Annotated in this window: 97 protein-coding genes, 2 tRNA genes and 3 pseudogenes (2 of these 102 only partly in view); 44 read left to right on the top strand and 58 right to left on the bottom strand. The window is 59.1% G+C overall.

Features of this window, described 5'->3' with window-relative positions; genetic code table 11:
- The 8 genes and pseudogenes from IQ265_RS01600 to IQ265_RS01565 all read right to left on the bottom strand — a co-directional run.
- Window positions 1–438, bottom strand: the 5' portion of a protein-coding gene (locus IQ265_RS01600) for an amino acid ABC transporter ATP-binding protein (RefSeq protein WP_194050455.1). It extends 285 nt beyond the left edge of the window; the window shows 438 of its 723 coding nt (coding positions 1–438); its start codon is at window positions 436–438; the stop codon falls past the left edge of the window.
- Window positions 431–1090: an amino acid ABC transporter permease gene (locus IQ265_RS01595; protein ID WP_194050454.1), complete on the bottom strand. Its 660-nt coding sequence runs from the start codon at window positions 1088–1090 to the stop codon at window positions 431–433. The genes IQ265_RS01600 and IQ265_RS01595 overlap by 8 nt, the downstream gene beginning before the upstream one ends.
- A 37-nt stretch (window positions 1091–1127) precedes the next feature.
- Window positions 1128–1976 (bottom strand): annotated as a pseudogene (locus tag IQ265_RS01590) (transporter substrate-binding domain-containing protein).
- A gap of 186 nt (window positions 1977–2162) precedes the next feature.
- A complete protein-coding gene (locus IQ265_RS01585; RefSeq protein ID WP_194050453.1) occupies window positions 2163–2432 on the bottom strand; it encodes a DUF5340 domain-containing protein in 270 nt (89 codons plus the stop codon).
- 59 nt (window positions 2433–2491) lie between these two features.
- On the bottom strand, window positions 2492–3385 hold the full coding sequence (trpC, locus tag IQ265_RS01580; RefSeq protein WP_194050452.1) for an indole-3-glycerol phosphate synthase TrpC: 894 nt from the start codon (window positions 3383–3385) through the stop codon (window positions 2492–2494).
- 167 nt (window positions 3386–3552) lie between these two features.
- The gene (gene lpdA / locus IQ265_RS01575) at window positions 3553–4989 is read right to left on the bottom strand and encodes a dihydrolipoyl dehydrogenase (RefSeq protein ID WP_194050451.1); all 1437 of its coding nucleotides are present in this window, start codon (window positions 4987–4989) and stop codon (window positions 3553–3555) included.
- Between the two features lie 189 nt (window positions 4990–5178).
- Window positions 5179–5982, bottom strand: a complete 804-nt coding sequence (locus IQ265_RS01570) for an RNA methyltransferase (protein WP_194050450.1) — start codon at window positions 5980–5982, stop codon at window positions 5179–5181.
- A gap of 34 nt (window positions 5983–6016) precedes the next feature.
- Window positions 6017–6100 (bottom strand) — tRNA-Leu (locus tag IQ265_RS01565).
- 207 nt (window positions 6101–6307) lie between these two features.
- Here IQ265_RS01565 and murA point away from each other — a divergent pair.
- Entirely contained in the window at window positions 6308–7660 is a 1353-nt protein-coding gene (gene murA, locus IQ265_RS01560) for a UDP-N-acetylglucosamine 1-carboxyvinyltransferase (protein WP_194050449.1), read from the top strand.
- 92 nt (window positions 7661–7752) lie between these two features.
- On the opposite strand, the gene IQ265_RS01555 is transcribed toward murA, so the two are convergent.
- Window positions 7753–7902 carry a hypothetical protein gene (locus IQ265_RS01555; protein ID WP_194050448.1) on the bottom strand — a complete coding sequence of 50 codons (150 nt, stop codon included), beginning with the start codon at window positions 7900–7902 and terminating at the stop codon, window positions 7753–7755.
- On the opposite strand from IQ265_RS01555, the gene IQ265_RS01550 reads away from it, so the two are divergent.
- Window positions 7901–8644, top strand: a complete 744-nt coding sequence (locus tag IQ265_RS01550; protein ID WP_194050447.1) for a phycobilisome rod-core linker polypeptide — start codon at window positions 7901–7903, stop codon at window positions 8642–8644. The two genes, IQ265_RS01555 and IQ265_RS01550, sit on opposite strands and share 2 nt — an antisense overlap.
- Window positions 8645–8914: 270 nt before the next feature.
- Here the strand turns inward: IQ265_RS01550 and tyrS are convergent, their stop codons facing one another.
- On the bottom strand, window positions 8915–10147 hold the full coding sequence (gene tyrS / locus IQ265_RS01545; RefSeq protein ID WP_194050446.1) for a tyrosine--tRNA ligase: 1233 nt from the start codon (window positions 10145–10147) through the stop codon (window positions 8915–8917).
- Window positions 10148–10685: 538 nt separating this feature from the next.
- Here tyrS and IQ265_RS01540 point away from each other — a divergent pair.
- The gene (locus tag IQ265_RS01540) at window positions 10686–12605 is read left to right on the top strand and encodes a penicillin-binding protein 1A (RefSeq protein WP_194050445.1); all 1920 of its coding nucleotides are present in this window, start codon (window positions 10686–10688) and stop codon (window positions 12603–12605) included.
- 129 nt (window positions 12606–12734) lie between these two features.
- Here IQ265_RS01540 and IQ265_RS01535 read toward each other — a convergent pair whose 3' ends face one another.
- The gene (locus IQ265_RS01535) at window positions 12735–13277 is read right to left on the bottom strand and encodes a DUF4168 domain-containing protein (RefSeq protein ID WP_194050444.1); all 543 of its coding nucleotides are present in this window, start codon (window positions 13275–13277) and stop codon (window positions 12735–12737) included.
- 37 nt (window positions 13278–13314) lie between these two features.
- On the opposite strand from IQ265_RS01535, the gene IQ265_RS01530 reads away from it, so the two are divergent.
- The 3 genes from IQ265_RS01530 (at window position 13315) to IQ265_RS01520 (ending at window position 16188) form a co-directional block, all read left to right on the top strand.
- Window positions 13315–13602 (top strand): helix-turn-helix transcriptional regulator, encoded by a 288-nt coding sequence (locus IQ265_RS01530; protein ID WP_194050443.1) that lies wholly within the window; start codon window positions 13315–13317, stop codon window positions 13600–13602.
- A gap of 71 nt (window positions 13603–13673) precedes the next feature.
- On the top strand, window positions 13674–14987 hold the full coding sequence (hisS, locus tag IQ265_RS01525; RefSeq protein WP_194050442.1) for a histidine--tRNA ligase: 1314 nt from the start codon (window positions 13674–13676) through the stop codon (window positions 14985–14987).
- Between the two features lie 142 nt (window positions 14988–15129).
- A complete protein-coding gene (locus IQ265_RS01520) occupies window positions 15130–16188 on the top strand; it encodes a class I SAM-dependent methyltransferase (protein ID WP_194050441.1) in 1059 nt (352 codons plus the stop codon).
- 72 nt (window positions 16189–16260) lie between these two features.
- On the opposite strand, the gene IQ265_RS01515 is transcribed toward IQ265_RS01520, so the two are convergent.
- Together IQ265_RS01515 and pyrE are read right to left on the bottom strand one after the other, a co-directional pair.
- Window positions 16261–16737, bottom strand: coding sequence for a methyltransferase domain-containing protein (locus tag IQ265_RS01515; RefSeq protein ID WP_194050440.1), 477 nt, complete (start codon window positions 16735–16737; stop codon window positions 16261–16263).
- A complete protein-coding gene (gene pyrE / locus IQ265_RS01510; RefSeq protein WP_194050439.1) occupies window positions 16737–17354 on the bottom strand; it encodes an orotate phosphoribosyltransferase in 618 nt (205 codons plus the stop codon). The genes IQ265_RS01515 and pyrE overlap by 1 nt, the downstream gene beginning before the upstream one ends.
- 196 nt (window positions 17355–17550) lie before the next feature.
- Between pyrE and IQ265_RS01505 the strand changes: the two genes are divergently transcribed.
- The gene (locus IQ265_RS01505; protein ID WP_194050438.1) at window positions 17551–17946 is read left to right on the top strand and encodes a hypothetical protein; all 396 of its coding nucleotides are present in this window, start codon (window positions 17551–17553) and stop codon (window positions 17944–17946) included.
- 75 nt (window positions 17947–18021) lie between these two features.
- On the opposite strand, the gene IQ265_RS01500 is transcribed toward IQ265_RS01505, so the two are convergent.
- Window positions 18022–18094 (bottom strand) — tRNA-Ile (locus IQ265_RS01500).
- A 170-nt stretch (window positions 18095–18264) separates the two neighbouring features.
- On the opposite strand from IQ265_RS01500, the gene IQ265_RS01495 reads away from it, so the two are divergent.
- From IQ265_RS01495 to IQ265_RS01485, 3 genes are all read left to right on the top strand, one after another.
- Entirely contained in the window at window positions 18265–18513 is a 249-nt protein-coding gene (locus IQ265_RS01495; protein ID WP_106873403.1) for a hypothetical protein, read from the top strand.
- Window positions 18514–18530: 17 nt separating this feature from the next.
- Entirely contained in the window at window positions 18531–19958 is a 1428-nt protein-coding gene (locus tag IQ265_RS01490) for a hemolysin family protein (RefSeq protein ID WP_194050437.1), read from the top strand.
- A gap of 398 nt (window positions 19959–20356) precedes the next feature.
- Window positions 20357–21406, top strand: coding sequence for a Gfo/Idh/MocA family oxidoreductase (locus IQ265_RS01485; protein ID WP_194050436.1), 1050 nt, complete (start codon window positions 20357–20359; stop codon window positions 21404–21406).
- A gap of 45 nt (window positions 21407–21451) precedes the next feature.
- On the opposite strand, the gene IQ265_RS01480 is transcribed toward IQ265_RS01485, so the two are convergent.
- On the bottom strand, window positions 21452–22027 hold the full coding sequence (locus tag IQ265_RS01480) for a L,D-transpeptidase (protein ID WP_194050435.1): 576 nt from the start codon (window positions 22025–22027) through the stop codon (window positions 21452–21454).
- Window positions 22028–22167: 140 nt separating this feature from the next.
- Here IQ265_RS01480 and lipA point away from each other — a divergent pair, with 140 nt between their 5' ends.
- The 3 genes from lipA (at window position 22168) to IQ265_RS01465 (ending at window position 24195) form a co-directional block, all read left to right on the top strand.
- The gene (lipA, locus tag IQ265_RS01475) at window positions 22168–23037 is read left to right on the top strand and encodes a lipoyl synthase (RefSeq protein ID WP_194050434.1); all 870 of its coding nucleotides are present in this window, start codon (window positions 22168–22170) and stop codon (window positions 23035–23037) included.
- A gap of 127 nt (window positions 23038–23164) precedes the next feature.
- Window positions 23165–23725 carry a CAP domain-containing protein gene (locus IQ265_RS01470; RefSeq protein WP_228037460.1) on the top strand — a complete coding sequence of 187 codons (561 nt, stop codon included), beginning with the start codon at window positions 23165–23167 and terminating at the stop codon, window positions 23723–23725.
- Between the two features lie 227 nt (window positions 23726–23952).
- Window positions 23953–24195 carry a DUF4327 family protein gene (locus tag IQ265_RS01465; protein WP_194050433.1) on the top strand — a complete coding sequence of 81 codons (243 nt, stop codon included), beginning with the start codon at window positions 23953–23955 and terminating at the stop codon, window positions 24193–24195.
- A gap of 10 nt (window positions 24196–24205) precedes the next feature.
- Here the strand turns inward: IQ265_RS01465 and IQ265_RS01460 are convergent, their stop codons facing one another.
- Window positions 24206–24601 (bottom strand): helix-turn-helix domain-containing protein, encoded by a 396-nt coding sequence (locus tag IQ265_RS01460; RefSeq protein ID WP_228037459.1) that lies wholly within the window; start codon window positions 24599–24601, stop codon window positions 24206–24208.
- A gap of 419 nt (window positions 24602–25020) precedes the next feature.
- Between IQ265_RS01460 and rlmB the strand changes: the two genes are divergently transcribed.
- The gene (rlmB, locus tag IQ265_RS01455) at window positions 25021–26415 is read left to right on the top strand and encodes a 23S rRNA (guanosine(2251)-2'-O)-methyltransferase RlmB (RefSeq protein ID WP_194050432.1); all 1395 of its coding nucleotides are present in this window, start codon (window positions 25021–25023) and stop codon (window positions 26413–26415) included.
- Window positions 26416–26460: 45 nt separating this feature from the next.
- Window positions 26461–26754: a DUF1816 domain-containing protein gene (locus tag IQ265_RS01450; RefSeq protein ID WP_194050431.1), complete on the top strand. Its 294-nt coding sequence runs from the start codon at window positions 26461–26463 to the stop codon at window positions 26752–26754.
- Between the two features lie 33 nt (window positions 26755–26787).
- Here IQ265_RS01450 and IQ265_RS01445 read toward each other — a convergent pair whose 3' ends face one another.
- Both IQ265_RS01445 and IQ265_RS01440 read right to left on the bottom strand, forming a co-directional pair.
- Window positions 26788–27612, bottom strand: coding sequence for an alpha/beta hydrolase (locus tag IQ265_RS01445; RefSeq protein WP_194050430.1), 825 nt, complete (start codon window positions 27610–27612; stop codon window positions 26788–26790).
- Between the two features lie 191 nt (window positions 27613–27803).
- Window positions 27804–29429: a hypothetical protein gene (locus tag IQ265_RS01440; RefSeq protein ID WP_194050429.1), complete on the bottom strand. Its 1626-nt coding sequence runs from the start codon at window positions 29427–29429 to the stop codon at window positions 27804–27806.
- A gap of 178 nt (window positions 29430–29607) precedes the next feature.
- On the opposite strand from IQ265_RS01440, the gene IQ265_RS01435 reads away from it, so the two are divergent.
- Window positions 29608–30489, top strand: a complete 882-nt coding sequence (locus IQ265_RS01435; RefSeq protein WP_194050428.1) for a DMT family transporter — start codon at window positions 29608–29610, stop codon at window positions 30487–30489.
- 8 nt (window positions 30490–30497) lie between these two features.
- Here IQ265_RS01435 and IQ265_RS01430 read toward each other — a convergent pair whose 3' ends face one another.
- A complete protein-coding gene (locus tag IQ265_RS01430) occupies window positions 30498–31013 on the bottom strand; it encodes a pyridoxamine 5'-phosphate oxidase family protein (RefSeq protein ID WP_194050427.1) in 516 nt (171 codons plus the stop codon).
- A gap of 93 nt (window positions 31014–31106) precedes the next feature.
- Between IQ265_RS01430 and IQ265_RS01425 the strand changes: the two genes are divergently transcribed.
- Both IQ265_RS01425 and IQ265_RS01420 read left to right on the top strand, forming a co-directional pair.
- The gene (locus IQ265_RS01425) at window positions 31107–31685 is read left to right on the top strand and encodes an SRPBCC family protein (protein ID WP_194050426.1); all 579 of its coding nucleotides are present in this window, start codon (window positions 31107–31109) and stop codon (window positions 31683–31685) included.
- A 352-nt stretch (window positions 31686–32037) separates the two neighbouring features.
- On the top strand, window positions 32038–32355 hold the full coding sequence (locus IQ265_RS01420) for a hypothetical protein (protein WP_194050425.1): 318 nt from the start codon (window positions 32038–32040) through the stop codon (window positions 32353–32355).
- 117 nt (window positions 32356–32472) lie between these two features.
- On the opposite strand, the gene IQ265_RS01415 is transcribed toward IQ265_RS01420, so the two are convergent.
- Complete coding sequence (locus IQ265_RS01415; protein ID WP_194050424.1) at window positions 32473–33873, bottom strand: IctB family putative bicarbonate transporter; 1401 nt, start codon at window positions 33871–33873, stop codon at window positions 32473–32475.
- A 321-nt stretch (window positions 33874–34194) separates the two neighbouring features.
- Here IQ265_RS01415 and IQ265_RS01410 point away from each other — a divergent pair, with 321 nt between their 5' ends.
- The 3 genes from IQ265_RS01410 (at window position 34195) to IQ265_RS01400 (ending at window position 38402) form a co-directional block, all read left to right on the top strand.
- Complete coding sequence (locus IQ265_RS01410) at window positions 34195–35376, top strand: transaldolase (protein WP_194050423.1); 1182 nt, start codon at window positions 34195–34197, stop codon at window positions 35374–35376.
- A 457-nt stretch (window positions 35377–35833) separates the two neighbouring features.
- Window positions 35834–37300, top strand: a complete 1467-nt coding sequence (locus tag IQ265_RS01405; protein ID WP_194050422.1) for a circularly permuted type 2 ATP-grasp protein — start codon at window positions 35834–35836, stop codon at window positions 37298–37300.
- A gap of 151 nt (window positions 37301–37451) precedes the next feature.
- Entirely contained in the window at window positions 37452–38402 is a 951-nt protein-coding gene (locus IQ265_RS01400; RefSeq protein WP_194050421.1) for an alpha-E domain-containing protein, read from the top strand.
- Between the two features lie 122 nt (window positions 38403–38524).
- On the opposite strand, the gene IQ265_RS01395 is transcribed toward IQ265_RS01400, so the two are convergent.
- The 5 genes from IQ265_RS01395 to IQ265_RS01375 form a co-directional block, all read right to left on the bottom strand.
- Complete coding sequence (locus tag IQ265_RS01395) at window positions 38525–38878, bottom strand: hypothetical protein (RefSeq protein ID WP_194050420.1); 354 nt, start codon at window positions 38876–38878, stop codon at window positions 38525–38527.
- A 43-nt stretch (window positions 38879–38921) separates the two neighbouring features.
- Window positions 38922–39581, bottom strand: a complete 660-nt coding sequence (locus IQ265_RS01390; protein ID WP_194050419.1) for a serine/threonine protein kinase — start codon at window positions 39579–39581, stop codon at window positions 38922–38924.
- 122 nt (window positions 39582–39703) lie between these two features.
- Window positions 39704–40501, bottom strand: coding sequence for a class I SAM-dependent methyltransferase (locus IQ265_RS01385; protein WP_194050418.1), 798 nt, complete (start codon window positions 40499–40501; stop codon window positions 39704–39706).
- Between the two features lie 185 nt (window positions 40502–40686).
- On the bottom strand, window positions 40687–40998 hold the full coding sequence (locus tag IQ265_RS01380) for a TIGR03792 family protein (RefSeq protein WP_194050417.1): 312 nt from the start codon (window positions 40996–40998) through the stop codon (window positions 40687–40689).
- Window positions 40998–42188 (bottom strand): hypothetical protein, encoded by a 1191-nt coding sequence (locus IQ265_RS01375; RefSeq protein WP_194050416.1) that lies wholly within the window; start codon window positions 42186–42188, stop codon window positions 40998–41000. The genes IQ265_RS01380 and IQ265_RS01375 overlap by 1 nt, the downstream gene beginning before the upstream one ends.
- Before the next feature lie 257 nt (window positions 42189–42445).
- Between IQ265_RS01375 and hemC the strand changes: the two genes are divergently transcribed.
- Both hemC and IQ265_RS01365 read left to right on the top strand, forming a co-directional pair.
- Entirely contained in the window at window positions 42446–43423 is a 978-nt protein-coding gene (gene hemC / locus IQ265_RS01370; RefSeq protein WP_194050415.1) for a hydroxymethylbilane synthase, read from the top strand.
- 436 nt (window positions 43424–43859) lie between these two features.
- A complete protein-coding gene (locus tag IQ265_RS01365; protein ID WP_228037458.1) occupies window positions 43860–45164 on the top strand; it encodes a S41 family peptidase in 1305 nt (434 codons plus the stop codon).
- Between the two features lie 91 nt (window positions 45165–45255).
- Here IQ265_RS01365 and IQ265_RS01360 read toward each other — a convergent pair whose 3' ends face one another.
- Window positions 45256–46221 carry a DUF362 domain-containing protein gene (locus tag IQ265_RS01360; protein WP_194050413.1) on the bottom strand — a complete coding sequence of 322 codons (966 nt, stop codon included), beginning with the start codon at window positions 46219–46221 and terminating at the stop codon, window positions 45256–45258.
- Between the two features lie 205 nt (window positions 46222–46426).
- On the opposite strand from IQ265_RS01360, the gene IQ265_RS01355 reads away from it, so the two are divergent.
- From IQ265_RS01355 to IQ265_RS01340, 4 genes are all read left to right on the top strand, one after another.
- The gene (locus IQ265_RS01355; protein ID WP_194050412.1) at window positions 46427–47164 is read left to right on the top strand and encodes a DUF554 domain-containing protein; all 738 of its coding nucleotides are present in this window, start codon (window positions 46427–46429) and stop codon (window positions 47162–47164) included.
- Between the two features lie 182 nt (window positions 47165–47346).
- Window positions 47347–48231 carry an AraC family transcriptional regulator gene (locus IQ265_RS01350; protein WP_194050411.1) on the top strand — a complete coding sequence of 295 codons (885 nt, stop codon included), beginning with the start codon at window positions 47347–47349 and terminating at the stop codon, window positions 48229–48231.
- Window positions 48232–48318: 87 nt separating this feature from the next.
- Window positions 48319–49680 carry a histidine phosphatase family protein gene (locus tag IQ265_RS01345; protein ID WP_194050622.1) on the top strand — a complete coding sequence of 454 codons (1362 nt, stop codon included), beginning with the start codon at window positions 48319–48321 and terminating at the stop codon, window positions 49678–49680.
- The gene (locus IQ265_RS01340) at window positions 49677–50975 is read left to right on the top strand and encodes a dihydroorotase (RefSeq protein WP_194050410.1); all 1299 of its coding nucleotides are present in this window, start codon (window positions 49677–49679) and stop codon (window positions 50973–50975) included. Before IQ265_RS01345 ends, IQ265_RS01340 begins: the two co-directional genes overlap by 4 nt.
- An 11-nt stretch (window positions 50976–50986) precedes the next feature.
- On the opposite strand, the pseudogene IQ265_RS01335 reads toward IQ265_RS01340, so the two are convergent.
- Window positions 50987–51253 (bottom strand): annotated as a pseudogene (locus tag IQ265_RS01335) (carotenoid oxygenase family protein); the annotation flags it as partial.
- Between the two features lie 58 nt (window positions 51254–51311).
- Between IQ265_RS01335 and IQ265_RS01330 the strand changes: the two are divergent.
- Together IQ265_RS01330 and IQ265_RS01325 are read left to right on the top strand one after the other, a co-directional pair.
- The gene (locus tag IQ265_RS01330) at window positions 51312–51542 is read left to right on the top strand and encodes an addiction module protein (protein WP_194050409.1); all 231 of its coding nucleotides are present in this window, start codon (window positions 51312–51314) and stop codon (window positions 51540–51542) included.
- Window positions 51539–51715, top strand: a complete 177-nt coding sequence (locus tag IQ265_RS01325; RefSeq protein WP_228037456.1) for a hypothetical protein — start codon at window positions 51539–51541, stop codon at window positions 51713–51715. Before IQ265_RS01330 ends, IQ265_RS01325 begins: the two co-directional genes overlap by 4 nt.
- 323 nt (window positions 51716–52038) lie before the next feature.
- Here IQ265_RS01325 and IQ265_RS01320 read toward each other — a convergent pair whose 3' ends face one another.
- From IQ265_RS01320 to IQ265_RS01295, 6 genes are all read right to left on the bottom strand, one after another.
- Entirely contained in the window at window positions 52039–53478 is a 1440-nt protein-coding gene (locus IQ265_RS01320) for a carotenoid oxygenase family protein (protein ID WP_194050408.1), read from the bottom strand.
- A 291-nt stretch (window positions 53479–53769) separates the two neighbouring features.
- The gene (ggt, locus tag IQ265_RS01315) at window positions 53770–55350 is read right to left on the bottom strand and encodes a gamma-glutamyltransferase (RefSeq protein ID WP_194050407.1); all 1581 of its coding nucleotides are present in this window, start codon (window positions 55348–55350) and stop codon (window positions 53770–53772) included.
- 105 nt (window positions 55351–55455) lie between these two features.
- A complete protein-coding gene (locus tag IQ265_RS01310; RefSeq protein ID WP_194050406.1) occupies window positions 55456–56043 on the bottom strand; it encodes a Uma2 family endonuclease in 588 nt (195 codons plus the stop codon).
- Window positions 56044–56120: 77 nt separating this feature from the next.
- Complete coding sequence (locus IQ265_RS01305) at window positions 56121–56408, bottom strand: DUF3288 family protein (protein ID WP_194050405.1); 288 nt, start codon at window positions 56406–56408, stop codon at window positions 56121–56123.
- A 9-nt stretch (window positions 56409–56417) separates the two neighbouring features.
- Window positions 56418–57536, bottom strand: a complete 1119-nt coding sequence (mnmA, locus tag IQ265_RS01300; RefSeq protein WP_194050404.1) for a tRNA 2-thiouridine(34) synthase MnmA — start codon at window positions 57534–57536, stop codon at window positions 56418–56420.
- Window positions 57537–57695: 159 nt separating this feature from the next.
- Window positions 57696–58118: a heavy metal-responsive transcriptional regulator gene (locus IQ265_RS01295; RefSeq protein ID WP_194050403.1), complete on the bottom strand. Its 423-nt coding sequence runs from the start codon at window positions 58116–58118 to the stop codon at window positions 57696–57698.
- A gap of 383 nt (window positions 58119–58501) precedes the next feature.
- Here IQ265_RS01295 and IQ265_RS01290 point away from each other — a divergent pair, with 383 nt between their 5' ends.
- Together IQ265_RS01290 and IQ265_RS01285 are read left to right on the top strand one after the other, a co-directional pair.
- On the top strand, window positions 58502–60229 hold the full coding sequence (locus IQ265_RS01290; RefSeq protein WP_228037455.1) for an ArsA family ATPase: 1728 nt from the start codon (window positions 58502–58504) through the stop codon (window positions 60227–60229).
- Between the two features lie 362 nt (window positions 60230–60591).
- Window positions 60592–61164 carry a response regulator gene (locus IQ265_RS01285; RefSeq protein ID WP_194050402.1) on the top strand — a complete coding sequence of 191 codons (573 nt, stop codon included), beginning with the start codon at window positions 60592–60594 and terminating at the stop codon, window positions 61162–61164.
- A 78-nt stretch (window positions 61165–61242) separates the two neighbouring features.
- Here the strand turns inward: IQ265_RS01285 and IQ265_RS01280 are convergent, their stop codons facing one another.
- From IQ265_RS01280 to IQ265_RS01265, 4 genes are all read right to left on the bottom strand, one after another.
- Window positions 61243–63087 (bottom strand): mechanosensitive ion channel family protein, encoded by a 1845-nt coding sequence (locus tag IQ265_RS01280; protein WP_194050401.1) that lies wholly within the window; start codon window positions 63085–63087, stop codon window positions 61243–61245.
- 313 nt (window positions 63088–63400) lie between these two features.
- The gene (gene ccsB / locus IQ265_RS01275; protein WP_194050400.1) at window positions 63401–64402 is read right to left on the bottom strand and encodes a c-type cytochrome biogenesis protein CcsB; all 1002 of its coding nucleotides are present in this window, start codon (window positions 64400–64402) and stop codon (window positions 63401–63403) included.
- A gap of 142 nt (window positions 64403–64544) precedes the next feature.
- A complete protein-coding gene (locus IQ265_RS01270; RefSeq protein ID WP_194050399.1) occupies window positions 64545–66332 on the bottom strand; it encodes a DUF3352 domain-containing protein in 1788 nt (595 codons plus the stop codon).
- 129 nt (window positions 66333–66461) lie between these two features.
- A complete protein-coding gene (locus IQ265_RS01265) occupies window positions 66462–67037 on the bottom strand; it encodes a hypothetical protein (RefSeq protein ID WP_194050398.1) in 576 nt (191 codons plus the stop codon).
- 411 nt (window positions 67038–67448) lie between these two features.
- On the opposite strand from IQ265_RS01265, the gene IQ265_RS01260 reads away from it, so the two are divergent.
- Together IQ265_RS01260 and IQ265_RS01255 are read left to right on the top strand one after the other, a co-directional pair.
- Entirely contained in the window at window positions 67449–69107 is a 1659-nt protein-coding gene (locus tag IQ265_RS01260) for a deoxyribodipyrimidine photo-lyase (protein ID WP_194050397.1), read from the top strand.
- Between the two features lie 107 nt (window positions 69108–69214).
- Window positions 69215–69652 carry a hypothetical protein gene (locus IQ265_RS01255; RefSeq protein WP_194050396.1) on the top strand — a complete coding sequence of 146 codons (438 nt, stop codon included), beginning with the start codon at window positions 69215–69217 and terminating at the stop codon, window positions 69650–69652.
- A gap of 255 nt (window positions 69653–69907) precedes the next feature.
- Here the strand turns inward: IQ265_RS01255 and IQ265_RS01250 are convergent, their stop codons facing one another.
- Window positions 69908–70660, bottom strand: coding sequence for a hypothetical protein (locus tag IQ265_RS01250; RefSeq protein ID WP_194050395.1), 753 nt, complete (start codon window positions 70658–70660; stop codon window positions 69908–69910).
- Between the two features lie 650 nt (window positions 70661–71310).
- Between IQ265_RS01250 and IQ265_RS01245 the strand changes: the two genes are divergently transcribed.
- The 4 genes from IQ265_RS01245 to IQ265_RS01230 all read left to right on the top strand — a co-directional run bounded on the left by IQ265_RS01245 (window position 71311) and on the right by IQ265_RS01230 (window position 76743).
- Window positions 71311–72624, top strand: a complete 1314-nt coding sequence (locus IQ265_RS01245) for a CmpA/NrtA family ABC transporter substrate-binding protein (protein ID WP_194050394.1) — start codon at window positions 71311–71313, stop codon at window positions 72622–72624.
- A gap of 143 nt (window positions 72625–72767) precedes the next feature.
- Complete coding sequence (gene ntrB / locus IQ265_RS01240; RefSeq protein ID WP_194050393.1) at window positions 72768–73613, top strand: nitrate ABC transporter permease; 846 nt, start codon at window positions 72768–72770, stop codon at window positions 73611–73613.
- Window positions 73614–73817: 204 nt separating this feature from the next.
- Window positions 73818–75818 carry a nitrate ABC transporter ATP-binding protein gene (locus IQ265_RS01235; protein WP_194050392.1) on the top strand — a complete coding sequence of 667 codons (2001 nt, stop codon included), beginning with the start codon at window positions 73818–73820 and terminating at the stop codon, window positions 75816–75818.
- Between the two features lie 88 nt (window positions 75819–75906).
- The gene (locus IQ265_RS01230) at window positions 75907–76743 is read left to right on the top strand and encodes a nitrate ABC transporter ATP-binding protein (RefSeq protein ID WP_194050391.1); all 837 of its coding nucleotides are present in this window, start codon (window positions 75907–75909) and stop codon (window positions 76741–76743) included.
- 158 nt (window positions 76744–76901) lie between these two features.
- Here the strand turns inward: IQ265_RS01230 and IQ265_RS01225 are convergent, their stop codons facing one another.
- The 4 genes from IQ265_RS01225 to IQ265_RS01210 all read right to left on the bottom strand — a co-directional run bounded on the left by IQ265_RS01225 (window position 76902) and on the right by IQ265_RS01210 (window position 84526).
- Window positions 76902–79475, bottom strand: coding sequence for an O-antigen ligase family protein (locus IQ265_RS01225; protein ID WP_194050390.1), 2574 nt, complete (start codon window positions 79473–79475; stop codon window positions 76902–76904).
- 11 nt (window positions 79476–79486) lie between these two features.
- Entirely contained in the window at window positions 79487–82075 is a 2589-nt protein-coding gene (locus IQ265_RS01220) for an O-antigen ligase family protein (protein ID WP_194050389.1), read from the bottom strand.
- A 56-nt stretch (window positions 82076–82131) separates the two neighbouring features.
- Window positions 82132–83598: a sugar transferase gene (locus tag IQ265_RS01215; protein ID WP_194050388.1), complete on the bottom strand. Its 1467-nt coding sequence runs from the start codon at window positions 83596–83598 to the stop codon at window positions 82132–82134.
- A 130-nt stretch (window positions 83599–83728) separates the two neighbouring features.
- Window positions 83729–84526: a WecB/TagA/CpsF family glycosyltransferase gene (locus tag IQ265_RS01210; RefSeq protein ID WP_194050387.1), complete on the bottom strand. Its 798-nt coding sequence runs from the start codon at window positions 84524–84526 to the stop codon at window positions 83729–83731.
- 427 nt (window positions 84527–84953) lie between these two features.
- Here IQ265_RS01210 and IQ265_RS01205 point away from each other — a divergent pair, with 427 nt between their 5' ends.
- Window positions 84954–85757 carry a hypothetical protein gene (locus IQ265_RS01205; RefSeq protein ID WP_194050386.1) on the top strand — a complete coding sequence of 268 codons (804 nt, stop codon included), beginning with the start codon at window positions 84954–84956 and terminating at the stop codon, window positions 85755–85757.
- 335 nt (window positions 85758–86092) lie between these two features.
- Here IQ265_RS01205 and topA read toward each other — a convergent pair whose 3' ends face one another.
- Entirely contained in the window at window positions 86093–88864 is a 2772-nt protein-coding gene (gene topA / locus IQ265_RS01200) for a type I DNA topoisomerase (protein ID WP_194050385.1), read from the bottom strand.
- 207 nt (window positions 88865–89071) lie between these two features.
- Window positions 89072–89233, bottom strand: coding sequence for a hypothetical protein (locus IQ265_RS01195; RefSeq protein WP_194050384.1), 162 nt, complete (start codon window positions 89231–89233; stop codon window positions 89072–89074).
- 112 nt (window positions 89234–89345) lie between these two features.
- On the opposite strand from IQ265_RS01195, the pseudogene IQ265_RS01190 reads away from it, so the two are divergent.
- A pseudogene (locus tag IQ265_RS01190) lies at window positions 89346–90851 on the top strand (NAD(P)H-quinone oxidoreductase subunit N); the annotation flags it as partial.
- A gap of 141 nt (window positions 90852–90992) precedes the next feature.
- On the opposite strand, the gene IQ265_RS01185 reads toward IQ265_RS01190, so the two are convergent.
- A complete protein-coding gene (locus IQ265_RS01185) occupies window positions 90993–93839 on the bottom strand; it encodes a GAF domain-containing protein (protein ID WP_194050382.1) in 2847 nt (948 codons plus the stop codon).
- Between the two features lie 463 nt (window positions 93840–94302).
- On the opposite strand from IQ265_RS01185, the gene IQ265_RS01180 reads away from it, so the two are divergent.
- Together IQ265_RS01180 and IQ265_RS01175 are read left to right on the top strand one after the other, a co-directional pair.
- Window positions 94303–95475, top strand: a complete 1173-nt coding sequence (locus IQ265_RS01180) for a quinone-dependent dihydroorotate dehydrogenase (RefSeq protein WP_194050381.1) — start codon at window positions 94303–94305, stop codon at window positions 95473–95475.
- A gap of 286 nt (window positions 95476–95761) precedes the next feature.
- Window positions 95762–96976, top strand: a complete 1215-nt coding sequence (locus IQ265_RS01175; RefSeq protein ID WP_278002692.1) for a glycosyltransferase — start codon at window positions 95762–95764, stop codon at window positions 96974–96976.
- A 105-nt stretch (window positions 96977–97081) separates the two neighbouring features.
- Here the strand turns inward: IQ265_RS01175 and IQ265_RS01170 are convergent, their stop codons facing one another.
- On the bottom strand, window positions 97082–97699 hold the full coding sequence (locus tag IQ265_RS01170) for a hypothetical protein (RefSeq protein WP_194050380.1): 618 nt from the start codon (window positions 97697–97699) through the stop codon (window positions 97082–97084).
- Window positions 97700–98015: 316 nt separating this feature from the next.
- On the opposite strand from IQ265_RS01170, the gene IQ265_RS01165 reads away from it, so the two are divergent.
- Window positions 98016–98549 carry a hypothetical protein gene (locus IQ265_RS01165; RefSeq protein ID WP_194050379.1) on the top strand — a complete coding sequence of 178 codons (534 nt, stop codon included), beginning with the start codon at window positions 98016–98018 and terminating at the stop codon, window positions 98547–98549.
- Between the two features lie 92 nt (window positions 98550–98641).
- Here IQ265_RS01165 and bchB read toward each other — a convergent pair whose 3' ends face one another.
- The 6 genes from bchB to IQ265_RS01135 all read right to left on the bottom strand — a co-directional run bounded on the left by bchB (window position 98642) and on the right by IQ265_RS01135 (window position 108654).
- The gene (bchB, locus tag IQ265_RS01160) at window positions 98642–100180 is read right to left on the bottom strand and encodes a ferredoxin:protochlorophyllide reductase (ATP-dependent) subunit B (protein ID WP_194050378.1); all 1539 of its coding nucleotides are present in this window, start codon (window positions 100178–100180) and stop codon (window positions 98642–98644) included.
- 228 nt (window positions 100181–100408) lie between these two features.
- On the bottom strand, window positions 100409–101206 hold the full coding sequence (locus IQ265_RS01155; RefSeq protein WP_194050377.1) for an alpha/beta hydrolase: 798 nt from the start codon (window positions 101204–101206) through the stop codon (window positions 100409–100411).
- Window positions 101207–101255: 49 nt separating this feature from the next.
- Complete coding sequence (locus IQ265_RS01150) at window positions 101256–103439, bottom strand: response regulator (protein WP_194050376.1); 2184 nt, start codon at window positions 103437–103439, stop codon at window positions 101256–101258.
- A gap of 2 nt (window positions 103440–103441) precedes the next feature.
- Window positions 103442–104014: a chemotaxis protein CheB gene (locus tag IQ265_RS01145; RefSeq protein ID WP_194050375.1), complete on the bottom strand. Its 573-nt coding sequence runs from the start codon at window positions 104012–104014 to the stop codon at window positions 103442–103444.
- Window positions 104014–104838 carry a protein-glutamate O-methyltransferase CheR gene (locus IQ265_RS01140; protein ID WP_194050374.1) on the bottom strand — a complete coding sequence of 275 codons (825 nt, stop codon included), beginning with the start codon at window positions 104836–104838 and terminating at the stop codon, window positions 104014–104016. The genes IQ265_RS01145 and IQ265_RS01140 overlap by 1 nt, the downstream gene beginning before the upstream one ends.
- Before the next feature lie 144 nt (window positions 104839–104982).
- A complete protein-coding gene (locus tag IQ265_RS01135) occupies window positions 104983–108654 on the bottom strand; it encodes a response regulator (protein WP_194050373.1) in 3672 nt (1223 codons plus the stop codon).
- Window positions 108655–108909: 255 nt separating this feature from the next.
- Between IQ265_RS01135 and IQ265_RS01130 the strand changes: the two genes are divergently transcribed.
- Both IQ265_RS01130 and IQ265_RS01125 read left to right on the top strand, forming a co-directional pair.
- Window positions 108910–111138, top strand: a complete 2229-nt coding sequence (locus IQ265_RS01130; protein ID WP_194050372.1) for a PhoX family phosphatase — start codon at window positions 108910–108912, stop codon at window positions 111136–111138.
- A gap of 372 nt (window positions 111139–111510) precedes the next feature.
- Window positions 111511–111792 carry a YiaA/YiaB family inner membrane protein gene (locus IQ265_RS01125; protein ID WP_194050371.1) on the top strand — a complete coding sequence of 94 codons (282 nt, stop codon included), beginning with the start codon at window positions 111511–111513 and terminating at the stop codon, window positions 111790–111792.
- Between the two features lie 123 nt (window positions 111793–111915).
- Here the strand turns inward: IQ265_RS01125 and IQ265_RS01120 are convergent, their stop codons facing one another.
- From IQ265_RS01120 to IQ265_RS01095, 6 genes are all read right to left on the bottom strand, one after another.
- On the bottom strand, window positions 111916–112626 hold the full coding sequence (locus IQ265_RS01120; protein ID WP_194050370.1) for a hypothetical protein: 711 nt from the start codon (window positions 112624–112626) through the stop codon (window positions 111916–111918).
- 43 nt (window positions 112627–112669) lie between these two features.
- Window positions 112670–113143 (bottom strand): nucleoside deaminase, encoded by a 474-nt coding sequence (locus tag IQ265_RS01115; protein ID WP_194050369.1) that lies wholly within the window; start codon window positions 113141–113143, stop codon window positions 112670–112672.
- Between the two features lie 38 nt (window positions 113144–113181).
- Window positions 113182–113811 carry a flavin reductase family protein gene (locus tag IQ265_RS01110; protein ID WP_194050368.1) on the bottom strand — a complete coding sequence of 210 codons (630 nt, stop codon included), beginning with the start codon at window positions 113809–113811 and terminating at the stop codon, window positions 113182–113184.
- A gap of 99 nt (window positions 113812–113910) precedes the next feature.
- A complete protein-coding gene (locus IQ265_RS01105; protein ID WP_194050367.1) occupies window positions 113911–114753 on the bottom strand; it encodes a hypothetical protein in 843 nt (280 codons plus the stop codon).
- A 143-nt stretch (window positions 114754–114896) separates the two neighbouring features.
- Window positions 114897–115271 (bottom strand): HepT-like ribonuclease domain-containing protein, encoded by a 375-nt coding sequence (locus IQ265_RS01100; protein ID WP_194050366.1) that lies wholly within the window; start codon window positions 115269–115271, stop codon window positions 114897–114899.
- On the bottom strand, window positions 115264–115343 hold the end of the coding sequence (locus IQ265_RS01095; RefSeq protein ID WP_194050365.1) for a nucleotidyltransferase domain-containing protein. 244 nt of this gene lie beyond the right edge of the window; 80 of the gene's 324 nt are visible here — the last part of the coding sequence; its start codon lies off the right edge, out of view; the stop codon is at window positions 115264–115266. Before IQ265_RS01095 ends, IQ265_RS01100 begins: the two co-directional genes overlap by 8 nt.

The following is a 115343-nucleotide window of genomic DNA, read 5'->3' as shown; positions in this document are numbered from 1 at the left end:
CGCTACCCGCTGCTTTTGCCCCCCCGACAGCCGTGACGGGTACTGGTCGGCCTTCTCAGAAAGCCCCACTTTGTCGAGCAGATCCAGCGCGATTTTGCTGGCGTCAGCCTTGGAGAGGCCCTTCACCTTCATCGGTGCGTAGGTGAGGTTGCCCATCACCGTTTTGTGGGGAAACAGGTTGAAATGCTGAAACACCATGCCCACGTTCTGGCGCACCTTGAGGATGTCGCACTTGGGCGAAGTGATATCGATTTTGTCTACAAAGATGTGCCCCGCAGTGGGCACCTCCAGCAGGTTGATGCAGCGCAGCAGAGTCGATTTACCCGACCCCGAGGGGCCAATAATCGCCACCACCTCGCCGCTGCCCACCTCGGTAGAAATATCCTTCAGCACCTCCAGCGGCCCGAAGGATTTGACTAAGTGCTCAATTCTAATCACTGCGGCGCATCCTCCGCTCAAGAACTTGGGCGGCCTGGGTCAACCCCATGACCATGATGTAGTAAATCACCCCCACCACCAGCAGCGGCTCAAAGTAGAGAAAAGTCTGCCCCGCCACTACCTGGGCCCGCCGCATCAGGTCTAGTACTCCAATGGTAGATACCAGAGCCGAATCTTTGAGTAGCGCAATGGTCTCGTTGACAAGGGCGGGCAGAATGTTTTTAAACGCCTGGGGCAAAATAATGTCGAGCATCATGGGCCGATAGGCCACCCCAAGCGACATTGAGGCCTCCCGCTGCCCTTTGTCCACCGCCATAATGCCCGCTCGAATGGTCTCGGAGCTGTAGGCCGCCGAGTTGAGCGAGAAGGTAAACACCCCCGCCTCAATCGGCGTAATTTTGTAGCCAATCAGCTGGGGGGTGGCAAAGTACACCAGCGCCAGCTGCAAAATCAGCGGCGTGCCCCGAAAGATCGAGGTGTAGAACTCCGCAAACCACCGCAGCGGCTTGATGTTAGAGATCTTAAGCAGCGACAGCAGGGTGCCCAGGGTAAACCCAAACAGGGCAGACAGCACCGTAAACCTGAGGGTAACCAGAATGCCGTTCAGGATGAAGGGCAGCGATGGAATTATTTGGCCGAAGTCTAAGTTCATCGGGCTAAGTTCATCGGGTTGGATTAATAGGGCTCGACTACTCAGCCCTGTCGCCAAACCACTTGACAATCAGTTCCTCCATTAGGCCGCTCGACTCCATCTCGGCCAGTACCCGGTTAAAGTCGCTCACCAGCTCAGAATCTTTGGGAAACGCGATCGCGGAACCCACCGGTCCTTCTGCAGGAATTTCGACCGACTCTAGGTCAGGGTTATTCTCCAAAAATCCCTTCGCCACAGTGTCTTCGATGATGGCAGCGTCAATGCGGCCCGACTTAAGTTCCTGCACGATTTCATTGATGCGGTTGAGGGGCGACAGCTGGATACTGGGAGTTTCCTCAACCAGCTTGTTGGCAAGCTCTTCTTGAATGGAACCCAACTGTACCCCCACGGTTTTGCCTTCTAGGTCGGCTGGGGAAGCAATGCCACTCCCCGACGGAAACACAATAGTCTGCTTTGCCTCGTAGTAGACCTCAGAAAAATCGACGTTTTGCTTGCGCTCTTCGGTGGGGGTCATGCCCGCCATCACAAAGTCGGCCCGCCCCGCCTGTAGCGCCGGAATTAGGCCGTTGAAATCAATATTGCTAATCTCTAGCTCGTAGCCCAGCTCTTCGGCAATGTGGCGGKCNANAKCRMYKKCAANASCMGANCRAWKYCKWCRRYGCYGNNARCSSWKKCNACAWWYTMGWARRRRKKGTNNTYGGCNNASRWAGMMAYSGWKRWAACGSCSCYGCSSGMSYGKTYRCCCCYRGCCGMYCCGTCGCCCCCAGCCGCCCCGTCGCCCCCGGCAGACTGGCCGCCCCCGCAGGCTGCGGTAAGGCTCACAGTAGCCAGAGCAACTGCGGCGGTAGATGCCAAAAACCAGCGTCGTTTCATGGTCTTTCCTCACACAAATTATTAGGAGGTTGGGCAAGGGCCGCCCAGCCGAAAGTCATACCTTAGGGCAAGGGCATAGTCTCTGCCTAGCATCTTGCTAGGGATAGATCGACTCACCTCAAGGTTGAACTTAATATAGCTTGCAGAGAAAAAAAGCCCCTGGAAGTAACCAGCACTACTATTCAACCAAGTTCTGCCCCTAGGGAGCCACATCCTCAGGCAAAAAGCGATCGCCCAGCTGATTGGTCGACCACTGGTATTCGACCTCAATTTTGGCCTGTTTGCAGGTTTCTTCGAGCTGGCGCTGCTGCGACAGGGCCTTGCGCATGACGATAATGAGCTCCTGAACCTGCATCCGAATCTGGGGGTTTTGGTAAGCCACCGACATGGTCTGCTGCTCTAGCAGCCGCAGCAGCAGCTCGTAGTGAATATGGGAGGGTAGCGGGAGCGGTTTGCCTAAATTTGCCATTGCGTGCCCCAGGGTGCGATCTGTTGATTAAATCAGGAAGTGCTTAAAGACTTCAGTATCTACACGGTATTTTTTTTGTAAAGTTGGTCGATGGCCTGCCCTGGGTCGGGCTGGCGAATCAGCGACTCGCCAATCAGCACCGCCGTTGCCCCGGCGGCCGTCACCGCCTGCAAATCGGCCGGCGTGTGAATGCCCGATTCGCTGACTACTACAGCTCCGCTGGCGACCAGCTGATCGCGGCGGGCCGTAATCAGCTCTGCGGTGGTCTCCAATCGGGTGGTGAAGGTCTCTAAATCGCGATTGTTGATGCCAATCAGCGCCAGCCCCGGCACCGCCAGCACCCGGTCTAGCTCCTCCAAGGTGTGCACCTCGACCAGCACAGCCATGCCCAGAGCCTTGGCGATCTGCACAAAGTAGGTCAGGTCCTGGTCGCTCAAAATGGCGGCAATCAGCAGCACCGCGTCGGCTCCCTTAGAGCGAGCCAGGTACATCTGGTAGGGGTAGATGATGAACTCTTTACACAGCAGGGGCAGGTCTACCGCCTGACGAATTTGGGCCAGGTACTCAAAATCACCCTGAAAAAAGGCTTTGTCGGTGAGCACCGAGAGGCAGCTAGCCCCGTGGGCCGCATAGGTTTGGGCGATCGCCACCGGGTCAAAGTCAGGCCGCATTACCCCCTGGCTGGGCGAGGCTTTCTTGACCTCGGCAATGAGGGCTGGGGTTGTGCGCCCCTCACGTAGGGCAACCACAAAGTCGCGCGGCGGCGGCGCATCGAGCACCTGCCGCTGCAGATCGGCCAGGGGCAAACGCTCCCGCAGGGCCGTTACCTCGGTTTCTTTGTGCCAAACAATTTTTTCTAAAATGTGCCTGGGTTCAGCATCGTCGGCTTTGATCTGGTATTGCAAGTGCTTGACCGCAACAGCGGGGTTGGGAGGGCGACGACGAATTTTCATTATCGATAGGGGAGGTTAGATCTTTAATTTTAGTAGGGTGGGCATTGCCCATCACTGTCTGGGCTAATGACCAGCGAGTCAGGGAAATAGGGCACGGCGGCGATCGCAAGGGCAGTGCTCCCTGTCTTCCCCAAGGGGGAAGGTGGACAATGCCCACCCTACGGGGATCAGGCGGAGACAACCACAGCTCGCTTAAAGGCCTCGTCGAGTACCTCCGAGAGCGTGGGGTGGGTGTGGACGCAGAACGACAGTTCGGTGACGGTTTGGCCGTTGGCGATCGCATTGGCCGCCTCCTGAATCAGATCCGCCGCGTGCATACCAATGATGTGAGCGCCGAGAATTTCGCCGGTATCTTTGCGGTAGATCACCTTGGCTAGACCGTCGCCCTCGCCCTCGGCCAGAGCCTTGGAGTTGCCCTTAAAGTAGGTCTTCACGGTGTCGATCGCATAGCCCTCGGCCTCGGCCAGGGTCTTGGCAGCGGGTTCGGTCAGTCCCACAAAGCTCACCTCGGGGTGGGTAAAGGCCGCCGCCGGAATGCTGAGGTAGTTGATCTGGCGGGGTTCGCCGCAGATGGTTTCGATGGTAAGAATGCCCTGGGCTGAGGCAGCGTGGGCCAGCATCATTTTGCCGGTGGCGTCGCCAATTGCCCACAGGTGAGGCACCGGCTCACCGTTGCGCAGCACCCGCAGGTGGTCATCCACGGGAATAAAGCCTCGGCGATCGGCCTCCACACCGACCCGCTCCAGGCCCAAATCTTTGGTGGCGGGGATGCGTCCGGTGGCCACCAGGCAGGCGTCTACCTCCAGGGTTTCAACCACCTCACGGGTTTCGCGATCGGCCAGCTCGATCACCACCGGGTTGCCGGGGGTGACCTTCTGGGCAATCACTCCAGCTCTCGTCTCAATGTCGCGGGGGGCAATTAGCACGCGCTGGGCAATCTTGGCGATGTCAGGATCGAAGGTGGGCATCAGCTGATCCAGCGCTTCGATGATGGTGACTTCGCAGCCCAGGGCTGTGTACACATCCGAAAACTCCAGGCCAATGTAGCCACTGCCGATGATGGCGATCCAGTCGGGCAGCCAGTCGAGCTTGAGGGCTTCGTCGCTGGTAAACACCGTTTTGCCGTCGGTCTCAATGCCGGGGGGCACAAAGGGCACCGAACCCGGCGACAGAATAATGTCTTGGGCCGTAACCATTTTTTCGCCATCAGAGGTGGCGATCGCCACCTTTTGCTCCCCCGCCAGCCGCGCCCAGCCCTTGATAATGTCAACCCCCAGCCGGGTCAGGCTGTTGGTCATGTCGCCCTGAATTTTGCTGACCAGGGTTTTGGCGTGGTCGGCGATCGCCTCGCGATCGTAGGTGACATTGCCCACCGAAATGCCCAGAGACTTGAGGTGGTGCTCGTTGCGCAGCTCCCGCACCCGGCCCGAGGCCGCCAGCAGCGCCTTAGAGGGAATGCAGCCCCGGTTGACGCAGGTGCCCCCCATCACATCGGCCTCCACAATGGCCGTCTTTAGCCCCCGCTTCACGGCGTGCAGGGCGGCTCCGTGGCCCCCCACCCCAGCACCAATAATCAGCAGGTCGTAATCAAATGCGTCGCTCACAGCAGGCTCCTGAACAGGTGATCCAACTAGGGTTAACTCAAGCTAGGCCAGCTCAAACTAGGCCTTCGAGGGGTTCTGCCCTCAGCCTAGCCGCAAACATGGGCCAAAAACATGGGGTCGCAGGGTATGGATACTACGACAAACAGAGTTTCCTTTCATTCTTGACCACGGAGAGCAATCAGACAACTCCTAAGTCTGGGCCTGATTTTGGGCTGTGGCCCGCCGCTGCCGCTGCGCCTCGTAAAGCAGCAGGGCCGCCGAAACCCCCACATTCAAAGACTCTACCTCCCCAGCCATGGGAATGCACACCTGTACCGCCGCCCGCCGCTGCAAATCTGCCGACAGCCCCGCCCCCTCGTTGCCCAGCACAATCACCGTGGGCTGGGCAAAGTCCACCGACCAATAATCCACCGTGGCGTAGGAGCTAGCCGCCACAAGCTGTACGCCGTCTCGTTCCCAATCCGTCAGCAGAGAATCCAAATCATCCACCACCGCCAGGGGTAGTCGAAACCACTGGCCCGCCGAGGCCCGCAGCACCTTGGGGTGATCGGGGGCCACGCTGTCGGCGCTGAGCCATAGCCCCTCGGCTCCAGCTGCCACCGCCGTGCGAATGATTGTGCCCAGGTTGCCGGGGTCTTGCAGGGTTTCAACCACCAGCCCAATGCCCCGAATCGTAGAGTTTGGGGGACGGTGGCTTTGGGGGGCGATCGCCACCACCCCGTCGGGATGCTGGGTGGTCGCCATGCTCTCTAGCACCGCATCAGACACCAGCTCGACCCGCTCAGTCGATTGGTTTAGGGACAGCGCCAAGTCGGGATGGGCCGCTGCCCAGGCGGGAGTGTAGCAGGCAACCTCAAGGGGATAGTGGGTGGCCAAGGCCTCCTGAATCAGATGGGTGCCTTCGAGCAAAAATTGATCTTGCGATCGCCGCGCCTTGGCCTGGTGCAGCTTGCGAATAGATTTCACCAGAGGATTTTGCAGGCTCGTAAGCATGACTGTATCCCCTGGTTAGATCGTTGACATTTAATGCGGAACCCGGGACTTGAACCCGGATGTTATTGCTAACACTAGGACCTGAACCTAGCGCGTCTACCAATTCCGCCAGTTCCGCTGGCCGGGCGTTATTACCGCCGCGATTTGTAATCATGCACCCATAAAGCCCCAGAGTCAAGCGTTTGAAAAAAGATTTCGTGATTTTGGATGAATCGGCTATCCTGATGTGGCCAAGTTTGGCAAATGGATCTGGATTGCTATGGCGAAATTGATGGTTTCGGGTAGAATCTAGACGAAAATTTGGGAAAAAGTGGAGTTATCAGTTGTGGAGGACACCGCCATCGTTACATCCATTGGTTTGCCCAACCCTTTGACCGCTGCCGAAGCGGACGGTGCTGTGCTCGAGATCACTGGCGGTACTCCCTTAGCGGGCCAGGTTGCCATCAGCGGAGCCAAAAACTCTGCCCTCGTCGTGATGGCAGGTACTTTGCTCTGCTCCCAGCCCTGCCGCATTCGCAATATCCCCAACCTCATGGACATTGAGCGGATGGGCGAAGTGCTAACCGCCCTGGGGGTCAAGCTCAAGCGCGAGGGCGATGCCCTCACCGTCGATGCCAGCACTATTGCCCACACCAAAGCCCCCTACGACGTCGTCAGTCGGCTGCGGGCCAGCTTTTTTGTCATCGGCCCCCTGCTCGCCCGCATGGGGGTAGCGCGCATTCCCCTACCCGGCGGCTGTGCTATTGGGGCGCGCCCAGTCGAGCTACACGTCCGTGGCCTGCAGGCCATGGGAGCCGATGTCCACATTGAGCACGGCACCGTGCACGCCTACGTACCCGGCAGCGGTGGTCGCCTCAGGGGAGCCAAAATCTACCTCGACTACCCCAGCGTGGGAGCTACCGAGACCCTGATGATGGCTGCCACCCTGGCGGACGGCGAAACCACGATTGAAAACGCGGCCCAAGAGCCTGAGGTGACGGACCTAGCCAACTTCTGCCGAGCTATGGGAGCGCGTATTCGCGGCGCTGGCACCAACACCATCACTATTGCGGGCGTGCCCAGTCTGCACAGCACCGACTACGGCATTATTCCAGACCGCATTGAGGCGGGCACCTTTTTGGTGGCCGGAGCCATCACTCGCTCTGAAATTAGCCTGTCACCCATCATTCCCGAGCACCTGACCGCTGTCATTGCCAAGCTCCACGAAATTGGCGGCCAGGTGGTGATAGACGGACCTAACCGGGTGCGCTACGTGCCCTCCCACACGATTGTGCCAACCGATATTCAGACCGGGCCGTTCCCTGGCTTCCCCACCGACATGCAGGCCCAGTTTATGGCGCTGATGGCGGTTTGCGAAGGCAGCAGCCTGATCACCGAGACGGTGTTTGAAAATCGCCTGCGCCACGTGGCCGAGCTCAACCGCATGGGGGCTGATATTCGCCTGAATGGCAACTGCGCCATCATCAAAGGGGTGCACCAGCTCTCCGGCGCGCCGGTGCTAGCCACCGACCTGCGGGCCTCGGCGGCTCTGGTGCTGGCGGGTCTGGCCGCTAAAGGCACAACGACCATTCAGGGTCTACATCACCTCGATCGCGGCTACGACGATCTAGAGGGCAAGCTGCGCCTGCTGGGGGCTAACCTGCGCCGCTACACCGATGGGGCGACGGTTCCGGTATAGGGAATATCGCTTCGGGCTGGGCTTGGGCATACAGGCTCGGCCCATTGGGCACAACGAAAGGGCGATCGCCTCGTCTAGTCACAATTAGCGTTTTACACCCATTGACCCTGCTGTTGCGACGGCAGGGTCAATTCGTATTGGTTAAGAAAAGCATCAAAATCATCGACTGAAATTCGCCCCTGGGAAGTCTGAGCATAAGCCACAGGATGGTTGATAGTCTCTCTTGCAGGAAGGTTTGCCATGACGTCTACAGACGAGTTTTCGGTTAAAGAAATTACGGTGAGTCGGCAGTCTGCGGGGGAAGAACGCCAGGCGGCTCTGCACCAAATTTATACTCAAGTTTTAGAACGGCAACCCTACGGGTTTGAGCGCAAACAGCTGGCTAAAATCGAGGCAGAATTTTTAAGGAATAAAATTGGCGTCAAGCGGTTCTTGCGTGAGCTGGGCCATTCAGAGGTATATCTCAACGAGTTCTACTACAACTCCTCAAATCCTAAATTTATTGAGCTGTGCTTTAAGCACTTTATTGGTCGCGCGCCCAGTGACTCAGCAGAAATGCACATCTACTGCAATATTCTGATGCGCCAGGGAGTCAAGGCGATGATTACCGCCCTGCTCGATTCTGAAGACTACCTGCGGCATTTTGGCTGCTTTACTGTGCCCCACGCCTGGACTGAGGCACACTACCCGTCACCCAGAACGTTTTGGGAAACCGATGTGCTGCTTCGTGAGCTGCACGGGCGGCGGGGCTGGATTGTACCGACCATGATCTGGCACAACCTGCAGCTCAACTGCGACGGCGGTAGCTGCAGCCTGCCCGAACCCAGCGCCCCCCGAACGGCCTCGGCGACGGCCCCAGGGCTCGACGCTCTGCACCAGGTGCTCAGCACGATGGAACCCCAAGATTTAGAAAAGTTTGCCTCTACCCTCTCTGCCACCGAGCGCGATAAGCTGCGTCACCTGCTGATGCAGCCTGCCCGCTAGCACTTGAGCAATCTAATTGTCTCAGGCTCTAACGGCTCAGGGTTCAAGGCTTGAGGTTTTAGGTTCACAGCAGGCCTTGAACCGCATACCTTAAACCCTGAACTCTAATAACCTGTCACCCTCGGCGGGACTAACGATAGCGATGGCCATCGCGCTTAGGACAGCGGCCTCTTCCAGTGGCAAAAACTGGGACAGCGCCATGGCGTATAGCCACCGCTTTAGGGGATACAAGTCATGTCCTAACCGTTCTGGCGATGGCTATACCAGGGTTTAAGGAATCAGGCGAGCAAACTTTTTCTTGCCCACCTGAACCACTTTGCCCACCAGCTCGTCGGCGCTGGCAAATTCCTGGTTGGGGTCGGTCAGCTTTTCGCCATCGAGCTTAACGGCCCCCCCCTGAATTTGGCGGCGGGCTTCGCTGCTGCTGGCGCACAGGTTGGTGGCCCCCACTAGGTAAAACAGCCTGGCCGGAAAGTTAACCCCGGCCAGGGAAAACTCGGGCACGCCTGCCGCTGGCTCGCCGGTACCCTGCACCAGGCTGATGGCGGCCTGCTGGGCCTGCTGAGCCGCCGCCTCGCCGTGAAACTGACGGGTGACCTCTAAGGCCAACATTTTTTGGCGATCGCGCGGTTTTTCGGGCAGCGTGCCGAGGTCAAAGGGCGTCAGCAGCTCAAAGTAGTCGCCAATTAGGGTGTCGGGTACTTTTTCGAGCTTGGAGTACATGCTGAGCGGGTCTTCCTGTAGCCCCACGTAGTTGCCCAGAGACTTCGACATCTTTTGGCTGCCGTCGGTGCCCAGCAGCAGGGGCAGCAGCAGGCCAAACTGAGGTCTGAGGCCAAAGTGCCGCTGCAGGTCGCGACCGACGGCAATGTTGAATTTTTGGTCGGTGCCGCCCAGCTCCACGTCAGACTGCACTGCCACCGAGTCGTAGCCCTGCATGATGGGGTAGAGAAACTCGTGGAGAAAGACCGGATCGCCCTTTCCGTAGCGCTCGGAGAAGCCCTCTTTGGCCAGCATTTGCCCCACGGTCATAGTGCTGAGCAGCTCCAAAATTTTGCCCAGATCGAGGCCAGCCAGCCACTCCGAGTTGTAGCGCACCTCTAGCCGCCCTGGGGTATCGAAGTCGAGAATGGGGCGCACCTGCTCAAGGTAGGTTTCGGCATTGGCCTTGACGTCGGCCTCGGTTAGCTGGCGACGCACTTCTGACTTGCCGGTGGGGTCGCCGATGCGGGCGGTGAAGTCGCCAATGATGAGTACAGCGGTATGACCTGCATCCTGAAAGGCGCGCAGCTTACGCACCGGAATGCTGTGGCCCAGGTGTATTTCGGCCCCAGTAGGATCAATGCCCAGCTTGACCCGCAGCGGGCGATCGCTCTGGAGCAGCCGCTGAACCAGGTTTTGCCCTGGGTCGCTGGAGTCAGGTTGGTCAGGAAAGACCTCGCTAATGCCCCGGTAAATGGTCTCGAACTGAGCTGGGGGAGCGCTGGAATTGGCCTGGGGCATAGTGAATTAGGAACGGAGTTAATAGGTAGACAGTAGGGCAACTTAGCTGGGACAGTCACGGTAAAGCCTAGGGCGTATCGTCAGGTCTGGCCAAAATCCTTAGGACACCGCATTGCCTGCCCGACCCCAAAAACTAGCCTAGGCTGTAATCGGCTATTTGTTGGGCTATCAGCGGCTAACTGATGGCAGCCCCTAGGCGATCGCGGCCAAATGTTATAGATTTTGGCAAAACTGGCCCTTAGCTTCTCCTTATAACCATCTGCGAGGCTAGGATAAGCGTGCTTGCGATCGCGCTTGAGTCGATCTCCCAGCCTCACCACCGCATAACATCTGAATTAGCCCCTCAAATCAGCCCCATTAATGGAGTTATTGAGACTGGAGCTATCAGGGTTAGGCTCACTTATCTAGAGGGTCATTATAATGGCCTAACCGTCACCCACCGACGCGCAGCCCCGTTGAAAAACATCCCTTTGCAAAGCAGCCCTCAGCATCTATCGTTACCTAGCACCACCCTCTTTAGCAGCCTTTAATAGCCAACGTGTCATCCAACACCCTTCGCCACAAAAGTCGATCTCAGCCTCAGCCCCTGCGCCGAGCGCCCAACGTACTCAAATACGTGCAAGACGTGGGCCAGGTAGCCGCAGCGGCGCTGCTGGGTACTACCATGATTGCCAGTTCTGTGCTGGCCGGCGGGCTGGTGGGGCTAGCGATTAGCTTTCGCAACCTGCCCGACGTTCGAGTGCTGCGTAACTACGTTCCTAGCGAAACCAGCTATATCTACGACATCAACGGCACCCTGCTCTATAGCCTCCACGACGAGGCCAACCGCGAGGTCGTCGATCTCGATGACATGTCTCCCCACCTGAAGCGGGCCGTTCTGGCGGTAGAAGACAGCTATTTTTACTCCCACAACGGCATTAACCCCAGCAGCGTAGGCCGAGCTATGATGGCCAACGTAGCGGCTGGGTCTGCCGTAGAGGGTGGTTCGACCATCACCATGCAGCTGGTGAAGAACCTATTTTTGACCCCCGAGCGGGCCATTAGTCGCAAAGTGGCAGAGGCGGTGCTCGCCCTGCGCCTAGAGCAAATCTTCAGCAAAGACGAAATTCTGGAGATGTACCTCAACCAGGTGTACTGGGGACACAACAACTATGGCGCTGAAACGGCAGCCCAGAGCTACTTCAACAAGTCGGCTAGAGATCTAACCCTGCCCGAAGCGGCGATGGTTGCGGGGCTGATCCAGGCTCCAGAAAGCTACAGCCCCTTCCACAACTACCAGGCCACCAAGCAGCGCCAGGCGGTTGTGCTCAACCGCATGCGCCAGCTGGGTTGGATTACGCCAGAAGAAGAGGTGGCGGCCCGCGATGCGCCCCTGCTCATAGGTGAAGTGAAATCGTTTCGCAGCAGTATTTCTCCCTACGTGACCGAGGCGACGGTACAGGAGCTGAAGCAGCGCTTTGGCAATGAGGCCGTGGTCAAGGGCGGCATGCGCGTGCAGACCACCGTCGATTTGGGCATGCAGCAAATGGCCGAAGCCACCGTGCAGCGGCACAACGCCCGCATTCGCCACATCGCCGACCAGATGGCGCTGGTGGCCATCGACCCCCGCACCCACTTTGTCAAGGCGATGGTGGGCGGAGTTGACTATCAGCAAAGCCAGTTCAACCGAGCCGTTCAGGCCTATCGGCAGCCGGGGTCAGCCTTTAAGCCCTTTGTGTACTACGCGGCCTTTGCCACCGGCCGCTATACACCCGCCAGCTCCATTGCGGATACTCCCGTTAGCTATCCCGACGGCTATCGCTACTACAGCCCCAAAAACTATGACAGCAGTTTTATGGGCAATATTCCCATTCGTACGGCCCTGGAAATGTCGCGCAACGTGCCAGCGGTGAAGCTGGGCCAGGCGGTAGGGGTCAACCAGATTATCGAGCTGTGTCGCACCCTGGGCATTAACAGCCCAATGCAGCCTGTCACCTCGCTGCCCTTAGGAGCCGTAGATCTGACCCCGATGGAAATGGCCGGAGCCTATGCCACTTTCGCCAGCAACGGCTGGTACTCCGAGCCGACCTTTATTGTGCAAGTCAGCGACAGCAGCGGTAATGTGCTGCTCGACAACACCCCTCAGCCCCAGCTGGTGCTCGACCCCTGGGCCGCTGCTTCGCTCACCGATGTGCTGCAGGGCGTAATTGCCCGAGGCACGGGTACAGCTGCCCAGATTGGGCGACCCGCCGCTGGTAAAACGGGCACCACCGACTCCCAGCGAGATGTGTGGTTTGTGGGCTACGTGCCCCAGCTCTCGACGGCGGTGTGGATTGGCAACGACAACTACACGCCCATGCGATCGGGCACAACGGGGGGCACCTACGCCGCCCCGGTGTGGAAGGACTTTATGCAGCAGGCGCTGGTCAATGTGCCGGTCGAAAACTTCAAGCGGCCCTCGGAGTTTGTGCAGCCCTAGGGGCTGTTGGCAGTTAGCCGTCGGATAATTCCAGAATCAGCCGTTACAGCCCTTGACCTGGTTTTCGGGTCGGCCACCGGTATTCTGCGAATTTTGGCCGGAATTGATGACTCGCCTTCAGCGCAAGGGTTAGGGCTCTGCTTCATCAATTTGGGCCAGAACGCGATCGCGAAATTCTGGGTCACTATTGGCCAGCCCCAGCAGTTCCCAGTAGGCCGACAGGGTTAACCCGTTGGCCTGAATTAGATCTAGGGCAGCCGCCTGAATCTCCTGCTGCATTTGGCGCGACTCGGTGTCGGTTTCGGTTCGCTGCAGGCTCAGTTCACGCGACTCGATCAGCCTAACCACGGCTATATAGGCCCTGACAAAGCGGCTAACGGTTTCAGAGGGAATGTCGCTGGCATCGGGGGCGGCGGGGGTTGCCAGAGGAGCCGCATCGGCGGTGGGTACGGCTGGAGCCGCGATCGCAGGCAGGCCCAGACCGAGCAGGGCGATCAGACTGAGACCAACCAGGCCACTCATCCACCGGGCTAGCAGGCGGCTAACCCTTTTGACGCTGCTCAAAGGTCCATCGATAGCGGTCGTTCTATACCAGTCATCCATCACAGCAATGCCGGAAACGCGTTCTAGAAGCCTAGCCGAAACCAGATCGCCTATAGTGGTAGTAGACATAAGCATAAATACATAACGACAAAGGGAACAGACCGCCATGGCAAGCGATGAGATGTCTCCGGTGCCCGGTCAGGGAAGCCTTTCTGACCGGGAGCTACAGATCGTAGAGCTAGTGGCATCGGGGCTAACCAATCAGGAAATTTCTGAAAAGCTTGAGATTAGCAAGCGCACCGTGGACAACCACATCAGCAATATTTTGACGAAAACGGCGACCGGCAATCGGGTGGCGCTGTTTCGCTGGGCGCTGCAGTCGGGTAAGGTCTGTATCGACGAAGTCAACTGCTGCCTGCTGCCCGAGGTCAAGGCTGAGAGCCAGGAAGCCTGAGCTGCTGGCCCCGAGTCCAACACGGGCTATGATGGGGATTCTGTATTGCCCACGAGAGCGCCTGTTCAGCTATGGAGCCCATTCAATCCCTGCCGGGTACCGAAGATATTTTGCCGAAGGCACAGTATGTAGGCCAAGATCTCAAGGTGGCCGACATTCAGACCTGGCAGCGGGTAGAGGCGACGGCGCGCGATATTTTGAGCCGTGCCGCCTACCGCGAAATTCGCACCCCTACCTTTGAGGCCACAGCCCTGTTTGAGCGGGGTATTGGCGAAGCCACCGATGTGGTGGGCAAGGAGATGTACAGCTTCAAAGACAAGGGCGATCGCGGCTGTACCCTGCGCCCTGAGGGCACCGCCGGGGTGGTGCGGGCCTACGTTCAGCACAGCCTCTACGCCCAGGGCGGCGTGCAGCGCCTCTGGTACACCGGCCCCATGTTTCGCTACGAACGCCCCCAAAAAGGTCGCCAGCGGCAGTTTCACCAGGTCGGCGTTGAGGTGCTGGGCAGCGCCGACCCCCGCGCTGATGTCGAGGTGATTGCCCTGGCCACCGATCTCCTGCAGGCTCTGGGCCTCAAGAACTTGACCTTTTACCTGAACTCGGTGGGCGACAAAAGCGATCGCACTCGCTACCGCGAAGCCCTGGTCAACTACCTCAGCCCCTACGCTGCCGATCTAGATGCAGATTCGCGCGATCGGCTCAGCCGCAATCCCCTGCGCATTCTCGACAGCAAAGACGAAAAGACCCAGGCTATTACCGCCAATGCACCCAGCATTTTGGACTACCTCGGGCCTGACTCAAAGCGCCATTTTGACCAGGTGCTGGCTCAGCTCACTGGTTTGGGCATCGACTTCGAACTCAACCCGCGCCTGGTGCGGGGGCTCGACTACTACACCCACACCGCCTTTGAAATTCAGTCTCAAGATTTGGGGGCCCAGGCGACGGTGTGCGGCGGCGGTCGCTACGACGGCCTGGTAGAAGAACTGGGCGGCCCAGCCACACCAGCCGTGGGCTGGGCGATCGGCCTGGAGCGCCTCACCCTGCTGCTCGAAACCCTTCAGCAGGCAGCGACGGTAGCCCCTGACCTCTACCTGGTGTCGCGGGGCGAACAGGCCGAGGCCAATGCCCTACAGCTGGCTCAAAAATTACGCCATCGGGGTCTGGCCGTAGAGCTTGACCTCAGCGGCGCAGCCTTTGGCAAGCAGTTTAAGCGGGCCGATCGCAGCGGCGCAGCCGCCTGCCTAATCGTGGGCGATGACGAAGCGGCCCAGGGCACCGTGCAGATTAAGTGGCTACTCTCCGGCGAACAAACCAGCCTCTCCCAGGCCTCTCTGCTCAGCGATATTGAGGGGTTTTTACAGCAAATTCAGAGCGCTCGCGCCTAGGGGTACGCGCTTCAGATTTGGTATCACTCCTGAGACTCTGGGATTCCCCTCAGAGGGGAGACCACACGCCTCCAAGATTTCGTTACAATCTTTTACAATGACAGAATATCCCTTGTTCAATAAATAACTTATTGCTGGTCGTATGCCTGACACCATCACAAAACTGGCTTACCAAGCCTTTCAACAGGGCAAGAGTTACTTTGGGCTGGCTCACAAGACCGTCACTTCACAGGTCATGCAGGCGGTCAATCCGCCCAAACACATTCAAACTAAGCCCCTGGAGATTAAGGATCTGCAGCTGCTTCAGCAGCGTATGAATGCTCTGCTGGAGCGTGACTGGCAGGATGCCGAGGCCGAGGTCTATCCCAAAGAGCTATTGTTCGACAACCCCTGGGACGATTTCTTTCGGTTTTACCCGCTGGTATGCCTAGACCTGCCCAACATTTGGGATCGGCTCAACAAGCGCGACTACCACACCTTCACCGAGGACGTCGACACCAAAGGCTATCCCAAGTACTACCTGCAAAACTTTCACCACCAAACCAACGGCTACCTGAGTGATATGTCGGCGAACCTGTACGACCTCCAGGTAGAAATTCTCTTCAATGGCACTGCCGACCCCATGCGACGGCGCATTCTGGCCCCTCTTAAGCAGGGCTTAGCGGCAGCCGGTATGACCGAAGGGGCCAAGGTGTTGGATGTGGCTTGCGGCACCGGTCGCACATTGAGCATGGTTCGAGATGCCCTGCCCAAGGCCTCGCTGTATGGGGTTGACCTGTCGCCTACCTACCTGCGCAAGGCGAATGAAACCCTGACTGCTAAGCCCGGTGTGCTGCCGCAGCTGATTCAGGCCAACGGTGAGAGCCTGCCCTTTATAGACAACTACTTTGACGGCGTGGTGAGCGTTTTCCTGTTCCACGAGCTACCGGCGGTGGCGCGGCAGAACGTGATTAACGAGATGTATCGGGTTGTGAAGCCCGGCGGCACTGTAGTACTGTGCGACTCGATTCAGCGGCTCGATTCGCCTGAGTTTGAGTCGGCGATGGAGAACTTCCCAGCGATGTTCCACGAGCCCTACTACCGCCACTACACCACCGACGACCTCAACCAGCGCCTGAGCGATGCTGGTTTTGAGGACATTGGTAATCAGGTTCACTTTATGAGCAAGTACTGGGTAGGCCGCAAGCCAGCGGCCGCCTAAACGACTGGCTCATATACCAAAAGCTAGCAGCCTCCGGTGAATTACCGGAGGCTGCTGACTCAGCAATATTGCCTAAGGAATCTGCCATAGATAGAGCACCGAATCTTCCTCGGACGGCTCTAGGCGCAGGGTGAGGTGGGGCAGCCAGTCGCCCATGTCAAACATGTGCGAGACAACGCGGCTGCCCGATCGCAGCTGGGTTTGCAGGCGCGATCGCAGTCGCAGATTCAGGTGCGGCAGCAGGTAGATTAGCACCACCGTGGCGTCGTGAAGATCGGCCTCAAACAGGTTGCCCTGGATAAACCTCAGGCGATGCTCAACCCCAACCTGACGGGCAAGGGCGCGGGCCTGTTCTAGAAGAACTGGGTCGATGTCAACGCCCACTCCCTGCACGCCGTAGTCGAGGGCCGCCTGGACCAGCAGCCGACCGTCGCCGCAGCCCAGGTCGTAGACCACATCGGCAGCGGACAGATCGGCCAGCTTGAGCATGGCGGTGGCGGCATCGGCGGGGGTGGGCACAAAGCCAATGTCGGGACGGGGAGCGGCCATCAAGCGGGGTTGAGGGTAGCCCAGTGGGCCTGGATATCTTGAATGGTAAACAGAGCCTTGAAGGGGAGGTTGTGGCTTTGGTAAAGCTCGGCTCCGCCCTGCTGGCGATCGACTAAGGCCAGAATTTGGTTGACCTGGTACCCCGCTGCCTGGAGACGGTCAACCGCCTTGAGGGCCGACTGGCCGGTGGTGACCACGTCTTCAAGCACCGTTACGGCACTGCCCGGCGGCAGCGTGACGCCTTCAATATAGGCGCGGGTGCCGTGCCCCTTGGCCTCTTTGCGAATAATCAGCGGAAACAGATGGCGGCTCCCATAGAGCCCCACTAGGCTGACGGCGGTTACCAGCGGGTCGGCTCCCAGGGTTAGCCCCGCTACGGCGGTCGTTTCGGCAGGCACCAAATCGAGCAACAGCCGACCCACCAGCAGCGCCCCCTGGGGGTGGAGGGTAACCAGCTTGCCGTTGATGTAGTAGGTGCTGCGCTGGCCTGAGGTGAGCACAAAGTCACCCTCCTGGTAAGCTCCACGACAGAACAGGTCGAGCAGGGGCGATCGCAGGGCGGCGGTTTCTAGATCAAGCAGCTCGGAGGGAGCGATTTTCAGCAGTAGCTCGTCCATGGGTAGTTAATTCCTTAAAAATGCTCCAGTTTTCTGCGATCGCGCTATAAAGGACATGCACTGGGTGATCGGTTCGGCAGGGTTTCAGGTAAGCTAGGGAGTTTTTTGCCCCAAGCCTACCGTCAGAGCAGGGGCAGGCACCGCCAGAATCACACCAATTCCCGCACTGTTTATCTTGAGTTGAGGAGGCTTGGCCATGGGCATTCAATTAAATCATATTTCTGGTCTGACGCTGGCGCTGCTGGCGGCGGCGGTCATTGCCCCAGCAGGGCACGCCCAAGATACAGCATCCCAGACCATTCCTGATGCCTTAAACGACCTGGGTACCACCTACTCGGGCGACTACTTCAGAAACCGAGGCATTGTTCGCCAGGGCAAGCGCATTATCGGCCTCGACTTCCCTGAGCGCGCGCTAGAGTGGGATGCCAACGCCACCTCCGCTGCCGTGAGAGATATTTTGCTGCTGCAGACCACCAGCGACCCCACAATTCGGGTGCCGGATTTGGCCAACCCCTACAGCAGCAGCCTGCTGACCAGTCCCAGCAGCAGCGTACCCTACGTCGGCTCAGAGTTTATCTTTGAAACGTTCTAGCCCCTGCCGCCCCGGTGGGTCCAGCTCCAATCCCTTAACCTGAGTTCTGAATTGGGACAAACAGGTGGTGAAAAATCCAGGGTGCAGGAGTTGAACCTGCCTGGGGCGAATTATGAGTTCGCTGCCTAATCCGCTCGGCCAACCCTGGGATGCCACCTCAACGGTGAAGCACTTCCTATTGTACGCTCAGGTCTAAACCTGAATCTTAAATTTTGTTTGAGGCTTAAACTTTATAATTGGGGTAACGTTTAGGCCTGGGTTAGACCCAGACCGTCTAAAGTATTTCCATTGCTCAGGTTATCCATTTTTACCCCTGCCATGAACCCTGCCGTAGCGTTTACGTTAATTTTGCTCTCGCTGATGATCGGTTCGGGGGTGGTCAGCGCATCGTGGGGGTTCACGCTGGGGCGACAGGCGCTGACCGGTGTGCGCCAGCCCGAAACCCGGCCTACCAGTGGGTCTCCCGTAGCGCGCGAGGCGGGTGCAGCCGGTCAGGGTGACGTGGTGTTGGTCAACGAAGCTGAAGTTCTGCAGCAGGTGAAAGCTCGCACTAGCGGCGGCCAGTAGCTCTTAGGCACTGGATCATGGGCGTTTTTCCCTATGTATTAGCCGTCGTTATTCCCGAACAGCTGCCAGGAGCCGCGATCGCATCACGGCTCCTGGCCGTGCTAATGCTGATTGGCATCAACGCTTTTTTTGTGGCGGCAGAGTTTTCGATGGTGTCGGTGCGGCGATCGCGCATTAGCCAGCTGGTCTCTGAGGGCGATGTGCAGGCCAAAACGGTGCAGCAGCTCCAGCGCAGCCTCGATCGCCTGCTGTCTACCACCCAGTTGGGCATTACCCTCTCTAGCCTGGCGCTGGGGTGGGTGGGCGAAGGTACCATGGCCGTCACCCTGGCCTTCTGGATTAGCCAAACGCCCCTCAGCCCAGCTCGAAGCGAGGCTTTGGCCCACGCCCTGGCGATTCCGGTCGCGTTTTTTTTGGTCGCCTACCTGCAAATTGTGCTGGGAGAACTGTGCCCTAAATCGGTGGCCATGCTCTACCCCGAGCAGGTGGCTCGATTTTTAGGCCCCCCTAGCCTGACCATTGCCCGCCTGTTTAACCCCTTCATCTGGATCTTGATTCAGTCGACCCGGCTGCTGCTGCGGCTGGTCAACATTCGCTACAGCGACCAGGTCAGCTACAGCCGCCTCACCCCCGAAGAACTCCAGCTAATCATTCGCACCACGACCGAAACTCCGGGACTGGAGGCCGAAGAGCGCGAGCTGCTCAACAACGTATTCGAGTTTCGCGACGTCACCGCCGAAGAGATCATGGTGCCCCGCACCCAGATCCACGCTATTCCCCTAGCCGCCACCTTTGGGGAGCTGATTGAGGTAGTGGCCACCACCGAGCACTCCCGCTACCCGGTGATAGGGGACTCCCTCGACGACATCCAGGGCATGGTAGAGCTGAAGCAGTTTTTGCAGCCCCTGGCCCGTCAGCAAATTAATGCCGAGACTCCCCTGCGGGCCTGGGTCAAACCGGCTCGGTTTGTGCCTGAGCACACCCCCCTGCACGAGCTGCTGGCTACTATGCAGCGCACTGGTCAGGAGCTCGTCATTGTTGTTGATGAGTTTGGCGGCACGGCCGGGCTGCTCACCCTCCACGACTTAACCACCGAAATTATTGGCGATATTCACGAGCCCGATGACCAGGAGCGGCTGGTGCAGCTGCTGGCCGATCAGTCGTACCGAATCAAGGCTCACACCGACCTTGAAGAGGTTAACGAACTGCTCAACCTGGCCCTACCCTACGCCGATGACTACCAAACTCTCGGCGGATTTCTAATCTACCAAATGCAAAAAATTCCGCGCTCGGGCGATCGCCTGATATTCGCCGACCACGAGTGGGTGGTGCTCTCGACCGATGGCCCCCGGCTCCAAGACATTCTGGTGCGATCGCTCGATTCTCTACCGCTGGGGAATGAGTCAGACGGCGCGGCGGGTACTGCCTCTACCGACTCCGATTAGACTTCTATGCCCTAGGGAGATGAGCATTATGCCTTGAGTAGTCGGGGGCAGACGATCGCGATCGACCAGGGATTCAGCCCCCTAGACAGCTATTTAACTGCCACAGGTCGCTCGACGGCTCACCCAGCCATCAGTAGCATAAAAAAGCAGGCAAAAATTCGGAAAACGAGCATGGAGCTGTGCCAGATTGCGAATCTGGTCGTAAATCTATGCTTCTCTGGTGGGGAATGTCGCTATTCTTTACAGTGTGAAGCATTGTGATAGTATCTGAGTAATTTTACCTGGCCGTCCCAGTTCTCCACTTGCTCTGACGTTCGCAACCCACTCGCTGTCGACGTATCTTTGTCTCCCTAGGAAGGACAGGCGTGCAAAACTCCATGTTGTCATCTGCCTTAGACATGCACCTATCTCGCAACCTACCAGATCCTATTCGTGTCGGCGTTATTGGCGTGGGCAACATGGGCCAGCACCATACCCGCGTTCTCAGCCGGTTCAAAGATGTAGAGCTCGTTGGGGTGTCAGATGTCAACGTGGAGCGGGGGCTCGACACCGCTGGCAAGTACAGAATTCGGTTTTTTGAAGACTACCAAGAGCTGCTCAAGCACGTCGATGCCGTGTGCGTAGCGGTGCCAACTCGACTGCACCACGCCGTGGGCATGGCCTGTTTGCAGGCGGGCGTACATATTTTGATTGAAAAACCCATTGCCGCCAGCATTGCCGAGGCAGAGTCATTGGTCAATGCAGCGGCGGCAACCAACTGCATTTTGCAGGTGGGTCACATCGAGCGGTTTAACCCGGCCTTTCAAGAACTCCACAAGGTGCTCAAGACCGAAGAACTGCTGGCCCTCGAAGCCCGCCGCATGAGCCCCTACTCCCAGCGGGCCAACGACGTGTCCGTGGTGCTCGACCTGATGATCCACGACATTGACCTCCTGCTAGAGCTAGCAGGGTCAACGGTAGCCACCCTCACCGCCAGCGGCAGCCGGGCCTCTAACTCTGGGTATCTAGACTACGTCACCGCCACCCTGGGCTTTAGCAATGGCATTGTGGCTACGCTGACTTCCAGCAAGGTCACCCACCGCAAAATTCGCAGCATTACGGCCCACTGCAAAAACTCCCTCACCGACGCCGATTTTCTCAACAACGAGATTTTGATTCACCGGCAGACCACCGCCGACTGCTCCTCCGACTACGGCCAGGTGCTCTACCGCCAGGACGGCTTAATCGAGAAAGTCTATACCAGCAACATCGAGCCGCTCCATGCCGAGCTAGAGCACTTTATCAACTGTGTGCGCGGCGGCGAAAAACCCTCCGTCGGCGGCGAGCAGGCACTCAAAGCCCTCAGGCTAGCCAGCCTAATTGAGCAGATGGCCCTAGACGGCAAACCCTGGCACCACTTCGACCTGACTGCTGTGGGCAACGAACTTCCCGTAGCGGTGCAGGTTTAGGGCTTACGACCATAGGCGCTGATCAAAGGCCCCGCAACCCTAACTTTACGGCACCACCTGAATGGGGGTGCCTATTTTGATGTGGCTGTAGAGCGTGTGAATATCTGCTTCCAGCATCCTTACGCAGCCGTGGGAAACGGCCTCGCCAATTAGCGTCTCCTGGTTGGTGCCGTGGATGCCGATGTGATACTGCCCCTGCAGCGCAAAGCCAATCCAGCGGGAGCCGAGGGGGTTACTCGGGCCAGGGCCAACCGCTTCTTTAGTAATGGGGTGCTGCCACACCGGGTTGGTACGCATGTCGCGGACGGCAAATTCGCCCGTAGGGGTTTGCCAGTCATCCTGACCAATGGCCACCGCAAACTCGCCGCGCACGGCATCGTTTTGGTAGAGGGTAAGTCGTCGCCGGCTCAGGCTGATCACCACGCGGGTGTTGGCGGTGATCAAAGTTTCGGGGGCCTGGGTAATGATCGTCGTCAGACGAACCAAACCCGTGCGCTCAAAGGGAGCCTCAAACCGCCAGCGCGAATTTACCTGGTCTTGCCAGGTAGCGGCAGCCAGCAGACCGGCCGCGCCGTAGCACAGCACCATCAGACAGCGATTTAGGGGAGCTGGCGCATCCATAGGCCGTTTTGATCGATCCCACCCAACTCCAGCATACTGCTATCCCCAGGTTCTAGGCTGTTTGCAGCGCAGTGCCCCAGGGCAAGTGCTGCGGGGGTTGATATGATTGAGTCACAGACATAGTGTCGGGGTTAAAAACTGTGGCGGTAAAACCAGAGTGGTTACGGGTAAAAGCCCCTCAGTGGGAACGGATAGGCGAAGTTAAGTCAATTCTGCAAGATCTAGGCCTTAACACCGTTTGTGAAGAGGCTTCGTGCCCCAACATTGGTGAGTGCTTTAAGGCGGGTACAGCTACGTTTTTGATCATGGGACCAGCCTGTACCCGCGCCTGCCCCTACTGCGACATTGACTTTGAGAAAAAGCCCCAGGTGCTCGACCCTACCGAACCTCTGCGCCTGGCCGAGTCGGTGCGACGCATGGGGCTCAACCACGTGGTGATTACGTCGGTTAACCGCGACGATCTGGCCGACGGCGGCGCTAGCCAGTTTGTGGCCTGCATTGAGGCGGTCAAACAAACGACCCCCGACACCACCATTGAAGTGTTGATCCCCGACCTGTGCGGCAACTGGTCAGCGCTGGAAACCATTCTCGCGTCGCGCCCCCACGTGCTCAACCACAATACCGAGACTGTGCCCCGCCTCTACCGGCGGGTGCGGCCCCAGGGCAATTACGCCCGCTCCCTTGAACTGCTGCGGCGCAGTCGAGCGCTGGCTCCCTGGGTTTATACCAAGTCGGGTTTGATGATGGGGCTGGGCGAAACCGATGCCGAAGTGCAGCAGGTGATGGATGACCTGCGGGCCGTAGACTGCGACATTCTGACCCTAGGTCAGTACCTTTCGCCGGGGCCAAAGCATTTACCGGTGGCAGAGTTTATTACCCCGGCTCAGTTTGACGCCTGGCGGGTGGCAGGCGAGGTCAAGGGGTTTTTGCAGGTGGTGTCATCACCGCTGACGCGCAGTTCGTACCACGCTGAGGCGGTGCGGCAGCTCATGGCACTGCATCCTCGCTAGGGATTAAGTGCAGTTTGGGAAGACTAGCTGAGCAACTGTCGGTGAAGCCGGTGGAACCGACCCTTTTGAGCTGCGTCAAAGGGGAGGGCAGGGGCGTCTACAGCACCATCATCTTTAGGAGATAGCCATGCAGCCATGGAAACACATGCTACGCCCTCGACCTAATAGCGCCGTACTGCTTGCAGCGATTTTGGCGGGGCTGCTGCCGGGGTTGGGAATGCCAGCGGCGATTCATGCAGCGATTCCTCAGGGGATCGCCCAGACCTCCGACACAACATCGGGTGTAACAATAGCCCAGGCCGATGTCACGATCGCCCAGGAGCTGCTGCGGTTGGTCAATGCTGAACGCCAGCGCGTCAATGCACCGCCCCTGGTGCTGAACGAAAAACTCACTGCCGCCGCCCAGCGCCACGCCCAGGACATGGCGACCAGCCGCCGCATGAGCCACACCGGTTCTGACGGCTCAACAATGCGATCGCGCATTGACGCCACTGGGTACCGGTGGTCAACCATTGGCGAAAACGTTGCTATGGGCCAGCCCACCGCCGCCGCCGTAATGAGCGCCTGGATGAATAGCCCTGGCCACCGCCAAAACATTCTCAACCCGGCCTTTACCGAGCTGGGGGTGGGGCAAGCCACCGGGAGCGGGCGAATCTATTGGACACAGGTATTCGGTAGACCGCTTTAGAAAAAGGGCTGTGGCCGCAGAGCGGCCTGCCAAAAGTGGATGGATGCGATTGTCCTGAACCAGCGATCGCATCCATCAAACGGTGTACTAGGCTACAATATTGCGCTTGGTAAACAAAGGTAAAGGATACGCATCATCTGCTTTGATTGCCAAAATTAGGGTCGCACTATGTATATGGGTGGTAAGTAAATGTCCCCATTGCCATCCAGTACAGGAGGGCTACAGCTATGACCACGACAACCACACGACCGCGGCTTAGTCAGCACTACACAATCGATGTCATTCGCGACGAAGCCAAGCAATTGGTAGACTGCGGCATCCTAGACCGCTGTCAGCCAATTTGCGCCCTTTGCGGCTATATTGCCGCGCGCGAATGGCCCTACATTGAGGCTGAGCTGGAGAAAAATGACTACGGCCTGCGCGATCGCATTGGCGACTTGATCCCCCACGAGACCTGGAGCAACGACTGACCAGGGACGGCTATCGGCCGCGAGGGCCGTAGAGCGTAGGCTGGCGATTCTTAGCGGGATCGCTACGCGAATCGCCAGGGCTATGCACCAGCCAGTGCTGCCCCACCTGGTTGAGAGCAGCCATAATGGGCTGCACCTCGCGCCCCTTCGCAGTGAGCGAGTATTCAACCCGTGGGGGCACCTCCGGAAAAACAGTGCGCTTTACTAAGCCGTAGCTCTCTAGCTCCCGCAGGCGGGCAGTTAAAGTTTTGGTACTAATACCAGGCAGCGCCGACAAAAACTCGTTCGTGCGGCGACTGCCCTGAAACAGCTCTTGCAGAATGAGGATGGCCCATTTGCTGCCAATGTACGACAGGACCAGATGAACCGGACAATCGAGCTTCGCACCGTTGGATGGGTGAGGCATTGGCATCACTCCGGTATGGGCATGTTATTTTCCATTGTGAAGGATCATTTTGGGGATGTGGCTGATGTGTCACCAGATGCTGAAGATTTAAGCTTTTTTTCCAACCTGAGCCTAAACGCCTGCAGCCCCAACCTATCTGGCTTAGTTCCACCAGGTGGGGCCATCTACAGACAGCGCATAGGTAGACGGCTGGCATTTAAGGGTTTAAAACCCTTACTAAGGAAAGGTTTCTAGCCTGGCTCCTCAACTACAGGGCGATCGCCCCTGCTATTGCCCTGCTACTAGCTCAACAAGCCCACTGCTGCTTTTCTTACGGCAGAGTGGGGCAATAAAACCAGAATGCTGGGGTAAGGGAGTAGGACGTGCTAGCCTAGGTTTTCTGCTTATTTTTGGTTCCTAACCCCGTATCAGGTGTGGCCATGCCGACCCCAAAGCCTTCTCGCAACCCCAACCGTCCCTCTGGGGCCAAGCCTCGCCAGCAGTCTGAAGGCTACCGGGGAGGTAAACCCCGCCAGGGTGAAGGCAAACCCCGCTACGGTGACGACCGGCCTCGCCAAAGCGACAAGCCCCGCTACGGTGACGACAAACCCCGCTACCAGGGCGACAAGCCTCGCTACGGTGACGACAAGCCGCGCTACGCTGGTGCCAAGCCCCGCCACGGCGACGAAAAGCCGCGCTACAAAGACGATAAACCGCGCTACGGCGACGGCAAACCCCGCCATAGGGACGATAAATCCCGCCCGCAGGGCGACCAGCCTCGCTACGACGGCAGTCCACGCCGAGATGAAAAGCCCCGCTACAAAGACAGTAAGCCGCGCTACCAGGGTGACCAGCCTCGCTACGACGGCAGTCCGCGCCGAGATGAAAAGCCCCGCTACCAGGGCGGCGATTCGCGTAGCGATTCGTTTCGGCGCTCCACCTCTGCTCCACCCCGCCAGCTGGGAGTCAGTAGCGAAGGGCTCGGTGAAGGCAACGAAAGACAAGACGAAACTGATCTAATCTACGGTCGTCACGCGGTCGAGGCCGCTCTGCAGGCTCAGCGCCCCCTCAACCGAGTCTGGGTTAACGATCGCATTCGCTACGATCCCCGGTTTCTGCCGCTGATTGACGCAGCCAAGGCAAGCGGTGCCGTCATCGACGAGGTCGACACCAAGCGACTCAACCAGATTACCGGCGGAGCCAACCACCAGGGGATCGCGGCCCAAGCGGCGGCTCATACCTATCACGACCTCGACGAGATGATCGAAACCGCCCTGGGGGCAACTAAAGTACCGGTCATTATCGCGGCCGACAGCATTACCGATCCCCACAATTTGGGGGCCATTATTCGCACCGCTGAAGCCCTGGGTGCCCAGGGAATGGTGATCCCCCAGCGGCGGGCGGCGGGGGTAACGGCCACGGTGGCCAAGGTCGCCGCAGGTGCCCTAGAGCATTTGCCCGTGGCGCGAGTCGTCAACCTCAAACGCGCCCTCGACACCCTTAAAGAAAAGGGATTTTGGATCTACGGACTGTCTTCAGAGGCCAGCCAGCCGGTACACCGCACCACCTTTGATCGCCCGACGGTGATTGTGGTGGGGGCCGAGGGCAGTGGTCTCAGCCTTACCGTGCAGCAGAGCTGCGACACGCTGGTATCGATTCCGCTACGCGGCACGGTTCCTAGCTTAAATGCATCGGTGGCTACAGGCATGGCTCTCTATGAGATCTATCGTCATCAATGGACGGCGCAACTACAAATTTCCTCTTTGCAAAATCAAAAGCAAGGCAGTATAACGAAACATGGGATAGCGTTGCCCCAGGACGGTTTAGAACCGTGATTTCCCCATAAAAAATCTTTAGAACTCGGCAGATAGGCAGGATCTATGAAGCATCTTTTAGGTCGTTTTTTAGCGAGCGTTTTAGGCCAAGACAAAGCCTGGTGGGTCGAGATCAAGACCAATTCACCCGCCTGCACCTACTACTTTGGCCCCTTTGATAGTGAGTCTGAGGCTCATGCCGCTAAGGGTGGCTACATTGAAGATCTTGAGCAGGAAGGGGCACAGAAAATTCAAACCGTGGTGCAGCTGTGCAGCCGTCCTGAGCAGCTGACCATTACCGATGAGTGGGATACTCCTGTGGGTGGGTTTTCGACTCCCGCCTTCAGCGGTCGGCCCTAGCCCAAGTTCTGTCATCGCCATTATTGGCTAGGCCTAGTGTTCTAGACCTAGCGCTTGTTTGTGTTGCGCTAACCATTGGTGAATATCCTGCAGCACCTGCTCCGGAATTTCCCAAGGCAGCAGGTGGGCAGTGTTTGGGTAGCAATGGCTCTCGGCCTGGGGCAGGTGAGCGGCGGTTTCTAGGCTGGCCTGGGCGGTAATGTGGCAATCCTCGGCCCCACAGAGCACCAGGCAAGGAACCGCGATCGCACCCAGGTCGGGCAGCCGGTTGTAGCGGCGTCCTAGGGCGCTGTTGAGGGCGCGATTGGCCTGGGGTGAGGTGCCCAGGTAGGCTCCAAAGCCTTCTTTGGCCAAACGGTGGTAGGCCTGGGGCGAATGCTGCCGCAGCAGGTATCGGTAGAGCGATCGCTTTCCCAGACCATCCATCACCCAGGGATGACCTGGGATCACAACATTAAGCACTGAGGCCAGCCCGGTATTGACGAGTTCTGGCCAGGCCACAGGCGGATGAGCACCCACAGGCCGAGCCGCTGTCGCAATTAAAATCAGGCCGGCGACGCGATTGGGGTGGCGCAGGGCTAGCTCGATCGCTAAAATTCCGCCTAACGACCAGCCGAGCACCAGGCAGCGCTCTACCCGCTGGGTATCGAGCAGTTCAACCAGGTCGTTGAGGCTATCCTCGAGTTCAAAGGGCAATGGCGTCCGGCTGCGGCCGTAGCCCCGCAGGTCTGGGGCCAGGGTTTGGTAGCGATCGCTCAGGCTTTCGGTAAACACCGACATAGTTTTAGCCGATCCAGGGTGGCCGTGCAGGCACAGAATGGGAAAGCCAGTCCCCCGGATCTCGCAGTGAAGTCGCATAGTGTGGCCGGTTTTGAACCCTATGTGGCTGCCCAACCATAGCTTTGGTTCGGCCTTGTACTCTCGGCTCTATTGTAAGAATTCGGCAATTAAGTTGCCGGTATCCTCAAAACATCGGCAGATTTCCCCCCGAAAGCTGTAAACCGGAACCGTCGGCCAACGGTTTTTGCTGATCTCGAACTCGGGTTGGCTTAATTTAAGGGTGGGGCAGAGCGAGAGTCGTCGGCAGCGGGTTCAGCGGCAACCCCGTTCGCCTCCAGGCAAGCAGCGGCAGGCTCAGCTTTGCTCAACCTCTCCCCCGGCCGTAGAGCAGCATCGGCCGAGCCAGCGCCGATCAGCATAGACAGCTGATCGAGCTGCTGACCAGCCGACTGCGGATCAGTCCCGGTCTGAGCTTCGGGGTTGAGGGGGCGATCGCTCGCCTGAAAGCAGTAGGCAAGCGGCAGGTCTTTGGAGCTGGCTTCGGGCTGGGGGTTGAGGCTTAGAGACTCCGGCTGAGACTGGCCCTGATGCGCTGAGAAGCTCGCGCTAGTTGTTTGAGCCTCTAGAATTTGGGCTTCAGATACCGGAGCTTCTGAAGCCTGGATCGCTGGCGGCTGCGCCCCTAACCCCTGCGGTGCAGCGGCTCTAGGCACAGTCAAGGCGGCATCAGACGAGGTTACGGCGGCTGGGCGCAGGGGGGTGAGGCGCGGCGTGCCCGGGTTGAGGGGCAGGCTTTCGGGGGGCGCAGTAGCCGCAGATCGGCCCAAGGGTGCGACTCCCAAGGGGATCGCTTCGCGAATCGCGGTCTCAGGTTGAGCGGTGCGCCCCTGGTTGTGGTGGGTAAGGGTTGTCGGGGCCGATGCCTCTACCTGCGGGGGCGTTAGCGTGAGGGCAGGCGTGGCACTCGACTGATGGGCGGTAGCTGGCTCAGAATCAGCCGCTGCTGAAACAGGAGCAACCTCCCCAGCGGTGGTAGCTAGGGGAGCAGCGGGTAGGGGAGCAGCGGGGGACGGAGCGACGGGTGACGGGGAGGCGGGCGAGGGTTGAGCCGCTACCGCCGCTGGCGCATCTGCTGGGGAGGCCAGCGTAATCGCCTGTGACGTAGCGCCGTGCAGCCGGGCGGTTAGCCCCTCGGGCACCCCGGCGGCTGCGGTGGTAATTGTCGGGGCCGGCTGCTGCGATCGCGCGCTGTAGCCCTGATGCCGCGCAGGAGCAACGGAGTAGCTGTCGGTCGGTCGGGCAGAAGCAACCGGCCCCAGGTCGATGGCTGTGCTAGCGGTCGAAGACAGCCCCAGTTCTGGGGCCGCCACATTGGGCCGTGCCACATTGGGCTGGGATAGCGTAGGCAAAGCGGTGACTCCCACATCACTGGGAGGGGTAGGCAACGCTTCAGAACGCGTTTCTAGGGGTTGCTCTGCTGCGGGCACCGGACGAGGAGGCGTGGAGGTGAGGGCGGCAGGCAGCGGGGCTGTGGCCAGGGGGGTATTGGAGGACAACCTTGACCCGTGCTGTGTCCGCAGGCGCTGCAATCGTGCGCGCAGCTGATCGGCCTGGGGCAGCGTTTGCCCAGCACCGCTGGACCGACTGACCACAGGTGAAGCCTGAGACGATCGCGGGCTGAAGCGAGCCCGATCGAGGCCCCCCTGCCTGGGCCGCAGCTCGGGGCGAGCCATGGGGCTAGAGGAGGTGGCCCTCAACCCTGGCTGAGCGTTGACCTCAGCCGCGTCATCGCTTTCGGGCGGGGCCGTGCCCAAATCTGGAGGGCTAGTTTTTTCGGCGCTACAGGCCGCCAAAGCCAGTAGCCCGCTGCAGGATGCTAGAGCCCAGACACGCATAACTCAAATTTCCTAGGATTGGTCTGACTGTCTTGGTTCTCTCTACGGCAGCCGGGCGGTCAATCAGCACAATCCCCGACCAGAAGTGTAAAGATTCTGTTGCATTCCGCTATGGTGACAGTACTTAAGTTTTGCAAGACGTTTTGCAGGATGTTGGCAAACGCTGACCCAAGAGCCTATGCGCGGTGAACTAGCGGCCCTCATGGCGGCCTGTCTATGGGCGGTGGCCACGGTGATGTTTGGGCGGTTGGGCAAGGCGCTGTCACCCCTGGTGCTCAACCTGGCTAAGGGGGCGATCGCCCTGATGTTGCTGGCCCTTACCCTGCTGCTGCTGGGGCAGAGCACCGCTGGCCTAACCCGACAGGCGATCGGCTGGTTGGCCCTCAGCGGCGTAGTTGGTATTGGCCTGGGCGACACGGCCTACTTTGCCGCCATCAATCGGCTTGGCCCCCGGCGGGCCCTGCTGCTCGAAACCCTAGCTCCGCCCATCGCCGCCCTGATGGCGCTGGTGTTTTTGCAGGAGGAGCTGAGTGCCCGGTCCTGGATGGGGATCGGCCTCACCCTGGCAGGGGTGGTGTGGGTGATTGCCGAGCGGGTACCCGGCGGTGCTATCCCCGGTAGGGCTGACTATCAGGGCGTTGTTTACGGCGTACTGGCCGCTCTCGGTCAGGCCACAGGGGCCGTGATGTCGCGGGCGGTGCTGGCCGATACAGCCGTCGCCCCGCTGTGGAGTTCGCTGCTGCGGCTGGCCGGGGGCTGCGTGATCATTCTGGGTATTTTGCGCTACCAAGGGCCAGTGGTAGGGGCACTGCGGCCGCTGCGATCGCCCCGCCTACTGGCAGGAGTGACCCTGGCTGCGGTGCTGGGCACCTATATGGCCATTTATCTTCAGCAGATGGCCCTCAAGTATACGGCGGCTGGTGTAGCCCAGGCGCTGACCTCCACCAGCCCGCTGTTTGTGCTGCCGCTGGCCGCTACCCTAGGCGATCGCGTCAGTCTACGGGCGGTAGCCGGGGCGGCGGTGGCCCTGGCAGGCATTGCCGTTCTGGTCAACGGCTAGCCCTCTTGTCACTGGCCAGACGAGTTATCCGGCCCCGTTTGGGGCGGGCCAACCAGCTGGCTCAGGTTTTGAGCATCGACGGCGTAGGCGGCCCCAAACCCCATCACAAAGCGCCCACTTTGGGGGCTAAGGCAAAAAATTTGGAAATCCTCCAGCGATCGCAGCATGGCAATGATCTCCCCAAAGCGCTGCTCAAAGCGATCGGCTACAGTCTCCCAGTCGGCGGTGCCCCGGGGCAGCAGCTGAGCCCGGCAGTCGTAGGTAATGCGCTGGCGAGCAAAAACCTGACCCGCCTCGGCCTCGTCTTCGATGAGTAAAACGCCGGCCAAACCAGTATTTTGCAGGTTTTGGGTATGGGCCGACAGGCCGCTGGTGAAGATATAAAGCCGATAGTCGTCATCCATAACGTAGGGGGCATAGCTGGCCTGGGGTGCGCCCTCACCGTTGACGGTGCTCAGCATCAGGCTGTGCACTCGGGTGGGTAGCTCCTGGTAAGCCGCTAAAACTGAATCAAAACTGGGCATGGCGATGGCGGACCCGCTGCAAATACAACCGAGAATACTGTAGCTGCCGGAGCGGGTTGCGCTACAGTATTTGAAGTCTGGTTCTCAGGTATTATGTCGCGTTTATCCCGTCAGGTTCAGCCGGCTGAGGCCTATCTGGCCAAGCTAACCGATGCTGATTGGGCAGCCCTGGCCAAGCGCGATGTCGTGGTCAAGGGGGGCCAGGGTCAGTATGGCCTGATGGTTGCGACCACGGTTTCCCATGCTGCCGCCTGGGCTGTGCTAACCGACTACAGCAGCTTTGAGACATTCTTGCCGACGGTGGTCAAAAGCCGGGTGGTTGAGACAGAGGGCGATCGCACCATTGTCGAACAGATCGATCGACGGCGCATCATGCTCACCACGATGGAATCTAAGGTGCTAACCGAAAACCTGGAGCTAGACGGGCAGCAGATTAGCTTTCGTCTGCTGGAAGGCAATCTCGAATACATGTACGGCCACTGGCGCATTGATGCCGCCCCCCCGTCCCTGGGACGTGGCCTGCTGTGCCTGCTATCGCAGCAGGTGCGGGCCGAGGCCGATGTCGGCCCCTTCAAAGCGCTGTTCTACAACCTATTTGAGGCCGGGCTGGTCGACACTATGAAAGCCCTGCGAGCAGAAATGGAGCGGCGGGCCGCTTCGCCTAATCTTTAGGGAACATGAATTTTTAGGCATTTTTACGGGGTTTAGCCGAAAAACCGCAGACAGAATTGCGCTTTACCGGATACTAAAGAGAAGTACAGCAATCAAAGGTTCAGTTCATGGGCCTTTCCGGACGCTGTAGATACTCATAGAATAACGATTAAGGGATGCCCTCTACCGGGTGTCTCTTGATCCCCGCTCGGTTTGCGGTGCTCTCCCACCCTTTACTGGCCAAACATTCCGACCGCGAATGTAAGGAAATCATAAAGGACTCATAGTTTCTATACCTTCACCTGGGTAATCTCAAGGAAGGTGCTGATGGCATAGGTTGTTCGGTCGGTCGTTTGCTTTTGGTGTTTGGGACATGCACACTCCGTTTTCCGCTAGTTTTAGCCACTATGCCCCAGCCGTCGATCATTTATTGTTTTATAAAATCATCAACGACACCGACGGCATTCGGCTGCGCATTTGGGAAAGCGCTACCGACCTCGATCAAAGCCCATCGCCCTATCTCTATATTCTCAACCTGCGGGTAGCCTCTATCGCCGAGGCCAAAAAACGCCTCAAGGCTCACCTCGCCCTCAACGGCGGCACCTTGGTCACTGGTCAAACCCTGCCGTTCAAGGGCAAAGTCAAGCTCATGCCCCACGCTACCTGGGACGGCACCCAGGGAGATGACTAAGCTTACTGCCCAAGCTTCAGCCTAATTGGCTGCTACAGCCTAGTATCAAAATAGCTATTCCTAAGCAGATTGAAATAACCGTTCCCTGAGCGGAGTCGAAGGGAACTGGCTATCGCGTCATTCCTGCCGCAGTTTGAAGGAACGCTTGCCTAAGATCTGCTGGGCCGGGTAGTAGCTGGCCACGATCGCGATCGCCATCCACCACAGCGTACTGATCTGGGGCCGATACATCACCGTGTCGGCAATGCCCTGGCCGAGAATGCCGGTAATCGATGCGATCGCCCCCATCAGCCAGTAGCCCTGCTGATCTTGGGTGTCGCGCAGCCGCTGAAGCTGCACCCAGCCCTGATGAAAGATCAGCAGCAGCAGCCACAAAAAGGCCAGCAACCCCACAATACCGCCTTCTACCAGCACCTCTAAAAACACCGAGTAAGCGCTCAAGGCCGTGTAGCGAGGCCGCTGAAAGAGAGGATACACGGCATTAAAGGCATCATTGCCAGGGCCAATACCCAGAATCGGGCGAGCGCGAATCATATCTATCACCGCCGCCCACACATTCATGCGAAAGTTGTTGCTGCTGTCGGCCCGGCCCACAAACATGCTCAGCACCCGCGCCCGCAGTGAGCTGACCGAGATTACCCCCAGCACCACCACGGCCACCGCCCCACCCAACAGCAGCGGCAGCGCCCAGCGCTTCCAGAAAGGTGTAAACCAAATGCTCCAGTACTGTACCAGCAGGATCATTAGCACAAACCCGGCGATCAAGAAGCCGATCCAGCCGCCCCGGCTAAGGGTCAAAATTAGGCAGAGGGTATTGAGCAGGGTCGCCAGCAGGGCCAAGCCTTTGGGCACCCAGCGGGGCCAGGCAAACACCGCCGCCGCGCTCAGCATCACCCCTGGAATCAGGTAGCCCGCCAGCAGGTTGGGGTTGCCCAAAAAGCTGTACACCCGCGTTACGTCGGCCACTGCCGAGTTGGCGTCCACCCAGGTAGCCAGAGCCGTCGCCCCAAAGAAATACTGTCGCAACCCGTAGATCGCCACCGGTAGGGTAGTTAAGATATAGGCCAAAATTAGCAAGCCCCTGGCTCTGGGCTGTCGCGCCACCCGCGCAATCAGTAAAAACAGCAGGATATTCAGCGTTAGTTTGATCAACCCGCTGACTGCCGCCCCCCGCACAGGCGAAAGGGCCGTGGCCAGCACCATCACTCCCCAATAGACTGCTACCGACAGGTGCACTGGCGACAGGCCCGCCCCAGCCTCGTCGGTGAGGGTTAGCAGCGCCCACAGGGCCGCCGCCGCCAGCAGCAGCACCCCAATCAGCGTGGTTGAAACGTAGGGGGCCAGGGCAAACAGCACCACCACAATGGCCAAACCAATCCAGTCGCCCCAGCGCAGCAGCCAGCTGCCCTGCCGCCACCGCCGCAGCGGGGCCAGCAGCCGGTGCAAGACGCTGGCCTCGCGCCATTGCTCCAGGGCTAAGGTCGACAGGGTGAGCTGTTGCCAAACGGAGGTCAGCATAGGGCAGTAGGCAGGTGCGGTTAAATCCTCCCCATCATGCCAAGCTTTGGCCAAGTTGGGGCAGCCAATTAATTTCTCTCAAGCACAAAAAAAAATTGGACTGGGGGCTGGGGGCTGCGGTTTGGGAACCCCCTCAACCCGCCGAAGCCGGGGGCGAAACCCTTAAGAAACCGTTACGATTTGGGGCATGTTTGGTGCGTACACAATGTTTCGTAACGGCTTGGTAGCTTTAATTAAGGGTTAATGATGCCCTCAGATCCCCTGTTTACAATGTGAGCAACAGAAGAAGTCCCCTTGCTCCCCGATTTCCAGGAGAAACCCATGGCCAGCCTCTTAGAGCAGCTTCGGCAAATGACCGTTGTTGTCGCCGACACCGGAGACATTCAAGCTATTGAGCAATTTACCCCCCGCGACGCCACCACCAACCCTTCACTAATTACGGCGGCGGCGCAGATGCCTGAGTATCAAGCCATTGTCGATGACACCCTCCTGAAGGCCAAGGCTGATTTGGGGGCAGGGGCCTCTGACAAAGACATCGCCAACCTGGCCTTTAAAAATCTGGCGGTAGCCTTTGGCCACAAGATTCTCAGCATTATCCCTGGCCGCGTCTCTACCGAAGTTGATGCCCGCCTCAGCTACGACACCGAGGCGACCGTTGCCACCGCCCGCGACATCATCGCGCAGTACGACAAGCTGGGCATTACGCCCGATCGCGTACTGATCAAAATTGCCTCTACCTGGGAGGGCATTAAGGCCGCCGAAATTCTTGAAAAAGAGGGCATTCACTGCAACCTGACGCTGCTGTTCGGCATTCATCAGGCGATCGCCTGTGCCGAGGCGGGCACTACCCTGATCTCTCCCTTCGTGGGGCGTATTCTCGACTGGTACAAAAAAGACACCGGCCGCGAGGAGTACCCCGCCCCCGAAGACCCCGGCGTCATGTCAGTAACAGAGATCTACAACTACTACAAAAAGTTTGGCTACAAAACTGAGGTGATGGGGGCCAGCTTCCGCAACTTGGGCGAAATCACCGAGCTGGCCGGCTGTGATTTGCTGACTATTTCCCCTAAGCTGCTGGCTCAGCTTGACAGCACCGAGGGCGAACTGCCTCGCAAACTCGACCCCTCTAAAGCTGAGTCCCTAGACATTGAGAAGCTGACAATTGATGAAGCCACCTTCCGCTCGATGCATGAAAGCGATCGCATGGCCACAGAAAAGCTCGACGAAGGCATTAAAGGCTTCAGCAAGGCCCTCGAAACCCTGGAAAACCTGCTTGCCACTCGTCTGACCCAGCTAACCGAGAGCGAGGGCGCGGCCTCCAAGACCGATGACCAGTTTGACCTGTTCAAAGCCTACGACCTCGATGGTGACGGGTTTATTACTCGGGAAGAATGGCTGGGTACCGACGCCGCGTTTGATGCCCTTGACCTTGACCACGACGGCAAACTTTCCTCTTCGGAAATTGTTGCCGGGCTGGGTCCGGCCTTTGAAGTGGCTAGGTAGGTAAGTTTTAGGTTTTACACCAAGTCCAGCTTAGGATCTGGAGTTTTCCCACCGGCAAGACTTCATTTCTAAAATTTAGATTTGGTTTAAATATCGGGTTTGAGGGTGGCTTGCAACCTTAAAACCCGATATTTTTAGCGCCATAAATATAGCGATTGGGCTAGCCCAAGTAGCGCTTCTGCATCAACTTTGACTAGCTATTGAAAAACGAGCGCATTAGTACAGAAAAACAAAGCTTTTGACCACAGAAAACAGTCTGCCCCGGCGACGCTAGGCTTAGTGCGATCGCCGAGCAAACCTCAATCGCTACGGTGACAGAAAAGGAAGCCTGAGTGGGGAAGCACTCAGTTTGTATCGAAAACTACAGCTTTAGAGCGGCTCTCCCCGGTAATGATCAGCCTACGGTGCTCTCGCTATAGCGTTGATACCGCAAGCCCTGTAGTTTGGGAGACTCTCGGTGCTATTTGACGCCTACGACCCCGGCGATTTTTTTGATGAATTGTTTGTTAGCTCCGGCCAACCCCGACCCGAGGCCGAACTGCTGGTGCGGCGGGTTAACGCTATGTCGCTGGTGGAGCTACAGCAGCGGCAGAAGGCCGTGCAAAACACGTTGTTCAAGCTGGGGGTCACCTTCAACGTCTACAGCGACGACCAGGGCACCGAGCGAATTTTTCCCTTTGATGTCATTCCGCGCATTGTGCCCGGCCACGAGTGGACCTGGATTGAAAAGGGCCTCAAGCAGCGCATCTATGCGATCAACTGCTTCATTCACGACGTTTACAACGACCAAAAAATTCTCAAAGATGGCGTCATCCCGCGCCACGTGGTCGAGTCGGCACCGGGCTTTCTGAAACCCTGCATGGGGCTGAACCCACCCAACAACATTTGGTGCCACATTACTGGCACCGACCTGGTGCGCGACAAAGACGGGCGCTGGTACGTGCTCGAAGACAACATGCGCTGCCCATCGGGCGTCTCCTACGTGCTCGAGAATCGGCGGGTGATGAAGAACACTTTTCCGCACCTGTTTGCCGCCATGGATATTGCGGCGGTAGATGACTACGCCAGCCAGCTGCTCGAAACCCTGCTCAACCTGGTGCCCGAAACCCTGATCAACCCTCGGGTAGCGGTGCTGACGCCGGGCATGTACAACTCCGCCTACTTTGAGCACTCGTTTTTGGCCCAGCAAATGGGGGCCGAACTGGTAGAAGGGCGCGACCTGGTGGTCTCAGACGGCTACCTGAAAATGCGCACCACCAAAGGTTTGGAGCGGGTTGATGTGATGTATCGCCGCATCGATGACGACTTTATTGACCCGCTGGCCTTTCGGCCCGACTCGCTGCTGGGGGTGCCGGGGCTAATGGAGGTGTACCGGGCGGGGCGCGTGGCGCTCGCCAATGCTCTGGGTACCGGCGTCGCCGACGACAAGCTGGTCTATGCCTACGTGCCTCAAATGATTCGCTACTACCTCGACGAAGACCAAATCATCCCCAACGTGCCCACCTACCTGTGCGAAGACGAGACCCAGCAGGCCCACGTGCTGGCCAACCTCGATCAGCTAGTGGTGAAGGCCACCAACGCCTCCGGCGGCTACGGCATGCTGGTCGGCCCCCACGCCACTGAGGAGCAGCGGGCTGAATTTGGCGATCGCATTCGTGCCGACCCCAGGGGATACATCGCCCAACCCACCCTCTGTCTATCGCGGGTGCCCACCCTGATTGAAGACACCTTCGAGGGTTGCCACGTCGATCTGCGGCCCTATATCCTCTACGGGCAAGATATCTACGTCAACCCCGGCGGCCTCACCCGCGTTGCCCTCAAACGCGGCTCGCTGGTGGTCAACTCATCCCAGGGCGGCGGCAGCAAAGACACCTGGGTGGTGAAGTCGGTTGATCCTAACGCCCAGTTGCCGATTCCAGGATAGAGAGGGGGTGGATGGGTGGATGGGTAGATGAGTTAAGAGTTACTACTATCTCTACTCTCACAATTTTTTATTTACCCTCCCACCCATCCACTCTCCTACCCATCCACTCTCCTACCCTCCCACCCATCTACCCATCCACTCCTTTACCACTATGCTCAGCCGCGTTGCCGACTCTATCTACTGGCTCAACCGCTACGTCGAGCGGGCCGAAAATGTGGCCCGCTTTGTGGACGTCAACCTGAATCTGCTGCTAGACGCACCCCCGGGCATGGAGCAGCAGTGGGAGCCGTTGGTGAGAACGACGGGCGATCAGGCCGTGTTTCAGGCGCGCTATGACGAAGCGACAGCCGAGAACATTCTGAGGTTTTTGACCTTCGATCGCGAGTACCCGAACTCGATTATTTCCTGTCTGCGCTCAGCACGGGAGAATGCGCGATCGGTACGCGAGGTGATTTCTTCAGAAATGTGGGAGCAGGTGAATTCGTTTTACCTGATGGTGAACGAGGCGGCAGATGTGGGCCTGCTGTCGGAGCTGCACAATTTTTTCCCCGAAGTCAAAATGGCCAGCCACTTGTTTGCTGGGGTGATGGATGCAACTATGGCCCACACCGAGGGCTGGCACTTTGGCCAGCTGGGGCGGCTGCTGGAGCGGGCCGACAAAACCGCTCGCATTCTCGACGTGAAGTACTACATTTTGCTGCCCTCGGTCACCGATGTCGGTTCGCCGCTCGATGACCTACAGTGGATTGCCCTGCTGAAGTCGGCCAGCGCCTACGAGATGTACCGCAAGTGCCAGTACCGGATTACGCCCAAAGGCGTGACTGAGTTTTTGATTCTCAATCGGGAGTTTCCGCGATCGATTCAGTTTTGTTTGCTGGAGGCCGAGCGATCGCTGCACTGCATCTCGGGCACCCCAGCGGGCACCTGGCGCACAGGTAGCGATCGCGCCCTGGGCCGCCTGCGCTCCGAACTCGACTACCTCACCATCGAGGAAATTACCCAGCAGGGGCTGCACGAGTTTCTCGACAACCTACAAACCCGCCTCAACATTGTTAGCGAGAAAATTTTCTCAGATTTCTTCGCCCTGGAGCCGGTGGTTTAGGGCGTGCCATAAATTCTCGCTACAGTCCTTACCCCATTAGCGTTGCCACGCCCGACCCAACAGACAGGCTAGGGGCTGTAACCGCTGATTCTCGGGCATCAGCAGTTAATTGATGACAGGCCCTAGCTTACCAGCACCACGACCAGGCTCAGCAACAGTAGCCCTAGCAACCCCACCACCCCACGATGATTCCTGAGCCAAAAGCCGATTTGCTCACCTAGCGATAGTGGGGGCATTGCCAACTCCTCAGCTGCCTTAATAGAGCGGTAGAGGGTACAGGTTTCGGCGTGGGGGCGCTGGGGAAAGTTGCAGGTGTCGTCGGCGTCGTAGAGGCAGGTGGCGCACAGCGGCTCGTCGCCCTCGGTGCGGTGCAGCGGTATGCCCGGATGCCCGTGAGCCTTAAGCGGCAGGCTACAGCGGGGGCACTGAAGCGCAGTGGGTTCGAGGGTGGCCTGACAGCGGGGGCACGACAGCATAGCAACGGGGCAGCGCCATACATTCAACGACTATGGCCGTATGCTAGCGCAGCACACCACCCGTCAGTCGACGAAACAGCCGGTACCCGGCCCGCACCCCGTCCAGCAGCGCGTAGGGTATTGGCAGGCCCAGGGGCAGAAACACGGGGCGATAAATCCACCAGTAGGCGCGTTTCACATCCTGCCAGGCCCGGCAGGGCTCAGAATTTAGGAAATCAGACACATCTACCACCAGGCCACGCCCTTCGTACTGCATCACGTTGCGGCCGTGCACGTCGTGGGGAAACAGGCCCCGACTGCGCACATAATCGAGGGCAGCATCGATGTCACGAATCACCTGGGGCGGAATGGCAATGCCCCGGTGGAGACAGTCGTACAGCGTTACCCCGTGCAGGCGCTTGAGCACTAAAAACGGCGCTTCGCTGACGTAGCACCGCGAAAACGCCGGATGGTCGGCCAGTCGCCGGTAGACCTCAACCTCGGCTTCAATGCCGGGGCGACCCGGAGCGTACACCTTCACTACCTGTTCGGGATAGTCGGGGTGCAGAAACACCGCAGCGTAGTTGCCTGCCCCCAAACAGCGCCAGGGCATCGGCACCCGATGAACTACTACCGGGTTGTAGGGATCAATGCTTTCGAGGTGCAGCTCTGGCAGCAGCTCTTTGCGAACGCATTGCGCCAGCGCCTGAATAGGGTCAAGCATAGGGATAGGTGAAGTCGCTATGTCTTCACTGATAACGTGAGCAGGATAACGGCAAAACGTAGTGGCGGCAGAGAACCTAGAACAAACACAAGCGGCTTTCAGCAGTCCGCTGCTGTGAAGTGTTAGCTGGCCGTGTATGCCCATATTTCAAATCGTGCTTGGGATGACAACTCCACCTCCAATGGACCGTAATGGTCATGACAGAGTGCTTCAAACTCTTCTATTGCAAGATGAAATGCTTCATCTGAAGCGAGCCAACATAACCCGTATGCCCGTGACCTGTAAAAACTGAGCAATTCTTGGATCTGGTTGGTGACCTCCCATTCCTTAGCTATCAAATAATTACACTGATACCCTTTATTGCGTAAATACCCCTCTATATTAATTTCGTTAATTACTCTATGTGGCCGTTGTGAGGATTGTGGCTCTTGATACTTTGACAAAATAGTTTTGAAATGCTGTTCGAATTCCAGCCGTGCCGGTGGGGTAATCCATTGAGCATTCAGGTAAAAGCCTGCTGGTTTTAGGATACGGTCGATCTCATCTAAAAATATTCCTAAATTGGAAACAGCATGGAGCATGTGAACAGTTAGCACAACGTCAAAGCTGGCGTCCACAAAAGGCAGTTGTGAGGCATCCCCATGAATAAGTTTCAAATTCGGAGGAATTGAATGCAGCTTTTGACGAAACTGGTTCAGCATTTCCTGAGAAACATCAATGCCAGTTACAGAATAGCCACGTCTGACTAAAGGAAGCACGTTTAACCCAGTGCCTATACCAGGTTCTAAAAAGGTAGTTTCAGAATTTGCCTTGACCAGGGTAAGAATAAAATCGGCAACATCCTCAGCAATTGGTTCTGTCAACCAGCGAGTCTGATCATAAATATCAGCAATTTTGCTGTAATAAACATTTTTGACCACGTTTTGAGACCTTGTGCTGCACTATTCAGACAACGTTCTGCCAGAGCGCTGAAACCCTGCCGTATATGATTCGGAGCTAAGTAGATAGCCAGAAACCTTTCACGTAGTCTAGCTGTAGGCCATAGAGGACAAAGGTTTAGGGCAAGGCGATATCCGGCGATCGCCACTCAATAGAAATGCCCCGACTAGCGGGGGCTAGGATAGCGCCGCACCTGGTACTCGCGGGCGTCAATCATGCGGTAATCAAACTCAACCGCCTCGTCAAACCGTCGCTCCACAGCGTCGAGCTCAGCCTGGGGAATTGACTTCCACTGCTCGCGGGTTTGCCAGCGCACCATAAACACCACCTGATCGTGCAAATCGGGCGAGATCCACACTTCCTTTGAAATAAAGCCGGGATACTGACTCAGGGCCGCCGTCCAGATGTCGTTGTCTAAGCGAATAAAGGTTTCACGGTTTTGGGGGTCGACCGCAAAGGTCAGCCATTCAATCACCATCAGGTTGCACCTTCGGTTAAACGGGCAATTTGAGCTTCAAAGTAGGCCTGGCGAGTGCCCAGCACCCGCGCCAGCACGAGCCCTTCCCGGTAGGCGGCCAGGGCCGAGGAGGTCGTCCCCAATTGCTCATGCACCTGGCCCAGCTCGTCGTAGGCGACCATCATTGTAAAGGCGCTGTTGGATTGCTGGGCAACCACCAGTAGCTGTTCGTAGAGGTAGCCCACATCGGCCCAGCGGCCCAGACCTTTATAGACATCGGCCAGGTCATTGATGGCGTTGGTAGCGACCTCCAACTGATCCAAGTCAATAGCGTTGGTGTAAGCGACCTGGTACTGGCGCGCGGCGGTGGCCACATCACCCAGGGCGAGGTAATTTTGGGCAACTCGCTGCTGCAGCGGGGCAATTTGCGGCCACAGGTTCTCGTCGCTCTGGTAAAGAACTAGCAGGCGCTGCTGCAGGGCGATCGCACCCGCAAAATCCTGGGCCTGCTCCAGATTCTCGGCCTGGAGGATCAGGTAGCGCCGTTCGTCGTCGGGGTTAAGCTCCACCTGGTTCAGCGTCACCAGCTCACCGTAGGCCTCAGCCGCCTCTGGAAAGTAAAACCAGTCGGCTCGCAGGGCCGCCAAAATTTCGAGCTGGCGGCGGTAGTCGGCTTCCCCCCCGGCAAGGCGGGTCGCATCGGCCAGCTCGCGGCGAATGTCGGCGGCGGCATCGATCGCACCCAGCACCACGTAGGTATCGGCCAGACGCTCCAGCAGCTCGCGATCTTGTGGCAGCACCAGGTCGGCGCGAATTTCGTCGAGCCGCAAGGCGTAGAGCTGCAGGTCTTGGGTGGCGGTGCTGTCGCGCAGCCACTCGCCCACCCGGTCGATAGCGGCCAGCTCGCGCTCAACCCCCAGCAGACGGCGCAGGCGAATCTCGCGTCGCCAAATGTCACGGGCCACGTCCAAATTCCCCGCCTCGGCCAGGGCCTCGGCCTCTAGCGCCAGCCGGTCCAGATCCTGCTCTACGGCGTAGAGTTCCAGGGGGCTGAGGGGGCGCGACACGATGGGCCGGGGCAGCAGCGGGTCAAGGGGGTTGTCTTGCAGCGGGTCGGCTAAAAAGGGAAAGCGAACCGAGGGCGGCAGGGCCTGCCCCAAGGCCCGAGGTGCAGTGCCTAGGGTGAGGGCGATCGCCAGCGCCAGCGGCACCGTTAAGTGCTGTAGGGGGCGCTGTAGCCTTTCTTTCCTGAACCAAAATCGGTGTTTAAAGAACTGACGGGGCAACGATCTTTCCCAAGCTGCCCACCTATCATAAACGCCGCCCGTGCCCGAATGTGACAACCCCTTAACATCTCTAGGAGGCCCACCATAGAGGTAGCCGCCATCCTGTACCCTGGAGATTCGACGGCGGTTAAACCGTCTTGGCTAGAGCCATTCCTAAACCCTTTGCAAGCTCGTTTCAGACTATGCACTCCACCGCATCCCCGACTGTCTCGACCCCCCAGCGCACCGTTCGGATCGTGTCTCGCAAGAGCCAGCTGGCGCTGATTCAAACTCACTGGGTGCGGGATGAACTCCAGCGGCATTTTCCCGATCTCGCCTTCGAAATTGTCACCATGGAGACCCAGGGCGACAAGGTGCTCGACGTGTCGCTCTCCAAAATTGGCGACAAGGGCCTGTTTACCCAGGAACTAGAAGACACCATGCTGCGGGGCGACAGCGACTTTGCCGTGCACTCGCTCAAAGACTTGCCCACCCGCCTGCCCGAGGGGCTGATGCTAGGCTGCATCACCGAGCGGGAAGACCCCGCCGATGCCCTGGTCGTACACGAAAAGAATAAAAACAAAACCTTGGCCACCCTGCCCGAGGGCGCGGTGATCGGCACCTCATCGCTGCGGCGGCTGGCCCAGCTGCGCCACCACTACCCCCACCTCACCTTTAAAGACATTCGTGGCAACCTCAACACCCGCCTGCGCAAGCTGGACGAGGGCGGCTACGACGGCATCATTCTGGCGGTGGCGGGCCTACAGCGCATGGATATGGGCGATCGCATCCACGAAATTTTGCCTGCCGATATTTCTCTCCACGCTGTAGGGCAAGGGGCTTTAGGCATTGAGTGCCGCACCGGCGACGCCGAAATTCTCAAGCTGCTGAGCGTGCTCTCCGACGCGCCCACCACCGCCCGCTGCCTGGCCGAACGAGCCTTTTTGCGGGAGCTAGAGGGTGGCTGCCAAGTACCTATCGGTGTCAATACAACCCTGGAGGGCGACACCCTGACCCTAACCGGGCTGGTGGCTAGCCTCGATGGTCAGCGGGTGATCAAGAACACCGTGCAGGGGCCGACGGCCTCAGCAGAGGCGCTAGGAACTGAGCTAGCCCAACACCTGCGAACGGAAGGAGCACAGGCCATTTTGGATGAAATCAACGCTACCAACCGGGCCTAAAAGCGCCGGGGGCTGCCATCAACTAGCCGTTACAGCCCCTAGGCTAGTTGATGGTCAATCGCGGCAACGCCGGTGTCCTGAGAATTTTGGTTGAAATTTGAAGCCGCTTAAGGCTGTCCGCCTGCCAGAGCGTTTGAGCCTAAGGGGGGTTAGGAGGAGCAGGTGCGGGAGCCATTGGGTGAGCCTGCGCATTTGATTGGGCGACTCTAGACCAGCCACAGAGGGGCCAGTTTGAAAATTGGCCTTCTTTACCCAGCTGAACTAAAGAAAAGCCTAAAATCACCAAAAGTAGTCTCTGTATCTGTCCAAAGCAATAGAGCATCGGTCACAATAAGGTCAAGATTGGCCGGTGCCCATGGCCTTCGACTTGCCTCCCTCCCCTGTCCAGGCTGGTATTCCTACGATGTCAACTTCCCCTTTCTCCAAGCTTCTATCTTTGCTACAACCCTCCGCACTGGCCCTAGCGCCTCTGGCTTTAGCCACCGTAGCGGCAGAGGTGACCTTAGCCGCCACACCACTGACGGAGTATGAAGACAGTCCTAAGGTTGTCATTGATGAAGCCTGGCAGATTATCAATCGGGAGTATGTCGACAACAGCTTTAACCAGGTTGACTGGCAGGCCGTGCGCCAAGACCTGCTGGGCCGGGAGTACACCTCTAAAGATGCCGCCTATAGCGCACTGCGAACAGCGCTGCGGCGGCTCGACGACCCCTATACCCGCTTTCTGTCACCGGTCGAGTACGCCGAGCTGACCGAGCAAACCTCTGGGGAGATCTCGGGCATTGGGGTGCGGCTGGAACGCAGTAGTCAAACTGGGGCGGTGCTGGTGACCAGCGTGGCTCCCGGTTCACCGGCGGAGCAGTCGGGAATTGTAACGGGCGATCGCATTTTGCTGGTCGACGGCCAGAGCACCGAGCGCCTCACCGCTGAGGGCGTGCTGCAACAGCTGCGGGGCAACGAGGGGTCTCAAGTAACCCTGACCATCTCTCGCGGCGGCGGTGAGCCACGCACCGTTATTTTGACCCGCGCCCTCATGGATCTGCCCACCGTTGAGTACTCCCAAAAAACGGTGGGCGGTCGCCCCATTGGCTACATTCGCCTGATTGAGTTCAACGCCCACGCCGCCGAGCAGATGGCCGGGGCCATTCGTAGTTTGAGCGATGCTGGGGTTGAAGGGTTTGTGCTCGATCTGCGCGGCAACCCCGGCGGGCTGCTGCTGGCTAGCATCGACATTGGCCGCATGTGGCTGCAGCACGGCCCCATTGTGCGCACCCTCGATCGCAGCGGCAACGACAATGCGATTTCGGCCAACCGCACCGCGCTGACCGATCTGCCGCTCACGGTGCTGGTAGACGGGCGATCGGCTAGCTCTAGCGAAATTTTGACCGGAGCCCTGCGCGATAATAATCGCGCCACCGTAGTGGGCAATACCACCTATGGCAAAGCCCTGGTGCAGTCGCTCCACGGCCTCACCGATGGCTCTGGCCTTACCGTTACTGTGGCCCACTACTACACCCCCAACGGCACCGACATCAGCAGCCGGGGCATTACCCCCGATGTAACGGTTGACCTAAGCGATCGCCAGCGCCGCGAGCTGTTTAGCAACCCTGCCCTGCTGGGCACCGAGGCCGATGCTCAGTATCTGCGCGCTGCCGAGGTGCTAGAGCAAACCATTCTCGCTCGCCAGGGTCAGCCTGCCACCGGAGCCAGCCGCCTGGTCCGGGTTACGCCGACCGAATAGGTGAGCCAGAGAAGCAGGTGACGTAGGGGCATTGCATGCAATGCCCCTACACAAATGCGCGCGAATCTACGGGGTTTAAACGAAGATGCGGCTAGAGCCGTCCGGCGTAGGCGGTTACAGGCTCTTTAATGAAGCGAATATAGAGGTGTTTGAAGGTCGAGCGCACCACCCGAGGCAGGCCAAAGTCGATGGGCATGAGTTCGGCAGGTAGCTGCCAGTCGGCCACGTGCAGGTCGTTGGGGGTAAGCAGCGGAAAAGCGATCTCGTCCCAGGCTGGGCAGGCTCCCAGCCGCAGCGACTGAGCTACGGTGGGCACCGCGAGTGGATCGACCCCTAAGAGCTCCACCATGGCGCGATCAAGGGCAAACACGTTGCTAGAAGCCCCTAGAACCCCCAAATCCCTAGGTTCACCACCGCTGGGGCCATTGCCCTCGTGACCCACAATGCCATCCACAATGGTTAGCTCGGGGGCAATCAGGCGAGCGGTTTCAACCAGCATGGTGCCAAAGCGCTGCACGTCTTTACCCGCCTCCATGTGCCACCAGGCCTTCATTTTGCCGGGTACGCAGCCAAATAGGTTCTTCACCCCCAGGGTCAGGGTCAGCTGCACATGGGATTTAACCTTGGGCAGGTTGATCACCACATCAGCCTCCATCGCTTCTTTGGAAACCCGCAGGTGGTCAAACCCAGGGTTATCTGTAGGGTAGCGATGACCGTGCAGCTCCACGATGGGCAGGTCGAGGTCCTGGGCCAGGGGCAGCAAACCGTTGGCCTTGGCCACCCCGTAGGCGCTGCCAAAGGCGGGGCTGTCGCCCAAAAAGGGTTTGCCGCCAGCAGCCTGCACCTGCTGGGCCACAGCATAGACTAGCTCAGGCCGGGTCGTGCATTCTTTGGCAGGGCGAGAACCGGTCAGCAGATTGGGCTTGAGCAGCACGCGATCGCCGGGTTTGACAAAGGCTGCCATGCCCCCCAGCGGCTCTAGGACATAGGTGAGCGATCGCGCTAGCTCAGCCCGATGGTAAGACTGGGCGCGAATCAGGCTAACTGGCACTGCCATGATAGTCTCCAGGGGAAATAGGTCTGTTTGGAGAATAACGTGGATGGAGGAGGGGTGGAAGGGCGGATGGGTAGGCGGGTGGGCGAGTGGGTGGAGTTGATGTTTGTGGGGTGAGGATGGGTTCAAAGTTCAAAATGCAAAATTTTGAACTTTGAATTTTGCATTTTATTTAGTTCGTCATTTAGTTCGTCATGAGGACTCTAATATGCTCAACCTGTGGGCAACCACCAGCGGCACCTGGATCAACGTAGCCACCGTTTTGCTGGGCACAGCTCTGGGCCTGATGCTGCGCAGCCGCTTGCCCAAATCGATGCAGCAGATTATTACCCAGGCTGTGGGGTTGATGACCATAGTGATTGGCGTGACGATGGCTACTGGCCTGTCGGCGATCGACGCTGGCCCCATAGACGGCATTATTCTGGCGCTGCTGGTGCTGGCGGCGGGTGGGCTGCTGGGCGAATGGTGGCAGATCGAGAAGCGCCTGTCGGTGCTGGGCGACTGGCTCAAGGCCAGGGTGCGGGGCGGTGGGCGCTTTACCGAGGGGTTTGTGGCGGCCAGCCTGCTGTTTTGCATTGGCCCAATGGCCATTGTGGGCAGCCTCAACAACGGCCTGACCGGCGACAATACCCTGCTTACCCTAAAGGCGACGATGGACGGGCTGGCTGCGATCGCCCTGACCGGCACCTACGGCGTTGGCGTTGGCTTTTCGGCCCTGAGTGTACTGGTGGTGCAGGGGGGGCTGTCGCTGCTGGCCAGTGTCTCTGGGGCGATCATTCCAGACCCCACCACCAGCCCCCATGTTTTGCTGATTACCGGAACGGGTGGATTGATGATTTTAGGTCTTGGTCTAAACTTGCTGGAGATTGGTCAGGTGCGGGTGGCTTCGTTTTTGCCCGCGCTGCTGCTGAGCCCGCTGGCGATCGCCCTAGCTCAACGGCTTTGATAGGCTGTAGATAATCTGTTAAACCAAAGGTGAAAGACTGGTGGGGTACAAGGTGCCAGGTGCACGGCAGGCCTTAAACCATATACCTGAAACCCCTGCCCAACAGTACTTTTAGAACCGCCTTCAAGATATTGGGATAAGCTGGACTTGTCCGGGTTAGCGTGTACCCATCGAGCTACAGCATGGCCCCTCAACTGCTTTCCACCCCAGACCAGGTAGACGCCGTGTTTACGGCACCGCCGCTGCTATCTACCGGAGATTTTTGCTGGCGCGGTACCTACGTCGACTGCCGCTGGGAGCCGCCGGGGGAAACCCCCGCCGAAGTCGCCACCCCCTGGCATGCCGTGGTGCTGTTTACCCAACTGCCCGATACGGCGGTGGCTGAGCGCTCTATTGATGGCCAGTTCAAGCTAGAGCGGGTGCATCCGGGCGACATTTTGGTGCTGCCAGCCGGGGTGGGGCAGCGATCGCGGTGGAACGTGCCCGGCGAGTTTATGAGCCTGGTGTTTGACCCGGCTGCCCTGGGGCGATCGCTCGACGACGCTGCCGATGGCACCACCTTCGAGCTGGTACCCCACTTTTCCACCCAAGATTTGCTGGTGCTACAGCTGGGTCTGGCCCTGCGGCGGCTGTTGCAAACGGGCACTCAAAACCGCCTCTACGCCGAATCGATTACAACCACTCTGGCGGTGCACCTGTTGCAAACCTATGCCACCCGCAAGCCTCAGCTGACGACTTATAGCGATGGTCTATCTCAGCCAAAGCTGCGACGGGTGATTGACTACATTCACAGCCACCTAGACACCGACCTCAGCCTGGATACGCTGGCCACCCTCGCGGGCATGAGCGCTCACTACTTCGCTCAACTGTTCAAACAATCCACCGGGTTTGCGCCGCACCAGTACGTCATTCGCTGCCGGGTTGAGCAGGCCAAAGCGCTGCTGGCGCGACCAGAGCTAACCATCGCCAATGTGGCTTACCAGACAGGCTTTGCCAACCAAAGCCATCTGAATCGCCACTTTAAGCGCTTGCTGGGCATCACCCCTGGCCAGTGGCGACAGCGGTAGCGTGCCCCCAGTGACCAGCATGGCTGCGGCGGGTCTCCCCAACAGGGTAAAATCTGACGTTGGTTGAGCAACTGAGAGGACAGACCCCTGAAAACCCGCGTAATTATCGTCCGTCACGGGCAGAGCACCTACAACCAGCAAAAGCGTATTCAAGGCCACTGCGACGAGTCAGAGCTTACCCCCAGTGGGGAAGCCCAGGCGCTTCAGGTGGGTCAGGCGCTGGCTGGCATTTCCTTTGATGCGGTGTGGGCCAGCCCTCTCAAGCGCGCCCGCAAAACCGCCGAAATTATCACCGCCGAGCTGCAAAAGGGCACCCCGGCCCTAACCGCCCCCAACTTTACCGACAACCTCAAAGAAATCAGCCTGCCCCTGTGGGAGGGCATGCCCTTTAGCGATGCCGAAACACAATACCCCCAGGCTTTTGAGCAGTGGCGCACCGACCCGGCCAACTTTGTTATGGCGGTGCCCCAGTCCGATGGCTCTACGGCAGAGTTTTACCCCATTCGTGAGCTGTATCAACAGGCTGCCCGGTTCTGGCAAGAACTGCTGGCGGCGCACCAGGGCCAAACCCTTTTGATCGTCGCCCACAGCGCCATCAACCGGGCACTGATTAGCACCGCCATTGGGCTGGGGCCAGAGCGCTTTAACAGCCTCAACCAGGCCAACTGCAACATCAGCGTGCTCAATTCTGCTGGCGGCTGGGGCAGCCCAGTGCAGGTCGAAGCCATGAACCTGACCAGCCACATGGGCGCGCCGCTGCCTGACATGCGGCGAGGCCACCGGGGGCCTCGCATGCTGCTGGTACGCCATGGCGAAACCGAATGGAACCGCCAGGGCCGGTTTCAGGGCCAAATCGATGTGCCTCTCAACGACAACGGCCGTGCCCAGGGTGCCAAGGCGGCAGACTTTCTCAAACCTGTAACCATCGATGCGGCCTACACCAGCTTTATGGCCCGGCCCAAGGAAACGGCGGAAATCATTCTTCAGCACCACGCTGGGCTGACGCTGCACTCGGTCAACGAGCTGCAGGAAATCAGCCACGGCGAATGGGAAGGGCTGTACGAGTCGGAGATCGAAACCAATTACCCCGGCATGCTGGAGCAGTGGCAGAACCAGCCCGAAACTGTGCAGATGCCGGGGGGCGAGAACCTGGAGCAGGTATGGCTGCGATCGATCGCGGCCTGGAAAGAAATTGTGGCGGCTCACAGCGGCGGCGACACGGTGCAAACGGTACTGGTGGTGGCCCACGATGCGGTGAATAAAGCGCTGCTGTGCCACGTGCTGGGTCTGGGGCCAGAGTCGTTTTGGCGCTTTAAGCAAGGCAATGGAGCCGTGAGTGTGATCGACTACCCCGATGGCATCGATAGCGCCCCGGTGCTAGTGACGGCTAATATCACTATTCACCTGTCGGGCAGCGTGCTCGACAAAACCGCAGCGGGGGCACTGTGACGGAGGTTCAATCAACTGGGGCGCAGCTGATCCAGCAGGTGCGGGTGCTGGATGCAGTTACACAAACGGATCAGGTGGTCGATGTGTTGGTGCAGGACGGGGTGGTGACAGAGATAGCCTCGTCAATCACCGTTATTCCCGCCAGTGCCGAGATGATCACGGGGCAGGGAAAAATCCTGCTGCCCGGCCTGGTCGATCTCTACAGCCACTCGGGTGAGCCGGGCCACGAGCCGAGAGAAACCCTGGAATCGTTGCTAGCCGCTGGACAGGCGGGCGGCTTTACCCGGCTGGGCATTTTGCCTGATACCGAGCCTGCGATCGATAACCCGGCGATGGTGGAGAAACTGCGGTTGCGGCGAGAAGCCCTGGCCCTGGCCAATCCATCCCTGCCGCACCTCTACCCCTGGGGTGCGCTCACCCAGGCAACTCAGGGCCAGCAGATGACCGAATTGGTGGAGTTGTCTGAGTCACCGATCGCAGGCTTTGCCGACGGTCGAGCCATTGAAAATCCGTTACTAACCCAACGCTTGTTGCAGTACCTAAAGCCCCTGGGTAAGCCGGTGGCGCTGTGGAGCTGCGATCGCACCCTCCGAGACAGCGGGGTGGCTCGCGAAGGCCCCTTTTCGCTCATCTACGGTCTAGTCGGCGACCCGGTCAGCTCTGAGACCGCTGCCCTGGCGGCGTTGCTGGAATCCGTTGCTGAAGTCGGCACTCCCGTGCACCTGATGCGAATTTCCACCGCACGCGGCGTAGAGCTGGTGCAGCAGGCCAAAGAACGTGGGTTACCCGTCACCGCCAGCACCACCTGGATGCACCTGCTGTTTAGCGCGAAGGATCTGGGTGGCTACGACCCTAACCTGCGCCTGTCGCCGCCGTTGGGTAACCCCGAAGACCAGGCAGCGCTGATTGAGGGTGTGAAGGCGGGGGTTGTGGATGCGATCGCGATCGACCACACCCCACACACCTACGAAGACAAAACTGTGGGCTTTCCCTCTGCACCCCCCGGTGCGATCGGCCTGGAGCTGGCCCTGGGGATTTTGTGGGATACCTTCGTAACAAACGGCGACTGGTCACCGCTGACGTTGATTCAGGCGCTGAGCACAAATCCTGCCGCTTGCTGGGACCAAACGCCGCCCACCATTCAGCCCCAGCGGCCCGCCGAGATGATTCTGTTTGACCCAGCAGAAAGTTGGACGGTCAGCCCAGCGACCCTGCGATCGCTCTCAGCCAATACCCCCTGGTTGGGACAATCCATCCCAGGACGAGTCCTACGCACCTGGGTACCCAGCTCCTAACCTCACCCACCTTACACACTCATCCAGGTGCCGTGGAAGCTGGGGGGAACCACGCTAGGCAGCTCCAGGCGGCAGACTGGCCCTTTCTTCAGGTCGTGCCCCTCGTAAACCCACACCTCACTGCGGTGGTGGTGGCCGTTGTAGACCACCGTTAGCACCCAGGGCTGCTGAGGGTTAGCGGCGTTTTCCACCGGAATGGGTTCGGAGGGGTAGCAGCCTGCGCCAGCATCGGCGACGGTGAGGCCAGTTTTGGGATCGAAGCGGGCGATCGCCCCAAGATGACTGCTTAGTGCCAAATGCTAGCATCAGACCAGTTTCTGAGAGGAACACCCACCCATGCTGACCCTAGACCAACTCATCGCCGAAGCCACGGCCTTACCCGATGCCGACAAAACGATTCTGTTGGAAAAGCTGGTAGAGAGCATGGCAGAACAACTGGATCAGGACGTGCTGCGTGAGGGCGTGCAGCAAGCTCAAAAGCGCCTGGCCGAAATTGAAAACGGCACAGTCCAAGCTATCCCCGGAGAAGTGGCCCTGGCCCAAATCCGACAGCTTATGGATCTATGAAATATGAGTTCCATCCAGCCGCCCTGCAAGAATATGCCGAGGCGGTGCAGTTCTTTGCCCAATACAACAATCATCAAGACTTTATCAACACCATTGAAACATCTATTTTTCGCATTGTTGGCGCACCTGAGCGCTGGCCCATCATTGAAGGACAAATTCGCCGTTATTTATAGCGGTGGCCAGTTAGCTTAGGACATCAGTAACCGCCATTGGCGAAAACTGGGGCGGCGAACTGGCGTATAGCCATCGCTCCAGAAGCTCTGGCATGTCCTAACTGTCCTGGCGATGGCTATAACACCCAAGTTTTCCTATGCCATCTTGTACCGTGTCTATTCCGATCGCATCGTGATTGCCGCAATTATGAGTTGCCGTCGCGATCCGGACTACTGGAAAGATCGCCTGGAATTTTAGAAACTACTGTCCCGACTGCGCCGAGAAACTGCTTCCCTCAATCTCGCTCCAAAGCGGGAACCCCTGAATAGGGAATTGTCGGAACTTACATATTCACCCAGGTGCCGTGGAAGCTGGGGGGTACTACGCCAGGTAGCTCCAGGCGGCAGACCGGCCCCCTCTCCAGGTCTTGACCCTCGTAAACCCACACCTCGCTGCGGTGGTGGTGGCCGTTGTAGACCACGGTGAGCACCCAGGGCTGCTGAGGGTTAGCGGCGTTTTCTACCGGAATGGGTTCGGAGGGGTAGCAGCCTGCGCCAGCATCGGCGATGGTGAGGCCAGTTTTGGGGTCAAAGCGGGCGATCGCACTAAACAGCTCGCTGAGCGGGGCCGTCTCTTCGCGGTGCACATTGAGGTAGGTGATGGCCGTCTCGTCTTGACCGATTGCGATCGGAAACTCGCAGTGGCGGTCGATTATGCACTGCTGATCGAGAATTCTCGCAGTTTTGGGGTCCGTACGATACTGCCAGAGCTGAGCCTCGGCGGGCGTAGTCATGTGGCCAGAGGCGACTTCTTTTAGGTACCGGTTGGTGGCAAAGTCGGGGTAGCGCACCACATCGAACACAACCGAGCCGTCAAAGTCGAGATAACTGTGGCCAAAGTGCCACTGGTACCAGGGGTCTGCAGCTTCCAGGGCGATCGGCTCCAGACTATCCGCATCGACCACAATAATTTGGGTGCCCTGCTGGGGCTGCCACTGCAGCGCATCGCTAAAGCTAGACAGAGCAAACAGAGCAGGTAGCGGGCTAAGGCGCACGGGCGACACACAAAACACCAGGTAGCGATCGGCCAGCACAAAGTCGTGAATCAGGGGAATGCCGCTGAGGGGAATAGTGCCAGTTTTCTCTACGACTCCGGTAGCACTAAGGCGGTAGAGCTTGAGGGTAGCGTTGCCCCCCGGTATGGTGCCAAAGCTGAAGATCTTACCCGTGCGAGGGTGGCGCTTGGGGTGGGCCGTAAAGGTATCGCTGGGCCTGAGCCCGTCCAGGTTATCTGGCCCCAGGGTCTCCAGGGTTTCGAGATCGAGGCGGTGGGGCAAGCCCCCTTCCCACAGGGCTAGCAAGCGGTCGGGCAGGGCCAGCACCGAGGTATTGGCAGCATTTTTCATTTGAGTCTGCCAGCGTTGCCAGATAGAAACAGGCGGCAGCGTGCCATAGCCTCGATACAGGCATTGTTCAGCCTCTTCCTCCTCCACAAACCCGGCAGAGCGCACGTAGCGATAGTTGGCCACAGCGGTAGACCCGTCAAACTGCACCCGCAGCACCGCCCCATCGCCATCAAACCAGTGGTTGAATTGAACTCCCCCCCGCTCCAGGCGAGCCGGGCCGTTGCGGTAGAGGGTGCCGCGCAGGTCGGCGGGCAGTTGCCCGTCTAATACAGGTAACGCGGTAGCGGCAAATTCTGTGGCGGGCTGGGCGATCGCGGCAGTCCATAGGGCCGTAGGTGTCGCTGCGGGTTGCGCTTTAGGTGGTGCCGAAGGGGCCATAGGTTAAGAGAAAATCAATACTCCTTTTATTGTGAACCAGTTCAGAAAACCAGGGGGGACAGATACCGCTTAGGGACCAATCCTTTAACCTCCCTTCGACTCCGCTCAGGGACCAATCCTTCAACTTCCCTTCGACTCCGCTCAGGGAGCATTTCCTCATTTCTACCCTTTAAGAAGTGCAAAATTTTGAACTTTCAATTTTGAATTTTGAACCCATCCACACCCCAAGAGAATCCAACCCACCTACCCATCTACCCATCCACCCATCCACCCATCTACCCCATCACCCATCTAMCCATCCACCACCACACAAGCTCCACCCCGCCGCCCATCACCCACTCCCGACAAAGCGCCATCCGGGCCAACAGCTACCGCATGGACACCGCCAAAGAACATGCTGTGGCTCTGCCACCAAGTGCAACTGTCATCGCAGGGAATGCCTGAAGATTCGATCTTCTCCCGGTCGTAGCCGGGTTCTAAATGCAGTGCCCCGCGCTCCCAGTGCAGGCGGGGGGCATTTACAGCGGTTTCAATATCCATGTCGAAGTCGAGCACGTTGGATATCACCTGCAAAATGGCGGTACGGATGCGGTTAGACCCGCCTGAGCCCAGCACGACGTGGGGTTTGCCGTCTTTTAGCACGATGGTGGGGGCCATCATTGACGACATGCGCTGATTGGGCAGCCACTGGTGAAAGCCCTGGGGGCTGAGGTCTTCTTCGCCCAGCATATTGTTCATCATGATGCCGGTACCGGGGATGATGTACGCCGAGCCTTCGCCGTTGGAGGTGGTGAGGCTGGCCGCGTTGCCCTCGCCATCGATCGCGCTGATGTGAGTAGTGCTGCCCCACCGACTGCCGCCCTGGCTGAGGGTGGCCCGGAGCTGCTCTAGATAGGGAGCCAGGTGGGCGGGGCCGAGAAACTCCTCGGCGATATCGGGGCGGTAGAGATGGGCGTCGTAACCCTGCTGGCGGGCCAGGTTGGTCAAGCCCATGACCTCTCGCAAAATGGCCACGTGGCGGGGGCTGCTGTGGGGGGTGTAGGCTGGCGCTACCTCTGCCAGCAGGTGCAGCGCAAAGGCAATCAGCGTGCCGCCAGAACTGGGGGGCGGGTTGGTCAGAATCGTGTCGCCGCCGTAGGCTACGCTTAGGGGTTCGCGCTCGATTACCCTGTAGGTTTGCAGATCCTCTAGGCTCAGGTAGCCGCCGTGGGCCTGGCAGTCTTGGGCGATCGCATGGGCCAGATCGCCCTGGTAAAACCAGCCGGCTCCGTGGCGCACCAAGTCATGCAGAAAGGCCGCAAAGTCGGGCAGGTAGAGGCGATCGCCCGCCTTCAGCAAGTCGCCCTGGGGCGCATAGATCGCCCTGGCGGCAGCGGTCGCGGTGAGAATAGGCGCTAGAATCTCAAAACTGTAGGCCCGAAAGGCATCGACCTCGAACCCCTGGGTAGCCCAGTGCTGGGCTGGGGCCACCACCTGCTCTAGGGGCAGTCGCCCCAGCTTTTGGTGAACGTGCAGCAGCCCGGCGATCGCCCCCGGTACCGCCATCGACGCCAAACCAATGTGAAACTCCTGGGTGGTGTCGCCAAAGTTGGCGTGAATGGGGTAGAAGTCGAGCGATCGCCCCAGGCCCTTCGACCTTGGCGTTTGGCAAAAAAAATCGAACAGCCGGTTCTCGCCCACCGCCGTATGGGCTAGCAAAAACCCGCCCCCCGCCAGGGAGGTCAACGACGATTCCACCACGCAGGCGGTAAAGGCAGCGGCGATCGCTGCATCAAAGGCATTGCCCCCCTGGCGCAGCATCTCGGCCCCGGCTTCGGCGGTGAGGGCATGGCCCGCCGCGACCGCACCCCGATTGGCTTTAAGACTACTCATAGCAGGCTAGTATACCGCTGGCTATAAGGCTCGCAGTGGAGAGAAACCGGGTTTCTTTGCAGCAGTTGATCAGCCAACACTAGACTCACCACAGAAACCCGGTTTCTAGTCCTGCGCCCTAGGTAACTCCCCCGCCGCCAAGATCTGATCTACCGTCAACGCCAGCTCTGGGAAGGTGGGCGATACCAGTACCTGATCCCCCACAAATACGGTTTCGTCGTAAAGCCCCTCGTTAAAGACCAGCACCGTCACCTTAGATTCCAGCGGGTCAACAACCCAGTACTCAGGAATTTCCAGTGCGGCGTATTCGGTGCGCTTGTAGCGGTAGTCGCGGGTAACAGAATCGGGGCTAACGACTTCTATTACCAGCAGGGGGGAAGTTGAAAAAACAACCGATCTGCCTTTTAGTTCTTGAGCCTGATCGAGTGTGACCACAGACACATCAGTGAGCCGTGATTTTCGCAGCCCAGTCCTTACACCTGATTCACGAAAACATAGCCAAGGACGCTGAAGTCTCCTAATTTCGATATCTAATGCCTGTTCTAGGAATTTGGCAATTAAAAAATGCTCCATAACAGGCGGTGACATTGCAACTAGCTCCCCATCAACTAGCTCGTAGCGATTCTCAGAGCCGTCATCATAGGCAAGGTAGTCTTCAAACGTACAAAGTGCTGTTGCGGTGGATGGGGTCATAGAGTTGTTCCGCATTTCCCTAACTTTGCCACATCTAACTCTTCTCAAGAGCTGAAGCTCTGACTTCTGCCTTACCTCTAGCTCCAGTCTTCGCGGCCTCGGCCTAGCCCTTTATAGACCTCGCCCTCTTGGTGAATGGCACGGGTTTTTTCGAACAGCTCGCTTTCGGTGAGCTGCCAACGACTCAGGGCTTTTTTAAGGTCAGTTTGAATGTCGCGGGCACCGGGAAACCCGTCGTAGCGAATCATCAGCCGGGCCAGCTCGACCAGGTTCAAGTCGTTGGCTTCGCCTGCCAAAAGCTGGCTCACCACCTGGCGATCGGTCTTGTACTGGGGGTGCTGCTGGTCTTTGGTAATGTCTGCCATGGCGATCGCTTAATGACTTAAAACACGGGCATTAGAGGTCGTTGCAGCCGCCTCAAGGGCAGCCGCCGCCTCGATCAGCCCGCCGCCCAGCACCCGGTCGCCGTCGTACCACACCGCTGCCTGACCGGGGGTAACGCCAAACTGCGGCTCGTCGAACACAATTCGCACGCGATCGCCCGTGCCATCCCCAGCCGGTAGGGGTACCAGTGTCGCTCCCACCGTCTCGCTGCGATAGCGAATCTGCACCGATACCGGCATGGGCTCCTGGGGTGCGGCGACTGAGACCCAGTTCACCCGCTGCACGGTGCAGTCAGGCCAGTGGGCATCGCTGCGATCGGCCACAATCACGTGGTTTTTGCCCATGTCAAAGCCCACCACGTAGAGCGGGTTGGGCGCGGCAATGCCCAGGCCTTTGCGCTGGCCAATGGTGTAGTGGTGAATGCCGGTGTGCTGACCCAGAATGCGGCCTTCGGTATCAACGATATCGCCGGGTTTGGGGGCCAGGTACTTGTCCAAAAAGGTCTGCATCGAGCCGTGGTGCTCGATCAAGCACAGGTCTTGGCTGTCGGGCTTGGCGGCGGTGTGCAGGCCAAGCTCGGCGGCCATACGGCGGGTTTCGGTCTTGGTCTGGTGGCCTAGCGGGAACTCGCAGGCGGCCAGCAAATCTTGGGTTAGGTCGTAGAGAAAGTAGGACTGATCTTTGGCCGGGTCAACGGCGCGGCGCAGCTCGTAGCGGCCCGTCTCGACATTCTGGGTGATGCGGGCGTAGTGTCCCGTGGCAATGCGATTTGCGCCCAATTCCTCTTTGGCGTACTGCAACATTGGCCCAAACTTCACCGCCCGGTTGCACTGGGAGCAGGGCAGGGGTGTAATGCCGCTGCCATAGCCTTCAACTAAGTAATTAATAATTTCGCGCTCAAACACCTCGCGGCTATCGACCACGTGGTAAGGAATGCCCAAGTCTTCGCAGAGCTTAGCCGCATCGACCATGCCCTCTGAGCAGCACTGGCCCTTACCCTTCATCAGCCACAGGGTGAGGCCCACCACGTCGTAACCCTGCTGGTGCAGGGTCGCCGCCGCTACTGAACTGTCTACACCGCCGGAGAGCCCGACTACAATTCTTTCCATGGCTAAAATGCTGTGCCTAGTGCTGCGTTGAAACCGCTGATGAGAGCTAAAGGGATGATCGCATCCCTGAAATTGCAGAAATCTTGATTACAGGGACTTGATCCAGTGTCCTATTCTAGCTCACGGGTTCCGGTCCTATAGCGCGATCGCCTCCCAGACCTAGACCGTCAACGGCACCGTTTCAATCAGCGGGCAAATATCCCCCGATTGCGGACGCGGCTGTGACTCGGCCCAGCGATCGCGGTACTGCTCCAGGTCGGCCTTAAAGGCCGTCATCTGCTGGATCTGGTCTTCCAGCTGCTGAATTTTGTCCTGCAGCAGCGATCGCACAAACCCGCAGGGCAAATCCCCCCGCTGGTGCACAGTGAGCACATCCCCCACATCTTCCAAAGAAAAGCCTAGCGCCTGGGCTTTTTTGATGAACTGCACCTGGTGTACGGCCTCAGGTGGGTAATAGCGGTAGCCGTTGTCGCCGCGCTCAGAGCTTAGTAGGCCAAGGCTTTCGTAGTAGCGCAGTGCCCCCACCGCAACGCCAGTCTGCTTAGCCACATCACCAATTTTGAGCCGAGTTGCCACAGCCATAGTCAGCCTCCAACCTAGACACCTTCATCCTAAACCCTCTAGCTCACTACAGGGTCCAGTCTCCCCTCGCCTACCCCCTTCCCCACGCCCCACATCAACTAAGTAACAGCCCTATTCCTAAGTTTCATGCTGCGGCCAGCGTTGGCAGTAGCCCTGGGCACTCTAGGTTCAGCAGTTAGTAAGGTTAGCCAATGCTGACATCATCGCCCCATCAGTTATTTATGGTKMSYRSYAAGSKCKGMGYGNGGCNAMAACGRCKMYYKCYWKYRSSYWYSYSMGGCMGNTRSMCCAGSWGCASWYCAWCRAAANNRWGCNSCWGNKCKCTANSCKWYYCWKYKSAMKMYSTGGGGGATGTGCTGCTAGTAGCTGTTGACAACACGCCTATGCCCCTGCCCGATCGGCCCAACCTGCGGGTGCGCGCGCTCGATGCGGCGGCACTGCTAGAGCAGTTTCGAGCCGACTACGGCACCGTGCTAGAGCTTTTAGTCGAGCGGGGCAGCTTTGTCGAAGGCGACGACCTCAGCCCCGTGTGGGACATGGGCTGGCCCGGCCTCGACGAGCTGATGGCGCTGCTGGAAATTCAGCGGATTTTGCGCGATCGCGAGGCCGATCGCGTGGTGGTCGATATGGCTCCCAGCGGCCATACCCTCAGCCTGTTTGCCCTGATGGATTTTCTCGATACGCTGCTGGCGGCCCTGGGCCAATTTCAGCAGAAACACCGCACCCTGACCGAAACCCTGGCCGGTCGCTATACCCCCGATGAAGCCGACCAGTTCATTGCCGATATGCACCGCGATCTGGAGCAGGGGCGAGGGCTACTTCAGGACCACGAGCGGACCGCCTGCTGGGTGGTGGGCATTCCGGAACCGATGAGCTGGGCAGAGAGCGATCGCTTTATCACTGCCCTGAGGCGCTTGGGCATTCCCCTCGGCGGCCTGGTGGTCAACCGCGTGCTTGAGGAATCGGGCCGCATTCTCGATCGCCATCAACTGGTGCTGGCCGAGTTTGAGGCGATAGTCAACGACTGGCCCGAGGCCAACGCCCAGGGGCAGCCGGTACTGTGGGTGCCTGCTCAACCGAGTGAGCCCGTTGGGGCCGCCGCCCTCGATGCCCTGATGCCCCAGGTCAAACCCCTAGATTTAGTCACGGCTAAGGGGGAACCTGCCAGCGGCACAGCTGCCGTGTACCAGTGGCCCACACCCATTCCACCCGGCATAGAAGACCTGGTGGCGGCAGGAAGGCGGCTGATTGTGGTAGGCGGCAAAGGCGGCGTGGGCAAAACCACCATATCGGCAGCTCTAAGCTGGGGACTGGCCGAGCGCCACCCCGAGGCCAACCTGCGGGTGATGTCGATCGACCCGGCGCACTCCCTGGGCGATGCCTTTGGCCAGCCCCTCGGCCACGAACCCACCCGACTGCGCCCCAACCTGCAGGCCCAGGAGGTAAGTGCCGAGGTAGTGCTCGACCAGTTTCGCACTGACTACCTGTGGGAGTTGGCCGACATGATGGCGGGCGACGGCGACCTTGCCAGCGGCATCCAGCTCGCCTACGGCCCCGATGCCTGGCGGCAGGTGGTGGCCCAGGCTCTGCCTGGCATTGACGAAATGCTCTCGCTGATAACGGTCATGGATCTGCTGGAGCGCAACGAGCAGCAGCTAATTGTGCTCGACACCGCCCCGACCGGTCACCTGCTGCGGTTTTTGGAGATGCCCACCGCCCTGGGCGACTGGCTGGGCTGGATCTTTAAGCTGTGGATTAAGTACAAAGACGTGGTGGGCCGAGTCGAGTTTATGGGTCGCCTGCGTACCCTGCGCCAGCGAGTGCTGGCCGCCCAGAAAAAACTCAAAGACCCCCAGCACACCGAATTTATTGGTGTAGTGCAAAACCAGTCGGCCATTTTGGCTGAGGCCAAACGGCTGAACCACACCCTGGGCGATCGCGGCATTGCCCAGCGCTACATCGTCCACAACCGCTATCAGTCGGGGCTTGACCTATCCGCCGAGCTGTTTCCGCACCAGTGTGTAGTGCGCCTGGCCGCCCTGTCCCCCTGCCCCGACCCCTTCGACCAGGTGAAGCAGGCCGCCCACCTGTTGCTGACGCCACCATCCTAGATTTTTGCCGCCCGATATTTTGACCGCTTCGGGCGGCAAAAATCTAGAGGGCACTGTCGGTTTAGCCAGGGTTTAGGGGAACGCTTTAACCAGCCTTAGGGCGTGTCGTCAATTTTGACCAAAGACCTTCTAGCACCAGCGTTGCCACGCCCGACCCCAAAAACGGTTAGGGGCTGTGACCATTGATGCTTGAACCCTCAGTGGTCAATCGATAACAGCCCCTGGAGCAGGTCAGGCGGGCCAAACCGCCGAGAAAACTCCAGTCCCCAGAGATTCTCGTTTCTGGCACGGACTTTCTAAAAACCTGAACTATACTAATTTCACGTCTACCAAGCCCTTCGACACCGTAAGAGGAGTCAATCGTGACAAATCACAAGATTCTGGTCATCGACGATAGCCGGGTCATCCGCATGCGCGTGCGCGACATGCTGCCCCAGGGCAATTTTGAAGTCGTTGAGGCCCAAGACGGTGTCGAAGGCATGGATGCTATTCGTAGCCAGCGCCCCAACCTGATCATGCTCGACTTCTTACTGCCCCGCATGAGCGGCTGGGAAGTGTTCCAAGAAATTCAGGCCAATCCTGACTTGCAGCACATTCCCCTGGTGCTGATGTCGGGCCGCAAAGAAGAAGTCACCGAAAAAATTACTGAGCCCTTTGAGTACTTCGAGTTTATTCAAAAGCCCTTCGAGCAAAAAGAATTAATCGAAGCGATCAAAGCGGCGATGGTCAAGGCCCGCAAGCCCCGCCGTACACCAGTAACGGCCCCCGCCGCCGCCGCGACAGCTGCCGCACCCACCGCTACGGGTGGTGGCGATGTCAGCGCTGCCGAATTCCAGGCTCTCCAGGCCCAGGTGAAGCAGCTTCAGGGCGAGGTAACGGTGCTCAAGGGCCAGCTCGGTAAGATGCTTGCCTTTATCAAGCAAAAGCTGAAGTAACCCTCAGGACTGGTGCGCTTGGGGCGATCGCATCCCAATCGGCCAGAGCCAGTCAGACCACAGAAACTACGAGCGGGGTTAAACAGCCCCGCTTTTTGCTGAGGAATGGGCAGCGCCGTCGCCGTCGTGGCCGCCGTTTGCTCTCTCTCGATCAAGACCGCCGCCTGAACCACCGTTTGAACCATTACTAAGCCCAGTAAAGGCCTGCTGCGGCACCCCAATGGCAATGCCCGCTTTGTCAAAGGCAATACGAAGCCGGCGGCGAAACTCACGGCCCACCAAAAATTGCTTTAGCGGACGCGTGCGAATCCAGAGCAAAATGGTGAGCCCCGCATGGGTCATGGCGTCGATGCCCAGCATTTCGACTGGGTTGAGAATGGCGTAGCCCCACTCGGGGTCGCTAGCCATTGCGTGGGCCGTTTCGTGCACCACCCACAGGGCCTCATCGACATTGGTGCCATAGGCCACGTCAATGCGAATATTGGCCCGTGACCAGCTGCGACTGAGGTTTTCGACCTGGGAAATCAGGCTGTTGGGCAGGGTGACCAGGCGGCCATCTTCGCCGCGAATTTGGGTAATCCGCAGGTTTAGATTTTCGACAATGCCCGTGGTGGTACCCGTCGTGACCAGATCGCCAATGGCGTACTGGTCTTCCAGCAGAATTAAGAAGCCATTGACCACGTCTTTGACCAGACTTTGGGCGGCAAAAGAAATAGCCAGGGCGGTTACGGCTCCAAAGGCCAGCAGAGAGGCCGGGGCAATGCGCAGCGTTTGCAGCACCAGCAGAGTAGCCAGGGCGTAGATAACGGCCGTTTTGAGACCCTTGAGCGCCCCAGTAATGGTAGAAAGGCGCATTGATTTGCGCTGCATTTCATCGAGATCGCCCAGCTCGTTTTTGCCCCAGGCCTGGGCCACCCGCTCTATGGTCAGATTGGCGAGCCGGTTGAGCAGTCCTGTAAAAAACCAGGTCAGCAGCAGCAGCACCGGAATTGAGAACAGCCCAAAGGCATAGCTTCTGGTTTGGGGAAAAATGTAGAGCCCGCTAGCAATGCCTGCAATCCACACAAAGGCAATGCCCCAAAACATTAGCCAGCGCAGAAAGGCGACCACCTGAAGCCGCTGTTCTAAGGTGATTTGGTAGCGAAAAAGGTACTGCAGCTGCTGGGCAGGAAACTCGTTGTCGGGGGGAACAGCCATGCCCGCCTGGGCGGTTTGCTTGCGTTCAAGAGAGCTTTTACGCCAGCCCAGCGCCTGCCAAATGCTAGTCAGCAGCAGGGTAAGCAAGATGCTGACCAGCACAATCCAGACGGTTCTGCGAATTTGCCGCTGCCGAGCCTCGGGCAAACGCCCGTCTACCGCCTGACGGAGAGCGTCGCGCAGCACCTCTTGCCAACGCTCGGCCAGGTCTGTTTGCGATACGCCGTTGTACTGGGCGTCGGTGTCGGTGATGGTGAGCAAAACCCTGGGTTCAACCAGGCCCGCCCCCACCGCAAAGAGAACTGGCTGGCCCCTAATGGTCTCAATAGTGACATCCAGGGAGGCGCTATCGAGGATCTCATCGGTGTAGCTCAGATCTAAGGCTCGGTTGACAACCTGGTTGAGATTGGTCTCAATTTGGCGGGCGCGGACCTCGACCGGCACCTCAGCACCGGCTTCGTTGCGGTTGAACACCACTGGAGAGGCAATATCGAATAAAGAAACGCCGTCGAGGGAAACCGATGTGACCTCGATCAGGCCAATCCGCTGGACGCCTGCGGGGGGCAGGTTGTTGTTGCCCGGTCCGAAGGGGTTAGAAATTTGCGCCATCGCCAGGGTGCCCCAGCCGAGGGCGAGCAAAAGCCCCAACCCCAGTCCCAGGAGCGATCGCGCCCAGCTTCCTAGACGACGGTTCTTGGTGATCGATACGGGTTGTGGTGTGACCATGGCTTAGGCGCGATCGCAACAGCTAGCAGTAACAGCGGCCCTGAATTGATCTAGCATTTTGACGGCTGGATAAGTTATACCGCCCGACGGTTCATCATAAATGGGTTTGTGGTACTTGCCCAACGCAACATCCCAAGCAGGGGCGGCAGATATCGTCCGGGCCTGCCTCGCGGCAGCTCATCAACTGGAGCCCGACTACACCTGAAAAAACTGCCCACTTATCAAGCCCTTTAAGGCGGTGGAGTGGCCAAACGATAGGTCACCAGCCGCCCCGCTCGTTTGATCTGGTGTAAAAAAGATTTAGAAAAAATAGCTAGAAAAACCAGCCGTAGCTGTGCAGCCCTTTGCCGAGAATGTTGACGCCCAGGTAGCACACCCACACCACCACAAACCCGGTAGCCGCCAAAATAGCCGGGCGACGCCCCTGCCAGCCTTTGGTAATGCGGGCATGGAGGTAGGCCGCAAACACCAGCCAGGTAATCAGCGCCCAGGTTTCCTTGGGGTCCCAACTCCAGTAAGAGCCCCAGGCCTCGTTGGCCCACACTGCCCCAGCGATGATGCCGATGGTCAGCAGCGGAAAACCGAGGCCAATCATGCGATAGCTAATGTTGTCGAGGGTATCGGCCAGGGTGAGCCGCTGGGGCGAAAGTTTGACGGCGGTGGCCGCAGGAGACTCGAGGACAGCAGCACCGCCAGCGGAGATCGACAGCGGCTGGGGCAGATCGGCTGTAGCTGCGGCTTTGGCTTCGGCCCGATGCAGCTTAACGTTGCGAAAGCCGCCGGTACCCACCGAGCTACCCTTCAGCTCGACGGCCTGGCCCCGAGTAACTAACAGAAAGGCGATCGCCAGCAAAGCCCCCACCAGCAGCGCCGCGTAGCTGAGCAGCATCACGCTGACGTGCATCATTAACCAGTTCGACTTGAGGGCGGGCACCAGCGGCTCTGACCCCTGCATGGTGCCGGGCAGCGACAGGGTGGCAAAGGCTGTAATAGCCATAGCAATAGGCGCGGTAACAGCCCCCACCAGCGGGCTGCGGCTCATGCGCTCAGCCACCAGGTGCATGGCGGTAATGCCCCAGGCCAGAGCGAACAGCGACTCGTAGAGATTGCTCATGGGAAAGTAGCCTCCCTCAATCCAGCGGGCACCGAGCAGGGCGGCAATGGTGAGGTTGCCCACGGCGATCGCCCCGGTGCCCAGAGACGGCAGCAGTGTGGCGCGCGGGAAGGCAACTCCGCACCAGTAGAGCAACATCGCGATAAACAGCACCGCAAAGGATGCGTTGTCGAGCCAGCCCTGGAGCGCAATCAAATCCATAGTTCAGGAAAGAGGGTTGAGGGAAGGATGGTCCTGTCCTATCCTACCGACTTTTGTGGGTTGAATGACTGGGGCGACCGCTCCACCTAGATAGGGTTGGACTAGACCGAACTTAAAAATGCAGGCTGTTGCTGCTGGACACCTATTCACTGGTGGCCGGGGGCGTCGCTTCGGGGGCGGGGGTCGCTTCAGGCTCAGGCGTTTCCTCAGGGGCGACGGGGGCAGCCTCAGTTGAGGGCAGGTCGCCGGGGCGATCGCCCCGCTTTAGAATGGCCGTCATGTCGTAGCGCACCTGGCGATCGCTGAGCACTGTGGCCGTTACCCCGATCGCCTCGATCGCCTCAGACCCCAGCAACCCCTCCTGGGGCAGAGGCGGCAGCAGCAAGTTATTCTCCGCCTCGCTGAGGGCCTCTAAGTTGGCAAAGAAATGGCCGTTGTTGGGACGCGGCGCTTCGCCTGTGGTGGCCTGAAACGAGTTGTTCTCGGCCAGGCGGCGGCCCGGCGAGGGGGCAACCAGATTGGCTATGCCCTGGCCCACGGTAAAGAAGGCAATATCGCCCTCCAGCCAGCCGTAGGCCATCTCCAGCGAGTTGAAGGGGGCTGTCCAACGGGTGACGGGCACGCCGCCCATATCCACCGTATCGACCGCAAAGCGGTAGCGACTGGTCATAACGGCATCGAGCTGCTCGAAGGTAGCCGTGGCGGCCTCGCGATCGCTGGCCTTAACCATAAGCACCAGGGCCGGGTTGGGCAGCGGCGGGGCGTTGCTCGGCCCAGCCGGGGGCGACAGCACGCCTACGGCGAACTCTCCCGCCATCCAGGGCAGCAGGTTTTCCTCCAGGCTCAGGCCGGTAGCCGACTGTAGCCCCAGGGCCACCTCGGCGGCCTGCAGCGGAAACAGCGCCGAGAACTGCTCCCCTGCCTGGAAATCCTCCCAAAACTGCTGAAAGTCTCCCCCGGAGATGGCTAACAGCGTTCCCGTGGGCAGCCGCTGGGGCATCTGGCTGGCCTGGTTACCAGTGGCAAAGGTCTGGGTTCCCGGCTCTAGCCAGCTCACCCCCTGCAGGGCCACGCCGCGATTTTTAACCGCCACGGCCCCCACCAGCCCCCGAGGAGCCTGAAAAGCGCGCAAACGACTGGGGGCAATGGGCGGATCGGCAGCCTCGGCCACGGTTTTGGCCAGGGCGGGCATATCGACGTAGAAGCGGGCCAAAGGCCGGGTTTCGGTCAGCTGCTCAAAGGCTTTGCCCACCCCAGGCCGATTGACCAACGACTCGCCACCGCGATAGGCATCGATCGCCCGTTTGAGCAGGGGCAGCTGGGGGCTGAGCACCGCTGTTTCGGCACTCAGCACGGCGGCGTAGAGGGGGGTTTCGGCCTGGCCCTCCAGCTGTTGCAGGGTTACGCCCCGGTAAGGGGCATCTTCGGCCTGCTCGGCCTGGCCCAGCCGCTCGCCCAAATCGTTTTGGGCGCGGTTGGCATCGGCGATGGGCAGCACCATCACCACGTTGGACCTGAGGGCTAGCTCGGGGGCCGGTAGCGAGGGGGGCAGGTCAGTGGCAGGCGCAGTATCGGGCAGCACCGCCAGGGTAATTTCAGGGCCAACCCAGGGCTGAATGTCGCGGGCAAAGGTGAGGTTTTGGTCGGTCAGCAGGCGATCGCGCCATTCCACCAAAAGCTGATCAAACTGGGCCTGAGTGGCCTCGGTGCCAAACTGGCGCAGCCGCCGCCACTGGGCCTCATCGCTGGAGAGAGCCACCACCATCAGCGCGTCCGCCGGAATGGCATTGGCCCCGGCGGGCAGGGTTTTAGCCAGCTGCCCCCGGCGGGCAGCGACCCAAAAGCTGAGAATACCGCCGCCCAAAAACAGCAGCGCCGCTGCCACAACTAGGGGCAGCGGGGGTTTCTTCAGCCGCGGCTTGTTTTGCACCACTTTGGCAATACCCCTAGGGGACTAAGCGAATTTGCCCTGCCACTTTAGCAAAGAACTTCTCAGACGAACCACGCGCCAGGGTATGCCTGGCACCAGCAGCCCCCGGTCGGCGGTTGCAGACGGCCCCTAGCGAAATCTAAAGTCGTAGCCAACGTAGCGATCGCCGTCGTAGAGCACCACCAGCCAGGTCTGGGGGTCAAACTCTAGGGGGTAGGCCTCGCGCTCCGCTGGCAGACCGGCCTCGGTTTTGCCGGGCGACAGCACGCAGTAGGGCGCGTTGAGAAATTCCTGCACCGTTGCTTTGGGGGCTTGGAGATCGGTTTCTAGCAATTTTTTGACCTGGTCACGCGACACCAGCGACTTGGGCTGCTCCTGGCGAATGCAGGTAAAAGCCTCGGCCTCCGGGGCCTGCTCTTGATTGATATTGGGGGAGATCAACAGTGCCGCCAGCGCCAGCACCGACCCACCTGCCACCAGCACCTGGCGGGGCTGAGGACGGGGTGTAGACTCGCCATAGACCGCCCTGTTATTGACTTGAGCCGTAGGGGGGTAGGGCCGAGGGCCAGCCTGGGGCGCAGGCCAGGCCGACCGGGGCGCAGGCTGGGGCGACGGTTTAGGCGAAGCGCCCTGGGGCTGACCTGGCGACGGCTGCTGGGGCCGATGATAGTGCGACGAAACCGGGTAGGAAGAGCGTTGAGCCATAGCATTGACCTTTGCTGTCTACGGATTGGGAAGGGTTGGGGAGGGGAACCCGAGCATGCTCCCAACTCTGCCGGGGGTGCAGCCAGGCTCAGAAACCTGAATCCGAGCCAGCCAAGTTACCCCCAGTCAGGAAACGGAGCCCGTCAGCAAGCTGGGGCAGCAGAATCTAACGCCAGCAGCGCTTGCGGGCTAGGGGGATGATCGTCTGCCGGGGCGTACCATCCATAAGGGCGGCAGTGGGCAGCGCAGAGAGCAGGAGTAATTTCTGAGTACAAGTATAGTACGCAAATACTATTCAGCAAACCAAATCGGCCTAATTTTTTTGTTACGGTTTGAAAAGCGCGATCGCCCCCTTGCCCCCCAAGCAACCTCGAAGCGGACGAGAGCAGCCGTCGCTCCGCCTGAACCGCCATGAACACAACCATTGTCTGGTTTCGCCGCGACCTGCGGGTATCTGACCACGAGCCGCTGCTGCGGGCGGCCCGGCGGGGCTTGGTGGTGCCTGTGTTTATCTTCGATCGCGCCCTGCTGCACCACCCCGAAACTGGCCCGGCGCGGGTGGCTTTTATGCTGGCGGCCCTGCACGCGCTAGACGCAGACCTGAAAGCGCTGGGCGGGCGACTGATAGTGCGATCGGGCGACCCGGTAGAGGTGCTGCCCAAGCTGCTGCGAGAGACCGGGGCCGACGGCATCTACGCCCATACCGATGTCGAGCGCATCTACGGGCGGGTGCGCGATGCCCGCCTCAACCGGGCGCTGGCCCAGCAGAGCCTGAAAATTCGCTGGTTTGAACCTGCTGCCAGCGTCGCCGCCCTGGTGCCCTACCCCGAGTACCGCGACATTTGGCACCGCGAGATGGGGCAGCCCCTGGTGCCCACCCCGGCCCAGGTGCTGGTGCCCCCGAACTTGGCTAGCGACCCCCTGCCCGAGCTAGAGGCCCTGGGCCACCAGGCCGACGGCAAGCCCCTGCCCCCCGCCAGCACCGCCGCCGCCCGCACCCTGCTGCAAGCCTTTTTGACCGACAAGGCCGATCGCTACTACTGGCAGCTCTCTTACCCCAGTGCCGAGGCCACCACGGGCCTCAGCCCCCATATCAAGTTTGGCGTCATTTCGGTGCGGGAGTGCGTGCAGACCATTCGCCAGACCCCCGACTGGGGCGACCACCGCCTGCGCCGCAGCCACCAGCAGCTGATCTCGCGGCTGCGCTGGGGCAATGGGTTTACGCAGCGGTTTCGCTACCTGCCGCAGCTGGAGCTGCGATCGCTCTACAGCATCTTTGACCACGAGGGCTGGGCCTTTGACGGCGACCTCTACCAGGCATGGCAAATGGGGCAGACCGGCTTTCCGATTGTGGATGCCGCCGCTCGCTGCCTGCAGGCCACCGGCGGCTACCTGGCGCTCAATTTTCGCACCCGGGCCATCTACGCCAGCTTTTTGAGCAACCTGGGCGGCATCGACTGGCGCTACGGGGCACTGCACTTTATGCGCCACCTAATCGACGGCGACTGCCCCATCGACCACTACCAGTGGGCCATGCAGTCGGGCGTCACCCACTGCGTCGACAAAACCTGGACCCGCATTTACAACCCCGGCCAGGTAGCGATCGACCGCTGCGACCCCGAGGGCGAGTTCATCAAGCGCTGGGTGCCCGAACTGGCCGATGTGCCCGCCAGTCAGCTGGGCAACCCACCGACGCTCTCGGGCTACCCGGCCCCCATCCTCAACTACAAGGCCGCCCGCCAGCGCCGGGTCAAACAGCTCGAAGCCCAGCGGGGCAAGTTTCTCAATGCCAGCAACCTGCTGCCGTTTCTAGCCCCCATGCCCCCAGATCTCACCCCCTTTGGCACTGAGCTCTACGGCGGTGAGGTGGCCTGGGCCGCAGCCCCCCTCGACGAGCTGTTTCCGGCGGCGCTGCCCCTGGCCGCCCTAAGCCCTGAGCAAGCGGCCGCCCTGCGCACCTGGTTTGTGGCCCACGTCGCCATTCAACCACCGCGATCGCGGCGGCGAAAGCCCAGGGCGGCCGCCGCTGACCCCACCATTCACCAGCTCAGTCTGCTAGATATGAACTAGCCCGCCGCCTATGCCGCGTATGAGCTGAGTTCTCTATCGTTCTGACCTTGTCGCCCAGGGGGAAAGCGCTTAGCCTATTCGAGAAACGTTATTTAGAGGGTGACGTGATGGATTTAATGGGCATGGTCAACCAGGCGATCGCCAGCCAGGATACCGAAGCCAACGGCGGCCTAATTGGGTCAATTTTGGGCAATCTCAACAACGCCCCCGTGGAAAACAACAAAATTGGCGGCATTGCCAGCGGTCTCCAGGGCGTGCTGCAGGCCAAGGGCCGGGGCAATCCGGGGGGGCTGATGGGGACGCTGCAAACGGTAGCGGCGACCGGCGCAGTGGAACAGCTGCTGGCCAATGAGCAAATTAGCGCGATCGCCCAGCGAGTCGGGGCCGACCCCAGCATGGTCAGAAGCGTGACCCCGCTGATCGCTCAGTTTCTAGTCAAGGGGTCGAACGCCAGAGGCGGCGGACTGCTGCAAAAAGTGCTCTCCGGCGAGGTTGACCTGGGCCAGATGGCGGGGCTGATCGGCATGGCCAACAAGTTTTTGTAGACTCATCCCAAATTTGGAATGAATCCCCGCAATTGGTAGGGGCGTAGCATGCTACGCCCCTACGGGGTTTCTAGCCATGAATCGGGATTTATAGCCATCGTCAGGACAGTTAGGACGTGCCAGAGCTTCTGGAGCGATGGCTATACGCCAGTTCGCCGCCCCAGTTTTCGCCAATGGCGGTTACTGATGTTCTAAGCGAACTGGCCACCGCTATACAACCTCGGATTGCGAGGGACTCGGTTTCTTTTGAGCTGACTAAACCTGCCGCAGCCGATCGCAGAAAACCGCCAGTGTTGACAGATCGGCGTCAACGCTGGTGCGGCCATTGTACTGAAAGGGGTTGTCTAGATCGCGAATCAGCAGCAGCAGATAGGTAAACGAGGTAAACAGCAGGCACGACACCACTAGGTTTTCGCTGAAGCTGTCGGCCCCAATCAGCAGCAGCGCCCCCACTACCCCAATCAAAAAGACCTCCAGCAGCGCGTAGGCTGGCCCCACAAAATCGGTATCGCGGCTAATGCCAATCTGGGTAATCAGCAGGCGCATCTTAGCCTGCTCAGCCTGGGCACGAGCCACGATCGGGGCACTGGTATAGGGCAGCATGGCAGCCAGGGAGGTATTGAGCCGGTCAAGGGCGATCGCCGTTTCGGCCTGGGGTTTTTCGGCCTGGAGCCAGTCCAGTGTTGCCTGGGCGATCGCAACCAGATCTTGACTCAGCGGCTGGGGGTTGTAATCAGCATTCGCCTGCGCCACCAGCTGGTTGCTATCTTGAATCGTCTCCAATGCATTGGCCAGTTGCACCGGCATGTCGGCGCTGGCGCGAAAGTCGCCCAGGGTGCCGTTGAGCACAAAGGCGATCACAAAGGTGGCGGCCCCAAATAGCGACCCGGTCAGTGAGTCAAAGGCCCAGGGCTCCCACCCCAGACGATGCAGAGCGAGCTTAGCCGCCCCGTATAGCCCCGTTAGCGGCAGCACCGTCAGCAAAATGCGCCATTTAGCCAGGCTCAAAACACTCACCACTTTCCCTGCTTTTCTCTTAACGCCGCGATTGCCCCAACACTAGGGCTTGGCCGGGTTGCGATCGGGGTACTCGATACGCTGCGATCGCACCCTTTCAAACTAATTATGCAAATCCTACATGTTGCTCATGCGATAAATGGATGGCCAATCGCAAAGCGTAACCATAAATACAAAACCCGTCACAAAGTTTGAATAACTTAATCTCAAATGTCGTAGTGCAAAAGCACAGAAATGCTGACTTTAACAGGGCAGTTCAAGAATACAAATCAGTAAAAGATTGCGGAGCTTTGATTTTGTAAAATTCCGACTTTACCTGGCCGATAGGGTTAAACCCCTTGAAAAATCTACCTCTTGGTTCAGCAACGTTCTGAGAGCGGTGGTGTTTGAAGGCCCGTCTTAAGCCAGGGCCTGCTCCTTATAATTGCTTAATTTTCATTTGTTCTGCCAACGTTGCCACATTTTAGTTGGTCAATTTCTGGTTTTATAGAAAGCCAAAAGCTGGTGGTAGCAGAGCAAACAATTAAGTGAGTTCCAGACTTTCTGTGGAATTGGCACAGAAATTAGCCCGACGGCGATCAGCCAATATCCTGATCACTTTCTGTATTTACCACTTTGCATAACTCTGGAGTGAATGCAACATGACTCGACTCAATCGCCGCAGATTTTTGACCACCGCTGGCACCGCCGCCGTGGGTACTGTGTTGCTCCACGCCTGCAGTCAGGGTGGATCTAACCAGGCCGCAAATGCCCCCACTGAAGTGGCTGCCAACGTTGACATTGCCCCGCCCGAAACCACCACGGCCAAGCTAGGCTTTATTGCTCTGACCGACTCGGCCCCGCTGATTGTTGCCAAAGTTAAAGGCTTTTTTGACAAGTACGGCATGACCGATGTCTCAGTTGAGAAGCAGGCCTCCTGGGGCACCACCCGCGACAACCTGGTGCTGGGTTCGGGCGGCGGCGGCATCGACGGGGCGCACATTCTCACCCCCATGCCCTACCTGATTTCTGAGGGTATCGTTACCGACGGTCGCAAGGTGCCAATGTACATCCTGGCTCGCCTCAACACCAACGGCCAGGGCATCTCGCTGTCTAACGACTACCTCGACGCCAACGTTGGTCTAGACAGCTCTCCCCTCAAGGAGGTGTTTGCCCAGCGCAAGTCGGCAGGCAGCGAACTCAAGGCGGCGATGACCTTCCCCGGCGGCACCCACGACCTGTGGATTCGCTACTGGCTGGCGGCGGGCGGCATTGACCCCGACCAAGACATCTCGACCATTGTGGTGCCACCGCCGCAGATGGTAGCCAACGTCAAGGTGGGCAATATGGATGCCTTTTGCGTGGGCGAACCCTGGCCGCTGCAAACGGTGAACCAGAAGATTGGCTACAACGCCCTCACCACTGGCGAAATGTGGAAAGACCACCCCGAGAAAGCCCTGGGCATGCGGGCCGACTGGGTCGATGCCAACCCCAATGCCACCAAGGCCCTGCTGATGGGCGTGCTCGAAGCCGCCATGTGGTGCAGCAAAGACGAAAACAAAGAAGAGATGTGCCAGATTCTCTCCGAGCGGGCCTGGTTTAACGTGCCCTTTGACGACATCATCGATCGCTCCCAGGGTAAGTTTGACTTCGGCAACGGTCGGGTCGAAGAACTGCCCGACCTGAAGCAAAAGTACTGGGATGACTACGCCTCCTACCCCTTCAAGAGCCACGACCTGTGGTTCCTGGTGGAGAACATTCGCTGGGGTAAGCTGCCCGCCGACACCGACATCAACGCCTGGGTCGAGGCCGTGAACCGCGAAGACCTCTGGCGCGAGGCGGCTACCGCCCTGGGCCAGGAAGACATGATTCCTGAGAGCACCTCGCGCGGCGTCGAAACCTTCTTCGACGGCATCACCTTCGACCCTGAGAACCCCCAGGCCTACCTCGACAGCCTCGCCATTAAGCGCGTGTAGGGTGGGCACTGCCCGCCATTTCCCAATGCCCCTCTCCCCAACCCCTCTGGGAGAGGGGAGCCGGAAAGCCTTTTGCTTCAACCTTTTCTTTGTCCCCCAGTCCGCACTATTCCTCTGCTGTACGCCCTGGAGACCTATCGACCATGACGGCACCCCTCGATATTCGATCGGCGCGATCGCGCTTTGACCTACAAAAGCTCAGTGGTCAGGCCGTGACCTGGCTCAAAGAACTGATTGCGCCCCTGGTGGCCGTGCTGATTTTTCTGGCTATCTGGCAAGTCATGACCATGGGGCCAGACGCCAACCTGCCCACCCCTATCCGCACGGTGCAAGACACCTGGGAGCTGATCGTCAACCCCTTCTTTGACTACGGTGGCACCGACCGAGGGCTGTTTTGGCAGGTGTGGAGCAGTCTGCAACGGGTAGCCCTGGGCTTTACCCTGGCGGCGATCGTCGGTATTGCCCTGGGCATTTTGGTGGGCACCAGTTCGATAATGTACAGCGCCCTCGACCCGCTGTTTCAGATTTTGCGCACGGTGCCGCCTTTGGCCTGGCTACCCATTTCCCTGGCGGCGTTTCAGCAGGCCAACCCCTCGGCCATTTTCGTGATTTTTATTACCGCCATCTGGCCCATCATCATCAACACCACCGAGGGCGTGCGCCAAATTCCGCAGGACTACAACAACGTGGCGCGGGTGCTTCAGCTCTCGAAAACCCAGTACTTCTTTAAGATTTTGTTCCCGGCCACGGTGCCCTACATTTTCACCGGTCTCAGAATTGGCATTGGCCTCTCCTGGCTGGCGATCGTGGCGGCGGAAATGCTGATTGGCGGCGTGGGCATCGGCTTCTTTATCTGGGACGCGTGGAACAGCTCACGCATTAGCGACATTATCATCGCCATTGTCTACGTGGGCATTGTGGGCCTGCTGCTCGATCGCCTGATTGTGTTTGTGGGCGGCCTGGTGCTGCCCGAAGAGCAAAAGCAGTAGCCCCCTCCCCCGTAGGGTGGGCAATGCCCACCATTTCACCCCCGCTTTCCCAAAAATCAACCTGTGATTCTGCCAAAGGTTGGTGGTGGGCAATGCCCACCCTACCTGTTCTTTCTCTAGCGGTACATCGCTTCGCGGATGCACCCTACGCTTCCCAAAATTCTGGCTCGCCCGCTCGAACTGCACCTTCACTCCCTGAGCACCATGGCTGTATTTGTAGAAGTTGACCACGTCGATCGCGTATTCAAATTGCCCACCGGGGGCGAATACATTGCCCTGAAGAATATCGACCTGCAAATTCACAAGGGGGAGTTTGTCTCTCTGGTGGGTCACTCGGGCTGCGGCAAGTCGACCCTGCTAAACATTCTCTCGGGGCTAGACCAGCCCAGCGCGGGCGGCATTGTGCTCGAAGGCAGGCAGGTGACCGAACCCGGCCCCGATCGCATGGTCGTCTTCCAAAACTACTCGCTGCTGCCCTGGCTGACGGTGCGCGAAAACATTGCCCTGGCGGTAAACCGGGTAATGAAGAAGCACCCCCAGCCGGTGCGCGATCGCATGATCGACCACCACATTGAGATGGTGGGCCTGCAAAAGGCGGCCCACAAGCGCCCCGGCCAGATCTCCGGCGGCATGAAGCAGCGGGTGGCGATCGCCCGCGCCCTGGCTATTCGCCCCAAGCTGCTGCTGCTCGACGAGCCCTTTGGCGCGCTGGATGCCCTGACCCGCGGCGGGCTGCAAGAGCAGCTGATGCAGATTTGCCAGGAGAACGAGGTCACCTGCGTCATGGTCACCCACGATGTCGATGAGGCGCTGCTGCTGAGCGATCGCATTGTGCTGATGACCAACGGCCCCGAGGCCCACGTCGGCCAGATTGTCGATGTGCCCTTCCCGCGCCCCCGCGAGCGCATGGAGGTGGTCAAGCACCCCAACTACTACAGCCTGCGCAACGAGATTGTCTACTTCCTTAACCAGCAAAAGCGGGCCAAGCTGCACAAGGCCAAGCCCGTGGTGGCCATGGCCGCCAACGGTTTAGAGAAGGTGAATCTAGAGCTGGGCTTTATTCCGCTGATCGACTGTGCGCCCCTGGTGGTGGCCAAAGAAAAAGGCCTGTTTGAGGCCCACGGTCTTACTAATGTCACCCTGAACCGGGAGCCGAGCTGGAATGCGATCGCCGACGGCGTTACCACCAATCGCCTCGACGCCGCCATGATGGTAGCGGGCATGCCCCTGGGCATTACCCTGGGCTACGGCAACCAGCGGCCCCGGCCCATGGTCAGCGCCCTCACCCTGAGCCGCAACGGCAACGCCATCACCTTTAGCAAGCGCCTATTTGATGAGGGCGTGCGATCGCTGGCCGACTTCAAAGCGGCGATCGCACGCCGCCCCGACCGCGTTCATACCTTGGCGGCGGTACACCCCACCTCCATGCACAACCTGCTGCTGCGCTACTGGTTGGCCTCCGGCGGCATCGACCCCGATCGCGACGTCAGCGTTACGGTGATTCCGCCTGCGCAGATGGTGTCGAATCTGAAGGCGGGCACCATCGACGGCTACTGCGTCGGCGAACCCTGGAACGCTCGCGCCGTGGCCGAAGGGCTAGGCGTGGTGATGGCCACCGACAACGACATCTGGCCCGGCCACATCGAAAAAGTGCTGGGCGTCACCGAGGCCTGGGCCGAGCAGTATCCCAAAACCCATGTGGCCCTGGTCAAAGCCCTGCTCGAAGCCTGCGAGTACTGCGACGACCGCCGCAACCGCGAAGAGATCGCCGACTTGCTCTGCCGCCCCGAGTACGTCGGCTCCGACGAAGCTTTGATTCGCCAGGGTTTCATTGACCCCTACAATCGCGGCGACGGCCAAGAGCCCGAGCAGGTGCTCAACTACATCCAGTTCTTCACCGGCAAGGCCAACTACCCCGATGTCTCAGAGGCGGTGTGGATGATGACCCAGATGGCGCGCTGGGGCATTACCCCCTTCCCCCGCAACTGGCTGGCCATTGCCGAGCGGGTAAAGCGGGCAGACATCTTTGGCCAGGCCGCCCGCGAGCTGGGTCTGATGGATATCGGTCGCGATCGCCACACCACGCACCTGTTCGATGGCCTAGTCTTTAACCCAGATGACCCCCTCAAGTATCTAGACCAGTTCGCCATCAAGCGCGACCTCCGCATCGAAGAAATTCCGGTGGATGCGCTGACGTTGCCTTAACCTACACCCCAACCCCGTAGGGGCTTAGCAGTGCTAAGCCCCCACAGGGCTCCACTCCTCACACCTTACCCACTCACTCACCCAGACCATGCAAGTGCTCAACTCCCCTACCCAAACCACCACCTACCAGCAGACCCAGGAACCCTTCCTGGTGATCGACAACCTCTCCAAGGTCTACCCCACCCCCACCGGCGACTTTGTCGTACTCGACGGCATTGACCTGGCGGTGAACGAAGGCGAATTTGTCTGCGTCATCGGTCACTCGGGCTGCGGCAAGTCGACCCTGCTCGATATGGTGGCCGGGTTTCGCCAGCCCACCCACGGCGAAGTGCGCCTGCAAACTCTGCCCATCCGCGAGCCCGGCCCCGATCGCATGGTGGTGTTTCAAAACTACTCGCTGCTGCCCTGGCTCACCGCCTACGAGAATATTTATCTAGGGGTAAACTCGGTCTTCCCCAACAAGCCCGAGGCAGCCAAAAAGCACATCGTGATGGAGCACCTGGAGATGGTGGGCCTGGGCGATGTGGCCAACAAAAAGCCCAGCGCCCTCTCCGGCGGCATGAAGCAGCGGGTCTGCATTGCCCGTGCTCTGGCCCTGCGGCCCAAGGTGCTGATTCTCGACGAGCCCTTTGGCGCACTGGACCCAATTACTCGGGAAGAACTCCAGGAGGAGCTGCTGACCATCTGGCGAGACCACCAGATCACCGTGCTGATGATCACCCACGACATCGACGAGGCGCTGTTTTTAAGCGATCGCATTGTGATGATGACCAACGGCCCCGCCGCCAAAATTGGCGAAGTTATGCTGGTGCCCTTTGCTCGCCCCCGCGATCGCGCCCGCATGATGGAAGACCCCAAATTCTACGAGCTGCGCAACGAAGCCCTCGACTTCCTCTATCACCGCCACGCCCACGACGACACCTAAGGAAAATTCTCCCAAGCGGGCTGTGAACCCTGCCTCGGGTAAAACCCTGCGCCCCTGCAGCGGGCTCATACCAAATCCGAATTCAGAACTGCTGAATCAAACTGCTGAATCAAAACAAAGGTTCTGTAGGGGCAAACGGCGTTTGCCCAGCGCCCACTCTAGCGGCGCTGCGATTGCTGCTGCGATCGCAGCCTGGCCCGATACGGTTCCAGAGCATTATCTAGCGCCGGGTTAAAAATCGGCGACGGAAACAGCGGCTCAAAGAACTGCACAACGGGAATGTTTTCAACTCGGGGCAAAAAGTCTGACGGGTTAGGGCCATCAATGTGGCGGCTCAGCACCCCAAACCCCAGCCGCTCGCTGCGGGGTTGCCAGCTTGGGGCGGTGCGCTGTAGCCAATCGGTAAAATTGCTGGCGTTCACCATACTGGCCGTCAGCTGGTCGATAATTTGGGGCGACGGCAGCGCCTGGGTCAGGTCATCGAGATCCTCAGACTGGGTCAACCAGGCCCGCTGCAGCAGTTCCTGGCGCTGGTCGGGGGTTTGCCAGGCCAAAATGGCGTACTTAGCCGGGGTCTCAGCCCAGGGGTCAACATCGACGCTTTGGCCTTGGGCCAGGGTCAGCAGTCCCTGGCGCAGATCGTCGTCAGAGGGCCAGTCTTCGGCGGCAGCCTCAATATCACCGCGCCACCAGTGCAGGCTGCCCCGAGCCTGGTGCAGAAATTGCTCTAATTCAGGCTCGTCGGCTTGCGAAAGTAGCTCATCGTAGCGCTGCTGTAGCCGATCGAGCACCGCCGGGTACAGGGTGACAAAGGGCGGCAGCTGCCACAGCGAGCTGGTTAGCAGGGCGGGATGACGCAGAATTTCGAGACTTAGCGCTTCGGTGGCACAGTCAAGCTTGCCGGTTTGCAGGCAGGCCACCCCCAGCCCAAAAAACACGCCTCGTTTGGCGGGCACCAGGGCGATCGCATTGGCAAACGACGCCTCAGCCTCCGCCGGTTGGCCGTTCTCAATCTGAAGCCAGCCCAGGTTAGATTGGCCAAACTCCTGGTAGGGCACGATCTGGTTGCCGGTTTCAAACCAGGCGATCGCGTCGGTGAGCAAGGTCTGGCGCAGGGGCGGGTTGTCGCTCGACTGCAGCGCAAACTCGCCCAGGTGGTAGCCCAGCTGGTAGGGATAGTAAGGCTCCCAGGGGGCCAGCTCGTGGGCCTGGGCCACCTGATTGGCAAAGCGATCGAAGTTGGCAGGCTCGCCGGTCAGGGCCGAGAAGCCGCTGCTGGCGGTGCCCCAGGCGCGGTGGGTGGGAATTAGCCAGAGGGTCATCGCCAGGGTTAGGCCCAGGCCCACCCCAGCCAGCCAGCGGTGACGGTCAGGGGTCGCCGCTGCAGGCACAGGCGACGGGTTGAAGCTGCGGGTGAGTACGGCCAGGTAGAGGGCGATCGCACCGGCGATCGCGGGAATATCGAGCTGATAATCGGTCAGGCTCATCAGACCAAAGGCAAACAGCCCTGCCAGCAGGCTCCACACCAGCACTGGTGGCAGTCCGGCAGGGGTATCTTGGGCACCCCGTCGCATCCAGCGCACCATTAGCGCCACCAGCACCAGCACCAGCGCCAGAGGTACCACCACGCCCCATAGGCCAAACTCGCCCCAGAGCTGAGCTGGCGTGCTGTGGAGCTGAAACTGCAGCTCGGCATCGCGCCCGGCCCAGTGAGGCCGGTACTGTTGGTAAACCAGGGGCACACTGCCCGGCCCTACACCGGTTAGGGGATGGCTCAGGCCCATGCGCCAGCCCGTGGCATTGGTCACCACTCGGTAAGACAGCTCGCCGCCCGCAAAATTGCCCTGAGCCAGACTGCCTAGCACCTGCCGCAGTCGCGAGTTGGCCACCAGGCCCAGCACCAGCAAGCCCAGCACCGTGCCGCCTAGGGCCAGGGCCAGGGGCCGGGGCAGACGGTTGTAAAGCAGGGAAATACCGACGGCTAGCAGCCCGGTGATCATAAGCGCCAGCCAGCCGCCGCGCGAGCTGGTGGTATAGAGGTTAAACACTCCTAGCCCCAGGCCCCCCAGCCACAGCCAGCGGTGCCAGCCCCGCTCCACCCAGGCCAGGGCGGCCAGCAGGGGCAAAACCAGCACCACATAACCTGCCACGTAGTTTTGGTGACCGATGGGCTGCCAGTTGCGCAGGCTGGTCAGCGCAAAGCTAAAGGACTGATCGACGCCATAGCTCTGCAGCGCGGCCAGCCGAGCTAGCTCCGGCTGATAGATCTGAGTCAACCACAGCCCCAAACTGAGCAGGATAAAGGCCAGGGCGACATACCCCTGGAACCGCAGCAGCGTGTAGAAACGCTGGGGATAGCGGAGCCAGCTGCCGAGGGCGTAGACTGCGGCGATCGCCCCCACAGCAGCCCACCCATACCACCGCGCCTGGGCCGGAAACTCTGCCCCCAGGGTGGAGATAATTAGTCCTGCGATCGCCAGCAGTGCTACCCAGTCAAAGCCATTGCCCAAGCGCTCTACGGGCCGGTGCCACAGCTGCCACAGTAGCCAGAGCAGGGGCAGCGTCAGCCCCACCTGCCACAGAAACACCCAGGGCCATGCCACGATCAGGGTGCTGCTGCCGGGCAATAGGGTAAAGAGTACGTAGAACGCTGCAAGCAGCAGAGCTAGCAGGGTGCCATCGCTGGGGTCTTGGGTGGCAGGTTTGGGCTTGGGTAGAGCATCCTCGGTCATGGCGGCGGGGGTCAGGGGGTGGACAAACCTAAAGTGGACAGATCTAAATCGGAGAGGCGAAAGCGGTTGTGGGTGGGATGGGGCAAGTCCAACGCTGTGGTACGCAGGGCCTCAATGCGGCGATCGAGGACCGGAAATTCTCTCGGCCAGGCCGGAAAGAGGTTGAGCCTGGCCACTAGGGTATAGCGCTGAAGAATCTGTGGCGTCAGCATGAGGGTAATTTGCTTGGCCTGGTAGTTGCGGTAGGCAAAGGTTAACGACCCCCGATAGCCCTCGTCGGGGCGGGTGACAATGGAGGTTAGCCAAGGGCGCAGGGAACGGGTAGCCAGGCTTTCTTCAATCAGCAAAGCATCGAGGTCAGGTGGTGCATCCTGGGATGGAGGCACGGCTGGATGGGCCTGAGGGTCAAGCCAAGTGGCCAGGAGCTGAAGCTCGGGGGACGTTTGCCCCAGGCTGAGGGTATGCTCTACGACCTCCAGAGCGGCCTTGAGATCGGCGTCAGCCAGCAGGACTGCCGCCACTACTGGACGCAGCAGCGCCGGATCGACCTCAACCACCGGCTGCTCTGTCCACCAGGCCAGCAGGGCACGGGTTTCGTAGAGGGTGCTAAAGCCAGGGCCGTCGGGGGAAACATCGGCCAGCAGCGTGTCGTATTCTGCCAGGGTGGCTTGGGCAACGGCGGGATAGATAGCCCGGTAGGGTTCCTCCTGCCAGTGGGGATAGGTAAGGGCCGCAGGGTTGACCAAAGCCTCTAGGGTAAAAGCGGCGATCGCCTGCCCAGACTCGCCTGCTCTCAGCAGCAGATCGCCCAGCAGCCAGTAGCCATAGTGGTGGTGGCGGGGCATGAGCTGCACGGCGCGGGCAGCGTAGGGCAGGGCGGTAGCGGGGTCGGTAGATTGATGTAGTACCGCCAGGTTGTGGTTGAACCAGCCATCGTTGGGAGCTGCCTGCTGGGCCTGCTGGGCGTAATCAAGCAGGAGCGATCGCACATTTTCCTGCGCCTCCGAGTCGCCCAGCACCTGGTCGAGGCCCCACAGCGCCTCGGTGGCGACGGCCGAAGCAGTCGGGTCCCACGGGCTGAGGCGATAGGCCTTATACCAGCGGGTGTCGGCCAGGTTGAGCTGCTGGCTGTAAAAGGCGCGATCGGCCAGGGCACCGTAGGCCACCGTCAGGGTAAAGGGCAGCCAGATCGTCAGCAGCAGCCCCAGCCACAGGGCCACCGCCAGATAGCTACGCTGCCGCGCCCCCGCTCCGACGGGCATCGCTTGAGGAAGATAGCGATCGCCCAACGCCAGCAACAGCACCACCAGCCCCAGCAAAGCACCCGCAATAGGAATATTTTCAAGCTGGTAGTCGGTCAGGCCCGAGACCCCGTAGGCCAGCAGGCTGCCGCCAATACCGCCCAGTAGCGCGCGATCGGTCGGTTCTAACGGCTGCCGCCACAGGCGAATCCACAGGCGCAGCACCAGCACCATGCCGACCAGCACCACCCCCAACCCCAGCAGGCCCAGCTCTCCAGCGATCTGCACCGGCGTGTTGTGCAGCTGCTGAATGTGGTCGAGACCTGCCCCAGCTTCAAGCGGGCGGTAGAGGTTTGACACCCGACTCATTACCCCAGGGCCAACCCCAAACAGGGGGCGATCGCGCAGAATATTGCCCCCCAAACGCAGCATAAACCAGCGATCAAGGGTGGGGCTATCGGCCAGGCCACCCTCGCTAAACCAGGTGCGAATGCGAGGATTGCTGGTCAGGATTAGCCCTACGGCGATCGCACCACCCAGCCCAGCCAGACCCCAGCGCCAGCGGTGAGCAGGATTCACCCGACTCAGGCGGCTGAGCCAGGTCACACCCAGCCACACCACCAGGCCTAAAACAGCCCCACGTGAGCCGCTGACGTACAGGGCCGCCAGCAGCAGCCCGGTGGTCGCGATCCAAACCCCACGCATCCAGCCTCGGTCGGCGATCGCAGCCGCCACCGCCAGAGGCACCATCAGGACAAAATAGCCCCCCACAAAGTTGTGGTGCCCCAGGGGCTGATGGTTGCGCAGGGCCGTCAAAAAATTATTTGAGGCCCACATGGCCCCATCGGGTCGCCACAGCCCCAGGCTGACCACCGCCGTACCGGCAGCCACAACCACCAGGCCCCACCACAGCCGCAGGCGAGTCAACCAGGTGCGTTGGCAAGGCCGCGCTCCAGGCGTATCGACCACATTGCGATAGACGTACAGCACCGCGCCGTAGGTCACAACCAGGCTTACGTTCCACAGCGCCACGCGGGGAAAGGGCGACACCAGCGCCGACAGCAGCACAACAATCCCCAGCCCCAGCGCTACCCAATCCAGCCCGTAGCCCAAGCCGTAGAACGGTGTTTTCGGGTCCGAACCAACCGCCTGGTTTGGGTCAGCGTTCGCAGAACCTGCCCCTCGCAGCTGCCGCCACAGCGCCACCAGCAGAGTCACAGCCCCAACTTGCCATAGCAAAATCCAGGCCCAGCCCACCATGCGGTAGTAGCTCAAGGGCAACCAGCTAAACCCCACCAGCACCAGCACCCCGGCCAGCCACAGCGGCAGGCTGACAAACCTTTTAGAGAAAAATCTCACCCTCAAGGCAGCCCCGCTAGCTGACTTTGCCGCCGGAGTTGGGGAAGAATCGGCGGTCAATAGGCCCCCTTGCCCCACAGCACAATGCCCAGGGTAGCGGTGAGAATTTCTAAATCTAGATTTAAAGACCAGTTGTCAATGTAGTGCAGGTCGAGGCGAGCCACATCGTCAAAGGTATCAATATCGGAGCGGCCCGAAATTTGCCACAGGCCGGTCACCCCCGGCAGCACCTGGTGGCGAATGTTGTGCCAGCCATCAAACTTAGCCACATCGCGTACAGGCAGAGGGCGCGGCCCCACCAAACTCATCTGACCGCAGAGCACATTAAAGAGTTGGGGCAGCTCATCTAAGCTAGTGCGGCGCAGCAGCCGACCCACCCGGGTCACGCGGGGATCGTGCTTGACCTTAAATAACACCCCGTCCGCAGACTCGTTGTGCTTTTCCAAAGCTAACTGTAGCCGGGGCGCATCGACCACCATAGTGCGAAACTTCCACACCTGAAAGCGCTTGCCGTGCAGCCCCACCCGCTCCTGGCGAAAGAAAATTGGCCCCGGTGAGTCGAGCCGAATGGCTAGAGCAATACCCATCAGCAGCGGGCCTAGCGCTAGAACGCCGAGCCCGGCTCCTAAATAGTCCATCCAGCGCTTGAAGCGGTAGTCCCAGCCGCCCATCAGGGGCGCATCGAGGCGCAGCGTGGGCAGACCCGCTACGGTTTCAGGGGTGCCCCGACGGTAGAGCATATCGCGGCTGGTGGGCAGTAGCTGCATGCCAATGCCCGCCCGCCGCAGCTTCCAATACAGCTCCGAAGCCAGGTCAGCCGAGGGAATACTCTCGGCCAGCACTAGGGTTGCCCCCGAGGCCAAAATCGCTTGATAGGTGGTAGCCGAGTTAGCGGTGGTGGCCAGTGCCGCCCCAATCACCGGCACGTTAGCCCGCTGGGACAGTACATCGGCCAGGCGCTTGAGCCGAGGCGCAGGGGCAATCAAAAATACTGAGGACGGCACCTTGGCCTGGGCCAGGGGGCGCAGCAGCAGCGTCGCCACCAGCCGCAGTCCCACCACCAGACTCACCCCGCTAAACCAGGCCGAGAAAAACAGCGATCGCGGCAAGTCGAGCTTAGGGTCATAAAAATACATCACTACCAGCGCACTCAGGTACACCAGGCTGAGCAGCTTGCCCGCCCGCAGGTGCTTTTGCCCCTGCGATTTAGTGTCGTAGAGCCCACCGTAAGCAAATAGCCCCACGCTACAGGCCACCAGCACCCAAAAGGGGCTGGGCAGCCCCAGCCAGATCCACCACACCAGCTGCGGCGGAATTGGCGAAAAGAATTGATTAAGCGACCCGGCAACGTGCCACGACAACCCCAGAGCCAAGATATCGGTGGCCAGCAGCACCAGGCCCCGCCGCCCCGGCCCGGTAAATGCATCGCGCAGCTGCAGCTGCAGCCCCCGAGGGGCACGAATATCTTGACGATGGCGAGGCCGCTGATGCATCACAGCGGGTACGGCACGATGGCAATCCATAGCAGGGGCCATAGCAGAGGACAAACCCAAGGGCTTCAGTTGCCACTAGTATTCCGCAATTGTGCTGAGAAACTATCATTGGGAACGGGTTTAAGGTCCAAGGTGCCGGGTTCAAGGGTGTACACAACCCCTAAACCTTAAACCCTGAACCCCTACTCCGCGCTCCCCATAGCCGGTACTTGATTACCTGTGCCCCAAACAGCAGCACAAACACCGGGTTATTGATCAAGTAGCGCTGCCACAGCCGACGCGGTTCCTGGCCAAAGCGGTACAGCCACTCCAGACCTAAGCGCATCATCCAGCGCGGGGCCTGGGAAACATCGCCACTAAAAAAGCTAAAGGCCGCTCCCACCCCAATCATGGCGGCCTGCACTTGCCCCTGGTGGCGGTGCATCCACTGCTCCTGCTTGGGGCAGCCCAGGCCCACAAACACCACCCTGGCCTCCGATTGGTTGATTCGCGCAATATCGGCAGCTTCTTCTTCAGGTGAGAGGGAGCGAAAGGGTGGCGCGTAGGTACCCGCGATTGGCAAGCCAGGAAACTGCGATCGCAGGTAGACCGCCATTTTTTCCAGCATAGGGTCGGTACCGCCATAGAGGTAGATAGGCAGACCAAGCTGAGCCGCGCGATCGCACCAGGCCAGCATTAGATCTGGCCCGTAAACCCTGCTTTGATCAGATAGGCCCAGCAGCCGCAGCCCCATCACTAGCGGCATGCCATCTGAGGTTACCAGGGCTGCGTCTTCGAGTATGTGCTGGTATTGGGCATCCCAATAGGCCGTCATTACCACATGCACATTAGCCGCAACCACGTAGCACGATCGCCCTGTCTCGGCCCAGGTTTGGATGCGATCGCAGGCATCACCGTAGCTGGTGGCATCCACGCGGGTTCTCAGAATGCGCCTAGCCTCAAAGATTGGCTCTGTCATGGTAGTGACCCTGTGTGAACGAGCAATTGCGTAGCAAAACAACGTAGGATTGTGGCCAGTTGAGCGTTATTCTGCACAATTTTTTCATTTATGTAGCGCGCTTGTCTTTTTTAGGAAACAAATCGCACTTACATTTATTTAATTCCTGATTACGCCACCTAAGCTCTAAGTTGAGACCGCTGATTTTGGGACCGCAGTGGCCAGGGTGTTGACCTGCATGCCTCAGCAGCACGTTTCAGAACTCAAGACCTAGCTAGTTTGCCCCAGCTGAGCGCGGTTTGAGATCGATACCGCAGCGGTACGTGACGTTAGACGGCCTAGCTTGACTTTGAGTTGACCGATGGTATCGACAGTCTTGAGCTCACAGGCATCGCACCCAGGACTTGGCAATATTTTTTTGGATGCACGTTAGGGGACTTTACACATCGTGGACGCACCACAGAAACTGGCTTTTGTTGTTCAATCTAACCGTCTACAGGGGTTGATGTGGCAAGCGCTGCTCAAGTCCCAAAAGCTAGCCGTCATTCTAGAGCCTGCCAAGGGTGACCTAGCTGACTGCATCAGCCAGATTGCCAGTGCCGGGTTAACGCTGCCCGACGTGATTGTGCTAGATGCCGAAGCGGCAGAGCTGAACCCCTACGAATTTTGCCGCTGGTGCCGTGCTACGTTTCCCAAGATGCAGGTTTTTCTGACCCGCTGCCGTCAGCTTCACGTTTCCGATACCGAACGGCGCTGGGCCAAACAGCAGGGGGCCACCGATTTTCTCAGCGGCTTCGATCGCGACACCCTAATGTCTAGCGCCACCGAGAATGTCAAACGTATTCTAACCAACCTTGACTACCCCTTTCTCAACGAAAAGGCCCTGCTGACGGTGCTGCTCAACATCCGCCGTCAGTTAAGTACCACCCAATCGGCTTCACCCATGCAGGTCAAGCGCCCCGATCCTACCCCCAAGGAGGGAATACTGCCTGGGCTATCGCTGGCAGCCCGCCCCAGCGCCTCGGTCGAGCCTCAGCCAGCCGCCGAGGCGGTTACTCCAGACCCTCTCAACGACATCGACTGGGTCACCTCGGGGTTACGAGCTCTGGGCAGCGGCAAAGCTCGTAAAGCCGCAAAAGAGTCGTTTACACCTCCACCGCCAGCGGTTAAATCGAGCGCTTTGCCCAAGCCAGCCGACAAAAAATTGGCCGATGGCACCACCGTGCGTCGCTACCGAGGTGTCGTGTACTAGGGGCCGTCATCAATTAGCGGCTAAACACCCAAAATCGAGGTTTATAGCCCCTAGCCTGTTCTTGGGTTTGGGCATGGCAAGGTTTGATATACCGAGCTTTTGGCCCGAATTGATGAAACGCCCTAGCGTCGCCATACCAGAAGTAGCTTACGTGACGCATTTGGCGAGAGAGGCTAGCGGTCTATCAGGCTAATTTTTGGGGATATACACTGGTGCATTCGCGAAGCAATGCACCGTTAGGAACCACGCTAGAGGTAGCCGTATCTCAAGTGGTTAGTAGACCGCTCGGCCTTTTGTAAGGCTAGCCTCTCTTGGTTGTTATGTACTTTCAACCGTTAGGTTTCGGCGTCGGGAGAGGGATCACTGGCTTTCTTGGCAGTAGATTTCTTCGCGGTCGATTTGGTGGTCGATCGCCCACCCGTCGTCTTTGTAGTCGCTTTTTTAGTGCCAGTAGATTTGGCAGCAGTAGTTTTGGCGGTCTTTTTAGCGCCGCTAGACTTACTGGCCGCTGCGGTTTTTGTGGTGCGCGACGCCGTCGATTTGCCCTTGCCGCCTTTGCCCTTTTTAGTCGAGGCCTTGGCATTAATCCAGCCGATCGCCTCCTCTAGGGTAACGGCATCGATCTCCACGCCCTCCGGCACTGAGGCATTGACCTTGCCGTGCTTAACGTAGAGACCGTAGGGGCCGTTAAACACCGCCACTGGCTCTTCGTCCTCGGGGTGGGCACCCAGCTCTTTGAGGGGGTCAACCTTTTTGCGCCCGCGACCGGCCTTAGGCTGGGCCAGCAGTTCCAGGGCACGCTCTAGCGTCACCGTTAATACGTCGTCGTCACCTTTGAGCGATCGATAGTCGCGACCCTCTTTGCCCTGGTCGTGGACAATATATGGCCCAAAACGGCCTTGCCCGGCTTTAATGGACTTGCCCGTTTCTGGGTGAGCACCCAGGTTACGAGGAAGCTGCAGCAGCCCCACCGCCATTTCCAGGGTGACGGCCTCCGGTTGGGTGCCCTTGGGCAGCGAGGCACGTTTGGGGTTGGGGTTGTCGTCGGTGGGTTCGCCTAGCTGCACGTAAGGACCATAGGGACCAATCCGCATAAAGATCGGCTCTCCGGTATCCGGATGCAGCCCCACCTTATCGGGACCTTCGACCTTTTGCTTGATGATGCGCTCAATCTGCTCCCCATCCAGGTCGGCGGGGGGGACATCCGCTGGGATAGAAGCTTTCACCGACTCTTCGCCAGTGCCAATTTCTACGTAGGGACCGTAGCGGCCAATGCGAATTTTGGCTTCAAGATCGTCGAGCAGGACGGTACGGGCAGCGGTGGGGTCGATCTGGGTCTCTCGCTCCTGCACCATGGTCTCTAGGCCCTGATCGCCAGAATAAAAGGCTTTCAGGTAGGGCAGCCATTCGACTTCACCAGTGGAGATATCGTCGAGGGTCTGCTCCATGCGGGCCGTAAAGTGCACATCCACGAGGTCGGGGAAGTTTTGCTCTAGCAGTTCGGTGACCGCAAAGGCAGTAAAGGTGGGGATCAGGCTGTTATTGACCAGGTTGACGTAGCCGCGATCGATGATGGTGCTGATTACGGTGGCGTAGGTACTGGGGCGACCAATGCCTTCGCTCTCAAGGGTTTTGACCAGGGTGGCCTCGGTGTAGCGGGCGGGCGGCTGGGTTTCGTGGCCGATCGCCTCTAGATCTGTACAGCTCAGCGCGTCGCCCTGGGCTAGGGCGGGCAGCAGCACCTCTTGGTCTTCGATCGCCGCTTCGGGGTCGTCAGAGCCCTCAACGTAGGCCCGAAAGAAGCCAGGGAAATCAATCCGCTTGCCGGTGGCGCGGAAGATCGCATTCTCGACCTCGATGGAGGCGGTGATGTTGGTCTGACGAGCCTCGGCCATCTGACTGGCGACGGTGCGCTTCCAGATCAGGTCGTAGAGAGAGGCTTCGCGCCCGGTCAGTCCGGTTTCTTTGGGGGTTCTAAAGGTGCTACCGGCAGGGCGAATGGCCTCGTGGGCCTCCTGGGCACCCTTAGATTTGGTGGCGTACTGGCGGGGCTTGGGGCTGAGGTAGTCGGTGCCGTACTTGGTGGTCACACAGGCCCGAGCGGCGGAGATCGCCTGCTCCGACAGGTGTACCGAATCGGTACGCATATAGGTGATATAGCCCTGCTCGTAGAGGTTCTGGGCAACTCGCATAGTGTCGCGTGCCGACAGCCGCAGCTTACGGTTGGCCTCCTGCTGCAACGTGGACGTGGTGAAGGGCGGGGACGGCTTGCGGGTGTTGGGGCGCTCTTCCAGGTTGCTGACGGTCCAGACCCCGGCCTGTAGGCGGACCTGCAGATCCTGGGCCTGGGCTTCATCGAGCAGCACCACCTCGCGCCCAGCGGCGACACGGCCAGTCGCTTCATCGAAATCGCTGCCGTTGGCCAGGCGAGTCCCGCCCAGAGAGTAGAGCTTGGCCTCAAAGGCGTTCTTATCCTTCAGCAGGGTGGCCTTGAGATCCCAGTAGGAGCCTTTGCGGAAGGCGCGACGCTCTTGCTCGCGCTTCACCACCACCTTAACGGCCACCGACTGCACCCGGCCCGCCGACAGCCCGCCAGCAATTTTCTTCCAGAGCAGCGGCGACAGCGTGTAGCCCACCAGGCGGTCTAAAATGCGGCGGGTCTCCTGGGCATGCACCAGCTGGCTGTCGATGTCGCGGCAGTTGTTGAGGGAGGCTTGAATCGCCTCCTGGGTAATTTCGTGGAACACCATGCGCTTGGTAGGCACCTTGGGGTTGAGCACCTGGAGCAGGTGCCAGCTAATACTTTCGCCTTCGCGGTCTTCGTCAGTGGCCAGCAGTAGTTCGTCGGCATCTTTAAGGGCATCTTTGAGGGTTTTGACCACCTTTTTCTTGTCGCTGGGCACGATGTACAGCGGCGCAAAGTTATCCCCTGGATTGACACCCAGCTGAGCCCACTTCTCGCCCTTGACGTTAGCGGGAATTTCGCTCGCCGATCGCGGCAAATCGCGCACGTGGCCCATGGACGCCTCAACCCGGTACCCCGACGGCAGGTAGTTGCGAATCGTCTTGGCCTTGGTAGGTGACTCGACAATAACAAGGGTTGACATAGGGCTGCTGGCGCTTCGGTAATAATCGGTAGCAATCGCGATGAGGCTCTTTTAGTCTACGAGACTAACCCAATAGAGTTTTACATTTATGGAGTCTATAGAGTTCGCAGGGGTAAGGGCCAGTTGATCAACACTGTACTGCACACTTACCAAACTGCTGATGTCCTTGACTACGAAAACTTAACCATTGGAAATTCCCTGAGAGATCTATACGCTAAATAAATAGATCATTCCGCTAGCTATCGTCCAGTCCTGTTCAATATTGCCCACTGTCCTAGCTAACCCGCTGGTGAGCCGTCCTTCGACAGCAACGACCTGGTCGAGGGGCGGCGATCGCGCTACCATCTGGCCATAGCCTGGCTGTCGCATCGATTCACAATCCTCGCGACTGCCCCTGGTCACTGCACATTTGACCTGGTACGGTTAGTAGTAATCTCGCAAAGATTAGTTAGTAATCTCGCAAAGAAGAGAAAAGGTACCCATGGATCTCGTCAACCTCGGGGCGCAGCTCAACGCTGGCACCATCTGGCCGGAGGCCATTCTGTTGGCCACGATTTTGGTGATTTTAGTGGGCGACTTGATCCAGGGCCGCTCATCGTCAGCCTGGACGCCCTACGCGGCGATCGCAGGCGGGCTCGGGGCCACCGCCGCCCTGGTAGTGCAGTGGTCAATGGTCAACCCGGTCGGGTTTTTAGGAGCCTTTAACGCCGACGACTTGAGCATTGTGTTTCGCGGCATTATTGTCCTGTCGGCAGTGGTCACAGTGCCGATGGCGATTCGCTATGTCGAGCAGTCGGGCACGTCTCTGGCCGAATTTTTAGTGATTTTGCTGACCGCTACCCTGGGGGGCATGTTTCTCTCGGGGGCCAGCGAGCTGGTGATGATTTTTGTCTCCCTAGAGACCCTGAGTATTTCGTCGTACCTGCTAACCGGCTACATGAAGCGCGACCCCCGCTCCAACGAGGCCGCGCTTAAGTATCTGCTGATTGGGGCCGCTAGTTCAGCAATTTTTCTGTATGGGTCTTCGCTGCTGTACGGGCTGTCGGGGGGCGAGACTAGGTTGGCTGCGATCGCCACCAGCATTGTCAGCGACGGCACCGATGCCCCCATTGGCCTAGTCGTGGCCCTGGTGTTTGTGATTGCCGGCATCGCCTTCAAAATTGCCGCCGTGCCCTTCCACCAGTGGACGCCCGATGTGTACGAGGGGTCGCCCACTCCGGTTGTCGCCTTCCTGTCTGTAGGCTCTAAGACAGCTGGCTTTGCCCTGGCGATTCGCCTGTTGGTCACCGCCTTTCCGCTGGTGTCGGAGCAGTGGCACTTTGTGTTTACCGCCCTGGCTATTCTCAGTATGGTGCTGGGCAACGTGGTGGCCCTGGCTCAGACCAGCATGAAGCGCCTGCTGGCCTACTCCTCCATTGGTCAGGCCGGGTTCTTGATGATTGGTCTGGTAGTCGGCACCGATGCAGGTTATGCCAGCATGCTGTTCTACCTGTTCATCTACCTGTTTATGAACCTGGGCGGCTTTACCTGCGTGATTTTGTTCTCGCTGCGCACGGGTACCGACCAGATCAGCGAGTACGCCGGTCTGTATCAAAAAGACCCGCTGCTCACCCTGGGCCTCAGCATTTGCCTGCTGTCGCTGGGAGGTATTCCGCCCATGGCTGGGTTCTTTGGCAAAATCTATATTTTCTGGGCCGGTTGGCAGGCCGGAGCCTACGGGCTGGTGCTAGTGGGCCTGGTCACTAGCGTGATCTCGATCTACTACTACATCCGTGTGATCAAGATGATGGTGGTCAAAGAGCCGCAGGAAATGTCTGACGCCGTCAAGGGCTACCCTGCCATTCGATGGGATCTGCCCGGTCTGCGCCCCATGCAGATCAGCCTGATTCTGGCGGTGGTGGCCACCTCGCTAGCGGGCATTCTCTCAAATCCGCTGTTTACGATCGCCAACAACGCCGTCACCCAAACACCGATGCTGCAAAGCCCCACCGCCCAAGTAGCGGTTAGACCAGGTCCAGGTACACCCCAGAACTAATATTCGTCAGAACTGGTATCTAGGATTTAGGGCAGGTTTAAAGCCTGTCCTAAATCGTTTTTTGGTCCTGTTTCCCCTCGCCCCAAATGGGGCCTAAGTAGGGCTAGGGTGGCTGGCTTCGGTAGGCAGTACCGAGTCCATCAAGGGCTTAACTTTATACTGCTCGGGGTAGGCGGCCAGGGGCAGCAGCACCCGGCTGTGGGTACGGCCATCGTCGAGGGTAGAGAAACTGATTTCGCCCCCAAGCTGGTCAATCAGCAGTTTGCAAATCGCCAGGTGCAGCCCTGGAGGGCCGTCTAAGGCCGAGGGGGCCAGCACGTCTAGGGGCTGACTTTGGCTCAGTTCTTCCAGCAGTCGAGGCGAACACTGCCCGTCGTCGGTCACCGAAAGCTCAACCCAGTCTAGATTGAGCACTCGGCACCAGAGGTCAATGCGCCCGCCGATGGGCGATCGGTTGCAGGCAGCCGCCATAATCTCATAGAGAATGAGTTCGAGCTTGAGCATGTCGCCCCCCAGCACCACGTTGCTCTCGTTGTGCACCTTCGACCAAAGCTGACGGGCCTCCAAAATAGGGTTAACCCGCTCTACCAGGCGGTTGAGCAGACTAATCAGCGGCATAGTCTGGTGCTGACGGTGGAGCTGCCAGCGCTCGCCAACCAAAACCGCCTCAGCATTTTCCATGACGCCAGCAATCTGGCCGTGGAGCAGCTGTAGCTCGCCTGCGATCGCCGTATCCTTAGCCTGTAGGTGGGCTAGATCCTGGGCTAGCTTGCCCAGCATGCGGTAGAGGTCTTCGAGACGGTGGTGCTTATACCAGTTCAGGTTTTCGAGGTCCTGGCGCTGCTGGGTCAGCATGGCGGTCATAGCCAGATGTCGCCGCGACCAGGCCAGCTGGCTGGTGAGCAGCTTAAAGATTGTGAAGTGGTGGCTGGCCCACTGACGGTGGGGCTGAGACACCGCCACGGCTATGCCCGCTACCGCGTGGGTCGGAGCCGTTCTCAGGGCCGTAATTAGAAGCCGCCTGCCCGCAGTCGTTCTCAGCCAGGCTTTGGTATCGGCGGGCAGCTCATCCACACAGAGGGGCAGCAACCCGTCGGTTTGCAGCGCCCAGTTAATTAGCGCATCAGAGCCCACCGGAATCGAGTGGTGAGTATCGACGCTAACGGTGGTATCTTGGCTCACCATATGAGTCACGGTGGCCGTAGTGCCGCCCGGTGACCAGCTCACCAGCAACACCGCCGAGCCGTGCAGCAGCTGCATAACGTGCTGCAGGGTAGTTTGTTCGAGCTGATCGGGGTTTAGCCCCTGGTGGAGTGCCTGCAGGCCCCACTGAATCGACTCGTAAATATGCTGCTGCTGATCGAGCTGACGCTGCAGCTGCCACTGGTGCAGAATGACGCCGATCTGGCGAGCCACTCCCTCAAACAGCGACTGCTCAGTGGTGGTCCACTGGCGGCTGATGCTATCGCAGATCAGCACCATGCCTTCGGGGGCGTTGCCGGGGGCGACGTTGCCCACCAGCACCGCCTGAGCCCCCAGCTCTAGCAGATGAGGTCGCCAGGCCATCAGCTTGAGCTCGTGGGTGAGATTGTCGATGGTGATGGCCGACGGGCTGCGCTCTAGCATTTGCCAATCGACATCGTCGAGGCAGGGCCACAGCATCGGCACCCCCCGTGGCCGATTGGCCTGACTTTGAAAGCAGAGGTCGTAGCCATTGCGATCGGGATTGAACAACAGCACAAAAAACTGCTGAATGCCCAGCCGATCTTGCAGGACGGTGAAGCAGGTTTGTAGGGTTTGCTGCCAGTCGACATCGCCGTGAATACCCTGAATAACTCCGGTGGTGAGGTGCTGGTCAAGCTCGGTTTGGCGTCCGGTTTCTTTGGCCACGGCAGCGGGTAGGGCTACGCTCAGCAGCTGGGCCGCACCAATTAAAAACTGCTTCTCAGACTCCTCCCAAATGCGTGGTGCGGTGCCTTCCACCGACACGAACCCCATCAGGTCGCCCTGGCGGCTGATGGGGGCAATCATCAGCGACTGGGCCTGGAGCTGCTGCATCAGGCGATCGGAGACAATGGTTTTGAGCGCACCCCGGCTTTCGCCTACCACCACCAGCTGCTGGTTGCCCAGCGCCTGATAGAGGCCACGCACCTCATCGACGGCAATGTGTAGCGATCGCTCGTCCTCAGTACTCACAGATCGCGCCGCTAGCTCCGGCGTACGCTGCCAAAAATAGTTGCCCTTAGGCTCAAACCAAAAAACGCGGGTGCGCTGGGGCGCAACAAATCGCTGGGTTTCGCGCACAAGCTCCTTGAGCTGACTGTCAATATCCGGCAGGTTGCCCAGGCGACCAATCAAAGCCAGCAGGGGTTGCTCCAAGCGCTTGGTCTGCAGGCGCTGCTGCTCAGACTCAAATTGGTGCAGGGTCTCAGCCAGCTCGCCCATCACAATCGCCAGATAAGAGCGCTCCCCCAGCGAGGCGCTCTTGCCCCAGTCGGGGGAGGCCAGCACCAGCAGGCCAAAGCAAACCTCCTGGCGCTTAATCGGAAAAATAATGGCGCTCTGCAGGGCGAGCTGCTTGGCGATAGTACCCCACTCCCCGGCCCGAATTTCGTTTTGCAGGTCGGCCACAATTAGGGGGCGCTGCTGAACCACCACTTGCTCCATCACATCCCCAGGGGTGAGGTTGATAATGGTGCGAATGGAGCGCAGCTGGCGGGGGCTATGGCACCCCTTTGTCACCAGGCGATGGTTGACCCGATCGTACAGGCCAACCCAGGCCACCTCAAAGGCGAACTCCTGGTGCACGTGGTCAATGGCTAGGGTCACGGCTTCCTCTGCCGTCATCGCCCCCCGCAGCGCCTTGAGAATGCGCGACAGCGCCATGATTTGATGGTCGTGCCGATCGTAGGAGGAGTCGTGGGGTTGGGATTGCGCCATTGGCGTCAACACTCGCTTCGGGTGCAGAGAACAAATCCGTTTGAAAAAGGCTGGCCTGGGTAAGCTAACCCAATGTCAGCCCCCCAGAGTTGCCTAGGGCACTTATCGTACCGACCTTTGCCTACTCGGCGGCAGTTCTTAGCTGGAACTACGACTGACCAGGTGATGGCGGTTTGATTGCTGTAGACTCCACCCAAATTTGTCAAGCGGCCCTAAGCTAGCCCCGAGGGCTGCTCTAATGGGGTAGGATGGCAAGCGTTCGCCCTAGGGACAGGGCTTTGACCATCGCCCCTGGGTCGGGTCTTTGACCATTTCAGCACCCTCCCCTGAGACCGCTAACCGTTGTGCTCACCTGGCGTGCTCCATCGCTGGCAAAGGCGCAAAGGCCGCTGGCAGCCAGAATGTACCTTTAGCCTGAATATCAGTTTACCCCGACCGCCGTTTGCATTCACCACTACAGTCTGTGAAAGATCCTTACCGCCAGCTGGTGCGCCCGCTCCTGTTTCGTGGCGTCACGCTCGACCCAGAGTTTCTTCACCACCGCACCATGGATCTGTTGACCTGGCTGGGGCAGCCGGGCCAGCATCCGATTGCAGCCCGCACCCGGCTATGGCTGCGGCAGCAGTTTTGTTTCAGCGACCCGCGTTTGGCACAGACTTGCTGGGGGCTAAATTTTGCCAACCCCCTGGGCCTGGCGGCAGGTTTCGACAAAGACGGCACCGCGGCCCTGGCCTGGCCCCTGCTGGGCTTTGGCTTTGCCGAACTGGGCACCGTTACGTGCCATCCCCAGCCGGGCAACCCCCAGCCCCGCCTGTTTCGCCTGCTACAGGATGAGGCGGTGCTAAACCGCATGGGCTTTAACAATCAGGGTTCTGCGGCCCTAGCCAATCGCCTGGCCGCCGACTGGGCCAGCGATTCCGGAACGGATCGCCTTGCGAATCGCCCTGGCATTCCGATTGGTATTAACTTAGGCAAATCGAAAGTCACGGAGCTAGCCGATGCGGCTGACGACTATCGGGTTAGCTTTCAGCGGCTTTACCCCTACGGGGACTACTTTGTGGTGAATGTGTCGTCGCCCAATACGCCAGGGCTGAGGTCGCTACAGGCCACCGATCAGCTTGCGCCCATCCTGGCCGCGCTGCAGGCAAACAATGGCGAGCACAAGCCAGTTTTGGTCAAAATTGCCCCCGATTTGGCCTGGCCCGACATCGACGCCGTGGTCGATCTGGCCCTGGCCCACGGGCTAGCTGGCATTATTGCGACCAATACCACCATTGCCCGTGCGGGGCTAAAGACCCAAACCTTGCTACAGACCGGCAACCGGGTCGCCGAGGAGGCTGGCGGCATCAGCGGTGCTCCCCTGCGCCAGCGATCGACGGAGGTAATTCACTACATTTACCAGCGCACCGGGGGCAGTCTGCCGATTGTGGGGGTGGGAGGCATTTTTACCGCCGCTGACGCCTGGGCAAAAATTACTGCCGGGGCCACGCTGCTCCAGGTTTACACCGGCTGGGTTTACGAAGGCCCCTGGATGGTGCGGCGCGTGCTGGAAGGGCTGCTGGCTAAGCTAGAGGAGCACCAGCTGCCCAACGTCGCCGCTGCTGTAGGGCTGAGCCATCGGTCGGAGAGCACTTAAAGCCCCGCAAGCAAGGACTCAGGTTACTGACTGCACCGGCCGTTAGCACAGAATTTAAAGTTGTGAAAGTTCCCTGGGGCGCTTTTTGCTTGAGCACGCCAGTATTTACGCTGGGGGATTGACTACTGTAGGATGTTTGCCTATGTAAAATTTCGGTTAGCTTTGGGCAGCAGCGCTGAATTCATTTGGGCGTTTGAGGCTTCGGGCTACTGCAATAGTTGGTACCGCCGTGGCCATAATTCCTCCATCCCAGTTGCAAAAGCTTGAGCCTTGCCCCAGCGGCCCACTGCAGATTTTGCCCCTAGCGGTATCGGCACCTGAGACTACCTCTGGCGCTACAGACAGTAGCCCGGCGCTGCAAACCCTGGCCCTATCTCTAACCATACCGACGTACAACGAGGGGCAAAACATTGGCCCTCTGGTCGAACGGCTGACCACGCTGCTCGACCGTGCCCTACCCCAGGACTACGAGCTGATTGTAGTCGATGACGACAGCCCCGACTTGACCTGGAATACGGCCCTGGAGCTACAGGCGACTTACCCTCAGCTGCGAGTGCTGCGGCGGCAGGATGAGCGCGGTCTCTCCTCGGCGGTGATTCGCGGTTGGCAGGTGGCCCGAGGTCGCTGTTTGGGAGTGATCGACGCTGATTTGCAGCATCCGCCAGAGGTGCTGGTGGGGCTATTAGACGCTATTCAGCAGGGGGCCGATTTGGCGGTGGGCAGTCGTCACGTGGAGGGGGGCGGCGTCAGCGAGTGGAGCTTAGCCCGGCGGGTGTTGTCGCGGGGGGCACAAACGGTGGGCCTGCTGCTGCTGCCTCGGGTGGTGGGGCGAGTGAGTGACCCCATGAGCGGCTATTTTGTGGTGCAGCGAGAGGCGATCGCAGGCCCGCTGCTCAACCCCAAGGGCTACAAAATTTTGCTGGAGGTGCTGGGGCGCGGCACTATCGACACCATCGCTGAGGTGGGCTACGTGTTCCAAGAACGCCAGGAGGGAGCTAGTAAGGTCACCTGGAGGCAGTACATCGACTACATTCATCACCTGCTGCGGCTGCGGCTAGGCGGGCGACTGTCACGGCTGCACCAGCGGTTTCCAATGCAGCGGTTTGTGCGCTTTGGCCTAGTGGGGCTGAGCGGCGTGGTAGTCGATATGGCAATTCTCTACCTGCTGCACAGCACCCTGGGCCTGCCTCTGACCCGCAGCAAAATTGTGGCGGCTGAGGTCGCAATCATCAACAACTTTATTTGGAACGACGCCTGGACCTTTGCCGATGTCAGCCTGCAGCAGCAGGGCTGGTCGGCTCGGCTGAAGCGCTTTCTCAAGTTCAACCTGGTTTGCCTGGCGGGGCTGGTGCTCAACGTGCTGGTGCTGAATGTGGTCTACAACCTGGTATTTGGCCAGCGCTGGGCCTATCTAGCAAATTTGGTAGCGATCGCCATTGTCACCTTCTGGAATTTCTGGCTCAACCTGAAGCTGAGCTGGCGGGTAACGCAGGTGAAATAAAGGGTTTAGGGTACAGGGTGTCAGGGCTCAGGGATAGGATGTCGGGGTCGGCCTCATACCCGAAACCCAAAACCCGAAACCCGAACACCTGGCCCCCGGCATGCTTCAACGACAGTCGAGGGTAGCAAACACCTGATCGGCGGTGGCCTGGGGCGTGTCGCCGTGGGTCAAGACCCACACAAAACGAGCATCGTTGTTGTATTCCACAAACGTCAGCAGGCTAGCGGCTTCATGGGTCGTACTGCCGTCTGTAAAGCTGCCCGACTGTATCCCCACTGACACGGGCTGGCCGCAGAGGGTGCGGTCTTCAAACCCCTGTTCGCTGAGCTGATAGTTGCCCTGGGTTGAAACGCTGGCCTGAAACTGCTCGACAAAGGTTTGCTGGGCCTCGCGGTCTTGCAGGTAGCTGGGCAGCTGCCCCATGGTCAACAATACCGACGGCGGCGAGTCGGTACTGGCCACCTGAATTATCTGCAAGCCAAACATGCCCAGGTTAAAAATGCTCTGGCTTTCGCCGGGAATGGTGTAGGTAAACAGCTCTTCGGTATCGCCAAGACCTTGGTCGGTGCCGACGTCAAACCGCAGGGCACGATTGATGAAAAACGCCAGGGCTAGCCCAGCTAGTACCGTCAGCCCCAGGCAACCGCCACAGCCCACCGCTACCCACTTGGCAGTACTACCGCCGCTGGTAGATGAGGTAGGCGCTGGGTCGGTTTGGGTCATGGCTAAAGCGCTGGGCAAAGGGCAGTAGGGCCGTCAATAGTGCCATCATAGGTCGCCCGGGTGGGGGCCACTGCCGCCGCTGACGAATCTTTGCGATCGCCCAGCAGCAGCTAGCCGTAACCCGGCATACATTTGCACTGCCAAGATCGAGAGCGCAGGGCAGAGTAGGGGAGAACACAGTTAGGTTGGTGGGGGATTTTGAGCAAAAAAGCACCTAGCTGACCCAAAATGTACCTTTAGCAACTTAAGCAACCCGCCACAGGAGTGTTTATAATGCACAATGCTGAAAAATGTTCTTTCGATAGGTAGTTTTGCTATGGCTTTTTTTCGTCTACCCGGTGCTCAAGTCTCTGCAGCTGCTTGGGGCCGCCTGGGCGTTGTCGCTGCGCTCTGCCTAGTCGGTGCCGTGGGTTGCACCACCCCAGTCGAAGTGCTTGACCCCAACGCCCCTGAGACCGAAGCTCCAAGCACCGAAGAGCCTGGCGCTACTATTGACGTATTTTTTGGCGACGTCCAAAGCCCCGCTGGCGGCACCGTGAAGCAGCTCCGGTTGCCCGGTCCCGAGAGCGCGGTGCTAGTGACCTGCGACCAGGAGGGGTTTGTGCCCTTTGCCTACAGCGACACAGGCATGGACTGGGTCGGTTGCCAGGTACCCACCCCCGGCGACACCGCTGGCCCCGAGTCGTCGCTAACTGAGCCCGAGCTATCTGATGTACCTAGCCCCGTGGGCGGTACGGTCTCTCAGGTGACCATTCCCGGTCCCCAGAGCGCTGTTTCGGTGCTCTGCGAGACGGGCTCTCCCTTTGTCTATGAAGACCAGGGCACCTGGGTTGGCTGCCAGGGGAGCTAGGTTCGACTCCGCTCACCTACCGTTCGACTCCGCTCACCTACCGCTCGACTCCGCTCACCTACCAGCAATAGGTGGGTGAGCGCAGTCGAACCCTAAGCCCCTACAGCCTCCTTGGCGGCGTACAGCACCTCGGCGGTGATGCTAGCAACACCCTGCTCACGCGCAAACTTTTCGGTGTTGCGCTTCACCTTGCCGCGCACAAAGCCGGGGATTTTTTGCAGTTCGGCTAGACCGTCGGCGCTCCAGCCAAAACCAGCATCGACAGCGGCATCGGCGCTCATGGTTTTAGTCAGCACCTCTTTGGTGTCGTGGCCGCCGAAGAACTCCAGCAGGTGGTCTTCCATGCCCAGGGTGAAGGAGTTGTACACCAGGTCGACGATCTGGTTGGCCCCTTCGTAGCCCATAAACGGCCGATACCCCACCGGAAAGTTTTGAATATGGATGGGGGCAGCAATCACGCCGCAGGGGATATCCAGCCGCTTGCCCACGTGGCGCTCCATTTGGGTGCCGAAGATGGCGGCGGGCTCAAGCTGGGCAATGCGATCGCCGATCGCCCCATTGTCTTCGCTAACCAAAATCTCGTCGCAGTACTCACCCACCTCGGCGGCGAACCAGTCGGCATCGTACTTGCAGTAGGTGCCGGCCAGCACGACGTGAATACCCATCTCGCGGGCCAAAATTTTGGTCATGGCGGCGGCGTGGGTGCTGTCGCCAAACACGACCGCCTTTTTGCCGGTCAGGTTTTGACAGTCAATCGATCGCGAGAACCAGGCCGCCTGCGACACAAACCGGGTCTGTTCGTCGATGAATTCGTCGTAGTTAACGTCGGCCCCCTGCTCGTTTAGCACCGCCTGAATGGCGCGAATGCAGCGGGCGGTTTCGACAATGCCCATCGGCGTGATGTCGACGTAGGGCATGCCCAGCTCATCTTTGAGATACTCTGCCGTCAGCGGTCCGACTTCGCGGTAGGGCACCAGGTTAAACCAGGCCCGAGCCATGTTCTGAATATCGTGGACGCTGGCCCCGTCGGGCATGACCAGATTGACCTCGATGCCGAGCTGGGCCATCAGGGTGCGCAGCTCGCGGCAGTCGTGGTTGTTGTGAAAGCCCAGGGTGGTGAGGCCGATAATATTGACCGAGGGTTTTTCGGTTTTGCCCTCCGCTAGGGTGCCCTGCTTGCGGGCTTTTTGCAGGTAGAACTGCACAATTTGCTGCAGGGTGCGATCGGCGGCCTGCAGCTCGTTGACGCGGTAGTGGTTGACATCGGCCAGCAGCACATCGCCCTGGGCGTCGAGGCTGGCTCGCTGCACAAAGTTGGCCAGATCCTCCTGCAAAATGCTGGAGGTGCAGGTGGGGGTGAGCACAATCAGGTCGGGGCGCTCTTCCTTGTCTTTGCGCACGATGTTGTCGACCACCTTTTCTTGGGAGCCGCGCGCTAAAACATTGCGATCGACAATGCTGGCGGTGACGGGGGTAAAGTCGCGCTCCCGCTCCAGCATCGATCGCATGACGTTGAAATAGTCATCTCCCAAGGGCGCGTGCATGATCGCGTGCACGTTTTTAAACGAGCTGGCGATGCGCAGGGTGCCAATATGCGCCGGGCCGGCATACATCCAGTAGGCCAGTTTCATCGGGTGAGTCTCCTTGGTGGCGGTGGTCAGCGTGAGTTTGCCGAAACACCCTGAGCCGCGCAGGCCGGTGACCCATCGGTTTAGATTCTCACCAAGATGACACCGAAATGGTGGCCTCTGAGAGAATTCTTTACCTGGGCGAATGCGTATAGAGCCTCTGGTTCGGCTATGCCTAGGCCCCAGCGAATGGGCCTCAGTGGCATCAGGGCCATAGGGTCCGGATTTTGATCAAACCGTTGCCAGGCAGCTGTTGAGCGCTTGGGCAAAGGCCTCTGGAGCGTCGAGCATCAGCCAGTGCCCGGTATTGGGAATCGCTGTCGTCGGCAGAGCCGGACGCAGAGCGTGCAAACTAAAGGGCCTTGCCTCTAAGTCGGCCAGAATAAGGTGGACATCGGCTGCAGGCACAGCCAGGTAGGTATCGAGGGCGTTGACGGCCGGGAAGGTAAACAGCTCGCGGCTGGTGCCGCGCAGCGCCGCCTCGGGGGTTTGATCAAGGCGGGCCAAAATCTCAAGGTGGGTTTCTGGCGTTCCCCCCATTAGCGCCTGGCGAAAGGACTGCTGCAGCACCGATCGCCAGCCCTTACCCAGCATGGCGGCCTGCATGGGAGCAATTTGGGCCTTGTAGACATCGGCCGGGCAACGGGTACAGTCAATGGGTGGGTCGACCAAAATGAGCTGAGCCAGGCGCTGGGGCTGGGCAGCGGCGGCCGCGATCGCAACCCAGGTGCCGTAGCTGTGGCCCACCAGGGCCATGTGCTCTAGCCCAAGGGCATCGAGCACCGCAAACAGGTCGGCGGCGCAGGCGGCGGGAGAATAGTCGTCGTCTGGAGGAGGGGTAGAGGTGCCGTGACCCCGCAGAGAAATAGCGATCGCGTCTCTACTCTGGGCGGTTGTTTTAAGCTGTGCCTGCCACAGATCGGCCGCGCAGCCCATGCCGTGAACAAATACCACAGGCGGCAGCGCAGTCTTCTGGGCGGCCTGGGCGACTAGCGTCTGAATGTTGCCCTGGGGAACGGCGATCGACACTGAACGCACCGAGCCTGAACGCACCGGGCCTGAATGCACTGACGCTGATTCAATTTTGTCCGGGCCTGGAGAGGTCATGCACTGAATTGGTTACCTGTAGGATCGTGCGAACTAACGTTTCGGCCTCAATGGGCTTGGGTAAATGGCTCTGAAACCCGTTAGAGAGCGCCTGGGCCTGGTCGGAAAGGCGGGCGTGGGCCGTAATGGCGATCGCCGGAATGTTTGCTTGGGGGGCGGGCAGCTGGTTTCTAATTTTTCGAATCAGCGTGTAGCCGTCCATGTCGGGCATGCTGATGTCGCACAGCAAAACGGCGGGCTGCACCGAGTCGACCAGGCGCAGCCCTTCCTCCGCCGAGGCCGTAGTCGTCACCACTGCCCCCTGGGTCTGCAGCAAAAAGGCCAAAAAATCGCGGGTGTCGGTGTCATCTTCGACGATCAAAATTGGCAGGCCACGGAGGGCGCGGGTAGGGGGTTCATTGGGCAAACGATCGAGGGCCGACGGCGGCTGGGGGGAGGTAGACTGCGCCAGCGGCAGGGCAACGGTAAAGGCCGCCCCCTGATTGAGCCCGTCGCTCTCGGCCCAAACACAGCCCTGGTGCTGCTCGACTAAGTGATGAACGATCGCCAGGCCCAGGCCCAGCCCCCCCTGGGAGCGCGTAATGCTGCTGTCGGCCTGCCGGAAGCGATCGAAAATGTGCGGCAAGAAATCGGCGGCGATGCCCAGCCCGGTATCGGTAATGCGCAGCTGGGCATAGGCCGGAGCCCGAGAGCCATTCTCGGGGCCGCCATCTTCAGGGCTGTTCTCGGGGCAAGGGTCGGCAGACAGCGTTTCTTTGGGCAGACGGGTCACAACCGATAGATGAACGTCGACTCGCCCCTGCTCGGGGGTAAATTTGACCGCGTTAGTAAGCAGATTCCAGATTACCTGCTGCAGCCGCAGGGCGTCGCCTGTCACCTCTAGGCGATCGTAGTCGTGAAAATTGGTGGTCAGGGCGATCGCCTTGGCCGTCGCCGCTGGTCTCACCGTTTCTAAGGCCGTTTGGGCAACCGCAACCAAATTTACCGGCAGGCGGTGCAGCTGTAGCTTGCCCCGCACAATCTGTGAAACATCCAGAATGTCTTCAATCAGCTGTTTTTGAGCCAGGGCGTTGCGCTCAATGGTGTCGATGGCGTACTCAACTTTTTGCGAGTCTAGCTTGCCAGCCTGCAGCAAGTTTGCCCAGCCCAAAATCGAGTTTAGCGGCGTGCGCAGCTCGTGGGATAGCACCGCAATGAAATCATCCTTCATGCGGTTGGCGGTCTCGGCTTCTTGGCGGGCTGCCTGCTCGCGAATAACTTGGGCATTGGCGGCCTCGGCCCGCTTGCGCTCGGTAATATCTTCAACGGTGCCCACGTAGCCCAAAAAGTTTTTTTGCTCAGACACCATGCGGGCTGAGCGAACAGAAGCCCAGCGCTCTATCTCGCCCCTGGGCCGCAGCCGAAACTCTTGAACGTAGTCTTGCCCAGTTTGCAGGTAGGCGGCCCAGGTCGATCGCGCCGCCGCCAGGTCGTCGGGATGGACCGAGTCTAACCAGCTCTGGCCTGGGACTGCCCCACTGGCCGACTCCGACTCTGGAACGGCTGGAGCCGCTGGGGCCAGCTCTGGCCCCCTCCCACAGATAACCTGAAAACGCGGATTGGTGTAGACGCAGCGGCCCTCGGTATCGGTGACAAATACCCCCAGGGGAGAACAAGTGCTGAGCAGGCGAAACCGCTCTTCGCTGGTCTGCAGTTCGGTATTGATGGCCTCTAGCTGGGCGGCCTGCTGCTGCAGGGTTTCTGTTTTTTGCCGCAGCGCCTCGGTCTTTTTAAAGAGTTCAATAAAAATGGCCACCTTCGACAGCAAAACGTTGGGCGCGATGGGCTTGATCAGGTAGTCAACCGCGCCCAGGGCATAGCCCTTAAACATAAACTGTTCGCTGCTGCTAAAGGCGGTCAAAAAGATGATTGGGGTATCTTGCGATCGCGGTCGCTGCCGAATCAGAGTAGCCACCTCAAAACCGTCCATCTGGGGCATTTGCACATCTAGCAAAATCAGCGCAAAGTCATCTTGCAGCAGACAGCGCAGCGCCTCTTTGCCAGAGGTTGATTTGACTAGATTTACCCCCAGGTCGCCCAAAATAGCCTCCAGCGCCACCAGGTTTTCGGGCTGATCATCCACTAGCAGAATGTTGACCGGAGATGGGGTCGTCATGCCTATACTCCCGCTGCGGCGCAAAGGTGAATGAGGCGGGGCGCTATATCAGCCAGCGGCAAAACCCAGTCAACATCGACGGCTGCGATCGCAGCGGCGGGCAAAATTGGACTTTCTGCGGTGTCTGGCGCTTGCACAATGGCCGTGCCTCCCCGTGCCTTAAGCGACAACAAACCCTGCACCCCATCGTGATTGGCCCCGGTCAAAAGAACACCAATAACTCGCTCGTTATAAACGTCTGATGCCGACTCTAACAACACATCAATAGACGGGCGCGCGTAGCAAACTGGCTCATCGACAGAGAGCGAAAAATACCCATATTCTACCAGCAAATGATAGTCAGGGGGGGCAAAATAAACGTGACCGGGCTGGATACGCTCTTTGTCTTCGACTTCATGCACAGGCAAAACCGTAAACTTTTGCAGAAAAGAACTTAAGCCCTGATCAGACTCCTTGTGGCGGTGTTGAACAATCGCTAAAGCAGCCGGGAATGCCGTAGGCAGCGATCTTAGCAAAGTTTTTAAAGCTGACAACCCCCCCAGGGAAGTGCCTATGGCGATTAGTTCGTAGGCCACTAATTTCGCCTCCTGTAAAGCTTTTCAGCTTTTGCCAGATCTTCATAGGCTGTTTCATACTTTGTAAAGCGAATGGTTTCTTGCTTACCCAAGCCGAGAATACCAAATTTACACAGACTGTTATAAAACAGCTCATGCACCTGGTTTTGCAGCGTCTGATTGAAGTAAATCAGGACATTGCGGCAGATAATGACGTTAAATTCATTAAAGGAGCCATCGGTGACTAAATTGTGCTCACCGAAGACAATTCTTTCCCGCAGAAAAGGACGCAGGATAGCGTTGTTGTAGTGGGCCGTATAGTACTCGGAGAAGGTGCGCCGCCCGCCTGCCTTTAAATACAGCTGAGTATATTCCTGCATCTGCTTGTACGGATAGATGCCCTGTCTGGCCGTTTGTAAAACCCTGTCGTTGGCATCGGTGGCATAAATGCGACAGCGGTGGTAAAGCCCTTCTTCCTGCAGGAGAATGGCCATAGAATACACCTCTTGCCCAGTGGAGCAGCCTGCGTGCCAAATTCTAAAGAAGGGATAGGTACGCAGCAGCGGCACCACCTGCTGACGGAAGGCGACGTAAAAACTGGGGTCACGAAACATGGCCGTGGTGTTGACCGTGAGCCCCAGCAGCAAGCGATCGGCGCAGGCGCGATCGCGCAGCATTTGAGCCTGTAGTTCGGGCACGCTGGAGAGCTGTTCGGCCTTCAAAAAGCTGTGAATGCGGCGTTTGAGAGATGCCTTGGCATAGTTACGAAAATCGTAGCCATACCGATGATATAGCCCCTCAATTAGCAAGTGAATATCCACTTCGTCTGGCTTTAAGATACCCACTGATCCTGCACAGGTTGTTCGAGCAACGGTTAAAGGCGTGAGTGTTATGCACAGGTTTAAACCAAAACCCATCGTGCTTAAGATCTATTGTCGCCTAATCCTTTGGCCAGGCCATATTCCAAAAAGAGGATTTTTTAGCCAGGATCAGGTGTACAGCCACAGCCGCAGCAGGGTCAGCAGCTGTTCGGTATCGATGGGTTTGGTAATGTAGTCCGAGGCCCCGGCCTCGATGCACTTTTCGCGATCGCCCTGCATAGCCTTGGCCGTCAGTGCAATAATCGGCAGCGATCGAAACTGCTCTTGTCGGCGAATCAGGCGCGTGGTTTCGTAACCGTCTAGCTCGGGCATCATCACATCCATCAGCACCAGGCCGACATCGGGGTTGGCCCGCAGGGTGGCAATGCCGTCGCGGCCATTTTCGGCAAATACCACGTCCATGTCGTACTGTTCGAGCAGACTGGTGAGGGCAAATACGTTGCGCACATCGTCGTCGACAATCAGCACCTTTTTGCCCGCCAGAGCTGGATCGCTCTGCTGCAGTCGCTCTAGCATTTGCTGCTGACCCGGCGGCAAATTGGCCTGCACGCGGTGCAAAAACAGGGCGGTTTCATCGAGCAACCGCTCGGGCGATCGCACATCCTTAATAATGATGGTTTCGGCCAGGCGGCGCAGCTGGGTCTCTTCGGCCTCGGTCAAGTCTTTGCCGGTGTAGACAATAATCGGCAGCCGCACCAGGGCCGGGTCCTGCTTGATCTGCTCGATCAGGTCGAAGCCGTTCATATCGGGCAGGCCCAGATCGAGCACAATACAGTCGCAGGGCTGCGATCGCAGGGCCGCCAGGGCCGCCGCCCCCGTGTGTACAGCGGTGCTGGTCACCTCCGGGCCGCCAATCAGCTCAATGATGCTTTGGGCCTGGTTGGGGTCGTCTTCGATTACCAGCAGGTAGCGCACCCGCCGTTCGACAAACTGTTTGATGTCGATCAGGGTTTGCGTCAGCACTTCGGGGGCAACGGGTTTTTGAATATGGGCGATCGCCCCCATCTGAAATTCCCGCTGCTGCTGGTCGTTTACCGTCATCACATGCACCGGAATGTGGCGGGTCATGGGGTCGTGCTTCAGCTGCTCCAGCACGGCCAAACCGTCCATATCGGGCAGGTGCATATCGAGGGTAATGGCGTTGGGCACAAACCGCTGGGCCATGGCCAGCCCAGACTGGCCCTCGAGGGCAACCAGCACCTTAAAGCCTTGCCCCCGAGCCATATCGAGCAGAATGCGGGCGAAGTTGGGGTCATCCTCAATCACCAGCAGAACCTGGTCAGAGGCGTTCCCCTCAGCCTGCAGCCGAGTCCGGTCATCCGCTAGGCTGTCGGGCAGCGACGGCAGCGATCGCTCCAGGCGGTCGACCCCTGTCACAGCGGGCGGCGGTTCGGGGGCGGCGGGGGGCAGAGTCACGGGCACCAGTGGTATCGTCTCATCGACGGTGGGGGCAACGTACTGCAGCGGCAGGTGGAGGGTAAACGTGCTGCCGCGATCGGGCTGGCTCTGCAGCTCCAGGGCACCGCCCAGTAGCTGAGCCAGCTGTAGACTGATCGACAACCCCAGGCCGGTGCCGCCGTACTTGCGGCTGGTGGTGCCATCGGCCTGCTGAAACGCACCAAAAATAGTCTGCTGTTTTTCGGGCGCAATGCCAATGCCGGTATCGCTGACCGCAAAGGCCACCTGGCTATCGTCCACCAGCGAGATATGCACCGTTACCCCGCCCCGTTCGGTAAACTTAATGGCGTTAGAGAGCAGGTTTTTGAGAATTTGCTGCAGTCGCCTGGGGTCGGTTGAGAGGTTGAAGGGCAGCGCCTCATCGAGCACAATCTCAAACCGCAGCCCCTTACTGGCCGCCAGCGGCTCGAAGGTGCGCGCTAGCTCTGTTTGAATGGCCGTAAAGGGTAGAGGCTCTACGGACACCTGCATTGTGCCCGACTCGATTTTGGCCATGTCGAGAATATCGTTGATCAAGTCGAGCAGGTCGACCCCGGCCGCATGAATTGTGCGGCTGTACTCAACCTGCTTCTCAGTCAGGTTGCCGTCGCTGTTAGTGCTGAGCATCTGGGCCAAAATCAGCAGGCTGTTGAGCGGCGTGCGCAGCTCGTGGGACATGTTGGCCAAAAATTCTGACTTGTAGCGCGACGACTGGGCCAGCTGAGCGGCCTGCTCTTCTAGGGCCTGGCGGGCCAGCTCGATCTCTTGATTTTTGCGCTCGACCTGCTGTTTTTGAGTTTCGAGCAGCTCGGCTTTTTCTTCCATTTCTTCGTTGAGCTGCTGCAGTTCTTCGTTCGACTGCTGCAGTTCTTCCTGCTGCTGCTGTAGCTCTTCGTTTGTCTGCTGCAGTTCCTCCTGCTGCTGCTGCAGAATGTACTCCGACTCTTGCAGCGATTGGGTGCGTTCTTCGAGCAGCTGGTTGCTGTGCAGCAGTTCCTCCTGCTGCTGGCGCAGTTCCTCGGTCAAAACCTGCGATTTCTCTAGCAAGTTCTGGGTGCGCAGGTAGGCCGCGATCGCGTTGATCATCACCCCCGCCACGGCGCTAGCCTCCTCCAAAAAGGTGAGCTGAAGCTCGTCAAACCGCTGAAACGAGGCCAGTTCTAGTACCCCTTTGACCTCCTGCTCAAACAAAATGGGCAGCACCACAATGTTGAGCGGCGGAGCGGCCCCTAGCCCAGAGCGAATGCGAATGTAGTCTCCCGGCACCTCGGTCAGCAAAATGCGCTGCTGCTCCAGGGCACACTGTCCCACCAGCCCTTCCCCCAGGGCAAACTCGTTCGAGAGGTGTTTGCGCTCCTGGTAGGCATAGGTGCTGAGCAGCTTGAGCCGAGGCCCTTCATCCGCGGTATCGAGCAGGTAAAACAGGCCCTGCTGGGCCTCTACCAGGGGAGCAACGGAGGTCAGTACCAGGTTAGCCAGACTCTCTAAACTGCGCTGGCCCTGCAAATGCTGAGACAAATCGGCCAGGTTAGACTTGAGCCAGCGCTGCTCCTCGTTGGCTCGAATGGTCTCCCGCAGGTTGGTCACCATCAGGTTAAAGGTGCGGGTGAGAATGCCGGTCTCGTCGGTGTCGGTGCTGTCGGGCAGGGTGATGGATAGATCGCCCTTGGCCAGCTGCTCAGCGGTATCGGAGAGGCGGCGCAGGGGCTGCGAGATATTGCGAGCCAGCGCCCAACCCACCAGCGATAGCAAAATAAACGAGGCCGGAATGCCAAAGGCAATGGTGTAGAGAGTTTGCTGGGCAGACAGCCGCGCTCGGTCAGCCCGCGCCACCAGGATAGCCTCCTCCTCGAGCTTGATCTCTGCGATTAGGTTGCGGAGCTGCTCCATCAGCTGCCGCCCTTGATCGGTCAGTATAAAGTTTTGCGCCGCCGCAAACCCCCCGGTGTTGCGCCGCTGAATGCCCTCTCGCAGCCTGACCAGTCGGGCATCAATCAGCGCATCTAGCGCATCGAGGCGACTGGAGACCGTAGCGTCGTCAACGGCAAGCTGCTCCAGCGCATCGTAGATTGCCTCGATTTCAGCCAGGGCTTCGTTGTAGGGTTCTAGGTAGACGTCTTGGCCAGTGATGAGATAGCCCCGCTGCCCGGTTTCGGCGTTGGCAAGGGCAGACTCTAGCTCGTTGAGGTGCCCCAAAATCTGATAGGACGTTTTTTCTCGCTGGGCATTGCGAATCAGGCTAGTGGTGGTTCGGTAGGCCACCGCCCCCAGCAGGGTCAAAATCGTCAGCCCCAGCGCGAATCCGGCCCCGATTCGCGTCCCAATTTTGTAGCGGTTTACCATGAAGTTTCATCAATGAGCTGAGGCCATTATCCCATGGTAATGCCTGTGATCAGGCGTGACGCAATGGCTTGCTCTGGGTTGGGTGAAGGGCATGCCAGCGCTTTTGCCCAAGGCGGCTAGGCAGTTAATTGTGCCGGCAATCCCCGTCCCTTCACTGTCTCTTAATTAATCGCTAAACCGTCATTAAGTCTTTCATTACCTGGGCCTCATATTATCTTTTGGACAACTGATAAAGCTCTACTCGCTGGCTTTGCTATGGCAAAACAAGATTTTCGCGCCGTCCTCAAGAAAGTGATCAACTTTGAGGATGAGAGTCATAACCCCTCTACCAATGACTCCTTTGACCAGGTGTTATCCCGTGCTCAGTTGGGTCGGCGGAGCTTTCTGAAGGGCAGTTCATCCCTGGCGGCGGCCGCTATGCTGGGCACCGGCCTGGCTTTTGGGGCCGACTCGCTCAAGCAGACCGGGCGGACTGCCAAAGCCGCTACCGATCTGCGCCTCAGCTTTAGCCCCGTGGCCAAGAGCACTGCCGATGCGCTAGTGGTGCCCGAGGGCTATACCGCCCGCGTGCTGCTGGCCACAGGTGACCCGCTCAAAAGCAACGTTACCCCCTACAAAAACGACGGCACCGACAACGACTTTGACGTTCGGGCCGGTGACCACCACGACGCCATGCACTACTTTGGCCTCAACCGGGCCGGCAACGGCTGGGACCCCAGCGGTTCGGAGCGCGCCCTGCTCGCCATCAACCATGAAGTCTGCGAAGACCTGGGCTTTGTCCACCCCAACGGCCCCACTAACTACGGCCCCGAGAGCACCGAGGCCCGCCCGGCGATCGAGATCGACAAAGAAGTCGCTGCCCACGGCGTTACCGTGGTGGAAGTGGTGAAGCAGGGGGGCACCTATGTGGTGAACCGCGACTCGCGCTACAACCACCGCGTTACCGCCGCCACCCCCTGCCAAATCAGCGGCCCAGCTAGCCGTAGCCCCATGATGGCCACAGCCTTTTCGCCCAGCGGCGAGCAAACTCGCGGCACCCTCAACAACTGCGCCAATGGCTACACCCCCTGGGGCACCTACCTCACCTGCGAAGAAAACTGGGCTGGGTACTTCAACCGGCGCGAAGACGACAGCGCCCGCACCGCGAAGGAAGTTGCGTCCTTTAAGCGCTACGGCGTTGGCAACGAAACCTCGGGCCGCTACAACTGGTCGCGGGCCGAGGCCACTGGCAATGCCGACCTCTACCAGCGTTGGGATGCTAGCAAAACCGCCAGCCGCGCCAACCAGGACTACCGCAACGTCGCCAACACCTTTGGCTGGGTGGTCGAAATCGACCCCTTCAACCCCAGTGCCATGCCCCAAAAGCGCACCGCGATCGGGCGTTTTGCCCACGAAGGGTGCTGGCCAGCCGCCGCCGTAGCGGGGCAACCCCTGGTGTTTTACTCTGGCGACGACGCCCGCAACGAGTACACCTATAAGTTTGTCTCTGCTGCCAAGTGGGATCCGCAGGATGCCAGCCGAGGCATGGCCGCCGGGAACAAGTACCTGGATGCTGGCACCCTCTACGCCGCCAAGTTTAACGACGATGGCACCGGCGAGTGGCTGCCGCTGACCCTGGCCAACCCCGCGATCGCCAACTACGCCGACTACGACTTTGCCGACGAAGCCGACGTGTTGATCAACGCCCGCATCGCCGCCGATGCGGCTGGTGCCACCAAGATGGATCGGCCCGAGTGGGGCGGCGTCAACCCGGTCAATGGCGATGTTTACCTCACCCTGACCAACAACGTGTCGAGCAGCGGCGGGCGCGGCGTCAAAACCCCGCTCAACGCCGCCAACCCCCGTTACTACGCCGAAGCCAAGGGCGAAACCATCAACAAGGGCAATGTCAACGGCCATGTGATTCGCTGGCGCGAAGCCGAGGGCAACCACGCCGCCACCAGCTTCACCTGGGATGTTTACCTGTTTGGTGCCCAGGCCGATGCCGCCCCCGATGTTAACCTCTCGGGCCTGAGCGATGAGAACGACTTCTCTAGCCCTGACGGCCTGTGGTTCAGCGAGGCCGTGCCTGGCCTGCTGTGGCTGCAAACCGACGACGGCTACTACACCGACACCACCAACTGCATGATGCTGGCCGCCCTGCCGGGCACGGTAGGTGACGGGGGTGAAAAAATGGTCACCAGTAAGGCCGTACCGATCAACAGCGATGGCGACCAGCAGGTGAAAACCTACATGGGACAGGCCGCTAGCCCCCAGGTGCTTAGCCGCTTCTTGGTTGGCCCCCGCGACTGTGAGATCACCGGCATCACCGAGTCGCCCGATGGCACGGTCATTTTCGTCAACATTCAGCACCCGGGCGAAAATAGCGAGTCGGCTACCGACCCAACCCAGTTCACCAGCCACTGGCCCGATGGCGGCAATGCTCGCCCCCGCTCGGCCACGGTGGTGATCACCCGCAATGACGGCGGCAAAATCGCCGTATAGATAGCGTCAATTGGCAGAAGGAGAGCCTGAGCTGAGCTTGGGCTCTTTTTTATGCGCACAGTTCAAGCTTAGGATCAGGAATCGGCTCGGCTGTTGTAGCCCTCGCCATAGGGGTTAGGACATTTCCTGCAGCCGTCCGTTGGCGAGAGCTATACGCTAGATCGCTGCCCAGTTTTGCAGTGGGTTGTTGAACTGTTCTAAGCGAATTAGCCAAAGCCATATCAGGCCAGCAGAATGCCTAAACCGGCCAAACAAGGATGTATTGATAACCCTATTTCTGAGGGCATTTGAAAAACTGTCTCTTGTCCACGCTCTATGGGCAAGGCCTTGCCTAGGGTTGAGGCAGTCGATTGTATTGAGGAGCTAATTATCATGAGTTCTGTGCAGCCGCCATCTAGTCATAGTCAGGCGTGGGTCGTGCAGACCTGGCTAGCCTTTGTGTTGTCGGTGGGCAGCCTGTCACTGGGCATTTTTTGCCTGCCGGTCGATGCTTGGGTAAAGGGCTACATGGGCATGGGCACGATGTTTGCCCTGGGGTCTACCGCTAGCCTGTCTAAAACGGTGCGCGATCTGCACGAAGCCAAGCAGGTCACCGCCCGCATTGATGAAGCCAAGGTCGAAAAACTGCTGGCCGAACACCACCCGCTGCGCTAGGGGCTAGCATCCATTAACTGCTGATGACCTAAGAGTAAGCGGTTACAGCCTCTAGCCTGTTGTTTGGGATGGGCACGGCAGCGCTGATGAAATCAGGATTGTAGCGAGAACTGAGGACCCACCCTAGGGCGATCGCTCGTTGCAAGCGGCAAAGTAAAACCCCAGCAAAACTTCCCTAGAGTGCCACCGCTTAAACGACGCCGAGCGAACAAACGCAATGTAGGCCAGCACCAAAGCCCCAAAAAATAACGCCACCTGCTCAAAGGACACCGCTCCAACGCGGAAAACGTTGACCAAAAACACCCCACTCAGAATCAGCAACCCAAATGAGAGGTTGCGGTACATGATATGGGTGGCCTGGTACAGATCTGCGGTGACTAGAGAGGGTCTATTGTTCTCTTTTAGATAAGAGCAGACCCTCGAATAGAGATGATTCATCTTGTTTGGTATGCCGACTTTATTGTGCAGAAGCAGCACTAGGCGGCTCTCAAAATCGAGGGTTTTGGGGTCAACATCTTTGGCTAGCCCTTGCAGCCACTCACCTCGAGCTAAAAGAACTTCGGTGGAAAAATAGTGCAGGTCGCGATCGAACATATTACAGAGGGCCAAAAAAAACTTCCAGGTCACGCCCTGGGCCAAGCCCCCCAAGAGATAGCTAACGAACGCCAAGGCGATCAACACCTGAAGCGAGAAACTGGTTTGCATTAAACCAGCAAAATCTTGCACGCCAGTTGCCGGGTTATAGAGCAAAAAGATTGCCAGTACAAGGGGCACGCCCCCAAGGATGGCGGCAAAAAACTCGTAAGGCCCCAGCGCAAACTTAAATAAATCCATAACCCTAGAACAGCCAAATCAACGCCATCAACGGCAGACAGGTTTAGAAAAATCCCTCAAAAACCTCCAGGGCTTCGTCTTCGAGCACGGGGCCGACCACTTCGACCGGGCGCTTGCCGTGCTTGAGCACCTCGCGACTGGCCAGCGGTAGCTGAAAGGGAGACTCGCCCTGGAGGCTGTAGAGGCGATCGCTGCCCAGGGCGTACACCAGCCGCCCTACCCCGCTCCAGAAAATCGCCCCGGCGCACATGGGGCAGGGCTCGGTGCTGGCGTAGAGGGTGCAGTCTTGCAGGGTGTCTGAGCTAAGGCTTTTGTCCATCTGCCGTAGCAGTACGGTTTCGGCGTGGCCAGTGCAGTCTTGCTCAGTGATCTGGTTGTTTTCGGCTTCGGCCAGCACCTGGCCCGAGGCATCGGCCAGCACGGCACCAAAGGGACGGTTGCCAGCCTCGCGGGCGCTGCGGGACAGGGCGATCGCCCGCCGCACGTGGCCCAAATCTTGCTCACTCACATCGCTCATCGGTCGCTCTCCGCTTCATCGCTCACCCAATCATGCCACTAGAGTTGGGGCTGCTGAGGAAAGCCGTTGGGAATCTCAAAGCGATCGCCTGTGCGGCAGTATTCATAACCCGCCATCCGCCCGATGGCTCCCACTTTATCGACATCGATGCGGTTGTTTTCGCCCAGCACATCGTCGCGCACAAACAGGTGCACCACCTGGCCAATTACAATGTGGAACTCGCCCACCGGCACAATTTGCAGGGTGCGGCACTCAAAGGCCACGGGCGACTCGGCCACGCGGGGCGGCTGAACGACGCGGCTGGGGGCGGGCGACAGGTTCACATAGTCAAACTCCGACTCACCGTAGGGCAGCGGCTCGGCGCATTCTGCCACCTGGTGGGCGTAGGACTCAACGGCCAGGTTGATCACGTATTCGCCCGTGCCGCCTTCGCTGGGGGGGCGCACGTTGCGCAGGGTGTCTTTTTCGCTGCCGTCGGGCTTAAGGCTAATGCTAAACATGAGCGCCAGGGGTTTGTGGCCCGCCGCGTTGAAGTAGGAGAAGGGGGCCAGGTTGGTCACACCCTCGGGCGACAGGCTGGAGACAAAGGCGATCGGGCGGGGCACGACGCTGCCAATCAGCAGCTKRTAGCGAGTCGAGKGGTCTAAAAGCTCTGGGTCAATTTCCATTAGGCATGGTGTAAGCAATTCCACGAATTCTGCCACGTTTCGTCCAGTGTGGCCGACTCTTGGGTGGCGATCGCCGCCGGGGTGACTGAGTTTGCATCCCTAGCGACAATACTCGTCAGTCGAGTGCACAGCCTCGATCGCGATCGGCGACCATTGGCGAACCACAAACTCGCTCAAGCCCACGTCATCTGGGCGATCGCGATCAAGCGTAGCCCAGTCGGCGCGATCGCCCCAATCATAGGTATAGCCTAGCTGAGTCCAGGGGTAGGGCAGGGCGCTGGGGGGCTCTAGGCCGTTGAATGCGATCGGCTGCCCCTGGTATTGATAGCGCTGATCGTACTGGGCATAGAACCAGTGCTGATAGGCAGCAGGCACCGCAACAAATTCATTGGTAGTGCGAAAGGTCAGCTCAGCCTCATGGTCAGTAATTTCTGGGTCGGGGCTGGGGCGAAAGAGAAATTGCGGGTCAACCCAGATCTCAACCACCTGACGATTAGCAGATTGGGCAGCAGGTTCAGGCGGCAACCCGAGCACCTGGCTGAGACGTGCCGCCAGGGAAATTTCGGCAGTTGGGGTGTAGGCTTTGCAGAAGCCTTGCAAGTCGGGGACAGCAGTGACCCAGACATCGCGGGTCGCAATCAGCCGATTTCCCACGTTTTGGGTATAGCCCGCCCAGTCGGCCCAGGTCGCCACTAAAATATGGCCCTGATCATCCCAGGTGAGGGCGCTATTTTGGGGCGTAATGGCGGTTAAGTCTCTAAAGACTTCGTTGGGTTCTGGCGTTCTGGCATCTTCAACGGCATCCCAGTAAGTTTGGGGAATGGCTACGGTAGGCCCTGTTTGTGCCTGTACGGGGTGTGCGATCGCCCCACAAACCTCAGCCAGGCCGAGCACAAGAGCCCCAACACCGAAGCGCAGCGGTTGCCGAAGGTTAAGGACCATGCAGTGTAACAGAATGCTATAGCGCTTAGAGTGCCCAAATGTTGCGATCGCAGGCTGAGTTGCGATCGCCTATCGCTAAGTTAATTGTTCGCTTGCGACTAGGCCCACAGGCTTTGCAGCATTGATTGCACTTTAGCTTCAACCTAATTATCTAAGTCTTGAATCATTTGGCGAACTGTTTTAATCAATTGAGGAATGTTATCTCTACAAATATTGTAGATCTGCTGTTCATCCACTTCAAAATAAACATGAGCAAGGATATTTCTCAAACCCATAATTTCCTGCCAAGGAATCTGAGGATAGGCACCTAAAAGGCTTCCCTCTGTTTTCTGATTGATTTGTTTAAAAGACTCGCCTACTGCCAGCAATACCATGCAGATAGAGTCAAGATGTTCAAGCCCTGAGTATGTGCTGTAGAAATCTTGTAGAGAAGTAATATTCTCAAAACGTCTTGGAATCCGTTCGAGGGCTTCGAAGATTTGTGTGAGCCGTTCTAGGAGCAGCCCGTCATCAGACATAGATCGCTTCTCTGTCTAACCGTGCCTTAAAGCGAGGATTCATATTCTCGCGGTAGCGGACAACGTCTACAG

The sequence above is a fragment of the Nodosilinea sp. LEGE 06152 genome, assembly GCF_015207525.1.
Lineage (GTDB): Bacteria > Cyanobacteriota > Cyanobacteriia > Phormidesmidales > Phormidesmidaceae > Nodosilinea.
The sequence above is the reverse complement of the archived record's forward strand: the minus strand, read 5'-3'. Positions and strand labels throughout refer to the sequence as shown.

Excerpts from the sequence above, each read along its gene's own strand:
- IQ265_RS01420 (WP_194050425.1), top strand. The coding sequence starts at position 32,038 with ATGCACACTCCGTTTTCCGCTAGTTTTAGCCACTATGCCCCAGCCGTC.
- IQ265_RS01485 (WP_194050436.1), top strand. The coding sequence starts at position 20,357 with ATGCACCTATCTCGCAACCTACCAGATCCTATTCGTGTCGGCGTTATT.
- topA (WP_194050385.1), bottom strand. The coding sequence starts at position 88,864 with ATGTCAACCCTTGTTATTGTCGAGTCACCTACCAAGGCCAAGACGATT.
- IQ265_RS01495 (WP_106873403.1), top strand. The coding sequence starts at position 18,265 with ATGAACCCTGCCGTAGCGTTTACGTTAATTTTGCTCTCGCTGATGATC.
- IQ265_RS01550 (WP_194050447.1), top strand. The coding sequence starts at position 7,901 with ATGACGTCTACAGACGAGTTTTCGGTTAAAGAAATTACGGTGAGTCGG.
- IQ265_RS01360 (WP_194050413.1), bottom strand. The coding sequence starts at position 46,221 with ATGGCAGTGCCAGTTAGCCTGATTCGCGCCCAGTCTTACCATCGGGCT.
- IQ265_RS01570 (WP_194050450.1), bottom strand. The coding sequence starts at position 5,982 with ATGCTTACGAGCCTGCAAAATCCTCTGGTGAAATCTATTCGCAAGCTG.
- IQ265_RS01445 (WP_194050430.1), bottom strand. The coding sequence starts at position 27,612 with ATGCGACTTCACTGCGAGATCCGGGGGACTGGCTTTCCCATTCTGTGC.
- IQ265_RS01165 (WP_194050379.1), top strand. The coding sequence starts at position 98,016 with ATGGCTTTTTTTCGTCTACCCGGTGCTCAAGTCTCTGCAGCTGCTTGG.
- IQ265_RS01435 (WP_194050428.1), top strand. The coding sequence starts at position 29,608 with ATGCGCGGTGAACTAGCGGCCCTCATGGCGGCCTGTCTATGGGCGGTG.
- IQ265_RS01330 (WP_194050409.1), top strand. The coding sequence starts at position 51,312 with ATGCTGACCCTAGACCAACTCATCGCCGAAGCCACGGCCTTACCCGAT.
- IQ265_RS01305 (WP_194050405.1), bottom strand. The coding sequence starts at position 56,408 with ATGGCAGACATTACCAAAGACCAGCAGCACCCCCAGTACAAGACCGAT.
- IQ265_RS01410 (WP_194050423.1), top strand. The coding sequence starts at position 34,195 with ATGGCCAGCCTCTTAGAGCAGCTTCGGCAAATGACCGTTGTTGTCGCC.
- rlmB (WP_194050432.1), top strand. The coding sequence starts at position 25,021 with ATGCCGACCCCAAAGCCTTCTCGCAACCCCAACCGTCCCTCTGGGGCC.
- IQ265_RS01150 (WP_194050376.1), bottom strand. The coding sequence starts at position 103,439 with ATGACGACCCCATCTCCGGTCAACATTCTGCTAGTGGATGATCAGCCC.
- IQ265_RS01325 (WP_228037456.1), top strand. The coding sequence starts at position 51,539 with ATGAAATATGAGTTCCATCCAGCCGCCCTGCAAGAATATGCCGAGGCG.
- IQ265_RS01125 (WP_194050371.1), top strand. The coding sequence starts at position 111,511 with ATGAGTTCTGTGCAGCCGCCATCTAGTCATAGTCAGGCGTGGGTCGTG.
- IQ265_RS01195 (WP_194050384.1), bottom strand. The coding sequence starts at position 89,233 with ATGCGACAGCCAGGCTATGGCCAGATGGTAGCGCGATCGCCGCCCCTC.
- ntrB (WP_194050393.1), top strand. The coding sequence starts at position 72,768 with ATGACGGCACCCCTCGATATTCGATCGGCGCGATCGCGCTTTGACCTA.
- IQ265_RS01585 (WP_194050453.1), bottom strand. The coding sequence starts at position 2,432 with ATGGCAAATTTAGGCAAACCGCTCCCGCTACCCTCCCATATTCACTAC.
- IQ265_RS01350 (WP_194050411.1), top strand. The coding sequence starts at position 47,347 with ATGGCCCCTCAACTGCTTTCCACCCCAGACCAGGTAGACGCCGTGTTT.
- IQ265_RS01235 (WP_194050392.1), top strand. The coding sequence starts at position 73,818 with ATGGCTGTATTTGTAGAAGTTGACCACGTCGATCGCGTATTCAAATTG.
- IQ265_RS01520 (WP_194050441.1), top strand. The coding sequence starts at position 15,130 with ATGCCTGACACCATCACAAAACTGGCTTACCAAGCCTTTCAACAGGGC.
- IQ265_RS01215 (WP_194050388.1), bottom strand. The coding sequence starts at position 83,598 with ATGGATTGCCATCGTGCCGTACCCGCTGTGATGCATCAGCGGCCTCGC.
- bchB (WP_194050378.1), bottom strand. The coding sequence starts at position 100,180 with ATGAAACTGGCCTACTGGATGTATGCCGGCCCGGCGCATATTGGCACC.
- IQ265_RS01230 (WP_194050391.1), top strand. The coding sequence starts at position 75,907 with ATGCAAGTGCTCAACTCCCCTACCCAAACCACCACCTACCAGCAGACC.
- IQ265_RS01185 (WP_194050382.1), bottom strand. The coding sequence starts at position 93,839 with ATGGCGCAATCCCAACCCCACGACTCCTCCTACGATCGGCACGACCAT.
- IQ265_RS01480 (WP_194050435.1), bottom strand. The coding sequence starts at position 22,027 with ATGGATGCGCCAGCTCCCCTAAATCGCTGTCTGATGGTGCTGTGCTAC.
- tyrS (WP_194050446.1), bottom strand. The coding sequence starts at position 10,147 with ATGCCCCAGGCCAATTCCAGCGCTCCCCCAGCTCAGTTCGAGACCATT.
- hemC (WP_194050415.1), top strand. The coding sequence starts at position 42,446 with ATGCACTCCACCGCATCCCCGACTGTCTCGACCCCCCAGCGCACCGTT.
- IQ265_RS01555 (WP_194050448.1), bottom strand. The coding sequence starts at position 7,902 with ATGGCAAACCTTCCTGCAAGAGAGACTATCAACCATCCTGTGGCTTAT.
- IQ265_RS01310 (WP_194050406.1), bottom strand. The coding sequence starts at position 56,043 with ATGACCCCATCCACCGCAACAGCACTTTGTACGTTTGAAGACTACCTT.
- IQ265_RS01505 (WP_194050438.1), top strand. The coding sequence starts at position 17,551 with ATGGGCATTCAATTAAATCATATTTCTGGTCTGACGCTGGCGCTGCTG.
- IQ265_RS01255 (WP_194050396.1), top strand. The coding sequence starts at position 69,215 with ATGGATTTAATGGGCATGGTCAACCAGGCGATCGCCAGCCAGGATACC.
- IQ265_RS01135 (WP_194050373.1), bottom strand. The coding sequence starts at position 108,654 with ATGGTAAACCGCTACAAAATTGGGACGCGAATCGGGGCCGGATTCGCG.
- IQ265_RS01515 (WP_194050440.1), bottom strand. The coding sequence starts at position 16,737 with ATGGCCGCTCCCCGTCCCGACATTGGCTTTGTGCCCACCCCCGCCGAT.
- IQ265_RS01355 (WP_194050412.1), top strand. The coding sequence starts at position 46,427 with ATGCTCAACCTGTGGGCAACCACCAGCGGCACCTGGATCAACGTAGCC.
- pyrE (WP_194050439.1), bottom strand. The coding sequence starts at position 17,354 with ATGGACGAGCTACTGCTGAAAATCGCTCCCTCCGAGCTGCTTGATCTA.
- trpC (WP_194050452.1), bottom strand. The coding sequence starts at position 3,385 with ATGAAAATTCGTCGTCGCCCTCCCAACCCCGCTGTTGCGGTCAAGCAC.
- IQ265_RS01450 (WP_194050431.1), top strand. The coding sequence starts at position 26,461 with ATGAAGCATCTTTTAGGTCGTTTTTTAGCGAGCGTTTTAGGCCAAGAC.
- IQ265_RS01425 (WP_194050426.1), top strand. The coding sequence starts at position 31,107 with ATGTCGCGTTTATCCCGTCAGGTTCAGCCGGCTGAGGCCTATCTGGCC.
- IQ265_RS01460 (WP_228037459.1), bottom strand. The coding sequence starts at position 24,601 with ATGCCTCACCCATCCAACGGTGCGAAGCTCGATTGTCCGGTTCATCTG.
- hisS (WP_194050442.1), top strand. The coding sequence starts at position 13,674 with ATGGAGCCCATTCAATCCCTGCCGGGTACCGAAGATATTTTGCCGAAG.
- IQ265_RS01105 (WP_194050367.1), bottom strand. The coding sequence starts at position 114,753 with ATGGTCCTTAACCTTCGGCAACCGCTGCGCTTCGGTGTTGGGGCTCTT.
- IQ265_RS01440 (WP_194050429.1), bottom strand. The coding sequence starts at position 29,429 with ATGCGTGTCTGGGCTCTAGCATCCTGCAGCGGGCTACTGGCTTTGGCG.
- IQ265_RS01210 (WP_194050387.1), bottom strand. The coding sequence starts at position 84,526 with ATGACAGAGCCAATCTTTGAGGCTAGGCGCATTCTGAGAACCCGCGTG.
- IQ265_RS01430 (WP_194050427.1), bottom strand. The coding sequence starts at position 31,013 with ATGCCCAGTTTTGATTCAGTTTTAGCGGCTTACCAGGAGCTACCCACC.
- IQ265_RS01280 (WP_194050401.1), bottom strand. The coding sequence starts at position 63,087 with ATGGTCACACCACAACCCGTATCGATCACCAAGAACCGTCGTCTAGGA.
- IQ265_RS01320 (WP_194050408.1), bottom strand. The coding sequence starts at position 53,478 with ATGGCCCCTTCGGCACCACCTAAAGCGCAACCCGCAGCGACACCTACG.
- IQ265_RS01595 (WP_194050454.1), bottom strand. The coding sequence starts at position 1,090 with ATGAACTTAGACTTCGGCCAAATAATTCCATCGCTGCCCTTCATCCTG.
- IQ265_RS01530 (WP_194050443.1), top strand. The coding sequence starts at position 13,315 with ATGGCAAGCGATGAGATGTCTCCGGTGCCCGGTCAGGGAAGCCTTTCT.
- IQ265_RS01390 (WP_194050419.1), bottom strand. The coding sequence starts at position 39,581 with ATGCTTGACCCTATTCAGGCGCTGGCGCAATGCGTTCGCAAAGAGCTG.
- IQ265_RS01295 (WP_194050403.1), bottom strand. The coding sequence starts at position 58,118 with ATGGCTGTGGCAACTCGGCTCAAAATTGGTGATGTGGCTAAGCAGACT.
- IQ265_RS01115 (WP_194050369.1), bottom strand. The coding sequence starts at position 113,143 with ATGAGCGATGTGAGTGAGCAAGATTTGGGCCACGTGCGGCGGGCGATC.
- IQ265_RS01100 (WP_194050366.1), bottom strand. The coding sequence starts at position 115,271 with ATGTCTGATGACGGGCTGCTCCTAGAACGGCTCACACAAATCTTCGAA.
- mnmA (WP_194050404.1), bottom strand. The coding sequence starts at position 57,536 with ATGGAAAGAATTGTAGTCGGGCTCTCCGGCGGTGTAGACAGTTCAGTA.
- IQ265_RS01130 (WP_194050372.1), top strand. The coding sequence starts at position 108,910 with ATGGCAAAACAAGATTTTCGCGCCGTCCTCAAGAAAGTGATCAACTTT.
- IQ265_RS01400 (WP_194050421.1), top strand. The coding sequence starts at position 37,452 with ATGCTCAGCCGCGTTGCCGACTCTATCTACTGGCTCAACCGCTACGTC.
- IQ265_RS01265 (WP_194050398.1), bottom strand. The coding sequence starts at position 67,037 with ATGGCTCAACGCTCTTCCTACCCGGTTTCGTCGCACTATCATCGGCCC.
- IQ265_RS01380 (WP_194050417.1), bottom strand. The coding sequence starts at position 40,998 with ATGGTGATTGAATGGCTGACCTTTGCGGTCGACCCCCAAAACCGTGAA.
- IQ265_RS01415 (WP_194050424.1), bottom strand. The coding sequence starts at position 33,873 with ATGCTGACCTCCGTTTGGCAACAGCTCACCCTGTCGACCTTAGCCCTG.
- IQ265_RS01490 (WP_194050437.1), top strand. The coding sequence starts at position 18,531 with ATGGGCGTTTTTCCCTATGTATTAGCCGTCGTTATTCCCGAACAGCTG.
- IQ265_RS01395 (WP_194050420.1), bottom strand. The coding sequence starts at position 38,878 with ATGCTGTCGTGCCCCCGCTGTCAGGCCACCCTCGAACCCACTGCGCTT.
- IQ265_RS01170 (WP_194050380.1), bottom strand. The coding sequence starts at position 97,699 with ATGACCCAAACCGACCCAGCGCCTACCTCATCTACCAGCGGCGGTAGT.
- IQ265_RS01465 (WP_194050433.1), top strand. The coding sequence starts at position 23,953 with ATGACCACGACAACCACACGACCGCGGCTTAGTCAGCACTACACAATC.
- IQ265_RS01535 (WP_194050444.1), bottom strand. The coding sequence starts at position 13,277 with ATGTCTACTACCACTATAGGCGATCTGGTTTCGGCTAGGCTTCTAGAA.
- ccsB (WP_194050400.1), bottom strand. The coding sequence starts at position 64,402 with ATGGATTTGATTGCGCTCCAGGGCTGGCTCGACAACGCATCCTTTGCG.
- IQ265_RS01120 (WP_194050370.1), bottom strand. The coding sequence starts at position 112,626 with ATGGATTTATTTAAGTTTGCGCTGGGGCCTTACGAGTTTTTTGCCGCC.
- IQ265_RS01225 (WP_194050390.1), bottom strand. The coding sequence starts at position 79,475 with ATGACCGAGGATGCTCTACCCAAGCCCAAACCTGCCACCCAAGACCCC.
- IQ265_RS01290 (WP_228037455.1), top strand. The coding sequence starts at position 58,502 with ATGCCCCTGCCCGATCGGCCCAACCTGCGGGTGCGCGCGCTCGATGCG.
- IQ265_RS01260 (WP_194050397.1), top strand. The coding sequence starts at position 67,449 with ATGAACACAACCATTGTCTGGTTTCGCCGCGACCTGCGGGTATCTGAC.
- IQ265_RS01245 (WP_194050394.1), top strand. The coding sequence starts at position 71,311 with ATGACTCGACTCAATCGCCGCAGATTTTTGACCACCGCTGGCACCGCC.
- IQ265_RS01470 (WP_228037460.1), top strand. The coding sequence starts at position 23,165 with ATGCAGCCATGGAAACACATGCTACGCCCTCGACCTAATAGCGCCGTA.